The organism is Jiella soli (genome assembly GCF_020615385.1).
Taxonomy (GTDB): Bacteria; Pseudomonadota; Alphaproteobacteria; order Rhizobiales; family Rhizobiaceae; genus VKMB-3413.
Map to the genome: position 1 here is coordinate 57672 of NZ_JAJAVB010000009.1, position 89906 is coordinate 147577.

Genomic DNA, 89906 nt, shown 5'->3' on the forward strand with positions numbered 1-89906 from the left:
CCGAGACCGATCGCCATCTTGGCCGCTTCCTTGCCGACGACGCCGCCGCCGATGATCACCACCTTGCCCGGCGAAACCCCGGGCACGCCGCCGAGAAGGACGCCGCGTCCGCCATGCGCCTTTTCCAGCGCCCTTGCCGCGGCCTGGATCGACAGGCGACCGGCGACCTCCGACATCGGCGCGAGCAGCGGCAGCCCGCCGCGTGCGTCGGTAACGGTCTCGTAGGCGACGGCGGTGACGCCGGAGGCGATCAACCCCTCGGTCTGCTTCGGGTCCGGTGCCAGATGAAGATAGGTGTAGAGGATCTGGCCCTCCCGCAGCTGCGCCCATTCGGCCGGCTGCGGCTCCTTGACCTTCACCACCATGTCGGCGCCCGAGAAGATCTCGGCGGCGGTCGCGACGATCGTCGCGCCGGCGGCCTCGTAATCCGCATCGGCCGCGTCGATGCCCGCCCCGGCGCCGGCCTCGATCAGCACCTGATGGCCATGGGCGACATATTCGCGGGCGGCCGCCGGCGTCAGCCCGACCCGGTATTCGTGGTTCTTGATCTCTTTCGGGCATCCGACGCGCATTGAGGCTCTCCGTTGCTCAGGTGAGAACACATGACGCGTGAGATCGTTCGCAAAGTCCCGGCGAACCGGCCGTGAGCGGAGCTGCCAGCGCAAAATCCTTGCGCACATCCCGCGATGCCGCAACAATCCGCCACATGCCGCCTCTCGATCGATTCGATATCGCCATCATGCGCACCCTCCAGCGCGAGGGCCGGCTGTCCAACAATGCCCTTGCGGAACGGGTCGGCCTGTCGCCATCGGCGTGCTCGCGCCGGCTCGACCGGCTGGAGGCGGACGGTGCGATCGCCGGCTATCACGCGCGCCTGTCGAACCGCGCACTCGGCCATCCGATCACCGTCCTCGTCAACATCGCGTTGTCCGGACAGAGCGAGCGTCAGCTTGCCGAATTCGAGGCGGCCGTGCGCCGCTGCCCGAACGTCCTCGTCTGCTTCCTGATGTCCGGTGAATACGACTACATCCTGCGCGTCGCCGCGCGCGACCTGGAGGACTTCGAGCGGATCCACAAGACCTATCTCTCGGCCTTTCCGCATGTCGTGCGGATCAACTCCTCCTTCGCCCTGCGGGAGGTTCTCGACCGGCCGGTCGTCTCACTCGACCCCGGCTGCTGAGCCCCGGCGCGTCCTCGTCCCCGGTCAAGAGGATCGAGCCGCGGCTGCCCGAACGCACCCCCGCGCGCCGGATCGGACAGGTTTTCGATGCCGCTACGCACCATCGATCAAGTCCTGCTCGAAACGTGACAAGCGTTTGTTTCACAATAGGTAATTTCGGATCTTGTGAACCAGCAATCACCGTCATCAAAAATTAATTCGGCAAGTCGGGTCGAAATCCGTCTCGCACTGCCGTATAAGCTTCTTCGTCCTGATGTTTCACAGAAACGAAAGGTTGTGTATTGGAGGACTCCGTTAACACGATTCATGCTTCGCATGAACTATCTGGAAACGCGACGAAACTCGAAGAATACTATGCCGAATGGGCAGCTCGCTATGACGACGACGTCAGGAGCGAGGACTATGGCGGGCCGCGCGTCGTGGCCAGCCTTGCCGCGATGGTGGCCGATTCGTTCCTCGGCAAGCCGCCGGCCGAGATCAAGGTGCTGGACGCCGGCTGCGGCACCGGGCTCGCCGGGATCGAGCTGACGAAGAAGGGGTTCACGGCCATCGACGGCTTCGACCTGTCCCAGGAGATGGTCGACATCGCCAGACGGGCCGAGATCTACGGCAAGCTCGAAGGCGGCGTCGACCTCAACAAGGATCAGCCGAACCCGCTCGGCGAGACCTATGAGATGATCGTGTGCTGCGGCGTGTTCACGCTCGGCCATGTCGAGCCAATGGCGCTGAAGCGGCTCGCCGGCTACCTCGCCGATGGCGGCTATCTGATCGTCTCGACCCGCAACAGCTATCTCGACGACACCCAGTACAAGAAAGACAGCGAGGCGGTGGAGCGCGAGGGCATCCTCCATCTCGTCACCATGCTGCCGGACGCGCGCTACATCGCCGAAGAGGGCGCGCATTACTGGGTCTATGGCAAAGGTCCGAAGACCGACTGACGCAAGGCGCCCCGCGCCGATCGCGCGAACCGTCCGGTGGATACCCGCCGGGCGGTTGCTTTTTCCCGAAGCCTGCGGCTACGGAGGGTCCGTTACCGCCCGCAGCGGACGAAGGGACCGTTCGCCGCTCCGTCGAATTCGATGGTCAGCCGGCCCCGTCTCTCGGTCGCGTCCACACGGCGCGCGAGCAACTCGCCGTTCGCACTCTCGCAACGCCCGGTCCAGGTGACGCGGTTGCCTGTCCGGGACACCGTGTCGAACTCGCAGAACCATTCGTCGCTGCCCATGCCTTTGGGCGCAATGACGATCACATCCGCCGGGCGCTGACAGGACCCGTCTTCATAGCGCCACTTCCCGACGACGGTTCGCGGAGCCGCCCCAGCGAAACCGGCATGGGCGACCGTCGTGACGGCGACGACAACCGCCAATCCAAACCTGTTCCTCATGCGACCGATCGATCCTCCCGGAGTGTCTGCGGATGCGACCGGGTGTCGGATCGCGCCACCGAGATATTGATAGGATCGAAGGTGACGGATTGACAGCGTGATGTTCGGTTCGGCGAGCGGCCGAATTGGCCTCCCGCTCCGTCATCGCCGAATCGGGCTCAGCGTTCGGCGTTCGGCGTTCCGACGGCCCGCCGAGGGGCCGCACCCGCAAAGAATCGGTCGATGATCCAACAGTAAGCCGACGGCACCATCTTCGGGGAAGATCGTCGCGTGATCCAAAGCGAACGCGCACGACCCTCGGACCGCCTCGCGTGCCATGTCTCTAGCTGGACTTGGAGATGATGGATGGTGCCCAGGGGTGGAATCGAACCACCGACACTGCGATTTTCAGTTCGCAGATACTGCTCCTAAGACATTGTTTCGTATAGTACCTGAGCCTGCTGCGCTAACGGTGCGCTACGTAGATCGTGCTGTCATAAACAGCATTCCGGAATAGCCGCTCCGGATCTCCTCTTCGACGATGCCGATCGTTGTCGCTTGGATATCCGCGGCCAGAGGCTCGAATACTTCCCTGATGTCTGCGTCGGAGACATTCAGGATGGGAAATGGACGATCGGCAACCTCATAGCGCGACGATCCTACAAGGAACGCCGCCACGAGAAGACCATCCTGTTTAACGGCTTGGGCGAAATGCGAGCAGGCACGCCGGAATTCATCGCGACTGCCAGTGATCGATTCCGCGCAGAAGAACATAGTCGCTGCGTCCCAGGATCGCTTTGGGAGGTCGAATATTGACCCGTGCCGGATCTCCGTCCTTCCACGCAGCGATTCCAGAGGGTTCTCAGGCAGGCGATATTCTGGCGCATATGTCGCCCTTGCAACGGCCCAGAAATGATCCCATTGCGGGCGTGGCACTGCGCTCGCCAACTCGTGCCGCAGCCAACGAATGTTGCTTTCAGAATATTCCCACGCAGTCACCTTAGATGCTAGAGGCGATGCGCACATGAGGGGAATAAGACTTGGACCTGTCCCAACATCAAGGATATCAAGCAATTGATCCTTGTCCATCAATTCTTTAAATGCACTACAGGTAAATCGGACGAGGTCTTCATCGTCTCGATGTGGCTCGCCATAATAGTGCTGAAAGTAGTACTCTGAATCAAACTCGGACCACGAGAAATCGGCGTTGCGGCGGTTCAGCTTCTCGTCTGGCATGATTTCCTTCGAAAATTAAAATAACGAACGTCATCGAATCGGCTCGGAAAACTGCGCCAGCCTACACGGAATCTCCCGCTCCGGACACGGCGACGGCCTCGTGATGATCCAATTGGGGGGTGCGGGTGTTATAGTCGCGGACGAAATGCTGGAGGTCATCGGCGGGCAGTGCCTTGGAGAAAAGGTAGCCTTGTAGTTGATCACTTCCCCAGAATCGCATCGTTACAGCCTCTGCCTCAGTTTCAATTCCTTCCGCCACCACCTCCATGCCCAGCGCGTGGCCGAGTTGGATAACCGACAGCACCACCGTCTGGGCGGATCCCGCTTGTGAAAGAGCGCTGACGAGCGACCGATCGATCTTGAGCTTGTCGAAGCCGAACTCGATCAAATAGTTGAGGCTTGAAAAGCCGGTCCCGAAGTCGTCAAGCGCTATTCGAAATCCAAGCTGCCTTAGCTCCTTGAGTGTGGTCCTCGTCTTTGGAGTCGGCTCTAGAAGCAGGCTCTCGGTTATCTCAAGTGTTATCCTTTCCGGCCGCGCCCCGCTATCAATCAAAAGCTGCTTCAGCAAACCCAGGAGATCGGTATGTTGCACTTGGGCTGGCGACAGATTGACAGCGATTTCCAGGTCTGGCCAGGACCCAGCCTGCTTCAGGGCCTCCCGAATGACCCACTCCCCCAGCTTCGGCATCAGGCCCATCTCTTCGGCAACCGATATGAAGCGGTCCGGAGGGATAAAGCCCTTTGTAGGATGTCGCCAGCGAGAAAGTGCCTCCACGCCTACCACCTGGTTGTTCCTCGCCGAGACGATCGGCTGGTAGTGGAGCTCGAATTCACCGTTTTCCAGTGCTGACGGGAGCGCAAGCTCGATTTCTCGTTTGCGTTCGAGCTCTTCTGCTAACTTAGCGCTGAACCAAGTGAACTGGGCGCGTCCACGTCTCTTAGCCTCGTAAAGAGCGATGTCAGCATGCCGCATCAAGGTGTCGGTCGATCGACCGTCCCTTGGCGATTGAGCAAGTCCGACTGAAGTGGAGACGGAGATATCGTGGTTCAGGACCCGCAGCGGGCTTCCCAACGCGTCCGCGACGAGGGTCTCAATTGGCGTCTGGTGAGATTCCCCCTGCTCGATGCGGAAGATTGCGAATTCGTCGCCGCCGAACCGTGCAAGGAAATCTGATGGAGCGAGATGTTCGCGCAGCCTTCGACCTACCGCTTGGATCAATTCATCGCCGACCTTATGCCCGAGCGTGTCGTTGATGTCCTTGAAGCGGTCGATATCGAGATAGCCGACGATGACACCGACATCGCCATGATCGGCATTGAGTTCATCGAGCGCCTCTGAAATTGCCTGCACAAACAAGTACCTGTTTGGCAATCCCGATAGGGAGTCGTGGGCGGCGTCGTGTCTGGCGGCGCGCTCCCGCGACGACAGCGCGTCTGCGGCTCTCACCAGGCGCAGCAGCATGTTCGCGGAGAGCGCCGTCATAGCGATGGCAGCTGCGGCTACGAGCGGAAGAACCAGTGTCAACAGCGGCCAGCCGGGCCTTCGTGTCGTCCATGCAAGGACGCTTGGAGTTTGGCCATCGTCGGTGACGAATGGCTCCGTTACAGTTGCGGAAGAGTTCGTCACACCAGCATTCGTCAGCCGGATATCGGGAATGAGGAGGAGCTGACTTATCTGGGTGAGAAACGGTGCATCGATCCAATCGATGCTTATAAGTACGTCAGGAGGTACGGTCAGGAGCGACATGTCGACGTTCGGGACAATTGTGATCGCCGCCACAATAGCCGGTCTCCTGTCGATCGTAAGAATAGCCCCCTTCCACGCTGCGACTGCCAACACCTTTCGGAGAACGTCGTAGTGTTGTTGCCGGCCGATAAAAAAATCAGGCCTCTCCGTTAGAGGAACATCTTTCTGCCCCCGCACTGCGGCTATAACTGACGCAAGTTGATTCCGCCGGCGCTCAAAAGCTTGCGGCTCCTCTCGCTTCATCCCAAAGTATGAATAAACCGGAACGTCGCGTGCATTAAGAATATAGACTTCGTCGTGACCATAGGTCTCAGTTAAAAAAATTCCAAAATTGCTGTCGATGAATTCATCGTTTGGCTGTTGTGTCACAAATTTTACTGCATCGTCCCACCAAGCGACACTTTTTTGCTGATCGAGGACCCGCGCCACACTCTGATTGAGTGCGTTTTCAATCCTATTTTTTTCCTGAGAGGCTTCCTGAACGTCTGCGATTCTACCGACGTAAGCTATGACTCCAATCAGAAGGAGGCTGGTGAGGACGATCATAACGCCGACGACGAGCGTGAGGCGGCGCGTGCTCCCTCTGGAAACCCGGTCGTGTGCTGTCATGTGTGGCATGTCGCTTCTCCGGAGCCCATCGTTAGGTCGGACGCGCTAAGATTCCCTGAACGATTGCTGGATACGACTGCAGAACGCCGCACCCGAGATCGGCCGGCTACCGAAGGCGGACTCTCCATGCCCATCAACATCCTTTCCAATGCCTTCGGAAGCTGGCTTCCCACTCTTGTAGCTGACAGCTATCGGGTATCGAGCCGCACTGACCCGTCCGACGCCGAAATCGGCGCCCATCGTGGCCTCGTAGCTGCTCGGATGTTGAAGGTCGAAAACATCGAGATCTTTATGTCCTACATCGCGCCAGGCGCTCAATTCCGATGCACTTCTGATCGTGTTTCCCAGCAGGGCACAGATGGCAGATCGATCTCCGCTAGGGAAAAATTGATTCAGCTATTGAAGATCGTGAACCTCCCGTCGGCGCTGCCGACGGAGACATTCCAGCTTTTTCGCTTGGCACAGCCGTTTACTAGCGCCAACGACATCCTGTCGCGTGGTGTTTGGATGTGGCAGGTATGTCGAGTGTCGAAGGGCCACCCTCTCGCAGCAGGGACTCTCTCGCTTCCGGATGTTGACGATCATGAGGAAATGAATGTAGCCACCGGATCACGATCGAGCCTCTTTAGCAGAGGCAGATAACCGCATTTCAATGCTTATAGATGACCCAGACATTAGGTTCCTCGTAGCGGCCTCGCTGGTTCTCGATGTCCACTGAGATCGGCGCAAGTGCGCCCTCCACGAGGTAACTTCCTGTCGTGGAGAAACGTCTTCCGGACCACGTTTCCCAGAACGCGATATGCTCATCAACTACCATTGACTTTTCGCAGGTCGTCACGACTTCGGCGCCGTGGGAGAGATGGCTTCGCAGCCACGGGTCGAAGCAGCGCCCGAACGCATCCTTCCAAGCAATGTAGTCCGCCATCGCCGCATGCGGGAAGCGGTGCTTCGCGGATGGTCGCACTGGAGCAATCATGTTGGCGTAGCCGCGCCGCACCGCCAACTGCTGTAATTCTTCAATCATTCTGGACGCATATCCACGGCCTCGTTCGTCTACCGGAACCGAGATCGCTAACGCTCCGAGGGCGTTGATGTTACCTTTTTGGGGAACCGAGCTTCCGAGCGCGACTAGCCAATCCCACCCCTCTTGTGGAAGTGAGGTTTCGTTTCCGCTGAAGTGGATCGGAACGCAATTGGCCAATGCAACGGGTGCTTCGGTCTCCTGATCTACCAGGCAAAGTTGAAAATCGGCGAAATTCTCGAGAACACGATCATAGTGCTCTCGATGAGCGCTCGTGTGGTTTAGGAACCCGAGCGGCCCCCATACGGCATCCTCGAGATCAGTCGCCGCGACCTTGAGTTTATCGCAATCAGCCCGCGTCCGAACAACAAGCCGCCCCATTGTCACCTCGTCCCATTCCTAATATGCTTGATAAGGCGAACAGGCTGAAGTGACCCGATCGCCGAGACTCATGCCCTCGATTTATAACGTTTAATCAAATCTGCGCGGATTTGCCCAGCGCGAAGCTTGCTGATCGACTGGTCGTCGCGTCCAGTGGTCACGACCCAGAGCCCGTCCGGAAAGGGTTGAATGGCCGGGATGGCCGTGAATCCAGAGGGTGTCTAAGCCTGATCTGGAAGAGCCATGTGGACCCCGACCACTCGTGCGCAGCATCACCGCCAACACCTGCGCTACGAAACGGACCTGACGGACGCGGAATGGGAAATTCTGGAACCAATGCTGCCGCGTTCGAGCGGGACGGGACGGCCACGGAAGTGGTCGATACGCGAGATCGTCAATGCGATCTTCTACGTCCTGCGGGGCGGAGTGCCCTGGCGGCTGATTCCCAAGGATCTGCCGCCCAAGAGCACGGTCTTCGATCACTTCAGCCGCTGGCGCGACGGCGGCGTCTTTGCCAGCATCAATCATCGTCTGGTCATGGCCGATCGCGAACGGGTCGGACGCGCGGCCTCGCCGAGCGCCGCCGTCATCGACAGCCAGAGCGTAAAGACGACCGAGAGCGGCGGGCCGAAAGGATACGACGCCGGTAAGAAGGTCGCCGGGCGCAAACGTCAGGCGCTGGTCGATACGGATGGACGAGCCCTCATCATCGATCCGCAGCCTGCCGACATCCAGGATCGTGACGGCGCCGTTCCTGTCCTGCGGGTCTCCCGCAAATCCTACCCGTTCGTCGAGAAGGCCTTCGCCGATATGGGTTATTCCGGCGATCGACCACAGAACGCCTGCCTAATCGACGTGGAGATCGTGCGAAAGCCGCCCGACCAGGTCGGCTTCGCCGTTCACCCTCGGCGCTGGGTCGCCGAACGCTTCTTCGCCTGGATCAGTCGCAACCGGCGCCTCTGGAAGGATCCCGAAGCCACGATCGCCTCCGCAACCGCCTTCCTCTACGCCGCCTCCATCATGATCCTCGTGCGACGGCTCGGACGGGCCTCATGAATTCCCGGACAGACTCTCAGCCTTACTTACGCTGCCCGCTAACGACCAGCACGTCAGACGAGGTAGGTCACGACACCACGTAAGATTAGAGCTGCCGAGGAGCGTAAACGATCTGCCGGCTCAGGCGCAAAATGACACTGGCAAGCGTGTCTACTGAACGCTTTGCGTGACGAACTAAATGTAAGATCGACACGGTGGCATCGGCGACAACGGAAGTTACCGCGGGATTGACGTAGAACCTCGCGGTTTCTCATCGTGCCTCAATGTGAGTGGCAGCGCTTAGCCGAGTTGTAAAACATCGATTCGAACGACTAAGGACAGACAAAACGAAGCCTGCACCCGCTACCGACAGAGTGGTAGCCCTTCAGGCTCCATTCATTTGCCTTCTTGGCTTTCAAAAAATCCCCCAGAATATGCTTCTACTCGCCTTATTATTCAGCGGACCATTTACGAACGAGGCGTCATATCGACCCCGCTTGCTAGTCCCGTGTAAATTGGAAGCATGGGCACATAATCCTCTGCACCCGATCCACCACCAGCTACAGCCACCGTAAAGGCGTTCTTAGCAGCGTTACCGACTGGATTTGCAACACCTGCGGCATTAGACATAGCTTCGAGATAAGTCAAGTCTTTCAGGCCGTTACTTAGTGTAAACTTGTGAGCCTCACGATCTCCATTCAACGTAAATTCAATAAAGGTTCGATAGAACCCACAATCGAGCCGACCGCCGCGGATAACCCTGTCAAACTGCTCAGATGTTATTCCGACCTTTTGGGCCAAAACTACGGCTTCCGCGATCAATGCGCCGAAGCCAAGAGCAAGGAAATTATTGATTAATTTCATTCTACGACCGTAACCCACCCCTCCAACGTGAATAATACGCTCCGCCCAAGTGTCGAGCAAGGGTCTTATACGGACAAACACTTCGTCGGAAGCGCCAACCATAGTATCCAGCGTACCATTCCACGCTTCTTTGGGTGTTCGACCCAACGGAGCATCAACTAGCTCGATGCCCTTTGACGCCAACTCCGTATATAATGAAATCGTAGAATTTGGGTCAGACGTCGAGCAATCAATAATCACACTTCCACGCGCTAAGCCGTAAGCAAGACCACCCTCCCCTCTGACAATCTCTTCGACCACCACAGAATTAGACACGCATATGAAAACAATACGACATATCTTTGCCATCTCCGTCACTGAAGCCACCTCCGTCGCACCCCGTGAAACCAAGTCATCTACCGGTGCGCGGTTTCGATGCGCCAGAACAAAGAGCTGGTATCCATTCTCGACAATGTTTTTCGCGATGCCATGCCCCATCAAACCAACACCGATGAACCCAACTTTCTCTTGACCTGAGTACACCATTCACTTACATCCTTGCGTTTATAACAAAGCGTTTTTTGGTAGAAGAAGACTCATAGCACCTCTACCAATGATGGTCTTATACATGTTAATCAGAACGGACGCCGTAGCATTTCCCTGGACGAACACTTCACATGCGCGCTCTCCCGCGCTTTTGCATAACAATATAATGTTCGGCGTACTCGCATATATGTAGAAATGAAAAAACGATCGTCATGTTGAAATGTGCGCGATACATCTTAAGTAAGGCTTGATCGGCAAATGCGGATCGTCGCTTTGGTCAGTAGCGGTCGGGGCGCGTATTTAGAAACAGCGGATTTTCCGGCTTTACGTTTTTCCGAATAAACAGACTGTTACCCATGCCTTTTACTCCTAGGCGATCACAACTGTGATGCCCACACTCTCAATCATCAGCCGATATTCATCCGCTAAGTTTGAGTCTGTTACGAGCGTACCTATCCTTTCTAGTGGGCAGACCCGAAACCGCGAACTTATATTAAACTTGCTCGAATCCGACACTAAGACTACTGAATCTGATGCCTCAATTAGCTCGCGCTTCGTCGCCGCGTCATAATCGTTTCCGGCAAGCACTCCCCTCCGATCGATAGAGGTTGCTGAAAGGTAAAATGTATCAATTCTGATCCCAGCGATCGCGTTTATGGCGCTCGGACCGACACAAGCTTGCAGCGAGCGCACCAGAGTTCCGCCGATAATCGTCAGGTCGATGTTGTCTTTTCGTATTAGCGCATTTGCAACTGCCAATGATTGCGTCACAACGTTTAGCTCGCAATCGGTCGGAAGCGCCTCGGCTATTTTAACCGCTGTTGTTCCTGAGTCCAATGCAATTGTCGATCCTGGAACAACAAGCCTAGCAGCGGCGGTGGCCACCGCGGCTTTAGCAGCTGGGAACGCTCGTGCACGCAACTCATAATCCGTTCCATTCGATAATGTTACTGGGACTGAACTGACCCCACCGTGAACAACACGAATTGCCGAATTACCAGCCGCGAGCTTAGTAACGTCGCGCCTAACGGTCATCTCCGACACTTTGAGCGCTGCGGCGAGCTCCGTTATCGTGCAGAACCCAACATCCTCAATCATGCTCATTAACGTTTGACGCCGGCTTGGGGCTGAAACGTATTTGAGATCAGAACTCTTGGGAACTTCTGTTGACATTACTCGCCTTCAGCCGCTTCGATCTGCTCCGCCATTACGCGTGGCGTCCGGCCTTTGCGCTCTCGATGAGCTTCGCAAATCGACCGATGCTAAGCTCCGTTATTTGCGCATGCGGATTATCGCTTCTAGCTGCATCTGCCCAGATAGCACGACCGCATAGAAACCCGCTGGCCCCACCAGAGACAGCAAGTCGGACCGCTTCTGGGAAATCACTTGCATCCACGCCGCTTGACAGAACAACCCACGGGATTGTCAAGCGCTCACTCAAGCGTTTGGAGAAAGCTTCAACACGAGAGAGATCTCCCTTTCTGTACGCGGGCACCTCGGCCTTATAGACATCAGGACCGAAGGCCGCTAATTCATCAGCTGCAGCGAGGACAGCATCGCCATGGGCTTCCGGGTCATCAAACCCAGATCCGTCCGGCTGGCGAACAATCGCCTCCAAAAGCGACACAACGCCAGCGTCGCGTGCTAATTTCACGAATTTCGAAACATTTTCCGACCGTGAATGAACATCCACACCGCTTTTCCAGATCGATAAGAACTTGATCGCGGAAGCACCACTCTTCTGGATCGCTTCTTCTGTAACATCAGGATCCAGCCTCGATCCCTGAACTGCCTGGCCTCGCGGTTGGTCGAATAGATCGGCCGAAAGGATCAGTGGGGTCTGCCTGGGAAGTGCGGCAATCGCCGACTGTCCGAACTCCAGGTCTAAAAGCACTCCAGACGCCATTGGCGCTAGAACATCGACCGCGGTTTTCTTGAAATCGCTTACATCCGCGTCCGATACCGCATCTTCACTGCGTCCCGCTGCCAGTATCGTTCGCATTGAGCCGCGCTGATCGATCGCAAGCATCGTCATAAGGCCGTCTACACAAAGTGCATCAACCGCGCTTCTTTCATCGTTGTACGTCGCCATGTCACATTTCCTCGATGTTTAATTGAATATCTCACGCGAATTGGGTTCAATGACCCGTCGCGAGCGAGTTACTTCACTCATAAGTGTTTCCATATCCGGGATCGCAGACTGCCCATCTAGCGCCCTGCATGAAAGAGCTGCGCAAACTGAGGCAGTGTGGACCGCCGATGCCAACGAGTGCTCACGGGTTAAGCTTGCTACCAGCGCACCGTGGAAGACATCCCCCGCGCCAAGCGTACTAACTACTTCAACCTGATGCGCTGGTATACGAACGACCTGATCACCTTCGAGAAACGCTGCCCCTCCCTCTCCGAGAGTGACCACAACATCACCGGCACCTGCCTCTCGCGCGGCGAGCATGGCCTTGCCCAGTGGCCCTCCGAAGGTGTGAATCAAAGCCTCCCGAGTTGGCGCGTAAAGATCTATTCCCCTAAGATCATCAGTCCCAATCGAAATTCCGGCATCTACGCTAACACGACCCGCTAGTCTCTTGAGGTTGATCATTCTCTGCGACGCCTTGAACCCCTCGGCGTCAAAATGAAACCAGCTTGGAGACGCGCTAAACGCTTCAGCCGTTTCGAACGGAAGCGCCCGGACTGTGATGATCGAGCGCGTGTTGCTATCACTATTTGCAATATTTATACTCTGAGGGGTTTCAAGGTCACCGCGCCGCGAAACATACTCCGTCCCGACGCCACACTCCCTCATTTTCGCCAAAACAAAATTACCTGCGGCATCATTGCCGATCGTTGTGCAAATAGCCACTCGCACACCCATTCGCGCGACTGTCGCAGCCGCCGTATTCGCATTGCCGCCAGCCGCCGTTACAATGCGATCGGTAACAACACGTTCGTCCTCAGAAAGTTGATGCCCGATACGGACCAAACAATCCTGCTTCGCAGAACCGACACAAATTACCTCCCTAACATGTGGGCGTCCGGGCTCGCGACCATCTACGATCAATGCAATACCCCCAGCCGTTCAAAATGAGCATAGATGCGGTTTGCGTAATCTCTGAGTTCAGGGGATTCGCCGAACGCCAAGGGCCGCGGGCGTTTCAGCTGAATAGGTATCTCCTCCACGACCCCCCCAGGCGAAGGCCCCATTACTATTACTCTATCTGACAAACCAACAGCCTCTTCAACACTATGCGTGATAAACAGGACAGTGGGGCGTTGCTGCAGCCAGAGGGTTTCTAGATCGCGACGCACCTGTAGCCGCGTCAACGCGTCCAGAGCACCAAACGGCTCATCCATCAGAAGTAACGGCGGATTGTGCACGAGAGCCCGCGCGAGTGACACTCGCTGACGCATACCGCCCGATAATTGATTAGGATACTTGTCCGCTGACGCTTGTAGACCAAGGCTTTCAAAGAGCTCTGCCGCGCGTTTCCTCACCGGCCCCATTGACAGCTTACGGATTTCCCCTTGCAGAAGAACGTTGGCTTCGGCTGTACGGAAATCTAAGAGCAAGTGATCCTGAAAGACTATTCCAATCTCAGTGAGCGGCCCCGTAAGGCCGCTCCCCTCGATCTTCACTTGTCCATTGGTGGGCTTCATCAAACCAGCGACCATAAGCATCAATGTGCTCTTCCCACATCCGCTCGGCCCCACCACGGATACGAATTCGCCAGCGTTGATGCCGAGCGATATCGGTGAGAGGGCTCTGAAGCCGTTTGCGCCACTTGCACCGAAGATTTTATCCACACCAATGATGTCGATCCCTATGCCGCCATTGACTGCGACGACATCAGAGCCTGGTGCTAAACCTTCTGAATTGGCGTGAAGCATTGCCAGAACCTCCGACTTCAGCGATTTCAGCCTGCAGCGCCTAAAGGGCATTTGCGCAACTTGGATTCTTCTGGCAAGTATTCGTAAGAATAATACTCGCTAGCAGGCTTATCAGACGGCAGAATTCCAATCGCCGAAAGTGTCTTTATCGTCCCCGTCCACGCCTCCTGCGTAGCCTTCCCCACGAAATGAGCGCCGTTAGAACACATCAGAACTTCAGTAGCATCGAGTTGCCCTGGAGCTAGCTCACGATTGGCATCGGGAAACACTTCGCTCATCGCGGCCAGTGCTGCTTCGTTATCATCAATAGCATCGCTCCACCCCTTAAGACTAGCGCGTAAGAATGCCCTCACGACATCAGGATTTTCCTGGAGGTATGGCGTCCGGACGATTACACCTGTCGACACAGCGGGAGCGCCATAGTCGCTGTATAAGAAGTCTACGGTTTTTGCACCCTGCTTCTTCAATAGAACGCCGAAGTTATCAATAGACCCTAGTATGACATCTACTTGCCCCTGCAACAAAGATGCGACCATCGATTCCGCGGGCATGTTGATGAGGTTTATGTCGTCCTCTGTGAGGCCTATGTGGTCAAGTACAAGCGGAAACATCGCTGCTTGCGAATAACCATTGGGAATAGCGACGCGCTTACCCTTCATATCCGTAGGTTTGGTCGCACCTGAGTCCGCAAGAAAGGTAATTTGATTAGGGCTACTTTGCAAAATAGTCGCGACGATCGTGATAGGCGCGCCATCCTTAACGAGATTCATGACCGCAGCAGCGTCGGCAAATGCTATATCGTAACGTCCCGCAGCTACGAGCTGAGCTGCAACCGCCGAACCGTTGCCTGGTTCGATGTTAACATTGAGCCCTTCGGCTTCGTAATAGCCCCGAACTTTCGCTAGCTCGAATCCGGAGTTGTATCCTGCAGCAGGCGAGTTCATCATGAAGTTAATGGTCGTTTGCTCTTGGGCCCCCGCTATACACGTAGACACTAGCATCGCCGCTCCCGACAGGGCAGCAGAGAACGCCATTAATCCTTGCTTGTATTCAAACATACCCATCGTTTTCTCCCGGAATTTGTTCATTTTTTTCAGTTCTCTCGCTGACTGCGACGCCAAGGCGTCATCAGGTACTCCGCCAGTTCGACCAGAAGGTTCAAGGACAAACCAATTATGGTCAAGACCGCGAGAATGGCGAATACGAGCGTCGTATCAAGATTCGATGTTGCCTGAAGCAAGTAATATCCAAGTCCTTGGTTGGCCCCAACAAATTCTGCCACAATCGCTGCGGTCGCGGCAATTGTCGCTGAGGCTTTGAGACCGGAGAAAACGATAGGCAGCGCAGCGGGCAGCCGTAGATTTCTGAAGGTTTGCCAGGCGCTAGCGCCCATTGAGCGAGTCAAATACAATAAACGGGGATCCAGCGTCTGAAAACCAGCAATACTTGCTAGTAGCAGCGGGAAGAAGGTCATCATCACCGTCAGCAACACCTTTGATTCCATCCCAAACCCTACCCATACAATGAAAAGTGGGGCGATGGCGATCTTCGGCACCAGCTGAAGAAACACTAATATTGGATAAATTACCCGTCGAGCTAATGGTGACAACGCAATTAGCAATCCGAGCGGGATTGCGGAGGCGACCGTCAGAAAAAAACCATAGAATATCTCCTGTAACGTTATGAGGCCGTTCCGCCAAAGAGGTTCCCGCGTTTCGATCAACCTCACAATGATATCGCCGGGGCCCGGCAGAAGATACTTGGGCACCTCGAAATAACGCACGGAGAATGCCCAGAAGACCACAACCGCGGTGAACGCCCCGATAGGTACCAAGCTGTTCACGCAGATGGTCCAGATACGGAGTTCACCCAAACTGGGCGTACGGCGCCCATCTGTCGTTTCGACCTCCACTGCCATTGGTCCTCCTCCAGACTGTAGACATGGTCGCGAGTGTCATCGTTTTCACATATTTTGTTCTAAGTCAAACATTTTTGCTCGAGCCTTCGGTGATGTTCGTTCTGGCTTGGTTATGGTCATCAGTAGCGTATGCGCGGGACTCTCGGAGAAGTCCGAGTGAACGTGCTTTATCCTATGCGTTCGGGAGCGTGGTGTGAATGTTATGACTAGAACAGAATTTGTGAGCGACCGGATGTTCGACGCTGTCGAACGGCGCTTCGGCGGCACCAGGACGCCGCATCCAGTCGATTGGTTGTCCGACAATGGGAACGCTTACATTGCCTCCCTGCAGGCGACGCGACGGCCATCCTCGGCGCCACGGAAATTTTCTCCCCGGTGCGCAGCCGGGCGTCGAAGGGCATGTTGGAGTTCTTCGGAAAGACGTTCGAGCGCGACTATGTTCGCGTCACTATCATACCCTGTCTGCCTCGGTCCTCGCCGCTGTGCCCGCCTGGATCGTAAACCATGCGAGATCGGTCCGCTCTCGGGCCTTAAGTTCCGCTCCCCTTGGGAGTTCATCCTCCTCAGTGCCTGAACCCAACCGCCGATTGTTTGGCGAATTGGGTTCATTCCACCGGCCGGGCGACCGTAGTGCTGTGTCTGCGCTTAGAATATTTCCCTTGTGTATCTTCCTCTCTCCTGATCCACTTCGCTACGGTTTCGGCTATCCACTGATTATTAGTGTCCATCATCATCATGTGCGAGTTGCCACGAATATTTAAGTCTTTCAAAAACAGCAGATCGACCGCACACCCCGCATCTTCGAGAAGCCGAGAAAAATCCTGAACTTTATTTGTGAGCTGAATCCACAATGGAGTCGCTTCGAGAAAATCGCCCATCAGGATTAGGACGTCACGGCCCTTGTAGGCGCCTAGGCGTTGAGCGAACCCAGAGGGCTCAACTGCAATGATCTTCGGAACTAGTTCGGGACACTGCTCAGCCGCACGAAAAGCGATTTCTCCACCGTGGCTATGCGTGACCACAACGCACTTCCCGACCTGATCGAGTACAGACCTGAAAGTCTCGACTGCCGCATCATTGTTCGTCTGCCAGCGCGGAACGCAGCCTTTGATCAGTTCGTCGAGCGCGCTCACCGGGAACTGCAGCTCCGGAAATGGCTCGCGGCTACTAAAGTTTGCAGCACTTCCGAACCTGAAGAGGCTCCACACCTCTTCGGCAGTCCTGATGATCGGCTCGCCTGGCCAGACCTGCGGGAAAGGGCACCATCCCGCGCGACCGCGCTCGACATTGTCCACCACATAGACGGCGAAGCCCAGTTCAAGGAAGATCTGGAGCCAGCCGGGTCGGCCGTCTGGCGTCGTCTCCCACATCGCCCCTGTAAACCCGCCCCCGTGGAGAAGCACCAGCGGCAGCGGCGAGACGAGCGTCTCCGGGACGAAGTACTGAACGTAGGCTTGTTCGAAGTGATAGAGGCCGTTCGGGTCATAGGTGAGAGAGGCCGTTCGCGTGAAGGCAATATCGCGGACCGGCTCCCCCTCGATCCGGACCTGTCTGCCGCCGGCATAAAAGCTGCCCATCCGGGCAATTCGAACGGACTCGGCCATCACCGTTGAACGAGCGGGCACTTGCTCTCGGACAACGGCCAAACGACCTGATCAGCCGGGATCTTGTGAACGATCTCCAAGAGATCCCAAGGTCCCTTCGAAGCGTCTGGCGACTTCACCTTGGCAAGGTACATGTCGCGGATGACATGGCCGTCCTCTCGGATGTGGGCATTCTCGGTGAAGGCATCGTTGATCGGCATCTCCCGCATTGCGGCGGCGACCTTGTCGGCGTCGTCCGTCCCGGCCTTCTTCACCGCTTTCAGGTAGTGAAGCACGCTCCCATAGACGCCGGCCTGCAGCATGGATGGCTTCGCGCCGTTCATCTGGGCGGCGAACTTCTCCGACCACGCCCGCGTCTTGTCGTTCATGTCCCAATAGGAGCCGGTGGTCAGATAGGTTCCCTGAGTGTTCTCGAGCCCCAGGCCGTGGATGTCGGTGACAAACAGCAGCATCGCGGCGAGGCTCTGCCCGCCCTGCGTCAGGCCGAACTCGGCGGCCTGCTTCAAGGCGTTAGTGGTGTCGCCACCGGCATTGGCGAGCGCCACCACCTTCGCGCCGGAGGCCTGCGCCTGAAGCAGATAGGAGGCGAAGTCGCTGGTGTTGAGCGGATGTCGCACCGCTCCCAGCACTTTTCCGCCGTTTGCCTCGACGACGTCGGTGACGTCCTTCTGGAGTTGATGGCCGAACGCATAGTCGGATGCGACGATGAACCAGGTGTCGCCGCCGGATTTGGCGACCGCCGAGGCGGTTCCGTGCGACAGGCCGTAGGTGTCGTAGGTCCAATGGAAGCCATAGGGCGAACACTGTTCGTTCGTCAGCGCGGTGGTACCGGCGCTGGAAAACAGAACGAGCTTCTTCTTTTCCTTGGCGAGGCTTTGGACCGCGAGCGCCACGCTGGAGTTCGGTACGTCCACGACGACGTCCACGCCATCCTCGTCGTACCATTCCCGCGCGATGGGAAGTCCGACATCCGGCTTGTGCTGGTGATCCGCGAAGACGACTTCGATCGGCTTGCCGAGCACCGTGTCGCCGAATTCATGAACGGCCATCCTGGCGGCGGTAACGGATCCTTGCCCGGTGGCATCCGCCGTCACCCCCGACATGTCCGTCAGGACACCGATCTTGACCGTGTCGTCGCTTACCTGGGCTGCGGCTGCGCCCGCGAGCGCAAGCAGCGCGAAGGCGGAGATTGCTCCACCGAGAATCGACCGTGACATGTCCCCCTCCCTAATTTTCTTTTAGATCCCCTACCGTCAAAGGCTGTAGGTGGTCCCGCTTAGCGTCACAGAATGCTCCAATGGCTTCGAACACACAAGAACGCGAAGACGCCCTTATCGTAGATGCGGAACCTCCCCAGACGGCGAATCTAATAGAACATGCATATTGTGAGGTTTTACGTGGGACCGGGCATAAGCCGCTGATCCTGCTGACATTCCACCCGCGCTGGCATTTCGGTCGCGGTAAACGCTCAGTGGATACATCATGAAAGCCGGCAATGGCTGGCTTTTGTGAGGTTCGATGAAACAGGCGCGCGTTCCGACGGATGCGGAATTCAAGCGGCTGATGGCGGTGGTCGCGCAGGGAAGACACTCCGCGCGCAACCGCCTTGCCTTCATGCTTTCCTATCAGGCGGGTCTTCGCGTTGGAGAGATCGCCGCTTTGAGGGTCGAGGACGTCGTCGATCGTGACGGCGCCGTACGCGATCAGCTCCGCCTCAAGGGCGAGATCACTAAGGGCGGGCATGCCAGAGTCGTCTTCCTTAATGAACGGCTGCGCCGCGAAATCGAACGCTTTTTTGGCGCGGGGGTGTCCGGCCCTCCCCTTACGCCGCTGCTCATTACGCAGAAGCGCTCAGCCTTTAGTGCGAACACGCTGTGTCAGCTGATGGGGCAGCTTTACCGCGAGGCCGGCCTCGATGGAGCGACCAGTCACAGTGGCCGTCGCTGGTTCATTACCCGCCTCGCTCACGCCGGCGTTTCGGCGAAGGTCATCATGCAGCTTGCGGGTCACAAGAATCTCGGCACGACCCAACGCTACATCGACGTGAATGACGACATGATGCGCGCGGCCGTGGAGATACTATAGACTCAGAAGCAATCCTTTTCGTTGCACTAGCCACGTCGACTATGGAACGAAGGTTCGGAAAACCGGCTATCCAAGTCCCATCCCTTCTGTAGGGCGGAAATTTATATAAGCACTACATCTCTATCATCTATAATTTGCGTGTAGCTTTTAATTTACGAGATACCAAAAAATTCTGTCGACATATCAAAATTATTCATTTAATTAAATATAATCATGTCAATTTCCATTGATCTTTAAGGTGACATATGCTGATAGGTACAGAATTCCCTGACCACGAATACAGCAAATTTGACGATTTGCTATTTAAATTTAGTGAGCTCACATTTGCGAGTATGGGAGACGAAATCATAACTTTTGATTTAATATGTCAGCGCTTCAGCTCACACCTTCCTACCACTACCATCCGGGAGGAAATTCGATCCAACATCCGGCATGCCTTCGCTTCCCGAGAACTGCTTAGAGCTCGCTTGCTCATGGAAGAATTTAAATACCAACGGCCCCAAGAAGCAATTAATTTGTTTCATTTAATATTTGAGTATTATATCGATGATTTTGCTGAATGCGTGCGCGGTCTGATTGGTCCTCATTATGACATATTATTTTTCCGGGCGGCGCTGAAAAAGAATTTTGAGCTTATCGACGCATCATATTCAGGAATATTAATCACGAGTTTTGATGATGCAATTAAGGTAAAATCATCGAACGACTTTAGCCAATGGCTCCTCTCCGCTGACGAGATGCGGATGCTGACACGAAAATAGCGGACATTCCTCACAAAAATTGCTGGCTGGCCTGCTGTTTCGCCCCTCAGGCCAAGATGCAGACGGTCGTCGGTGTCGGCACGACCCCGACGCCTCGCCAGTCCTCATAGGTGCATCACTGCCGTGACCGTCGTGGCGGAGGCGCATCTGCCTATCGTCATCCGGCCCCGTCATTCTCTAGCCCGACAAATGGGTCGCCTCGCAGAACAGACGTGAACGCTCCCTTTTTGCGCGCCGTTCGAATCCGCGACACGGGGCTACACGATCGTCAGCATGCATTCCTTTCGGTAAGGTTGACGACGCGGTCGGACGACGTTGCAGATTGCAACGTCGCCACTACGGGGCACGCGGCTGCCAACAACAGTACGCGCGTCGCATTTTTAAAATCCCTCACCATTCATCCATCGAATACCAGAAGACGCCTCACATAGAGCCGTCCCTTTACCTACCCAACGGAAAATAAAAAAATCGACCACATTTCTTCTACTAATATTATTGGATTATGCATAATAGAATAAAAATACATCTTGCGCGGCTGCCACCATCTGTCCTTCGCAGACTGCGCTCTGTTCCCCGTGACGGAATGCGCTCGAACCGCGGCTTCACAGTAGCTGGGCGGTTGCTCGGCGCTACTCACCGTTTAAGATAATTTCACCGCTCTAAGTTAAAGCCCTTCGCATGCCTCTGCAGTCTGAACAGGTTTTTCCGATGTCAAACCCTCGCGCATTCTCCCAAATTAACAATCCCACTTTGGCAAGGGCTCGATTGATGCGCCATCGGCTTCGCCGTGAAGACTGCTGGCACCGGCACGCCTCGATGCGGAAGCTGATCGACCATGCGTGGCCACTCTTCGCAGCGGCCATGGAAGATAAAAAGTTGCCGAATAGGGTCAAGCTCGACACGCCGGGAAAGCGCGTCCTATATAGATTAGCTCATCCAAAGCCTTTGGATTATGACGCAATGCTTGACGCGAAGCCACTCACGCAAGCGCAGCGCCAGCTCCTCATTGACCGATTGCAGCGGCAGGCAGATGAGGACGCCAAAATCTTCGTGACCGGACGGACCTGCCCCGAAACGCGGCGTTATATTTCAGCGCTTACTGCTGGAAAGCGGTTCAACATCCTGCGTGCCTATACATTCCCCTCCAATACCGAGCGCTACCTCGGCCGAACAAAGAACGTTCGGCGGCCTAGCCTCAGTATCGGCCAGTGGAAAGTCGAACGTCACCGAGGGAAATGGATCATCGATGATCTGTTTCAAGCATTATGGAACCTTGATGCCCTTTGGAAGTCACTGACCGGACTGACGCCCGACGAGCTGACGGAAGGCTTTGAGAAATTTGGCGCCACGAAGGAGGAAGAAGACACAAGAGCGGCCGCCCATGCTCACCGTGCCTTGGTTCTTGCCACCTGCATCGCAGCAGCGAGGCGCACTTCTTCGTCTGCCGACGCGTTCGTGACAGAATCCAAGCTCCGGCAGGAAATAGCCGCCTATTTTGCGACATTCTGCGAGGCTTATCAGCGGGCGACTGTTTGCGCAAAATCGGACGCTCCGACTAAGCTACTGATTCAAAAGAGTTTTCGAGAACTCGCAGCCCGTCGGCTGACCTTCTGACGGGAGATACATTGTTCCTATCGAGACCAAGCGATGGGAAAATGCATTGAGTGACGATCATGGCGAATGCAGTCGAGGCAAACCAGGAAAGAGCGGTTCGATCGATAGTGGGGATGCCGCATTCCGTCCTTCGGACGCGTTTCGGGAGCTGCTGGACGAGTTAGACGCCACCTCCTTATGGGAAGGACTTGAGGCTCCAGTCAGCGGAAGGATCACAGAAGCCGCCCTGAATGCGCTGCACGCCTATATTAGGCGCAGAGACAGGCTCTCTGTACATGCGCAAGAAGTCACCAGACGTGAGACGGACCTGCGGCATCTCGTCAGAGCCACCGTATTCAAGGCCGAAGCGTCCGCAGTCCCCGGATATCTCGAGACGCTGCTTGATGAGGCTGGCTTGGTGCCCGCGCAGAATGCCAAAACCGAAAGGCGGGCGATCAATGCCGCCGTTCTGCGCCTTCTCAGTGCAACGCATAACAATCCGCAAGCCGACAAGTATCGGATCTCGCGTTGCGCGCTAGCAATGGTCGGATTGGAGCGGCTGTGCGACGAGCACGGTATGTCGCCGACAATCGGAAATGCCGACACGATCTTCGCGTTTGTCCGGTCAATGTCGAGGACCAAGCTGTGTGCGATCGCAGAACAACCCGCCCGAGCTGAGCCTTCATCACCCGATGCGAACGCATTAGCAGCCGATGCTGAGATCGACGCTCAGTCTGTCGCGGAGACTACTACGAGCGACGATGTCGCCGTCGCGAATGGGGCAGCTGCCAACTATGGCACTCCTGGGCGCGTTTCCGTGTCTACCGGCGCAGCGCCCTCTGAGGATCAGACACCGTCAGAGGAAGCGTGCAACTCCGGGGATGTTGAGAGGTTTCCCCCACTCGCTACCGTTTCCATTCCTCTGACGAAGCTTGCAAGAGGAAAGGTCTTTCTGCTGGTTGCTCAGCGTGCGGGTACAATGTTCCGCCTCAGAGGCCCGATCCAGTCTCATAGCGACGCACTCGGCCTCCTCAAAATTCTAATTAATTCAGATGCATCCGGCGGAGGCAGCGAAGGTGCCCCGGAGGGTGGCCAGTGACCCTCGCTTATACCCCTCCCCTTTCGCATACGGGCGCCGTCTATCGCCCTGCACTGCAGCCTTGGTATTCGGCGTTCGTCTGCTCGCACGCTGACGTCCGACGCACCGAGGGGCGCATCGCGTTAGACGATCTCAACCTTCTTAGCGGAACGGGACTTCTAACACTACCAAACTTTCTGCAATCCGCACCGCACGGCCTGAACCCTCGCAGATGCATGGTCTCAGAACGCGATCGTATTAGATGCCAGGGTGTCGCTGACAGCGGCGGATATCAGATTTCCGGCGGCAAGCTTAGGTTGACCGAGAACCTCCGGCGTGAGCTGCTTCGTTATTCCGAAGAATTCGAAGCGGCATGTATTCTCGATGCACCGACATCCGCGATCGGTCGATCAGGCAGCGAATTCAATTCGATGCGGGATTGTTTGGAGTTTACAATCCAGAGCGCCCACTATGCTATCCGAAATCGTATCCCAGGAAAGACGCGCCTCCTGAACGTGTCGCAGGGACGCTCTCCTCAGGAACTGCTCGAATGGTTTGAGGCGGTCAAGGGGTTCAACGACCGGCGATTATACGGCGACAGAGCCCTTACTGGTTGGGCTATGGCGGGTGCGATGCGCCTTCGCTTTGCTTCGCAGCTTCCCATCTTGATCAAGCTCCGCGACGATGGCCTTATCGCCCCCGGCGCCCGTTTGCATACCCTAGGGACCGGGCATCCTGAGGTCGCTTTGGCCCTCACAGCCGTGCAGGACGGTCTTCGCGAAACCCTCGCCGAGGACGTGCTGGTCTCATTCGACAACGCTACCCCATTCCTGCTAGCCGGCCAGTACAAAAAGGCGCTCGGCGGCGCGTCGCTCACGCGACAGAAGCTCCACGTGCCGGTTATGCCAATGCCGCATGGCGAAGACTATGTGGGATCGGATATGCCTTGGCCATGCAGCAGCCCGTTCGCGGACAGGCTCACGCTCGGTGATCTCAATGTCAGGCGCGGTCATCGACAAACGACATGGGACGCCTATTCCCATGTCCTGCTCGCCGCCCACAACGTCTGGGTTCTTTGCGCCGCCATCGCCGAAGCTAACCGGCGCCTGCGCCTTTTCGAAGGCGACGCTGTGAGCTGGCTCCCCGGCGACCTCGTCGAAATGACCCAAGTCATCAGAGAGATCTTTCGCTCGGAACGACCGGCCACGTTGATTGACCGGAATGCTGCACTGCTCGACCATCTCGGCAGCAGGAGCAGCAACACGACCATGATCTACGATCGTGGCGGCCTCGGCCGCTGATCTCATAGCACCCGATAGTCAAGAAATTTCAACGCTTTCAAAAGGAGCGAACTATGTCGCATGCGCAGTTTCCAAAGCATCTGAAGCACTCCAGCGCCAGACTGCCGCTTTGGACGGCAGGCTATGTCGTCTCTATCGCTTTCATCAATGCGGCCTATGCGGACCTGCCGGCAGTCCCCTTCTTCGGCGCAACCCTGCCCCCGGCGGTCCTGCTAGCCGGTGCCGTCTTCGTCCTGCGCGATTTCAGTCAAAGAGAAATCGGCCACGGGGTGTTGCTGGCGATGGTGGTGGCCACGGGACTAAGCTTCGAACTGGCCACTCCGGCGGTAGCCGTTGCGAGTGCCGGTAGCTTCGCGATTGCTGAAATCGCGGACTACCTCGTCTACACCTTCGCGCGTCGGCCGCTGTCCCAGCGCGTCTTGATCTCTTCGGCCGTGAGCGTGCCGGCGGACACGGTGCTCTTCTTCGCCGCGATCGGCATCACCGACCCGCTCTCACTGGCAGTCGGCGTTGGTGCGAAGATGGTCGCGGCATTCCTCGCATGGCGCATCCTCCGTGCCAGAGAGGCGCGGTCATGAGCAGGAGACCAATCGCGCCAACGGTGGCCGAGACTGGGCCTTCGCCGACGGCGGGCCCGCTGCGTTCGGAGACGGCTGGAAGCTTGCGTATGATCTGGGTGACGTTCCGTCGCGTCGGGATCCATTGCTGGCCCGACGCCCCGGAGGGGACCCACTATCTTCGCCATCCGCACCGCCACGTGTTTCACTTTCGGGTCTGGATCGAGGTGTTTCACGGCGATCGTGAGGTTGAGTTCCACGCGTTCCTGAGGTGGATCGAGGGGCTCTACGACGACGGTATGCTCCAACTCGGATCCCGTAGCTGCGAGATGCTCGCCGATGAGCTTTACGCCTCGATTGCCGGTGCTTACGGCGGACGTGAGGTTTGGATCGAGGTCTCGGAGGACGGGGAGAACGGCTGCTGTGTGCGGTATCTGTCTCGGGAACGCCACTGCGGTGACGGGAGGAAGCCATGACGATCTGGGTCGTCACGTTGGAGCCCGTAGAGCAACGCTACACGGGCGAGTGGCAGGCGTTCCTGCCGCATCAAATCGGCGACGCTCTGGCCGCAGCCGGGTCGCCAGAGGCGGTACAAGTGATCGGGGGGCCGCCAGTGGGTGGAGGCACCACACCGGGCGCATTCTTGGACTTCGCCGCCACCAACATTTTCAAGGCGGCCCAATTGCGGGAGTTCGCGGAGGCGTTCCAGCAGGGCGCCGTGAAGCCCGGTGATCGCTTTCTCTTCACTGACGCGTGGCACTTCGGCGTGATCGCGGTGCGCTATATGAGCGACCTACTGAGGGTTCCCGTGAAGCAGATCGGTCTCTTCCACGCGGGGGCCTACGATCCGCATGATTTCCTCGGCCGCGTGCCAAACCCTGAATGGTCAAAGCAGTTCGAGCGCTCAATTTACGCGGCGCTCGATCTGAGCTGCTTCGCGACTGACTTTCACGTCGACCTGTTCCGAGAAAATCTCGGCATCAGAACCGATGGCCGAATCCTTCGGTGTGGCTGGCCGATGGAATATCTGCGCGCTGTCCTGCGTCCCTATGGTAGCCGGCCAAAGCGCAAGCTCGTCCTGTTCCCTCACCGGCTGGCCCCCGAGAAGCAGGTTGGCATCTTCCGCGATCTGGCCGGCGAGTTCCCCGATTACGAATTCCGAGTCTGCCAGGAGACCGCGCTAGCAAAGGGCGAGTACCACGGCCTGCTCGGCGAGGCGGCGCTCGCTTTTTCCGCCAGTCTCCAAGAGACACTGGGTATCGGACTATACGAGGGACTGCTCTGCGGGGCTCGCCCCTTCGCCCCAGCCCGACTCTCCTATTCGGAGATGTACCCGTCCGAGTATCTCTATCCGAGCGCGTGGACTGAGAGCTCTGAGGCGTATCGGCGGCATAAGCGGGATCTGGTGGCGGCCCTCGGCGCAGCGCTGCAAGCGGCGCACGACCCGAACGAGCAGCTGCAGCTCAACGAGGTCGCTCGTCAGGTTGCTCGGCGCTTCTTCAGCGGTGCGAAGCTCTACGAGGCCCTGTTGAGGTAGCGACGCCGCCTGCGGCGGGCAATCTCGTCCGGATGTCCGTAATGCTGCGGCGCTCGACATGGAGGGAGAGCTCTCGAAGAAGCGCGAGAAGGTCGGCCCTGCCACCGCCGCCTTCTTCCAGGCCGTCATCGAAGACAGGCCGCATCCCGAACAGGGCTTTCGAACCTGTCTCGGCGTTCTGTCGCTGGTCAAAAGCTACGGCAAGGCGCGCGTCGATGCCGCCTGCCAGCGCGGCATCGCCATCAAGGCCCGCTCCGTCGCCTCGATCCGATCGATCCTCAAAAACGGTCTCGATCGCGCCTTCCTCGGCGCCGACCCAGATCCCCAGACCCATCGCCAGCCTCTTAACCACCGCAACATCCGCGGCCAGGGCTACTTTCAATGAACGAAAGGACTGTCATGCTCACGCATCCGACCCAAGAGAGGCTGATCGCGCTCGGCCTCGCCGGAATGGCCAAAGCCTTCGAGGAACCGGCCTTCGCATTGACGAAGGAGAACCTCGTGTCAGGCGATCTTCCGGGGCTTCTGACGCGGCACGGTGACCGCGGAGACAACTAAATCCGTGGCCTGGGCAGCCTGCATCGGTCGGCCGAGCAGGTAGCCCTGCGCGGCATTAACGCCGAGCGCCACCAGCTTAGCGAGCTGATCGCCGCGTTCGACGCCTTCCGCCAGCGTTGGGATCGACAACTCCCGCGCCATTGCTGTCACCGCCCTCAGCACCGCCTGCGCACCGACATCATCCGGCGCCGCGTCGACGAAGCTGCGGTCGATCTTGATCCGGTCGAGTTGGAAGTCTCTGAGATGGGCGAGCGACGAGTAGCCGGTGCCGAAGTCATCCATGGCGATGCGGATGCCGAGGGCTCTAAGGCCTGCGAGCGTCGCAGCGATGGCATGGCCGTCCTCGACCATGGCTGTCTCGGTTAGTTCAATCTCCAGCCGGTCTGGCGTCAACCCGTATCTGTCCAGGCATTGCGTCACCTGGCGCAACAGATCGGCGGAGCGCATCTGTACCGGCGAGACGTTCACGGCGACGTGGATGTGCGCCGGCCAGAGCGAGACCTGCCGGCATGCCTCATCGAGCACCCAGGCGCCGATCTCTCTGATTATGCCGTTCGCCTCGGCGAGGGGAATGAACTCGGCAGGCGATACGAGGCCGCGCGTTGGGTGGTGCCAGCGGATCAGCGCCTCGAAGCCGGCAAGGGAGCGGTCGGGAAGCCCGTATAGGGGCTGGTACACAAGTTCGAACTCTCCAGAGGCTGTCGCTCGGGCCAATTCCCGCTCGGTCTGACGCCGCTGCGCCGCCTTCTCCAACATGCCCTCGGCATAGACGGCGAAGCAGAATCGCCCCTGTTCCTTGGCCCTGTAGAGCGCCAAGTCTGCTTTCTGCACCGCAAGGTCGGCGCCGTCGCTCGGATCGGAGGTAGCGAGGCCGACGCTGCAGCCCACCGAGAGTGCGTGCTGGTCTACCTGGAAGGGCGACCGGAAGGCGCTGATCACGGCGCAGGCAAGTGCCTCGCCCTCGTCGGCCACCTCCGGCACGATCGCGATCTCGTCGCCACCGATGCGGAAGATCGCGTCGCCGTGGCCACACAGCGTGCGTAGCCTTTGAGCTGCAACGATGAGCAATTGATCACCGACCCGATGGCCGAGCGTGTCGTTGACCTCTTTGAAATGGTCGAGATCCAGCATCAGCACCGTGACGGCGTCGCCGCTCTTCAGCCGCGCCTCGATCGTCTCGTTGAAGTTGCGCCGGTTCGGCAAGCCTGTCAGGGCATCGTGGAAGGCCATGTGCGCCATCTCGGCGCGCACCTCCCGCTCGCTTGTCACGTCGTCATAGGTCAGGATCGCCCCGCCCTCTGCAAGCGGTCGGCAGGAGATCGACAAGATGCGACCGTCGTCGAAGGTGTGCTCCAGCCGCGTTGTCGTCTCCTGCGCCATCCAACGGTCGTGGTTGCGGATCGTCCGCGCTATGCGCTCTGCGCTCCAGCCGTTCGCCGCACCGACTTTCGACAGGAACGAGTCGAGGTCCATGCCGGTGCAGATCGCGCCCTCGCTCAGAAGCAGCATCGCGCGAGCCTGGTCATTGTAGAGATCGATGGTCCGCTGCGCCGAGATCTTGACGAGGCCGTTGGACATGTTGGCGAGGGCCGTCGATAGCATCGCCAGGTGCTCGGTCCGCATCTGCGTCTCGTGCAGCATGCGCTCGTCGCGCTGGGCACCGCCGACGGCGATGGCCATGGCCGTTACGAACAACATCAACGCCGCCATAGCCACGCACACCGACAGGGTGACCGGCTCGACCGACGAGAGGCCCGGGGAGGCGACGGGGGTGATCGTCAGTCCGCTCATCGCTGTGAAGTGCAGCGCACAGACACCGGCAACGATAAGGCTGGCCATCACGAATCCGCGGCCGCCGCGCGAGCCGATGAGGACGGCGGAAGCAAGAAATACCATGCCGGCGGCGAACGCCAAGACAGTCAGAGGCACGCTGTAGCTGGTGAGGCACCCCTGCAGCGCTGCCATGCCAGTGAAGTGCATCGCGCCAACGCCGGCACCGGCCAGTGCGCCGAGCACCCCCCTCTGCCAGCGGCGTGCGACGATCACCGTCAGAGCCATCGGCAAACCGACGCCGACGACGCCGATCGCCAGCGAGGCGAGCGTGACGGTCAGATCATAGCCAAGCGCCGTGTCCGGCCGGAAGCCGAGCATCGCGACGAAATGGGTGGTCCAGACCCCCACGCCTGCGACCAGTGCGATTGTTGTCATCCAGAAGTAGCGCCGCGACGATCGAACTGCTTGCGCTCGCCGTATCAGGTAAACGAGAATCGCCGCCATCGTGACGCAGACGAACAGAGCGGTCAGGACCAAGGGCAGCGAGTGTTGGGCAATCAGCGCAAGCATTGAGGTTCCGCGGCGGCAGAAATATCTTGCCTGACGGCAAGGCAACGTCGGCATCCTTGCCTAGGAACTCTTAAGGAGAGGCTATCGTCCCACGTGGCCCGGTGACGCACTAGGCGCTCTCGCTTCGCTCGGCGCTGGGATGTCGAGGGCAATGCCCGATTTGAACTCTCCGGGAGCATCAATGGAGTTGACCTGCCTCTACGACTCACTGCTAAGTTGTCGGAACTGTCGTAGGAAGACCGAGTTAACCTGTGGATATTTCCCATCTTGTTGATCTGATCTACGACGCTGCGACAGATCCAACGGACGAGGGATGGCAGGCTGTAGTGGCCCTGATCAGTGGCCTCATGGCTGATGCCGCAGTGATCTTCGACAGTGGGGCTGTCGTCGCGTCCGAGCATCCGCTCCTAATTCCGTATCGCTTCGACACGGAGAGAGTCCGGATACATTTCGAGCGCTTTGCCACGGCCGGCGACAATATCGGCATGCGCCAGCTACAGACGGGCCCGGTTGGCCAAGCCTTCGATATGCACCAGGGCATTGCGCCAGAGACCTGGCATCGCGCCGCATCGGTCGCGAACATTCTCACGCCACAGGGTTTCACAGAAGGCACTCTGCTCGTTGTCGATCGGGAGCCGGATCATTTGAGCAGCATGCTCATCTATCGAAGCGACAGGGCCGGGAGTTTCACCGAACGCGACGTTCGCATGTTGAATGAACTCGCTCCGCATCTGCGTCGCGCATTTGCAGTCCGCCGACGCTTCATGGATCTTGCCGCCCGCGAGAGATCGGCGCACCAGCTCTTGGTTCAGACGAGCACCGGGATGCTGATCACTTCTCGTCAAGGGAGGCTTTTGCGTGCGACCGGCGAGGCTGAAAGGGCCTTCGCATCTGGGATACTGCGCGTCTCAGCGTTTGGAAGGATCGGCTCGTCTAACCCTGGTTCCGACAGACTTTTTCAATGCCGCTTCAGGGACGAGGCTCCGGTGCTCGCGCCGTTTTCAACGCGACGCGCCGGCCAGAACTGGATCATCACGGAGCTGCCGGAGCCAGTCGCTGCTTCGATTGCCGGGTGTGGGGATGCGCTCGCTTTCCACATAGAACGTCGCCCGGCCCCCAAGCGCGACATTACTGAACTTCTGAAGGTTCGCTACGGGTTGACCAAGGCGGAAGCCTCGATCGCGGCATTGCTGAAGGAGGGGGTGAGCGTGAAGGCAATCGCTGAGCAGCGAAGCGGCTCGGAAGCGACGGTTCGGACGCATATCAAGTCGATCCTGCACAAGACGGGAACGAAGCGGCAAGCCGAACTTGTTGCACTCCTACATCGCATCGTTGCATGATCGCAACAGATCGCACTTTTGGGCAGTTCTACCCCAAATTGGGCATGTCCTGCATCGCGATGGGGATGAACATGCAAGTGCCTTCGGGTCGCGATCGCCTCGCGAGCAATGCCCCAGATTGACGGGGTGATCGCATGGCTGGCGTGCTCCCAACACCCAGCCACCCGAAGGTGATTATCATCCTCTGCGGCGCCATTCCTTCGCCAAGCTGAGCCCTTCTTGCACTGACCCGTCTGCAGATGCGGCCGGTCCTGCTGGCTAAACTTGCCGGGCTGTGTAACGCGATCTCCCGCGGCGACAGACGGGGTGAGCGCCTCCCTTTCCGCGATGTCGGACGCCGACGTTCGAATCGGCGCGGTCACGCTGAGATGTCTCTTAATCAACGGAACAGCGCCGCGTTGATCAAGGGAACGCCGCGGCGTTTCTAATTTGCATGTTACGGGTTCCCGAGGCTGGCGTGCGCTGTCGATCGGGTGTGGGGGCGACGGATAGCGGTAATGCTGCGCAGTTCAATATAGCCCCTCAACTGATGCGCAAGTTGCACTAGCAGCTCCTTATCCGCCCTTTTTGTGAACGTGGTGGCGAAACGTTGCAGACGCAATTCAAGCGCGATCAATGTGCCAAGACCCGGCTCCTGCTTCGTAGCCAGCAAGTGCGAAAAGTATCGTCCGCTGCGGCCTAGCCAGATCCGTGAAAATTCCGTCTGCGATACCACCATTTTAGCTTCCACAAGCTGATTGAATATTTCTTCGATGTTCATTTTTTCGCCCTCCATCACATGAATATTTATATTCGCTTCCAACTGCTTTATAAATAGCAGACGTTCTAAACTGGAGACTTATGATGTGGAACATAGCTGAATTACGCGCGGCAATGATGCGCGGAAATTATTTTAATATTAGAGAGCGAAGTAAACTCCGATGGTTGGCACCGGGAATGGAGGCCCAGCGGCAGGCCGTGATGAACGCGATGGGCATGATGCACGATGTCTTCCATCGCATGCGTGACTGTGGAGATGACGATCGTTGGGGCGGGGTCAATTACTGCCGCGTGCCGACCTGTCCCCGTTGTTTCATGCGGTTCCGCGCTCAAGAGACCGGCAAGGCGATTAAGCGTGACTTCGAGGGGGCCACCAACGACGACCTTGCCTTCTTCACAATCCTGCTTCCCCTGACGGCGGCTATCGGCGATGTGGGCGAGATCATCGAGGTTGAGAAGCGCCGCATTCGTAACATGTTCGCTCGGCGGCGCCGCGATGATGATCGATGGAATGCCATTCACTTCGTCGGCTGGTGGGAGATGGACCGGACAGATCCAGAGAAGCTGGCGGAAGCCGGACGCAATAGCCGACTGTTCTACGAACAAACCAACGCGCCGGTATTCGCGATGCCCGGTCAGACGCTCTGGCGGCCGCATTTACACGGCATCGTATATCTTGGTGGTCTGACCGCTGCGGATTTCGCCGAGACGCTCCGCAATTATGGTCACGGTTCGGCGTATCAGGTGGATGTGCAGGAGTTCGACACAAAGCGGCCAGTTGGGAGGAACATCCAGAGCGTCGTCCGCTATGCCTTGAAGTTTCGCATAGAGAACGATTTTAAATGTCCGCGAGGCTTTGATTACGCTGAAGACGAGAAGACCAAGTGTTGTTCGAATGTGGACCGGAACTGGTGGAGCTCAAAGGACATCAAGACATATACGGAGTGGCTGATGTCGGATCGCAGTGGCTTTCGCTCGCTGCGCTTTCAGATTAAGAAGAAAGACGTAACGAAAGAAGGTATCAGTGCCTTAATATCTGATACATCAGACGTAGTGTGTGAGAGTGTTAGGTATGACAATACAATACAAGATACTAACTTGCCAGAAGCACGCGGCCCGAACACCGCGCACGCTCCACATGCAGGGACATTCAACGGGCGCATAAAGCTCGGGAATTTGTCTGATCGCAGGCTGAAAGAGTGCAGAACAGGGCCGGCAGGACCGGGAAAAGCTATCACATCGGCACCGGACCCAATTCCACTTCGTATGCGACTGCTCGCCATTGCCGCCGAACGCGTTTCCCGTCCGTTATAGCCACTCTCGGCGTATTCTCTGCCCGCGTGGCGGCACCGCTATTTCCTGTAGCGGTCGAAGGCCGTCTTGATCTGGACGATCGGCTCCACGTCCGCGCGGTAGATGTCCGTCTGCAGGAAGATAAGTTCGTCGGCATAGGCCGCTTCGTCGATTTCGGTCCACCAACTCTTCGGCTGCCCGTCCGAGCCGTCGTTCCAGCGATAGCCTCGCGCTTTCAAGACGTCTTTCAGCTCAAACGGGCTGCCTTGCGCGAAGACGCGGAGCCGCTTCTTCGAGCTTGACGTCACAAGCCGCTGCAACGCGGTCTCGCCGGCGTCGGCCGGAGCCGCTGCGAGAACTTCTAGCAAAGCATGGCAGTCATCGACCGCGCGGTGCCCGTTATGGAACAACCCGCACTGTCCGACGAGGTAGACAAGCTTGCTCCCCTCGAAGCCGAACGCGCTCCATTCCACCTCGGCGACAGAGCAGGCCCAGGCCTTGTGCTGGAAGTGCGGATGGAAGCGCTCGCAGAAGGTGCGGTCGAAACTCGCATTGTGCGCGATGATGAGGTCCGCATTCGCGATGAACGCTGAGACCGCATGCAGATCTATAGTGCGGCCCGACACCATCTCATCGGTGATGCCGGTGATCCTCGTAATTTCCGCACTCACCGGCACTGACGGCTCCCGCAGTTCCGAGAACGTGCCGATGACGTCCTGAATGCCGTTCTCGTCATAGGTGAACGCGACCATGCCGAGTTCGATGATTTCGTCCTGCAGGTGGTTTAGGCCGGTCGTCTCGGTGTCCAGAATAATGCCGACGCGCTGACCCGGATTAAGTGCGTAGTTCTGAACGACGGCGCGTGGAACCAGTTGCCGCAGAATGCGGTAGCGCCCTGTCGCTTCCAATTGCCGAACCAGCTGTTCCTCATGCAACGCCGGTGGGGCTTCACTGTGACGCTCTGCAGGTCTCGCACTATGCAGGGTCGTTGGAGCTTCGTCTGCGTCAGCCGGTTCTGCGATCACCGAGAAGAGATCGGACTGGGCAAGCTGGCCGCCCCTGCTCCCTCTGCTCATCTTGATCCTCGAACTCGCGTGATGGACGGCGATCGCGGCTCAGTGCATATCGCGCTTCGGCGCCGAGATAAACTCTAGAATGCCTTCGGCTTCGACGGCCCGTTTGAACTCCGCAAACGCTTCTTCGTCGGTTGCGAACTCGTCTTCCCACACCGTCGATGTGTTGGCGCTATCAACAACTTCGAGGATCCAGCCGTCGCCGCTGTCCGCGAACCTGAATATGTTCACCGTGACCGTCAGGCCATGGTCTGTGACAAGGCCCGAATACGGAGAGAATTCGATTTCGGGATCGTCTTCCATTCGGTTCTCTGGTGCCATTCGTGTAGGCGCCAGCATATACCGGGAACCGAGATTGTCAGCATCTCTTCGGGTCGACTGACGTGGTAGCCACGTCACGGGCGAAGAGATCGGTACCCGTCAAGTCGCCGGCCTGCTGCAGCTTTTGCCCACAAAGGGTCGCACAGCGCGTTGGCGGACAGAACGCAGTCTTGTAGCTTTGGCTCTAGGCCGCGTCCTGGTGACGCTCTTAGAGGCTCACTGACTGCTTGGGCGGCTGGCCCGTGGCTGTCGCTGCGAAGCATGTGTGAGATTATCGGGTCATGGTGCAGCCGGGTTTTTTGTCATCCGCAGACGTCCAAGCCTGGCTCAACGGTGTTCATCCCGCATGGACCGCGCTTGATTTCGAGAGCTTCTGCCGGTTGCATTCCGATCCGGACGATCCCGCTTTCCCGATAAGCATGAGCACATCCAATTCATCGCCCATGGCGACGAATGCCATGTTGTTCCTGTCTCGGCTCGTGGATGGCGCAAAGCTGACCGCAACCGGCAATCTCACCCGCGCATTTGTAGCCGAAGCCATCGAGACGCTGAGTTGGCCCGCCTTCGATCCCGAGGAAGCCTTCTGGCTCCACAAAGTGATCAATGAGCGCGACTTCCTTCCGCTTCATGCGATGCGCGTTTTCTGTGATCGCGCCAAGCTGATCCGTGTCTACAAGGGACAGCTGCGACTGACGAAGGCGGGCAAACAGATTGTGGCGGCTCAGGATTTCGGCCGGCTTCACGGCGAGCTGTTTCGCGCTGCCTTCTGGAAAACGAACCTCGCCTATTTCGACGGCCATCCCCTGGCGCCGTGGCCGCAGGGCGACGTCGGTCTGGTGCTCTGGTGTCTTTCCGTCTCGGCTCACCGTTGGCAATCTCCGCACATGCTAGTTCGCTCCTGTACCGTGCCGATCAACGGAATTCTCGAAGACCAATACCGAGGAGAACTCGGGGGCTATATTCTCGAGCACCGCATTCTCAGGCCGGTCTCTTGGTTCGGCCTTCTCGACGTCGAGACGCTTCCGCATCCGGAGTTCAAGACGATCAAGCTGCGTCGGTATCGAAAGGCTCCGACGTTCGATCAGTTCCTGTCCTTCACGGTGTGCCTGGAGCCTCACGAAGGTGGCATTCAGTGAAGACGTCGTCGATCCTCATTCGGCGAGATTGACTTGGCAGCGTCAGGACGGATTTCGTCTACCGGCACTTGAATTTGCAACCCTTTCGTGTCGAATTGATCCCGGATTTGCGCTGAGGGTGACGAAGTGGCTAAAGCCGAAATCGACGTGGCCGATGTCGCCGTGGGGCGTCGGATAAGGCAGCGCCGGATTTCGCTTAGGATGAGCCAGGCGGACCTCGGTCGTGATATTGGCGTCACGTTCCAGCAGGTCCAGAAATACGAGAAAGGCACGAACAGGGTCAGCGCTAGCAGGCTGCAGAAGGTGGCAACCGCCTTGAATATGCCCGCAAGCGCCTTCTTCGACACGTCCAAGAGCGCCGTTCATGACGACGAGCTCGGTGAGTTCTTATCTACAAAGGACGGTCTGGATCTGAACCGATCTTTTGCCTCGATTAGCGACCTCACATTGCGGCGTAAGATCGTCGAACTGGTTCACGCCATCGTGGCGGATCAGAAACCACTTTAACGATCCCGTTAACGTGCCTTTTAACCTTGCACCTTAGCATTGCAGCATGAGGCAATTCGGCGCCAGGGTCCAGCCTTCTTCTAAGAAGCGGGCGAACGGATGGAATAAGGACGTGAAGCCTATCCGGGCTGCGCGTCAGCTCCGTGCTGAAGAGCGCGCCGGTGAGAAAACCCGGCTCAACGGTCTCTTTTGGTCCGTGCTTGGTTGCGGATGTGCGCTGGCGTTCGCTGCGCCGTTCGCGGCCGATCGGATTGCTCGGATGGATTTTGCGGCGGTCCAATCTTTCGTTGTCAGCAGTCGGCCAGCGGCTGTTGCACATGTTGCAGCTCCGCAGACTGTCGCCCCCCAGCATCGCGGGCCAATCGGCATCTGTTCAGGCGGTCACCGCGCAGAACGCCGGGTCACCTGCATCGTCGATGGAGATACCGGCTGGCAGGATGGAGAAAAGTGGCGGACCGAGGCTATCGATACGCCGGAGATTTCTCACCCGGAATGTGCGCTGGAGCAGCGGACCGGCATTGAAGCGCGCAATCGACTGCAGGCGCTGATGTCGCGCGGCTACACGCTGACCAGAAACGGCGTCGGGAACTACGGCCGAACCCTCGTCACGATCACCTTGGCCGACGGACGAGACGCCGGCGACGTTCTTCTCGCGGAAGGCCTTGCTCAGCGTTGGCCGAACAGCGGCAATCCATGGTGCCGATGACTGATGCGCCGGGGCAGTTCCCCTCCCTTGTCCATCCATCACAGGCAAGCCTGTGATGGATGGATGCGGATCTCAGCGTTAAGCTTGGCTCAGTGAGCATCATACGGGCATCGTAGAGCGCGGCGCCGTCCGGCGGGCTGTCTGCGCAGCACCCAACATCGGACGCTCGCTGCTGACCCTCACAGGGTCTTTACGGCGTATATCCGGCAGTCGCGCATCTCCGATCGGAACTCGCTGGCCATGAGCGTCAGTGTCGCGCCGGGAACAAGCTTGTAGTCGAGGTCCGCGCTATAGGCGGGCTTCGTGGGGATTGCCTCGCGCCTGCCGTGCCCGGTGATGCATGAGAACCAGAGCCGCGTGAATGTCACGGGCGTATCGTCGGTCACGTGGAACAGGAAATGACCGCGCATCGATTGGTCATCAAACCGGAACGACGGAACGGCCTCTGCCATGCGTCTGAAATCCGCGAAGCTCACACGGCAGCGCGTGCGGCTGACGTCATAGCGTGGCGCTTCATCAGGATAGAATTCTTGCGCCATGGCATCCACGATGCGTTCTCCCGGTGCCTGCCAGTGGCCTCCTGCGACAGTTCGCGTCCATTCGCCTTCCACGGGACTACCATCGGCGTAGAAGCCGTGACACGCGATGCCGGCCATCTCCAGGTAATCCGAGCTGTTGTTCACCAGGGACACGTAGATCGTGCGTTGGTAGAGTGACTGGGTGAGCGCAATCGGGATGTCGCTGGTGAGCCGATAGCTCTCGGATGCGGGGATCACTCGGGAGAGCAAGACCTCCGACTTCCACGCGCAGACGATGCCCATGATGATGACGGCGGTGGCCAGGATGTTGGAGCCGAGGTGCCGAAATGCCGTTGCCAGCATGAAGGCCGTGAAGGCCATCACCGAATACGTGAGGACCCGCAGCGGTTCCACATCGGTGAAGGTCAGAACGAGGATGGCTCCCCCGCCGATCAGGCTGAGGAGCTGAAACTCCGCGATCGCCAGAACGATCGGCAGGGCCAGAAACTGGAAGACGAGCTTGGCGTTGCGGTTCAATGGCGGACCCGGCTACCGGCAAGATTGAGAATGCTGGGGGCTTTCTCGCCGAGGCTCCAGCTGAGCAGGAGATCCGACGCACGATGCATCGAGGCGGTCGCAAATTTCGTTACGTCCAGGAACGCCGCCCGCTGCTGCCAGCTCACGTCGGCAGCGGCAATCTTGAGGGCCAGGCGTTTGTGGACCTCGTCGATCACGGCGAGGTCCTCCATCATGTTCGTGAAGAGTTTCATTTGCTCGGCGGAGGGTTGTTTCGTCCCTCCGCCCAACGGCACCATTACGCGGACTTCTTCCGCAGCATCTGCCCGCGCGCCTCGGCTGCAGCCGTCAGCTGTTCGTCGAGTTCCCCGGCCTGGACCGCCGAAATCAGCGTGTCGATGATCCCCGGCAGCTTCGTAAAATCCGCAACCTCGATTGCGTTCTTGTCCTTGGCCAGCTCGATGGTCTTGCCCGCATAGCGCAGGGAGAAGAAGGTCTGACCCGCAGCGTTCTCGAACCAGCCCGACCGGAACCGCTTGCGCATTTCCACCTGCACGCGCTCACCGGCTTCGTTCTTGCGCCAGACCCTATGGGTGGGAGCGTAATCCTGACCGGCCATCTTGGCCTCGGCGGCGCGCTTCTGCTCGGCCAGCGCCTCCACGACCTTGTCACGCGCCCGCTTCACCGGGTCCGTCTGCGCGCGATCCGGCTCGGCTTGTGCCAGCTTCAGCGCCTTGAGATATGCCATGCTGTCGTTCTCCGAAAATCGTTGTCGATGTTCCGGATAACGATGCCGATGAGCTCAAAGAGCAACCGAATCCTGTCGCTGAGCCCAGCGGCTGCTACGCGCCCATAGCGACCGTTCGAGCGAACGTCGATGTTGAGAGAGAGCGGACGTTGGAATTGGGCGTTTTCGAGTTATGCCTAGACCGCAGCGTCTGGTCAGCTGCAGCCTCAATCACGCCTTCGAGAAGGTAGAAGGGATAGCCCAAGTTCAACCAAATATTTATTGTGATTATATGTTGCTTTTTGAATATTATCTTCGATATTAATCAATTCGCTGTTGATTTTATCTAGATTGATTTCCGCCTCCTTCGTGGATGTGCTGATGTACCGGGAGATGTTTAAGTTAAAATTCTCCTCCTCGATTCGCTCCATGCTCACCCGCTTGGAGTAGCGGTCTTCCTCCTTTCGGAATTGGTAGGTGTCGATGATCTTGTCGATGTGCTCATCTGCGAGCTGATTCTGACGTTTGCCCTTTGCGAAATACTCCGCCGCATTGATGAAGAGTACGTCGTCCGGCTTTTTGCACTTTTTCAGCACGAGAATGCAGACCGGGATGCCGGTCGAGTAGAACAGGTTCGCGGGCAAGCCGATGATCGTGTCGATATGACCATCCTTCAACAGCTTAATGCGGATACGCTCCTCTGCCCCACCTCGGAACAGCACGCCGTGCGGCAGGATGATGGCCATCACGCCCTCATCCTTAAGGTAATGGAACCCGTGCAGCAGGAAGGCAAAGTCGGCGGCAGACTTGGGCGCAAGGCCGTAGTTTTTGAACCGCACATCGTCGCCCATCGCCTCCGTGGGGTTCCAGCGCAAGCTGAAGGGCGGATTGGCCACGATGGCATCGAAGGATGGCTTCTTGGCGGGGTTCGGTTCGCGCAGGAGGTCCCAGTCATTGGCCAACGTGTCGCCGTGATAGATTTCGAACTCGGTGTCCTTCACGCCATGCAACAGCATGTTCATGCGCGCGAGGTTGTAGGTGGTGATGTTCTTCTCTTGGCCGTAGATTTTGCCGATGCCGTGCGGCCCCATGCGCTTGCGCACGTTCAACAGCAGCGAGCCGGACCCGCACGCGAAATCGAGCACGCCGGCAAGCCGCTCCTTCTTTCCGGTTGCGGGCTCCTGACTGTCCAGCGTCACGATCGCAGAAAGGATGTCTGACACCTGCTGCGGGGTGTAGAACTCGCCTGCCTTCTTACCCGAGCCGGCGGCAAACTGGCCGATCAGATATTCATAGGCATCGCCGAGATAATCCTCCTCCGACGAGAAATTGGCGAGCCCTTTGGCGATCTCGCTGATGATGGCGCAGAGTTTGGTGTTGCGATCAGGGTAGGACCGCCCGAGCTTTTCAGAGGCGAGATTGATCTCAGAGAACAGGCCGCCGAACGTGCTCTGAAAGGACTCGTTCTCGATGTAATTGAAGCCCTGCTGCAGGGTGTTCAGCAGTTCGCCGTCTTGGGTGCGGGCCATATGGACGATGCTGGTCCAGAGGTGTTCCGGCTTGATGACGTAGTGCACCTTGCGGCGCATCTGCTTCTCGAACTCTGCCACGTCGTCGGAGTTATCCTCGTACCACGCCTGCAGCGGCGTCCTGGCCCCGGTGCGAGCGAGAACGTCCGGAAGATCGGGGTAGTCCGGCCCCAACTCGCGCGTCGCCGCCGCCTCGTAGTTGTCCGAGAGGTAGCGCAGAAAGAGGAAGGACAGCATATAATCGCGAAAATCGTCCGCATTCATCGCGCCGCGCAGCTTATCGGCGATGTTCCAGAGCGTCTTGCCCAATTGCTTTTGGGTTTGTTCGTTCATTGTGCGGGTACTTCCTCGGGAGCGGGCGCTGGCGCTGCGGGTGGGGCGGGAACGGCACCCGGTAGGGCGAACTCGAACCGTGTGATGAACTCGCGCATGATGCGGCGGAACAATTCTTTGTTGTCCTCGCCCATTTCGGTGGGTTCATGGATGGCATAGGCGCCGTGGCTCAAAAGGTTCAGGGCCCGGTTGAACAGCGCCCGATCTTCCTCACTGTCCAGCGCTCTTAGGCAGAATGCTATGCTTGAGTGCCCGAAGAAGGATGCCGTTTTCTCCATGACGCTGCGCAGTGCATTGAAATGGAAGGTGTAGAGCTTTCCCTTGTCGGGATCGGCGGCACGCTGCAACTCGGCTAAGGTGGCAACGTGGTGGAAGAACGGCGTATCCTCCGTCGCCTGGAGCGTGTAGTTGCCGTCACCGCTCGGGCGGTGCAGAAAATAGCGCCGATGGGCGATCGACGGGGCATCATCAATCTTTCTGCCCATTTCGTTGCACATGACGTTGAAGAATAGTGCGTGATGGGAAGAGAAGATCACCTTGATTGGTGCAGGCGCGCCGTCGGCATTTTTTCGCGTGGCTGCCCGACGAAGGAGCTTGGCTAGGTCACAGGCGACGGAGATTGCATTGTTATCGTCCAGAGATGAGATCGGATCGTCGATGTAGAGATAATTCTTCCCTTGATAGGATTCATGCCCATCCAGCATCCGTTCAAATATGGCCATAAAAATGCACCATATAAAGATGTTCTGTTCACCGCGTGAAACCTTTATGTTTTGCTCCTCACCCTTCCGAAAGCTCACGAAATCTGGCTTGGAGACGGTCTCTTCGCCGTGCTGAACCTCTTTGTAGGTAAAATCAAAATCGAAATCTGCGTATCGTGACAGATACTGAGCAATCGTTTCGTCCAACGCGAGTTCTGCCATCGCATTGAAAAAGGACGACTTCTCGTTCAACTGAAGGCGGCGGACGCTGTCGCCTTCAAGGTCGTTTTCCCAGATGAACAGATCCTCGGTGAAGGCATTAAAGTAAAGGGTGTCGGGCGTCCCGGTCGGGTTCTTCTTGCTCTTGCGCTTGCCCGCCTCCTTGAACTCCATCGACAGGCGGGTCTTGCCAGTGCGGTTATAGGCGTAAATCAGGAGCAGTGAGATCTGCTTCGTGGGGTTGTTTAGATCGTCACGAAGCCTGATCACCAAGTTCTTCAGGTTCTTGTAGGTGCTCATGTATCACCCGGCCTCACCTGGGGGAAAAGCTGCTGCATCAGCCCCTTCTTGTGGGTCTTGAGCGTGTCAAGCTTTCGGGTCTCAGCGGCGATGAGGTCATCAAGGGTGTTGAGGCAGTCGGCGATGCGCTGCTGCTCCGGTCGAGATGGGATCCTGAAGCGCAGATCAATGAAGAACTGCAAGCCGATCGTCTTGATGGTGCTCCCGGTCGCCGCACGGTCAAAAAGCGGCTTCGACTGCTGAAGCAGATGATAAAGGAACCAATTGCTCAACTTCCGGTCGTCGCATGTCCAAACAATGAAGTGCTGGCTAACTGCCATGGGCAAAGCCATTACCGCGCTCTTGCCAATACCAGCATCACGGCTAATCAGAACTGAACCTGCCTTATGAAGCACGGCAGACGAGTTCGTGATACCTTCCGCTGATATTTCAACTTCCGTCTCAAAAATCAGACCTCTGTCGAGGCGCTTCGAGTCAGCGAGCGAGATCCACTTGACCCCGCCATCGTAGTACTCCGGCTTGCTCTTGCTGGGTGTATGGCCAGAGCCTCTCTTGGCCAGACTTTCGAGGTGCTCTTCCTCCCACTCACCCGCGCCCTCGAACTCGGGGAAGCGGAGGCGGGGCTGGGTTTCGCCTTCTTGGGGGAAAAGCTGCTGCATCAGGCCCGTCTTGTGGGCCCTCAGTGCCTCTACCTTCCGCCCCTGAGCGATAATCAGCGCGTCCGCCGAGTTTAGACAGGCGGCGATCTTTTGTTGCTCCGGGAAGGTCGGTTTCAGCAGTTGCAGTTCGGAAAACTGCTTGTAGCTGATCATTTTCCCGTCGCGCAGACCTTCGATGTTCCGAGTCAGCTGTTGGATGAATTCATGTGATTTGAAATGCTGCCGGTAGAACTCCTCAGACAAACGTCCACGCTTACGGAGTATCACATAGGCTGGGCTACAGATTCCGTGATAGTCAGAAAACTCGATGCCTCCTTGAAAGGAGCGCAGACTGATAATGAAATCTCCGGGACGCACTTCCTTGTATGTCTCAAGGCTCTTGTCTGTCACCGAAACATGATAATCGATCATATGCCTCGGGATCGCGCCATGTTCTTGCGTGATGGCAAGGATAGGAAGGCCCGGCGGGACTTCGCGGTTGTTGAATTGTTGGAATAGGTGGTTGCCCGGCGCTGTTTCCCAATCATCCGCTTTCTGAAACTCAGGAAAGCGAAGCTTGGGAACCAATGCGGCCCCATCGCCCGCTTCGGCAGATGTTCTCCCCTTACTGCTCATAAGCGCTCAGCCCTGAAATCTCGCGCCCGCTGGCGCGCTTCAAAAGCAGTGGCATCAGGTCGGCCATCAGGTCCAGTTCCTTCACCCGCCGCGCCTTCCAGTTGAGGCCCAGAGGTTCCATAAGTTCGGTCAGCGCCTCGCCGTCGAAGATCATGCGTTGCAGGATGGTGTCGACGAAGCCTTGCAGCGCCTCGGTCGCAAGCCCGTGCTTGCCCGCGATTCCCGCCAGCTCCGCCGCGTTTTTCTCCGCCTTGAAGCGGCTGTAGCCTTCGCGGATGGCCTTTTCGCTCAGGCCTTCGCCGGCCTTGAGGGTGTTGATGTATGCCGCGATGTCCTCCCGCTCGTCCATGAACTTGGCATCGGACTGGATCAGGCCGATCAGCTCTTCGCGGCTCATCTTCTGCTTGCCGGGCGTCGCTTCGGAATAGCGGGCGATCAGGCCCATGATGTAGTCATAGTCGATGACGGCCGAGGCGAAGAGGACAAACTCGAAATCCAGTTGGTCGACGTCAGGCGTCGGCTTGTCCGCGCCCTTACCCTGCTGGGCGCGAAGGCGCTGGGCCGTTTCCAGATAGGCGCCGCGGAAGCCCAGAAGGTTGTCGTGCGGCAGGACCTGTTCGATCGTACTGCGGTTCTCTTCGGTCAGGTCGGTGTACTGGTCAAGCTGGGTCTTGAGCCGCTGCACCTCCTTGAAATGCTCGATGAAGGCCGCGCGGGCCGCATCGCCCTTGAGATTGGGCACCGCCTCAGGGGCGCATTCGAGACCCTGCGATTTCATAAAGGTATCGAGCTTCTGGACTGCGGTTTCCAGTTTCTGGATGACCACGGGGGCTTTGTCGACCAGCCAGATTTCACGGGCCTTTTCGGCAGCGGCTTCGCCCGAGAACAGGGCGATGGCAGCGTCGACGGCGCCCTGCTGCTGGCGGAAGTCGAGGATATTGCCATAGGGTTTGGTGGCGTTCAGCACCCGATTGGTGCGCGAAAAGGCCTGGATCAGGCCGTGATACTTGAGGTTCTTGTCGACATAGAGGGTGTTCAGGAATTTGGAGTCGAAACCGGTGAGCAACATGTCCACAACGATCGTGATGTCGATCTTGTGGTGCGGCTGGTTTGGAAAGGCCTCGCGCAGGTCGGCGTCCGGCCATTGCTGGTCTTTAATGCGCTTCTGCACGTCCTGATAATACAGATCGAACTCAGCGAGTTTGTGGTTCGTGCCGTAGATGGCATTGTAGTCCGCGAGGATAGCCTTCAGCGCTTCCTTCTTCTTTTCCGGCTCGACCGCGTTGTCTTCCTTCTCCTGCGGCAAATCCTCTTGGATCTGCTTGACGTCAGGATCGCCCTCGGCCGGCGGAGAGAAGACGCAGGCGATGTTCAGCGGTTGGAAGCTGGGATCGGCGGCCTGCTTCTCGGCCTGCATGGTCTTGAACAGGGAGTGATATTCGATGGCGTCATTGATCGACGACGTGGCGAGCAAGGCGTTGAACCGGCGGTGACCCGTGGCCTGGCTATGTTTGGCCAGGATCGCCTCGATCACCGCCCGCTTGGCCAGCGGTTCGCCCGGCTTGGGCAGGGTCTTGCCCTGCGGCTTATAGTAGTCGACGTGGAAGCGAAGGACGTTGCTGTCCTCGATGGCGTGGGTAATCGTGTAGGTGTGAAGACGCTGCTGGAAGAGGTCTTCCGTCGTCTTCATGCTGGCCTGGGTGTCTTCGATCTTCTGCTGAGCCGCATTCTGCTCGAAGATGGGTGTTCCGGTAAACCCGAAGAGCTGGGCGCGCGGGAAGAACTCCTTGATGGCCTTGTGATTCTCGCCGAACTGCGACCGGTGGCATTCGTCGAAAATAAAAGCGATGCGCTTGTCGCGCAGGGGTTCAAGCTGTTCCTTAAAGCTCTTCCTGCCGTTCTTCGTCTGCTGCTTGTTGCGCTTGCTGTTTTCATCCAGCGCCAGGCCAAGCTTCTGAATCGTGCAGACGATGACTTTGTCAGCATAGTCGTCCGAAAGAAGACGACGCACGAGAGACGCGGTGTTGGTGTTCTCCTCGACGCAGCCTTCCTGGAACCTGTTGAATTCCAATCGGGTTTGCCGGTCCAGGTCTTTGCGGTCCACGACAAAGAGGCACTTCTCAATGTCCGGATTGTCCTTCAGCAGCGTTGACGCCTTGAAGGAAGTCAGCGTCTTGCCGCTGCCTGTGGTGTGCCAGATGTAGCCGTTGCCGCAGTCGTGGGCGATGGAGTCGACAATCGCCTTCACCGCGTAAACCTGATAAGGCCGCATCATCAGGAGCTTCTGCTCTCCTGCGACCAGAACCATGTAGCGGCTGATCGTCTGGCCGAGCGTGCATTTGACCAGAAAGGTCTCAGCGAAGCTGTCGAGATGGACAATCTTCTTGTTGTCGACATCCGCGAACTCATAGACCGGCAGGAAGCGCTCTTCGGCATGAAACGCGAAATGGCGCGCATTGTTGTTGGCGAAATAGAACGTCCGATCGCGGTTGCTGGCGATGAAGAGCTGCAGGAAGCACAAGATCGTCTTGGCATACCCGTTCCCGGGGTCGTTCTTGTATTCGACGATCTGCTCCATGGCTCGACGTGGATTTATGCCGAGGGTCTTCAGTTCGATCTGAACAACCGGCACCCCGTTGATCAGAATAATAACGTCATAGCGATGGTGGCTGTTGTCCGTGTTGATGCGGAGCTGATTGACCACTTCGAAGGTATTTTTGCACCAGTCTTTGATGTTGACGAGCGTGTAGTTCAGCGGCGTGCCGTCGTCCCGAGTGAAATTGTTCCTCTCTCGAAGGGTCCGTGAGGCTGTGAAAACATCGGGCGTGACGATCTCATCTATGAGACGCGAGAATTCGGCATCGGTTAGGCGCACGCGATTGAGTGCCTCGAACTTCTCACGAAAATTCTGCTCTAGCATGGCGCGATCTAGGATATCGGGACGATACTTGTACTTGAGCGCCTGGAGCTTTGAAATTAGTGACTGCTCGAGGTCGCGCTCTCGGGTACTCATGTTGAAGGCGTCACTCCGAAGGCTAGATATTGTGCGGTCCCCTTCGCAGGGATTCGAAATCTTTATGCGCGAATCCGCAGAATGAGGAGTCGGCGGCTGGCCCGACAGGCTGGTGCCTGCAGCGCTCGTCTTCAGACGGTTGCTCGCTCTGGCGCCACTAGAGGCCGACAATCTGTTATCGGTCTGAACGCGTCGCGGCAACGCCTTCACAACAATCGTCGGCCTGAACCGCGGCATGGCCGCCCTCCAGCATCCGGCGCTTCCAAGCAAAGAGCTGCGACGGCGAGACGCCCGCCTGCCGTGCCACGAAGGACACGCTCATTCCCGGCTGCATCGCCTCTTCCACGAGGCGGACCTTCTCGGCGGTCGACCATCGCCGCCGGCGCTGCACGGAGGTGATGACTTCAACCCGCGAAAACGGGCCATCAGGAGCTTTCGACATAGTCGTACTCATATGCGGATGCCTATGCCTTATCGGCTATGCCGCCTGTCCGGTCAAAACAGGGTACGCTCCAGCGGCATTGTCGCGGCCCACGATCGCTTTGATGTAGAGTGCATGAGCGCTGCTTGAAACGCGATGAGCGCATCATGGGGGTTGGTCATCTCAGACATGAAGCTATTTACTCCATCAACTTTCTGGACCGACCCGTGCAACGACACGCTGGCCATGAGATAAGCGATACCTCAGGAGAGAGCCTGCTTACAGCGAACGGTAGTAAAAAGGCAGTCGGTCTGCTACCGTGAAGAGTTTCGGGCGTCGGCAGGCGTACGACAGTCCCCGAGGAAGGAACCCGCGGGCCACAAGTCGACGGCTATGGAGATTTCGCTGTGCGGCTGATGTCGGCGATGGCGTGGGCGTCATCGGCAAGCGCCGGGATGGATGCAGACGGGCCGCTTCGTTCCGCCCCCGCGCGATGGTGCCAGCGCGGCATTGGTACAGACACGCGCGTTCTGGCGTTTATGGTCACCATGGGCACGCGCGGACCCGTTGCCGAAGGTTGGGCGCCCGCGGCTGATCGCTGGGTGCTGCCATGCCGGGTCATGGGACGGTCTCCGGGTTCGTCGCCGATGCATGTGGCGGTCCGCGCGGCTGCCTCCACCGTTCGAACACCTCGATGACGATCATGCGCCCGCCACAGCAGGGGCATGGCAGCCGGAGGTCATCCGGTACGCCTGATGTACCGCCATCAGGCGGCGCGGCGACATCCAGGAGCTCACGGGCGAGCGCGGCAATCCTCTTGTGCTCTCTACCTCAACCGCAGGCACCCTCCCGCGAAGCGGGTTCGTTCTTCGGCCCCCACGCGACCGTTTCCAACAATTCCGACGACGCTGGCCTTCTGGTCAACTCGGCCGGTGGTTCAGCCAGTCCGGGGTCAGCGTCTTGATGCTGCTGGTAGGCAGGAATTTTGAATAGAACCGGTCGATCATTTGAGTTGACGTCCCTGCGTTCCGCGCAAGCATGTGAACGTCCACGCCGCCGTGGATCTGCTCGGTGATGTAGAGGTGGCGGAACGAGAAGCTGTCCCGGCGACGGCCCTCGCGGTTGAACCTGAGCTTCGCCGCTTCCAGAAGCTCGATCAGTCCCTTCTTGTACGACGTGGCGCGCTCGCCATCCCGGTTAGTGAAGACAGGATCTTCAGCCTTAACGTCTCTACCAAGCTCAAGGGCGCAGACATTTCGGAGGAGGTTGAAATACGAGAGCGCCTCCGGCTGAGACACCATCTCCCGGCTTTTTCCTTTCCCCCTCACCTGCAGAACGATGGCATCGGTCTGCGTGCCGCCTTTGATGTCAAACCGCCGCGCTTCTACGTCGCCCCAGTCGAGGTTCTTCAACTCAGTGGGACGAAGGCCGGTGAAGCCGGCAATCATGCAGTAAGCGTGTAGTTTGATCCGATCCAAGTAGATGCGCTGGTTGCGTCCGCGTTCGTCGTCTGCCTTGTCACGTTTGCCGGGCTTCCAGTTGGGGTTCTGAGCGTATTCGGCCACTCGCTCCTCACTAACCTTCTTGAGGTGTGCGAACTCTTCCAGGGTGAAGCCCGGGCGTGATCGATCCCTGCGGCTGGTGTCCTTCGGCGGCGCGATCACGGGCAGATGCTTCACATAGCCAGTGCGCTGGCCATGCTCGAACACCTGCTTGAGCAGCCAGCCTTCCAGCTTCATCGTGGCGGGAGAAGGAGACTTCTCTTTCACCGGGCGCACGATCCGCGCGGGCGGCCCAACATCGTCGCGCTTCCGGCGATAATAAACGATGGTGGGATCCTTCGAACCTGGACCTGTCAGCCAATACTCTCGCCGCCAATCCCAGAACCTCTCGATGTCGGCACTGGTAATCGCGCTCATGAGGCGCTTCCCGAAATAGGGGATGAAGAAGCGCCGAATCACCCCGGGATAGCCCTTCACCTGATATTCCGGCTTGTCCCCACGCTCGACGGCCCGGTGCAGTCCAGCGATGAACTCCTCGGCGATGTCTTCGAATTTTTTGTTCGTGACCACCAGCCCGGCTTCGGCCAACGCCCTGCATTTATAGAGTTCGGCTTGGGCCCTGGCGTGCGCGATTGTGATATCGGAAGTTCTGAGAGAGACGCGGCGCTGCCCTTGGTTAGGGATGGAGAAGCGCGCATTGATTTGAGGGTTATCGGGGCGGGTGAAAAGCTGATACTCGTCGCCGCTGAAGATCGTTGGCATGGACAAAACTCGAAATAGACAACCGAAATGACGCACTCAGTGCACGCCAATACGCCAGGATATTTCCGAGTTATTTGCTAATCAAATGCGTTAACGCTGTGCTACACAGCATAATGCCTGATGCTCTAACGCGTTGTTTAATAACGTGGTTAAAGACGTCCTGTGCTAGGCTGCGCTAGCGAAATCCGGTCTTTTCGGCGCTAGTTAGATTGCCGCTAAGTGCTTGAGATTGTTGGTGCCCAGGGGTGGAATCGAACCACCGACACTGCGATTTTCAGTCGCATGCTCTACCAACTGAGCTACCTGGGCGCCCGCATGCCGGCAATCGGTAGGCCCTTGCGGGCCCGGCGCCGGGGAAAGCGAGTGCCTTATATGAAAGCTCCGGCGGGCTGTCCAGCACCTGAGGTCCGCTTCGTCGAAAAAGTGTCATCCGTCCAGGTTGTGCGCAGGAACGGCGTCCTGTCTCCTTCGGCGCGCCGGGCTGCGGCCTCGGGCTCGGGCGCGCTCTTCGTCACGCCCGGGCCTGCGCTTCATTCGCCTCGTCCCTCCCCCGCCGTTCCACCGCAGGAATCGCCGTCATGTCGCCGGACGAATGAACCACGCGCGACGATCGGGGTTATGGGCTCAAAACCCAAGGGAGACGATCATGGCCAAGCAGACGAAAGCCCAGAAGGAGACCATCTCGCGCGTGATGCACGAGTACAAGCACGGCGAGCTGACGATCAACGAAAACGGCCCGAAGGTGAAGGACCGCAACCAGGCCGTCGCCATCGCCCTGGAAGAGGCCGGCGCGACGAACCAGGAGAGCCCGAAGAAGAACCGGCAGAACCTCTCCCGGACCAAGAAGAAGGAGCGCAAGGGCGAGACCGCCGAGGCCGAGGCAGAGGGCAAGAAGGCCCAGGACCGCACGATGAAGGGGGCGACGCGTTCGAGCGGATCGGGTGGAGGATCCGACAAGACAAAGTCGGAACTCTACGACGAGGCGAAGAAGCGCGACATTTCCGGGCGCTCGAAGATGTCGAAGCGCGAGCTGGAAAAGGCGCTGAGCTGACCGCGCCGCGCCTGCGCTCCGGACGGCGCTTTCGCTCGGAAGAAGACCTGGCGGAGCCGGCGTTCGTGCCTGGCTGAGCTGCACCCTGCCGGATCCGCGTCGGCCGAGGCTGCGGCAAGCCGCAGGGTTCCGCCAGAGGCCACGCGAATGGCCGCCCAGCAGCTACGCTGCGGCGACGGGAACCTCTTCGCTCGCGAAGGCCACCGTTCCGCGCCGGCGGCGCTTGGCGGCATAGAGCGCCGCGTCCGCCTTCTCGATAAGGGCTCTCGGCTTGTCGGCATCCAGCGGCGCGACTGCGACGCCGACCGTTGCGCCGATTGCGACTATCCTTCCCTCGATCGCGATCGGCTCCTCAAGCGACTTCACGATCCGGATGGCCAGAAGCCCGGCTTCCTCGACCTGCCGCAGGTCGCCTTGCACGATCACGAACTCGTCCCCGCCGAAGCGCGCGACGAGATCGTCTTCCCGGACGAGGCCACGCAGCCGCGCCGCCACCGTCTTCAGGACGGCATCGCCGACGCCGTGACCGAACCGGTCGTTCGCGTCCTTGAAGCGGTCGAGATCGAGAAAATGGACGGCCAGCAGCGCCCCCTCATGTCGCCGCTCCAGCGCCCGGCTGAGATGGGTCTCGAGCACCAGCCGGTTGGGCAGGCGGGTCAGCTGATCCGATTGGGCAAGCTCGGCGAGGCGCTGATGCGATTCGAGGCTTCGCACGATGTGGATGTGGATATGGCTGACCGTTTCGAGGGCCGCGACGAGCATGATGAGCGTCAGGGTCGCCAGTGCCAGATAGTCGGGCTCGCCCTGGATCACCATCGCGAAGATCGGAGGAAGCGCCGCGATCAGGAGGCAGGGATTGCAGATCCATGGCCGCACCGACAAGCGTGCCGTGATTCCCGCCGCATAGGCATAGAGGAGGCCGACAGCCATGAGATGCAGACTGCGGTCGCCGGTCATGAGGATCAGCGCGCAGGTCAGGCTGACGATCGCCGCGAACAGGAAGGAGCCCACCGCATAGAGCCGCTCCCACGATCGCACGTCGCGACCGCTCGCCCCGCGGTGATAGATGAAGACGATCGAGATTCGTGCGGCCCCGACGCCGGCTGCCGCGACCGCCAGGATCGTCATGAACGGGCCGCCGATCTCCACCGCCGCGACCATTGCCACGAGGTTGAGAGCCAGCGTGAGGAGCAGTATTGGAAACCGGTTGTCGAACAGAAAGGCTACGAGTTCGTTGTGCGTCGTCGATGACAACGCTTTCCGGCCGTTCGCGCCCTCTGTTTTGTCCAATCCCATGCGCAAGAGATTAACGGGCAAGCGTTGACTAACGGCTAAAGCACTACTTCGCATCGACCGGAAGTCGCCGTGGATCAACAATTGATACATGGATAATCTCTCATGCAACATTACTTGTTGCTTAGGATTTCGAGAGCGTCCGACCGAGCATCGCATGAGTCTTCGGATCGCGTTCGCCGCCGCACCACTGGTCGAGTGCCCGCGCGAACGGGCCGCCGCCGCCCTCCGCCGCCGCCCGCTCGAACAGCGTCATCGACGAGCGGAACTTCATGTCGTCGGGCGAGCCGAATATCTGGTGAAGGGAGCATCCGGTCACGCCTAGAACTGCCTCGGTCGCCTCGGTCACGCGGGGTCCGAGCAGGGCATGCGACAGATAGGCCCGTGCCTCCTCGAGTGAGGCGATACCGAAATGCTGCGCCGTCGGCGAATGGCCGAGGCCCCGCAGTTGCGGAAAGACGAACCACATCCAGTGCGTCCGCTTTCGGCCGGCCCTGAGTTCGGCGAGCGCCGTCTCAAAGACGCCCTCCTGCGCGGTGACGAAGCGGTCGAGGTCGAAGGGATCACCGGCGGGCATCGTCTTTCCTTCCAGCGAGTTTCGGCTTCCGGCGGCGCGGGGACTTCGGGGCTGGAGCGTCGGCGAGTTCGATCCAGGCCGGAGCATGATCGCTCGCCTTCTGCCAGCCCCGGACTGATCGGTCGACGCCGCTGGCGATGAGCCGGTCCTTGATCGACGGGCTGAGGAGGAAGTGGTCGAGACGCAGCCCGGCATCCCGCTCAAAGGCGTTCCGCAGATAATCCCAGAAGGTGTAGATCCGTTCCTGCGGATGAAGATCGCGGACCGCATCCGTCCAACCATCGGCGAGAAGCCGGGCGAACGCTTCGCGAACCTGCGGACGGAACAGCGCGTCGTCGGTCCATCGCTCCGGCCTGTAAACGTCGATCTCGCTCGGAATGATGTTGTAGTCGCCAGCCAGCACCACCGGCGCACCGGTCGCAAGAAGGTCCCCGGCGTGGGCTTTCAAGCGGTCGAGCCAGCGAAGCTTGTAATCGAACTTCGGCCCCGGCGCCGGATTGCCGTTCGGCGCATAGAGACAGCCGATCAGGACGCCCCGGACCGCCGCCTCCAGATAGCGGCTCTGGCCATCGTCCGGACCGTCCGGCAGGCCGCAGCGCGTCTCCAGCGGCTCGGTCCCGCGGGCGAGAATGGCGACGCCGTTCCAGCGGGGCTGGCCATGCCAGATCGCCTGATATCCCGCGGCGCTGATCGCGTCCTGCGGGAACTTGCCGTCCGGCGCCTTCAGTTCCTGAAGGCACACGACGTCGGGCTCCGTCTCAGCCAGCCAGTCGAGGAGAATGGCGAGGCGGCCGTTGACACCGTTGACGTTGAAGCTGGCGATCCTCATCCACCGCCATGTCCGGCGCCGTGCTGGAGAATGTTCACCAACCGCCCGAAGGGGTCGCGCACGAAGAACCGGGTGACGCCCCAGGGCTCGGCGACCGGTCCGTATTTTATCTTGAAGCCGGCCGCTTCCATTCGCCGGCGCACCGAGACGAGATCGTCGACCTCGATCGACAGATCCGGAACCGGGGTCCCGGCACCGCCTTCGCTGGCAAAGCTGATCTGCACCGGCGCCGGCTCGCCGGAGCCGTAGGTCACGATCCAGCCCATATCCATCAGCACCTCGAGCCCCAGGACTTCGCCATAGAAGCGCCGGGCTTCCTCAGGACTGTCGGTCGCCACATTGGCAACGATCCGCCGAACGCTCATCACACGCCTCCCATCTCACAGGCACCGGAAAACGCATCTCGCCGCCGCCGGGTTCGGGCAAGGGCCGCAACAACTTCCGTCCGAGGGAATTGCGCCGGTCACGCTTGCTCGGGATCACTCAGCCCGGCTCGGTCAGGAGCACCCGATGATCGAGCAGATAGTGCGCGAAGAAGGGCAGGCTCGCCGAGCCGATCTCGCGGGCGCTGGAGCCGATCGTACCGGACCGCACGCCCATCGGCGTCAGGCCCTGGCGCTTCAGCCGGGCGATCGCGCGCGCGGTAGCATCCACCAGCCTTTCGCGCACCGGCGGAGGAAAGCTGCCCTCGATGATCGCGCATTCGAAGTCGTAGACCGCGTTCACCGAGACGATGGCGAAGGCGAGGCCCCTCGCCGCCACCTCCAGCCAACGATCGAGGACCGGTCCGAGCCGTATCCAGGTCGCGTCCTCGCGCCAGATCCCCAGGGGATCGCCGCCCTCGGCCTCGATCATCTTCTCCAGGACATGAAGCGAGGCGAAGTTGATCAGCTGGTCGACGCCGCCATCCGCGGCGGGCACGGGCATCGAGCCGAGCGCGCCCGCATTGCCGGTGCGGCCCTGGACGAGGTCGCCATTCATGACGATGCCGCCGCCGGCAAAGGCCCCCACGAAGAAATAGACGAAATCCGTCGACCCGCTGGTGCCGAAGACGTTTTCGGCCGCGCAGGCGGCCGTGGCGTCGTTGGCGAGATGCACCGAGCGGCCGGTGACGTCCTGAAGCGCTGCGACGACGTCGACCGTGCGCCACTCGTCCATCGTTTCGGCCGGCGCGCCGATCTCCTCCGCCCAGGACCACAGTTCGAACGGCATGGCCACGCCAAGGCCGGCGATGCGCGTTCCGAATTCCGGCCCGATCGAATCGACCAATTGCGCATGGGCCCCGCGCACGAAGTCGAGGATCGGCTGGAGGCGTGGCAGGGCGTAGGTCTGCCGGGCCCGCGCCCGGATCTGGCCGACGAAGTCCATCAGCACGAGTTCCACCGACCGCCGGCCGATCTTCAGGCCGAGCCCGAAGGCGCCGTCGGGGTTGAGGCGCATCGGGATCGAAGGCTGGCCGACGCGGCCGCGGCGCGGCTTGCCGCGCAGGACCAGTTCCTCCTGCTCGAGCGTGCGCATGATCACCGAGGCCGTCTGCGGCGACAGGCCGGTATGGCGCGCGATATCGGCCTTGGCCAGGCGTCCGTGCCGGCGGATCAGGGTCAGCACCGCGCGCTTGTTGTGGGCGCGCAATGCCGACTGGTTGGAGCCGCGCATGCGGCTTTCCTGGATGAATTCCTCCGGAGCGTCAGCGGCCGCCGTCACTTCGTCCATGCGCCTCTCCATATCGAACCGGCCAGTGACCTTCTCCCGATAGCTGCCCGCAGCGCTTCACGACAATGCCGTCGCCCGACTTCGGCGCCAGTGGCAATCCGCTGTCCCCGATCGAGCGTCCCCGCCCGGCACACGAGACGACGCCTGCCGCTACGCGCGCATCGACTGCCGGTCACATTCCACCAGCCGAACTCGCGAACACGCCCCGCGCTCGCAGGAGCCCTTCGGGGGAGGCAAGAGTCGGCAAATTCTCATCACCGGCAGGCTCGGACCCTCATTCGCTACGGGCAGAGCCAGGCCGAATAGCCGACACTCGCAGACCGTAAAGATGCCGTCAATAAATAACTCCATCTGATTTATATTCGTTGACATGCCGCCGTGGCTGGTGTTCGATCTGGTCCACTGGTTGGCGTGGAGGTCGATCGGTGCCCGATATGCGCCCGGCGCGCTGTCGAAGATCAATTCTGGGAGGTAAATCTCGTGACATTCCGTTCGCTTCTTGCATCCTCGGCTCTTGTGGCAGCCACAATCTTTGCGGTTCCTGCCCTGGCACAGTCGGAAGACACCGTGTGCCTGATCACCAAGACTGACACCAACCCGTTCTTCGTCAAGATGAAAGAGGGCGCCGAGGCGAAGGCCAAGGAACTCGGCATCAACCTGCAGTCCTATGCCGGTCGCATCGACGGCGACACCGAAAGCCAGGTCGCCGCCATCGAAAGTTGCATCGCCGGCCGCGCCAAGGGCATCCTGATCACGCCCACCGACACCAAGGCCCTTGTGCCGATAGTCAAGAAGGCGCGTGATGCCGGCCTCCTGGTGATCGCCCTCGACACATCCTTCGAGCCGATCGACGCGGCCGACGCGACCTTCGCCACCGACAATTTCGAGGCCGGCAAGCTGATCGGCCAGTGGGCAAAGGCGACGCTCGGCGAGGATGCCAAGGACGCGCACATCGCCTTCCTCGACCTCATCCCGGCCCAGCCCTCTGTCGACGTCATGCGCGATCAGGGCTTCATGGAGGGCTTCGGCATCGACGTGAAGAACAAGAACGTCATCGGCGACGAGGACGATCCGCGCATCTCCGGCCACGACATCACCAATGGCAACGAGGAAGGCGGCCGTCAGGCGATGGAGAACCTTCTCCAGAAGGATCCCTCGATCAACGTCGTCTACACGATCAATGAGCCGGCGGCGGCCGGCGCCTATCAGGCGCTGAAGTCGCTGGGCAAGGATTCCGACACGCTGCTGGTCTCGATCGACGGCGGCTGCCCGGGCGTCCAGAACGTCAAGGAAGGCATCATCGGCGCGACGTCGATGCAGTATCCCCTGAAGATGGCCGCCCTCGGCGTCGAGGCGATCGCGAACTTCGTCAAGACCGGCGAGAAGCCGAAGACGACCGAGGGTCTGGACTTCACCAATACCGGCGTCGACCTGATCACCGACAAGCCGGTCGACGGCGTTCCCTCCAAGGATACGGCCTACGGCAGCGAGGCCTGCTGGGGCTGATCGGCCAGAGCCCGGACCGGACGGCGGCGACGATCGCCGTTTGGTCCCGCGACGATCCGAGGCGGTCGAAAGACGCGTGACCGCCGCCGGGACGGGCGACGCCGCCGCCCCTCCCGGCCATTCTCCGCGTCACCTCGGGAGGAGGATCGGCGATGAGCAAGCCCACGACGGAAACAACCGGCACGGCCAAACGGCGCGACGGCGAAAACGAGGATTTCGAGGCGGGTCTGTCGAAGAGCGATACGAGCGTCGCGAGCTTTGCCGGTCACCGCGGCCCGCTGAGCAACCTTCAGCATACGCTGCACGGCAATCCCACGCTCGTGCCGGTGATCGTGCTCGTGGTCGCCATCGCCTTCTTCGGCATCGTCGTCGGCAGCCGGTTCTTCAACCCGCTGACGATGACGCTGATTCTCCAACAGGTGACAATCGTCGGCATTATCGGCGTCGCCCAGACGCTGGTGATCCTCACCGCCGGCATCGACCTGTCGGTCGGGGCGATCATGGTGCTGTCCTCGGTCATCATGGGCCAGCTCGCCTTCCATTACGGCCTGCCTGGGCCGCTCGCGCTGGTCGCGGGCCTCGGCGTCGGCACGATCTGCGGCCTGATCAACGGTGCGCTTGTCGCGCTCGTGCGCCTGCCACCCTTCATCGTCACGCTCGGCACCTGGTTCGTCTTCGAGGCGACCAACTTCATCTATTCGGCGAACGAGACGATCCGCGCGCAGGACGTGGCCGCCAGCGCACCGATCCTGCAGTTCTTCGGCACCACCTTCCGCTTCGCAGGCGCGACCTTCACCACCGGCGCCGTGTTCATGGTGCTGCTGGTCGCCCTCTTCTGGTACATCCTCAACAATACCGCCTGGGGTCGGCACGTCTATGCCGTCGGCGACGACCAGGATGCCGCGCGCCTGTCAGGCATCAGCCTCTCCGGCACGCTGATCGCCGTCTACGCCACGGCGGGTCTGATCTGCGGTCTCGCCGGCTGGGCGATCATCGGCCGCCTCGGCTCGGTCTCGCCCACCTCCGGCTACGAAGCCAACATCCAGGCGATCACCGCCGTGGTGATCGGCGGCACCTCGCTGTTCGGCGGCCGGGGCTCGGTGGTCGGCACGCTGGTCGGTGCGCTGATCGTCGGCGTCTTCGCCATGGGCCTCAGGATCTGGGGCACCGATCCACAATGGACGCGACTTACCGTCGGCGCCCTCATCATCGCGGCCGTCGCCGCCGATCAATGGATCAGAAAGGTCTCGGCATGAGCCCCGTATCCGCAAAGCAGCCGATCCTGTCCGCCCGCAATCTCGTCAAGCGCTACGGCCGCGTGGTGGCGATGGACAATTGCGACTTCGACCTCTACCCGGGCGAAATCCTCGCCGTTATCGGCGACAACGGCGCCGGCAAGTCGACGATGATCAAGGCGCTGACCGGCGCGGTGAGGTCCGACAGCGGCACGATCCATCTGGAGGGCAAGCCGGTCTTCTTCGACCACCCGAACGCGGCGCGCGAAGCCGGGATCGAGACGGTCTACCAGCAGCTGGCGCTGTCTCCGGCCCTGTCGATCGCCGACAACATGTTTCTCGGCCGCGAGATCCGCCGGCGGGGCTTTGCCGGCAAATATCTGCGCATGCTCGACAAGCCGGCGATGCGCCAGACCGCGCGCGAGAAGCTCTCCGATCTCGGGCTCCTGACCATCCAGAACATCGACCAGGCGGTCGAGACCCTGTCGGGCGGCCAGCGTCAGGGCGTCGCCGTCGCCCGGGCGGCCGCCTTCGGCTCGAAGGTCCTGTTGCTCGACGAGCCGACCGCCGCCCTCGGCGTGAAGGAGTCGCGCAAGGTGCTAGACCTCATCCAGGAAGTGCGTTCGCGCGGTCTGCCCATCGTGCTCATCTCGCACAACATGCCGCATGTCTTCGAGATCGCCGACCGGATCCACATCCACCGGCTCGGCAAGCGGCTCTGCGTGATCGACCCGAAGACCGCGACGATGAACGACGCCGTGGCGCTGATGACCGGCGCCAAGGCGCCGGAGCAGATGGCGGTCTGATAGGCGGAAGGACGGCGGGACGACTGCGGTATCGCCGCCCTCGCCGGCCGTGTCTGAGACCGTTTTACGCCGCGATCATGCCCTTGCGGCGCAGGCCGTCCTGAAGGTCGGCCGCGCGCTGGCGGGCCGGTCCCTCCCCGCCCGCCCCCCTGGCGCCGGCGGTTCGGATCATCGCCATCGCCTGGAGCAGCTCGGCGGCCGCATCCTTGAGGCTGACGGCGACCGCCGCGGCTTCCTCGACCATCGCGGCGTTCTGCTGCGTCGTCTGGTCCATCTGGTTGATCGCGGTCGACACCTCGGCGATCGCGCTCGCCTGCGTGTTGGCGGTCTCAGCGATCTCGGAGACGCTGGCGGTGATCTCGCCGGAACGCGACACGATCTTCTCGAGAGCCGTGCCCGTGCTCGACACGAGCGCGACCCCGGAGGCGATCTCCTCCGAGCTCCGGTTGATCAGTTCCTTGATTTCCTTGGCCGCCTCGGCCGAGCGCTGCGCAAGGCCGCGCACCTCCTGGGCGACGACCGCGAAGCCCTTGCCGGCCTCGCCCGCACGGGCCGCCTCGACGCCGGCATTCAGCGCCAGGAGATTGGTCTGGAAGGCGATCTCGTCGATCACGCCGATGATCATGCCGATCTTGTTGGACGACTGCTCGATCCGTCCCATGGCGTCGACCGCCTTTTTGACGATCGCCTCGACCGTCTGTGCCTCCTGCATTGAGCTCGTCACCGTCTCGGACGCCTGGTGTGCCCGCTTCGAGGCGCTCTGCACGGAGTTCGAAAGTTCCTGCAACGCCGCCGTGGTCTCTTCGAGGCTTGCCGCCTGCTGCTCGGTCCGACGTGCGAGATCGTCCGAGGCGACGGAAATCTCGCCCGCGCCGGTGCCGACCGCGTCGGCGGAGCCGCGCACCGAGCCGACCATGTCGCCGAAGGCTTCCTGGGCGCGGTTGAAATTCTCCTTCAGCGCCTGGAACTCGGGCGGGAAATCGGCGGTGATCGGCTGCGACAGGTCGCCCTTGGCGAGCCGTTCCAGCGCCGATCCGACCTGGCCCATGACGCCCTTGCGGACCGCTTCGGCGCGTTCCTTCTCCGCCTCGATGCTCCTTTGTGCGGCTTCCCTGGTCAAGATGTCGAGATAGTTCGAGATCGACAGTTCCATGTCGATCAGCCCGACCCGGACAAGCGCGTCGAGCGATGCGCCGACTTCCTCCGCCTTGCCCTTGCCGAACATGCCTTTCGGCCAGAGCGCGACAGTCGCCTTGTGCACCATCGCGCCGAGCAGCCGTCCATAGCCGGCGACGAAATATTTCGGCTCAAGGCCGATCCGGGCATGGGCCGCGCCGATCTTGCGGGTGCGCTCGGCATGGGCGGCGTCGATCTCGCCGCGTGCGAGGGCCTGCCAATGCGCCCGTTGCTTGCCCTGGGCCATCTTCAGGTGCTGCTCGTCCGAAAAGAAGCTCCGCATCTTCGGATGCGCGCGCACGACCGCGTAGAAATCCTCGAGCGACTCGTCGAGGGACGCTTCGACGACCGGGGTGATCCGGCGGATGGCAGCCTTGGCGGCCTCGTCAAGTTCACCGATGGAAACGGCGGACAGATCTGCGGTTTGGCTTACGGACATATGGGTTCTCGACGCTGACGTCGACGGCCTCAGCACCCCTTGCGCATAGCCGCATCTCGACGGGTTGTTCGATTCGGAACATGCCGCCGGTCGATTAACAACGGATTGATCAAAGATGAAATCATTCACTCTTCGATGGCAGACAATTGCGACACTTTACTTATAATTGCGAAGCAGAAAGATCATCCGGCCATAGTGCTAGGTGCCTGCACCACGTCTTCCGCAAACAGACAGGCGGCGCGATGCCGGTCACCGACCGGGATCAGCGGCGGCGGGTTCTCGGCGCACACCGGCTGAGCGATCGGGCACCGCGTGCGGAAGGCGCAGCCGGACGGCGGGCGGATCGGGGACGGCGGATCGCCCTGCAGCACCGTGCGCTCACGTGCCCGTGCCACGACCGGGTCGGGGATGGGCGCCGCCGACAGGAGCGCCTTGGTATAGGGGTGGCCAGGGTTCTGGAAGACGTCCTTGCGCGGTCCGATCTCGACGACCCGGCCGAGATAGAGGACGAGGATCCGGTCCGAGACGAGGCGCACGACCGACAGGTCGTGGCTGATGAAGATCAGCGTCAGCCCCATCCGCTCCTTCAGCCCCTTGAGGAGGTTGACGATCTGCGCCTGGATCGAGACGTCGAGCGCCGAGACTGGCTCGTCGCAGACGATTAGTTTCGGCTCGGTCACGATCGCGCGGGCGATGCCGATGCGCTGAGCCTGGCCGCCGGAGAACTCGTGCGGATAGCGGTTGGCCATCTCCGGCGCGAGCCCGACCTCCTCCATCACCCGCGACACCCGTTCGCGCCGCTCCGCCCGGCCGAGGTCTGGCTCAGCGACCCTGAGCGGCTCGGCGATTATCTGGCCGACGGTCATGCGCGGATCGAGCGAGGCGATCGGGTCCTGGAAGATGATCGACAGGTCCCGCCGCGCCTTGCGCATCTCGCTGTCGGAGAGATCGGTCAGCGACCGGCCCTGCCAGACGATGCGGCCGCCCGTTGGTTCGATCAGCCGGAGGATGGAGCGGCCGAGCGTCGACTTCCCGCAGCCTGACTCGCCGACGATGCCGAGCGTCTCGCCCGCGACGAGGTCGAAGGAGACGTCGTTGACGGCGGTGAGGTGGACCGGCTTGGCGAAGAGGGACTTGCCGCGAAGCTCGAACACGGTCGACAGATGCTCGACCGACAGAAGCGTCTCAGCCATTCAGCGTCTCCGGTGTTCCGGCGCGTTCGCCGTGGTTCGGCCCGGCATCGACGAAGGGGAACCAGCAGGCCGCCCGTCGGCCCGGCTCCACCTCGGCGAGCGGCGGGCGTTCGCGCCGGCATTTGTCCTCGGCGAAGCGGCAGCGGGGATGGAAGGGGCAGCCCGTCGGCGGATGAATGAGATCCGGCGGCCGGCCGGGGATCGGCTCCACCGCCTCGACCTCGCGGTCGACGCGCGGGATCGAGCGGATCAGCGCCGCCGTGTAAGGCATCGCCGGACGCTCGAAAAGCGCATCGACCCCCGCCTCCTCGACCACGCGGCCGGCATACATGACCACCACCCGGTCCGCGATGCCGGCGACGACGCCGAGGTCGTGGGTGATCAGCACCAGCGCCGTGCCGAAATCTTCCGAGAGGTCGCGGAAGAGGTCGAGGATCTGCGCCTGGATGGTGACGTCGAGGGCCGTCGTCGGCTCGTCGGCGACGATCAGCTTCGGCCGGCACAGAAGCGCCATGGCGATGACGATGCGCTGGCGCATGCCGCCGGACAATTCGTGCGGATACTGGTCGATGCGCCGCTCGGCCTCCGGAATGCCCACCTTCTTCAGCATGGCCAGCGCCTCGGCCTCGGCCTCGCGCCGGATCATGCCGCGATGGATGGTCAGCGTCTCCGACAGCTGGCGCCTGATCTTCATGGCCGGGTTCAGCGCCGTCATCGGGTCCTGGAACACCATGGCCATATCGGCGCCGCGAATGCCGTCGAGCTCGCGCGGCGACAGCGACAGCAGATCGCGGCCTTCGAACAGCGCCTTGCCGTCGGTCTTCGCATTGCCGGCGAGAAGGCCGAAGACGCCGTTGAAGGTCTGGCTCTTGCCGGAGCCCGATTCGCCGACGACGGCCAGCGTCTCGCCGCGCGCGACGGCGATGTCGAGGCCGTTCACCGCCTTCACCGTCCCGTCGGGGGTGGCGAAGCGGATGGCGTAGTCGGAAAGCTGGAGAAGCGGCTGCGCGTCGCGTGTGTCGGACATTGCCATCACCGGTCCTTCGGGTCGAACGCGTCGCGCAGGCCGTCGCCGACGAAGGCGAAGGCGAGCAGCAGCGTGACGAGAATCCCGCCGGGGAAGAGGAGCAGCCAGTCGGCCGCCCCGATCGCCTTCGTGCCCTCGGAGATCAGCGTGCCCAGCGAGGTCAGCGGTTCCTGAACGCCGAAGCCGAGATAGGACAGGAAGCTCTCGGTGATGACGATCTCCGGAATGGTCAGCGTCGCATAGATGACCACCGGGCCGACCAGGTTCGGCACGATGTGCCTCAGGATGATCGGGAAGCTCGAGACGCCGGCGGCGCGCGCGGCCTCCACGAACTCCTTCTCCTTGAGCGACAGCGTCTGACCACGCACGATCCGCGCCATGGTCAGCCATTCCAGAAGGCCGATCGCGGCAAACAGCAGGAAGACGTCGCGGCCGAACATCACCATCAGGAGAATGACGAACAGGATGTACGGCAGGGCGTACATGACGTCGACGAAGCGCATCATGGCGGAATCGACGACGCCGCCGGCAAAGCCCGAGACCGCGCCGTAGAGAACGCCGACGCAGACCGAGACCGTGGTCGCGATGATCGCCACGAGGAGCGAGATCCGCGTGCCGTAGAAGCAGCGGGCGAGAAGGTCGCGGCCGTTCTGGTCGGTGCCGAAATAGTGGCCGGACTCGATCGAGGGCGGCGCGCCGAAGGCCGACCAGTCCGGCGTCTCGTAGTCGAAGGGGATGAGATAGGGCCCGACGAGAGCGGCGAGGATGATGAACACAAGGACGACCAGCGCCACCATCGCCGCGGCGTTCGAGCGGAACCTGCGCATGGCGTCGCGGGTGAGCGAACGCGGCTTGCCGCGCGGCAGATCCGCGTCCTCCTCGCGATCGATGAAGGCCTCTTCGAGCGCCCGGCGCTTGTCTGCGTAAAGGGTCATCGGCGCCGCACCTTCGGGTCGAGCCAAGCATAGGCGAGATCGACGAGGAGATTGAGGGCGACGATCAGCGCCATGTAGAAGATCACCGTACCGAGCACCATGCCGTAGTCGCGGTTGAGCGCGGCGTTGACGAAATAGCGGCCGATGCCGGGAATACCGAAGATCTGTTCCACCACGATCGACCCGGTGAGGAGATAGCCCGCCGCCGGCCCGAGATAGGAGACGACCGGGGTAAGCGCGGGACGGAGCGCATGGTTGAGGATCACGCGGCGTCCGCCGATCCCCTTCGCCCGCGCGGTCTTGATGAAGTTGGCGTTGAGCGTCTCGATCAGCGAGCCGCGCATCAGCCGCGAGATGCGCGCGATGTGCGGCAGCGCCAGCACGATCACCGGCATCAGGAGGAAGCGGAGCGATCCGTCGCCCCAGCCGCCCACCGGCAGCCAGGCGAGATGGACACCGAAGACGAGCTGCAGGATCGGCGCGACCAGGAAGTTCGGCACGACCAGCCCGGCCATCGCAATGGCGGCGATGAGATAGTCCGCCGACCGGTTCTTGTAGAGCGCGCCGTAGATGCCGGCCGCGATGCCGAGGACGACGGCGAGAAGAAAGGCCGAGCCGCCGAGGATCAGCGTGTAGGGCAGGCCGATGGCGATCTGCTGGCCGACGGTGAAGTCCTTGGTGACGAAGGACGGGCCGAGGTCGAGATGGATCAGCCGGCCGAGATAGCGCAAATACTGGACGACGAGCGGATCGTCGAGATGGTAGTAGGCGCGCAGGTTCGCCAGAACTTCCGGAGGCAGCGCCCGCTCCTGGTCGAACGGCCCGCCGGGCGCGAGCCGCAGGATGAAGAAGCAGGCGGTGATCGCGATCAGGATCACCGGGATCGTCGAAGCGAGCCGCTTCAGGACGAAGATCAGCATGTCAGGATCGTCTCGATTTTCGCCCGGGGCTCGTTGATCGGCCCCGGTGCGGGATGCATGCACCAACCGGCGCATGCCGATGGCCGGCCGGCGAACTCGTCGCCAGCCGGTCGTGGCGGTTGGCCTATTCGCTCATCGACATCCAGCGCGTGCGGTGCTTGTCGAAGACGTTGTCCTCGAAGCCCTTGATCTTCGGAGATACGATGTTCTCCGACAGGTAGAAGTAGATCGGCAGCGCGGCATCGTCGTCCAGCGCGATCTTCTCGGCGCTTTCCAGCGTCTCGGCGCGCTTTTCGAGGTCCTGCTGGGTCGAGGCCTCTTCGAGCAGGGCGTCGTATTTCTCGTTCGACCAGCGTCCGTAATTCATCTCGATACCGGTCTTCAGGAGGTCGAGGAAATTGACGGGATCGTTGAAGTCGGCGAGCCATCCGGCGCGGGCGACCTCGAAGGCGCCCTCGCGCAGATTGGCGTAGTGGACCTTCACCTCGGCGTTGACCAGGCTGACATTGATGCCGAGCGGCTTCCACATGGCGGCGATCGCGACGGCGATCCGCTTGTGGTTGTCGGAGGTGTTGTAGCTGAGCGTGATGTTCAGCGGCTTGTCAGGCCCGTAGCCAGCCTCGGCAAGGAGCTTCTTGGCTTCCTCGACGCGCTGCGGATAGGGCTCGTCCTTCCAGTCGAAGCGGGCGCCCTCCTCCGGATAGTTGTTCATGCCCGGAGGCACCCAGCCGAAGGCGGCGGGCTCGCCGGAGCCGAGCACCTTCGGGCCGATCGCCTCGCGATAGACCGCCATCGACAGCGCCTGGCGTACCTTGGCATTGTCGAAGGGCGGCTTGGAGGTGTTGAAGACGTAGTAGTAGAGGCCGGCGAAGGGCGCGAAATGCCCCTGCCCCGGCAGGTTCGCCTCGATGAACTTGAACTGGTCCTTCGGATAGTCGGTCATCCAGTCGATCTCGCCGGCCTGGTAGCGTCGGAAGCCGGCCGACACGTCCTCCATCGACAGGAAGCGGACGCCGTCGATGTCGAGATCCTTCACGTCGTACCACTGGTCGTTCTTGGCGGTGAGCACATGGCTGCCCGGCACCCACTCGACCGGCTTGTAGGGCCCGTCGGTGACGATGTTGCCGATCTTGACCCAGGCGTCGCCGACCTTGTCGACGAGGTGCTTGGGGATCGGATAGGCGGTGTAGTGCATCAACAGGCTTGGATAGTACGGCACCGCATGCTCGAGCGTGATCTGAAGCGTCTTGTCGTCGACCGCCTTGATGCCCAGCTCGGACGTATCCTTGATCTTGCCGGTGTTGATCGCCTCGGCGTTCTTCATCGGATATTGCAGATAGGCGTATTGCGCGGCGTTCTTCGGGTCCATCAGCCGGCGGAAGGCGAAGACGAAGTCCTCCGCCGTCACCGGCTCGCCGTCCGACCACTTCGCATCGTCCCGCAGCTTGAACGTATAGGTCAGGCCGTCGTCGGAGACCTCGTAGCTCTTGGCGACGCCCAGCACCGGCTTGGCGTTGGCATCCTCGGTGAACAGGCCCTCGTAGATGTCGCCCGCGACCCGGTCTTCCCAGTCGCCGGAAAGCTTCTGCGGATCGAGCGAGGTGACGTCGCCGCCATTGTAGACGACCATTTCCTTCGCCTCTGCAGCGCCAACCGCCAACAGGGTCGAGAGCGCCAGCGCGCCCGTGAATGTTCTGAACGAAAAGCTCATGGGAATCTGCCTCCACAAGTAGCGCCGGCGGCGCATCCTTGATGCGCATCTGTCGCGATTGGGGTCGCTGCTGTCCAGAGGGACACTGGGCAAAGATTGCGCAGCAACGGCCTGCGGAAAGTGCTGACGAAGCGTCATTAGCGGTTGCAAAAACGAGGCGGACAGCGGCTCCGCCCGCGATCGGACGGCGCGCGCACTGCCTATGACGCAAAGGAAAAAATTGTCGAAGCGTGACTGTGGATAGCGAGGATAAACCGGTTCGGCCGTGGTTTTCCGTCCATGGGTCGCGAAGTTGTGATCGAAAGGACGGCACCTCTCGTCTCAGCACGAGGAACGCCCCTCCCGGTCGCGTGGATCGATCCGGGCTGGACCGCATTCCTGCCGCGAACCAGCGTAGGAGCAAATCTTGAGCTACGATCTCTACTACTGGCCGATGGGGCCCGGACGCGGCGAGTATCCCCGGCTCGTCCTCGAAGCGGCGGAAGTCGCCTATCGCGACGTCGCACGGCTGGCGGAAAGCGAAGGCGGCGGCATGAAGGCGATGACGGCCTTCCTGTCGGGCGAGCGCGGTCCGCTCATTCCGTTCGCCCCGCCCTTCCTGATCGACGGCGATCTCGTGATCTCTCAGGCGGCGGAAACCTCCGCCTATCTCGGGGAGAAGCACGGGCTCGCACCGCTTCGCGAGGCCGACCGGCAGTTCGCCCGCTCGATCGCCTTCACCACCGCCGATCTCGTCGCCGAAGCGCACGACGTGCATCATCCGGTCGGCACGGGCCTCTATTACGAGGACCAGAAATCGGAATCCAAGCGCCGCGCGGAAGGCTTCCGCAACGAGCGCATCCCGAAATTCCTTGGCTGGTACGAGAAGCTCCTGTCGAACAACCCGGAGGGTCCGGACTTCCTCGTCGGCGACCGGCTGACCTATGCCGATCTCGGCCTGTTCCAGACATGGCTCGGGCTGGAATACGCATTCCCCCGGCGCATGGCGAACATCGCGGGCGACTATCCGAAGATCCGCAGCCTGGTGGAGCGCGTGTCGAGGCATGAGGCGGTCGCCGCCTATCTCGCCAGCGAGCGCCGCCTTCCCTTTAACGAAAGCGGCATCTTCCGGCACTATCCGGAGCTCGACGCGGAATAGCTGCCGGACAATAGCTGCCGGACAAACGAACGCCCCGGCGGAAGGCCGGGGCGCAAAAGCCTTTCAGATGGTTGGGCGGCAGGGCAAGCGCCCTGCCGATCCGCATCAGCTGGCGAGCTTGGAGGCGAAGAGGGCGAGTGCCTTCTGGTAGACGCCGGCCCTGTTCCAGTCGCGCAGGACCGAGAAGTTCGGCTGGCCCGGCTGGTAGCCGGCGCCCGGCTGCCAGCCGTGCTGGCGCAGGAAGTTCGCGGTCGAGGCGAGGACATCGGCCTTCGAATTGATCAGGTCGCGGCGGCCGTTGCCGTCGCCGTCCACGGCGAAGCGCAGATAGTTCTTGGCGAGAAACTGGGTCTGGCCGATTTCGCCGGCCCAGGCGCCGCGCATCTGGTTCGGGCGCATGTCGCCCCGATCGACGATGCCGAGCGCGGCGAGGAGCTCCTCAGTGAAGAAGTCCGAGCGGCGGCAGTCATAGGCGAGCGTCGCCAGCGAGTTGAAGACGTTCATGTTGCCGGAATTGGAGCCGAAGCCGGTCTCCATGCCCCAGATCGCGACCAGCACCTCCTTCTGCACGCCGTAGCGCTGCTCGATCGAATTGAGCAGCTGGCGGTTCTGCGAGATGATGCGCTTGCCCTTCGAGACGAAGGAGGCCGGCGCGCGCCGCGCCATGAAGGCGTCGAGCGACAGGTTCATCGAATGCTGATTGCGATCGAGGCTGATCACCTTGGAGGAGTACTGGGCCGGCATCAGCGCCGCCTCGACGGTGCGCTGGGAGATCCCGGCACGCACGGCCTCCTGGGCCATCTGCTGCTTCCACTGGTTGAACCCGCCGGCCGAGTTGCCGCACTGGGCTGCGAGCGCGGGCGCTGCCGAAAAGCCCGTTGCCAGGGCGGCGGCGGCGATGGCCGTCAGGAAGGTTCGTCTGAAATTCATGTCGCTTGTCCTCATTGGGCAAGGTCCACCGATCGGGGAGCGGCGGAAGGTTGATCGATTCTTGCGGGAAGCGGGCAGGCCGGACCGAACACACCGGCCACCCCGCACCGGGCCAACCAGCGCCCGCAGCCACCAGTCGGCAGAAGCAAGGGGCCGAAGGCTCCGGGCGGAGTGAAAACGCACCGCTTCCGCCGCGCCTGACCCCCGCATCACGCAACACCCCGCCTTCCTAGCCGATCGGCCCCCCATTGCGAAGGGCACAACCGCGACAGTTTCATGGCGGCGTCCCGAAAGCCGTTGACAGTGCCCCGGCCCGCGCACTAAATGCCGCTCGCAACGGTGGACGGGGCTGTAGCTCAGTTGGGAGAGCGCGTCGTTCGCAATGACGAGGTCAGCGGTTCGATCCCGCTCAGCTCCACCAATGCCTTCCTCTTTGCAGTGCCGGTATGGTTCTCGGTTCTTCGAGCCGAACCGAATGCGCGCGTCGATCGACGCGCTGCGCGAAAGCTGCCCGCGCGATCCGCTTCGTCGACGAGGTCGAGGCCCGCCCCGACCGGCACCATCCGATCGGCGAACCGATCTGCCACAGCGAATGGTTCGGGACCGGCGGGATGGACACAGAGACCATCCGGGGCTTCGTGCGACTGGCCACCGAGGGGCAGCCGCTGATCGGCATCCAGTCCTTCATCGGCGCCGATCTCGGCGCGATCCGCCACGCGGCCGGGCTCGACTGACCGTCAGGTGCCGGACGAGGCGGATGTGCCGGCGCCCGTCACATCGGCCGCGTCCTTCCCGCTGCCGAACAGGGTAGCCGTCAGCCAGTCGGGCGCAACCGGCTTTTCACAAGCCGGGACATTCGCGAAACGTTCCGGAAGCAGCGAGCAGTCGTAGCCCGTGGCGAAGACGAACGGCACGCCGCGCGATATCAGCGCGTCGGCGACCGGGAAGCTCAACTCGCCGCGCAGGTTGATGTCGAGCACGGCGCCGTCGAGCTGCGCCTCGCCCTCGACTGCGGCCAGCGCCTCCGCGAGTGTCGCCACCGGCCCGGCCACCGTGGCGCCGGCCTCGGTGAACAGCAGCATCATGTCCTCCGCGAGGAAGTAGTCGTCCTCGACGATCAGGATTCTGCGCCCCTTCAGCATCCCTCAAGCGCCTCGCTGCCGCTTGGTCAGCGGAATGTCGATCGTGCAGCGCACGCCGCTGTCCCCGATCTTGTAACTTGTGCGGGCGCCGAGCGCATAGGGCAAGGCCCGTTCGATGAGATCCCTCCCGAAGCCGCTGTGGGCGGTTCCGTTTCGCGCATCCGGAGTCGGGGAGGATTCCTCGGTCCAGTCGATGACGAGCCGGGGGCCATCCTGGCGGCTCTCCTCGTGCCACTCGATGTCGAGCCGCCCTCCCGAGACGGAAAGCGCCCCGTATTTGCGGGCATTGGTGGCCAGTTCGTGGAGTGCGAGGGCGAGCGTCTGGACGGTCGAATTGCGCAAGGCAACGCGCGGTCCGGCCATCCGGACCCGCTCTCCCAGATCGGCGGCCCCGAGCGCATCCAACTCGGCCTCGAGCAGGGCCGTGATGGTGATCGGCTCGCGATCGGAGCGCGACAACAGGCTCTGGACCCTCGACAGTGCCGCCAGCCGGTGTCTGAGTTCTTCCCGAAACTCCTCCATGCTCGCGCTGGCACTGATCGTCTGGTCGGCGATCGATTGCACGACCGCCAGAAGATTGCGGGTCCGGTGCTGGAGTTCGGCGACCATGACCTGCTGGCGCTCGTTCCATCCGCGGCGCTCGGTCACGTCTTCGACGACGCCGATCATGCGGATCGCGCGGCCCGCGTCGTCATAGTGGAACGAGCCGCGCGCAAAGCACCAGCGGATCGCGCCGTCGGGATGGACGACCCGGTATTCCCGCTCGAACGGCTCCTGCTCGCGCCGGGCGGCATCGAGCGCCTCGATCACGCTCTTCCGGTCGTCGGGATGGACGCTTTCGAGCCATCTCCCCTCGCTCGGCCGGGTCGCTCCGACGCCCAGACCGAGAATGCGGTACATGTTGTCCGACCAGGCGGTTTCGCCGGTGAGGAGCTGCTGGTCCCAGGTGGCGAGGCCGCCGACATCGAGCGCCAGGCGCAGACGCTCCTCGCTGGCACGCAGCGCCTCTTCCGCCAGTTTCCCCGACGTGACGTCGGTGGCGGCGCCGAACCATTCCACGACTTCGCCGGCCTCGTCGAGGATCGGAATGGCACGCGACAGCGTCCAGCCGGAAGTGCCGTCGGCGCGACGCACGCGGTGCTCCAGCTCGAAGACACCCTTTCTGCCGATCGCCTCGGCGATCGCCGCGCGCACCTTCGGCTGCTCTTCCGGCAGGATGTACTGTTCCAGCCAATCGCCGGTCGGCTCCTCGGTATCGGCCAGAAAGCCGCCGCCGAAGAGCTGGCGCATCTGGTCCCAGCGTGGGCTCATCCGGTAGAGGCTCTGCGAACTCGCCTGGACCAGGGCCCGGAAGCGGCTCTCGGAATCCCTGAGGTCGCGTTCCGCCCTGACCCGGTCGGTGATGTCGATGAAGGTAAGGACGGTGCCGCTGATGCGGTCCTCGACCGTCCGGTAGGGACGCAGCCGCATCATGTACCAGCGGCCGTCCTTGGTCTGGACCTCGCTCTCGACCGGCGTCAGGGCGCGCAGCACCCGTGAAACGTCGGCCTCGATCTCCCCATAGGTGAGGCGGTGGGTGAAGTCGGTGATGGCGCGGCCGATGTCGCTGTCGGTGATGTTGAAGAGATCGACCACCGGCGGGGTGAACATCCGGATCCGGAGCTTGGCGTCGAGGAACAGCGTGCCGATCTCTGTCGCGGCCGTCAGGTTCTGCAGGTCGCTATGGGCCGTCGAGATGCTTTCGAGCTTGTTCTTGAGCTCCACATTGACGGTCTGCAATTCCTCGTTGATCGACTGGAGCTCCTCCTTGGAGGTCTCCAGCTCCTCGGAGGTGGACCGGTATTCCTCGTTGATCGATTGCAGCTCTTCATTGGCCGCGCGCAGATCCTGGATCGCCGCCTCATGCTCGTTGCGGCTGGCGATCAGAGCCTCCTGCGACGACTTCAGCTCCGCATAGAGCCGGCGGACCTCGTCCGGCCGGCCTGCCGTCTCCGGCACCGGCTCCTCCGTTTCCGGCACCGGACCGGTGTCGATGAAGAATACCAGCGCCTGGACCGGCGGCTGGCCGTCGGCGAGGATCGGCGCGACGTGCATGACCACCCGGTGCTGGCGCCCGTCGAAGTCCACCGGCACGGGATGGGTGAGGCTCGCCTGCTTCAGATCGAAGGCCTTGTCGAGGGCGAGCTTCAGGTCGAGGCGCAGCTCCGGACGGACGACGACGGTGATGCGCGAGGTGAACGGGCCGGCCGAGTGCTGGATGAAGCGCCCGGCGGTCGGCGACAGGTGCAGGACGTTGTGGCTCTCGTCGACGATGACGCTCGGCGGCGCGCTGCGCTCCAGCGCCGCGGAATGCGCCTCGCCCGGCCCCTCGCCCCGGCGTTCGCGCGGGTTCTGCCGGGCGGCCTGAAAGCGCATCGTGCCGGCGTCGGCGGGCAGCTGCGGCAGGAGCGGCAGACCGTGCGCCGTGCGCGGCCGGCTGCGATAGATCCGCGCCTCCCGCTCGAGCGGCATGAACAAATCGCCCGCGGCGTCGGCCGTCTCGGCCGAGCCGAGAAACAGGAAGCGGCCCGGCTTCAGGCCGTAGTGGAACAGGGCGCAGAGCTGCTCCTGCAGCGAGCGCTCGAGATAGATCATCAGATTGCGGCAGGTGATCAGGTCGAGCCGCAGGAAGGGCGGGTCCTTCAACACGCTGTGCGAGGCAAACAGCACCACTTCGCGCAATTCCTTGCGCACCCGGTAGTGGCTGCCCTCGTCGATGAAGAAGCGCTTCAGCCGCTCCGCGGAGACGTCCGCCTCGATCGAACGGGGATAGCGCCCCTCGCGCGCCGTCGCCAGCGCGCCCTCGTCGAGATCGGTGGCGAAGATCTGCATCGGCACCTTTTCCCGGCGCAGTGCCGCCTCCTCCAGGAGCAGCATGGCGACGCTGTAGGCCTCTTCGCCGGTGGCGCATCCGACCGTCCAGACCCGGAGGCCTTCCTCCGGCACATCCTCGAACAGGGGGCAGATGGCCGTCTTGTGCAGCGCCTCGAAGGAGGGCGGATCGCGGAAGAACATCGTCACCGAGATCAGAAGGTCGGCGAACAGCTCCTGCGCCTCCTCCGGCGCCTCGCGCAGATACTCGGCATATTGCGGCAGGCTGGCCATGCGGCAGACATGCATGCGGCGCATCACCCGCCGCAGCACCGTCGCCCGCTTGTAGCTGCCGAAATCATGTCCGGTCCGCGCCCTGAGATAGCCGATGATGCGCCGCAGATCGTTGGCGGCGGCGTCGTAGTCGAGCGAGCGCACCGCCTCCTTGCTGCGGGCGACCTCGGCGATGCGTTCCGTCAGGCTTGAGATCGTTCCGATGAAGTCGGCGACCCCCGTCGCAATCGCGCTCTGCGGCATCGACGGAAACTCGGCATCGGCCGGATCCTGGACGAAGACGACCCCGCCCGCCTCCTTCATGGCCCGCACGCCGTTCGCTCCGTCCGAACCGGCCCCGGTGAGGATCACCGCCATGCCGTCGCCGCGGGCCGCCGCGATCGAACGGAAGAACATGTCGATCGGCGCACGCCGACCGCGCGGCTCGCTGAACGGACGGGCGGTGACGTTGTCGCCGTCGATCACCAGTTCGCGGTCCGGCGGAATGACGAAGACGCAATTGGGGCTGAGCTGCGGGCCGTCGCCGACCTGGTGCACCGGCATCTTGGTGCACAGCGACAGGATCTCGCTCATCGAGCTCGGATGGTCCGGCGAGAGATGAACAATCACGACATAGGCGAGCCCGAGATCGTCCGGCACATGGCGGAAGAATTCGCGCAGGGCGCCGACGCCCCCCGCCGACGCTCCGATCGCGCAGACCGGTGTGTGGCGCTTCATCCGCTCGAGAGCGGTCGCTTGGTCTTCGGACAAGGAGGCTCCTTCATCGCCGTCGTGCGGCCGGTCGCAGGAGGCCGGGCTCCTCGCCGTCTTGCGCCAGCAGCCCCGTGGCCGCGACGCTGCGAATCGCCGCGGACGCTCTTCGCACCTTCTGCAATGACAATGACTTGTTCTGCAATGACAATGACTTGCCCCCGGCGGCAAGTCATTTCAGCAACGCCGCGACGCCCGCCGTGTCCGGCAGAGTTCGATGGACCGTCTAGGCGTCGACGCCGGCCGGGAGGGAGCGGGCGAAGACGTTCGGATCGAACGGCTTCTGCCAGCGCGGGCAATCGCGAAACCGGTCTGGAATCAGCGCGCCGTCATAGCCGGTCGCAAAGACACAGAGGATTTCGCGCCGGACGAGCTCGTCGGCGAGATCGTAGACGAGTTCGCCGCGCAGGTTCACATCGAGCACCGCGACATTGATGTCGGGGGTCCTGGACAACTGCTCCCACGCTTCGGCAGGCGACGGCACCGGGCCGGCCACCCTCGCGCCGAGCCGTTCCAATGCGCCGCGGAGGTCGTCCGCCACGTAGTATTCGTCCTCCACGACGAGAACGGTGCGCCCTTCCAACCTTTTGTGAAGGTCGATCATGCGCTCTTCCCTCCTTTTGCAGCCAGCTGGCGAAACAATCTTGCCGGTCGAAGGCTCCCGCCTTGCTCGACCCTTGCGACTATAGGTGTTCTCTTTCGACCACCTTTCCAGCTAGGATGCATCGAAGCGCCCTCATACGGACAAGATCGCCGCGTGGCCGACTTTCATCTGATCCGGAAACTCAGCCATTTCACGAGGCTGTCCGAAGCCGACAAACGGGTTCTCAGCGAGCTGTGCGAGAGCCGGGTGCGGGTATTCCGGCCGCGCGAAAACCTGATCCTGGAAGGCGACCGTCCGCAGTACATCAATCTCTTTCTCGACGGCTGGGCCTGCCGCTACAAGGATCTGGAAAACGGCAAGCGCCAGATCCTGTCACTGTTCATCCCCGGCGATCTCTGCGACGTCAACATCTTCATCCTGAAGCAGATGGATCACTCGATCGCGGCCATCACGCCGGCCAGGGTCGCCGAGATCTCCCGTTCGGCCTTCGAGGCCGTCATCGCGGACTATCCGCGGGTGACGCAGGCGCTTTGGTGGGAAACCCTGGTCGCCGTCGCGATCCAGCGGGAATGGACGGCGAGCCTTGGCCAGCGCGACGCCCGCGAGCGCGTCTGCCACCTCCTGTGCGAACTGTTCGTGCGGCTTCGCTGCGTCGGTCTCACCGCGGGTAACACCTGTCCACTGCCGCTGTCGCAGAGCGAGATCGGCGAGGCGACCGGCCTCACGACGGTCAGCGTCAACCGCGTCCTTCAGGAACTGCGCCGGTCGAACCTCATCTCTCTCAAGGGCCGGATCCTGACGGTGCCCGATCTGGAGAAACTGAAGGCGGTCGCGATGTTCAACGCGAACTACCTGCATCTCGAGAGAGACGGGGACAATCTGGCGGCAAACTTTTAGCCGGGTATCGAACTCTTTCCTCGCGCGCCTCGCGCGGCAGATGAGCATGCGCAACAGCGTCCGGAAAGGGGCATGATTGGAGGAGCGTGAATTTTGACGACAAAGCGCACCGCCTCCGCGTCGGGCTGGACCTTTCCGGGAGGTCCGTCCGCGCAGGGGCTCCGTTCGCATGACTGGGCCGGCACCGCTCTCGGCGACATCGGGGGCTGGGCACCGAACCTCAGAACCGCCGTCGACATCTGTCTCGGCTCGCCCTTTCCCTGCCTGATCTGGTGGGGGACGAGCCTCGTTCAGATCCCGAACGCCGCCGCCTGCGCCCTGCGGGCGGATCTTGCGGAGCGGCTGGGCACGCCGGCCGCGACCGTCTGGGCGGCCGCCTGGCAGTCGCTCGGGCCAAAAGTGGCGGACCTCTGCGCCCTGGAGTGCGAAGCGGACGGAGACATCTTCGAACTCGGCTTCGGCGAGGACGACGAGGAGACCCGCGCGATCTCCTTTTGGGCCACCGTGATCCGGGACCAGAGCGGGAACGTCGCCGGACTGTTCCTGGCCGCGACGCCGCGCGGCCCGGTGGAAGGGAGGGCCGCGGACCCCGAGCCATCAAGCGGGGAACCGCCCGGGTCCGAGACACGCGAAACGCGCCGGCGGCTGAAGACGCTGGTCGAGAGCATCCCGCAGCTCGTCTGGTCCGGAGATTCGAACGGAAACTGGAACTGGGCGAGCCCGCAATGGGAGGCGTTCACCGGGCTTTCGGCACAGGCGAGCCTCGGCCGCGGCTGGCTCGAGGCGGTTCATCCAGAGGATCGGGCGGTGGCGGAGGCGGTCTTCGCGAAGGCGAGTTCCTCCAGGAGCTTCGACGTCGACTACCGCCTCCGCGAGGCAAGCGGGCGCTATCGCTGGTTCCAGACGCGCGCCACGCCATCCTTCGACGAGGCCGGTACGATCGTCGAATGGTTCGGAACCTCGACCGACGTCGACGATCTGAAGCGGTTGCAGGAGCACGAGCGGTGGCTGCTCGGCGAATTGCAGCACCGGGTCCGCAACTCGCTCGCCGTCATCCGGTCGATCGCCCGCAGGACGGCCGACACCAGTGAGACGGCCGAAGACTACGCCATGCATTTCGAGGGCCGGCTCGACTCCTTCGCCCGCGTCCAGGCTGCGGCAACGCACAATCCCGGGACGGATCTCTCCCTGCTCGACCTCGTCGCGGACGAACTGGTCGCGGCAACCGCCCGCGAGGGGGAGAACGTGAGCATCAAGGGTCCGCCGGTCCGGCTGGCGCTCGATCAGGCCGAGATCTTCGGCCTCGCGGTCCACGAACTGACCACCAACGCCATCAAATTCGGCGCCCTGTCGGAGCCGGGCGGCCATATCGCGGTGCGCTGGCAGATCGAGAGCGACGACGAAAAGACCATGCAATTCTCCTGGAAGGAGACCGGCGTCACCATGGACCCCGAAGCGCCGCGCCGCCACGGCTTCGGGATGGAAATGCTCCAACGCACGCTACGCTACCAGCTGAGCGCAAGCGCGAGCATCGCCTTCGAGCCGGGCGGGCTGTCGTGCCGGATTACGATGCCGCTTCGCGGCTGAAGCCGGCAGAAATCGGGCCGGCTCCAGCTTCCCGATTTCCGCCGGCCCCTCGCATGCTCCTCGCAGATCCCGGGACTCTCGGCCGCCGGGGCATCGCCGCGTCCGGCCGTCACGAAGGAAAAGTGCCAAGCTCCGATGCGCCCCGACGAGAAAAGGCCGCCCCTTCGGACGGCCTTCACGACGGACCGGCATCCGAGAGGGATGCCGGAAAGTGAAACCAGCGTGCCTCAGCCGATCTTGGCCATGGCGATGGCCGTGTCGTTCATCCGGTTGGAGAAGCCCCACTCGTTGTCATACCAGGACAGCACGGAAACGAGATCGCCTTCCATCACCTTGGTCTGCGGCAACGCGACCGTCGAGGAGTGCGGATCGTGGTTGAAGTCGATCGAGACGTTGGGATCGCGCGTATAGGCCAGGATGTTCTTCAGCTTGCCGTCGGCCGCCGCGATCAGCGCGTTGTTGATCTCCTCGACCGTCACCGTCTTCTTCGGGACGAACTTGAAGTCGACGAGCGAGACGTTCGGGGTCGGCACGCGCACGGAGATGCCGTCGAGCTTGCCCTTCAGTTCCGGCATGACGAGGCCGATGGCCTTGGCAGCGCCGGTCGAGGTCGGGATTTGGCTCATCGCCGCCGCCCGGCCGCGATAGAGGTCCTTGTGCAGCGTGTCGAGCGTCGGCTGGTCGCCCGTATAGGAATGGATCGTCGTCATCATGCCCTTCTCGATGCCGAATTCGGCATGGAGCACGTAGACAATCGGGGCGAGGCAATTGGTGGTGCAGGAGGCGTTGGAGACGATCCGGTCGTCCGTGGTCAGCGTGTCGTGGTTGACGCCGTAGACGATGGTCTTCTCGTTGCCGGGCGTGCCCGACAGCGGCCCGGAGATCAGCACCTTCTTGGCGCCGGCCTCGAGGTGCAGGGACGCCTTCTGCGGGTCCGTGAAGATGCCGGTGCACTCCATCGCGACATCGATGCCGAGATCGCCCCAGGGCAGTTCCTTGGGATCGCGCTTGGCATAGACCTTCATCGGCCCGCGGCCGACGTCGATCGTGTCGCCCTCGACGGTCACCGTGCCCGGAAAGCGCCCGTGAACGCTGTCGTAGCGGATCAGATGCGCATTGGTCTCGACCGGGCCGAGGTCGTTGATCGCCACGACTTCAATATCGGTGCGGCCGGACTCGATGACCGCCCTGAGGACATTGCGCCCGATGCGCCCGAAGCCGTTGATTGCGACGCGAACTGCCATTCTTCTGTCTCCTTCAAGCGTGCCCATCGATGCGAGCGGCGAACCAGCCGGACGGTTCTGAGCCGGCTCTACAGCCGAAGGACGTCGCGATCAATATGGCGCGGCGCTAAGCTTTTCTAAGGCCGCCGATGGATTTCCGTGATGCCCTGCGGCCGAAATCTGCGGTCGCGGCGAGCTTGCGCCGCGATAAGCCCCTGGCGCCGAACATGTGCGGCCTCAGGACTGTTCCGCCGCGATCGCGGCAGCGCGCCGGTCGCGCACGGCCTCGACCACGGCTTCGGCGGTAATCCCGAAATGCCGGTAGAGTTCGCCGGCCGGGCCGGACGCACCGAACGACGTCATTCCGATGAAGACCCCCTCGCGGCCGATCAGAGCGTCCCAACCTTGCCGAATGCCGGCCTCGATCGCGACCTTCAGGCTGTCGTCGTCCAGCATGGCGCGGCGATATTCGGCGCTCTGAGCCTCCAGAAGCTCGAAGCATGGCACCGAGACGACGCGGGTCGGCACGCCCTCCGCTTCGAGCCGCTGCCGCGCCTCGACCGCGATCTCCACTTCCGAGCCGGTCGCGTAGATCGTCACGGCGGTCTCGGCGGAGGCGGGCTCCAGTTCGTAGGCGCCGCGGGCGCACCTGTTCTTGTCCTGCTCGTCGGTCCGCAGCGCCGGCAGGTTCTGGCGCGAGAGCGCGAGGACGGAGGGCGCCTCGCGCGATTCCAGCGCGAGCTGCCAGCATTCCAGCGTCTCGACCGCGTCGGCCGGACGGAACACCTTCAGGTTCGGGATCGCCCTGAGCGCCGCCAGATGCTCGACCGGCTGGTGGGTCGGCCCGTCCTCGCCGAGACCGATCGAATCATGCGTCATCACATAGATGACGCGCAGCCCCATCAGCGCGGAGAGCCGCATGGCCGGGCGGCAATAGTCGGAGAAGGTCAGGAAGGTGCCGGAATAGGGGATGAGGCCGCCATGAAGGGCGAGACCGTTCATCGCCGCGGCCATGGCGTGCTCGCGGATGCCATAGTGGACGAAGCGGCCGGAATAATTGCCGGGCTCCACCGCCTCCGTCTGGCTCGTGCGCGTATTGTTCGAGCCGGTAAGGTCCGCCGAACCGCCGATCGTCTCGCTCACCAGGGCGTTGATGACCTCCAGCGCCATTTCCGAAGCCTTGCGGGTGGCGACCTTGGGTCGGCTCTCGTTGAGCTGGCGCTTGGCCCGCTGCACAGTCTCGACGAAGCCGCTCGGCAGGTCGCCGCGCAAGCGGCGCTCGAACTCGCCGCGCGTCTCGGGGTCGACCGCGGCGAAGCGCGCCTCCCATTCGCGGCGCCTGGCGCTGGAGCGCAGGCCGGCGATCCGCCACTGGTCGAGGATCTCGGAGGGAACGTCGAACGCCTCATGATTCCAGCCGAGGGACTGGCGGGCGGCGGCCACCTCGTCGGCGCCGAGCGGCGAGCCGTGCGCCTTGTTGGTGCCGCCCTTGTTCGGCGCGCCGTAACCGATCGTTGTCTTGGCCGCGATCAGGCTCGGCCGGTCATCCTCTCGCGCGGCCTCGATCGCCGCAGCGATGGCGTCATGGTCGTGGCCGTCGCACTGGATCGCATGCCAGCCGCAGGCCTCGAAGCGCGCGATCTGGTCGGTGGAATCGGACAGTTGGATGCTGCCGTCGATGGTGATGCCGTTGTCGTCCCACAGGACGATCAGCTTGCCGAGCTTCAGATGGCCGGCGAGCGCGATCGCCTCCTGGCTGATCCCCTCCATCAGGTCGCCGTCGCCGCACAGGACATAGGTCCGGTGGTCGACGATGTCATCGCCGAAGCGGGCGTTGAGAATGCGCTCGGCGAGCGCCATGCCGACGGCATTGCCGATGCCCTGGCCGAGCGGGCCGGTCGTCGTCTCGATGCCGCTCGCATGGCCCCATTCGGGATGTCCCGCCGTCCGCGAGCCGAGCTGGCGGAAGCGCTTGATCTCGTCGATGCCGATATCGTCGTAGCCAAGCAGATAAAGCAGGCTGTAGAGCAGCATCGAGCCGTGTCCGGCCGAAAAGACGAAGCGGTCGCGGTCGGCCCAGTCCGGCTTCTTGGGATCGAAGGTCAGGAAGCGGGTAAACAGGACCGTGGCGATGTCGGCTGCGCCCATCGGCAGGCCGGGATGCCCCGAGCCGGCAGCCTCGACGGCGTCGGCAGACAGGAAGCGGATGGCGTTCGCCATCATGCGCTGGGTGTCGGCGGTGGTCATCGCAATTCGCTCCGGCTGCGGCCCCACGGGCCGGACGCGCGGGAGCAATCACATGGCCTTAGCGGTGTCAACATGCCGCAAAGCCCCGGCATGCGGGTCGTTTCAGGTCTGATCGACCGCGGCTTGGAAGCGCGAGCCGCCTCACTGCCACGCGCGCCGTCAATGATCGCCTGCCGACCGCTCAAGGCTTGCCGAAGGTCCATGTCAGCCTCTAGAGCTTTGGTGTCCCGTCTCGTCCGCGAACGGGACGCGCCGCGAACCGGGCCGCCATGCCCGACTTTGTAGAAGGGTTGCGCCATGCCGTCGCAGGATCCGTTCGAAGCGGCCCGCACGCGCCTTCGAACCGCGATCGAGGGCCTCGGCCAGGCGGTCGAGTTCCGGCTGTCGCGCGACACCGTCGTCGAGAGCGTCGAGGTCGAGATCCAGCGCCAGACCGCCGACCGGGGGCGCCTTGCCCGCGAGCTGGACGCCGCGCTCGCCCAGAGCCAGCGCCTGGAGCGGGCCAATCGCGAGGTCTCCCAACGCCTCGTCGACGCGATGGAGCACGTGCGCCGCGTGCTCGAACGGCACAAGTGATGAAGTGAAAGACTGAAGCAATGCCCCAGGTGGTCGTCACCATCGACGGAAAGACCTATCGCATGGCGTGCGCGGAGGGCGAGGAGGACCATCTCGCCGATCTCGCGGCCGACGTCGACGGCAAGATCGCCGGATTGCGCGAGGCCTTCGGCCAGATCGGCGATCTCCGGCTGACGGTGATGGCGGCGATCCAAACGGCCGACGAGCTGTTCGAGGCGCGTCGCAAGATCCGCGAGCTCGAAGGCGGGCTCGATCTCGGTCCGGCCGATGCGGGCGAGCGCGAGATGCAGCATTTGCGCGAGCGCCGGGAATTCGTCGAGGCCCTCGACGAGGCCGCCGCGGCGATCGAGCGGCTGAGCGCCCGGCTGACCAGCGGGAAGTGAGGGATGGGGCGTTCTGCCGCATGCCCGGCCGGCAGGCCCCAAGCGAACCGGCAAGGCGCCCTGCCCGGTCCTCCCGACGCACCGGCGTCTCGCCGCGGACGGTCATGATCGCTGGGCCTGCGGGCCTATATGGCGGTACCGACACACGTTCCCCTGTTCTTCACGGTGCCCGCAAGTGACCTTCCCGCTTCTCCGCCCTGTCATCGCCCTCGGAGCCGCGCTTGCGGCCTTCGGCCTTTCCGGCTGCGCCTCGGCGCTCAACGCCGCGACGAGCCGCGCCGGCTACGACGTCGTCTCCGACATTCGCTATGCCCCCGGGACACGCGGGACCTATGACCTCTACCGCCCCGAGGATGCGGGCGCCGACGCTCCGGCCGTCGTGTTCATCCATGGCGGCAGCTGGGACACCGGCTCCAAGGAAATCTACCGCTTTCTCGGGCAGTCGCTGGCGAGCGCCGGCGTGATCGTCGCGATCCCGAACTATCGGCTCTACCCGCAGACCCGCTTCCCCGGCTTCGTCGAGGATGCCGCGAAGGCCACCGCCGCCTTCGCCTCGGCCTTGCGCAATGGCGAGAACGGCATCCCGCGGGGACGTCACAAGCTGTTCCTGATGGGCCATTCGGCGGGCGCGGAGATCGCCGGACTGCTCGCGACCGACGGTCGCTGGCTCACGCAGCAAGGTCTGCCGCTTCGCCGGATCGCCGGCTTCATCGGCCTTGCCGGCCCCTACGACTTCCTGCCGCTCACCGACGAACGCTACAAAAGCATCTTCCCGGAGAAGCTTCGGGCGGCCTCCCAGCCGGTGAACTTCGTCGACGGCGACGAGCCGCCCATGCTTTTGATCGCAGGGGCGGCCGACGAGACCGTCGACCCGAAGAACACGCGCTCGCTGGCGGCAAAGGTGCGCGCGGCCGGCGGGTCAGTCGAGGAGACCCTCTATCCCGGGGTCAGCCATGTCGGCGCGATCACCGCCTTCGCCACCACCCTGCCGCTCGGCGACCGTGATATCCGGGCGCAGACGCTTCACTTCATCAGGGACCATGCACGATGAGCGACCTCGCGGATTTCTCCCCTCGCCCCGCGCCGGGTTTTGCACCGATCGCCGGGCGTACCGTCACGCTGGAGCCGATCCGCGACGACCGGCGCTTCGATGAACTCCACGAGGCCTTCTCGACCGATGCCGGGGGCGGGATCTGGTCGTGGCTGGCCTATGGGCCTTTTCGTGAGCGCGCGGAGTTCCAGGCCTTCGCGCAGCGGACCTATCTCGGCCCGGACATCGTCTTCCATGCGATCGTCCCGAGCCACAGCGGCCGCGCCGAGGGCGTCGCAGCGCTGATGCGCACCGACCGGGCGAACGGCATCACCGAAATCGGCCATGTCTGTTTCGCGCCCGGCCTCCAGAAGACCGTCGCGGCGACCGAGGCCTTCTTCCTGATGATGACGCGCGTCTTCGACGAGCTCGGCTACCGCCGGCTGGAATGGAAGTGCGACAGCGGCAACATTCCCTCCCGCAATGCCGCCATCCGGCTCGGCTTTCGCTATGAAGGGCTCTTCCGCCAGCACATGATCGTCAAGGGTCGCAACCGCGACACGGCGTGGTACGCGATCCTCGACAGCGAGTGGCCGCAATTGAAGGCCGGCTTCGCCGAATGGCTCGCGCCGCACAACTTTTCCGCCGATGGCCGCCAGTACCGCAGCCTCGCCACGATCTGCGCAGAGACTGCCGGCTCCGCGGCTTAAGCCCCGCCGGGCCGCCTCGCGGAAGCGGGCGGCCTCGTCAGCTACGGGCGGGGACGATGGTGATCAGCGTCTGCGCCGGATAGACCGATTCGTAGAGGACTCCGTCGCCCGGCATGAAGCGCAGCACTGTCCGGCCGGTCACGTCGGCCATTTCCAAAGAACCGTCCGACGTGGAACGCCATTGCACGACCGACTTCAGCTCGGGCGAGCCGGCGCAGTCCGGGCCGATCGGCGCCGGCCTGTAATTGTCGCCGAGATTGTCGGGATTGGCCATCTTGCAGGTCGCGCCGCTGCGCAGGTCGATCAGCCGGATCGCCTTGGCGGGGCCCGAGGGAGCGGCGGCCTGGGCGGGTTTGTTCGAGCCGACGATCATCGGGTCGATCATGCTCGAGGAAGCACGCGTGTCGCCGGCGGGCAGCGGCTCGCCATGCAGGTGCGCGACGAGCATGACCGCGGCGAGCCCCGATCCGAGGACGATTGCCGAAAAGTTCATGATACTCACCTCAAAACCCGTTTTTTGGATTATATCCTTGAAAACCTTAAGCCGAGGTTGACGCCCGCTCGCGACGTTAGCGATGTGTTAGAAACTCTCCCTCCGGTCGCACCCTTGGATCGGACCGTCGATGGCGGCAGATGGCGTCTCGCCAGCGACGCTCGGACGTCTTAAAGTCCGGCGCGCCTTTATCGGTCGATGCCGGCCCGCGCCGCCACGGCCGATCGATACCCGCTACGGACAAGGGTGTTTTCCATGAGCCGAAATCTGCTCGCTGCTTTCGTCTGTCTCCTCCTCCCGCCGATGATGGCCTCGTCGGCACATTCGGCCGAGCCGGCATGCGCCGCCGGTCTCTCGGCCAACGCGCGCATGATCTTCGACGCGGTCGTCGCGGCGCCCTCGAAGGCGTCGCTGAAGGATCGGGTGACGTCCAAGACGAAGAGCCTGGTGCTGTCCGGACGACTGTCGCGGTCCCAAGCGCGACCCGCGGCGGTCGAGGCGGGCACCTGCCTGAAGTCGGCCGGCCTCTGACAGGAAACGGCCGGCTCCTCAACACGCCGACTTCGGATGCGCGGGGCGCCGCTCGGACTCCAATAGCATGCCCATGCTATCGACCGGATGCCGCCCCGGTGCGGTCCCCGCCAAGGCGAGATCCGTCCCGCACGGTAGCGTCAGCGCCGCCCGGTCGGGCGACCGTCGCCGGACTGCGGTGAGGCGCTTCAGGCTCCGGCGGATTTCCGGCAGGTGATGCCGGCGCTGACGCATTCGGAGACCGGCGTCACCGGTTCCTTGCCGGAGAACCAGGCTTCGAGATTGGCGATCACGAGATCGCCCATCGCCTTGCGGGTATGCCGCGAGGCGGAAGCGACATGCGGCAGGAGAACCGTGTTTTCGAGCGCGATCAACTCTTCGGGGACATGCGGCTCGTCCTCGAAGACGTCGAGGCCGGCGGCCGCGATGGTCCCGTCCTTCAGCGCTGCGATCAGCGCCGGCTCGTCCACCGTCGTGCCGCGGCCGATATTGATGAGAACGCCCTGCGGCCCCAGCGCCTTCAGCACGGCGGCGTCGACCGCCTTCTCGGTCGAGGCACCGCCCGGCGCCGCGATGATCAGCGTGTCGACGGCCGATGCGAGCGCGGCGAGGTCGGGATGATAGGCGTAGGACACGTCGCTGCGCGGCGAGCGGTTGTGATAGGCGATCTCCACGCCGAAGGCCTCGAGCCGCCGCGCGATGGCAAGGCCGATCCGCCCGAGGCCCATGATGCCGACGTGCCGTCCGCGCAGCGTCATCTGCGTCAGCGGATAGGCGCCCTCGCGGTGCCACCGGCCCTCGCGAAGGTGGCGCTCCGCAGCGGGGAATTCGCGGAGGGTCATCAGGAGGAGACCGACGGCGGTGTCCGCCACCTCCTCGGTCAGCACGTCCGGCGTGTTCGTCACCACGATACCCTTCTCTGCGGCATAGGCGGCCGGCACGCCGTCATAGCCGACGCCGAAATTCGCGATGATCTCGAGCCCCGGCAGAGCATCGATCAGCGCCTCCGGCACGCTGCCGGCCTGGGCGATGCCGCGGATCGCGGCCTGCTGGTCATCGGACAGGTCCGAGATGTCACGGCCGGGCGTGCGCACCACGCTGAACGTCGACTGAAGGGTCGCGAGCGTGTCGGGATTCATCTTGCCGGGAACCAGGATCGTAACGGTCGAGAGGTCGGTCATGTGCAGTCCTTTGCCGCAATGGATGCGCGATCGCCGGCTTGTGCCTGCAGGCCATGGCCGCAGGATTGCCGGATCTTCAGTTCGGGATGGATCAGGACGGTCTCGTCCGTCGCCGGCTGGCCTTCCAGACGCTGGAGAAGCGCCCGGGCGGCCCGGCTTCCGACTTCGCTCTGGCCGTTGGCGACCGTCGTCAGCGACGGCGTGGCGATCGCCGCCTCGTCGATGTCGTCATAGCCGGTGACCGCGATGTCGATCCCCGGCCTGAGCCCCGCGCGGGACAGTCCGTACATGAAGCCGAGGGCGACCAGGTCGGAAAAGCAGACCGCCGCCGTCGGGCGGTCGGGGATGGCGAGAAAGCGGGTCGTGGCGTCGAAGCCGGAATGCCGGTCGCGCGGACCCTCGATCCGCCATTCCGGCCGCAATTCGATTCCCGCCCGGTCCAGCGCGACGCGATAGCCCCGCGCCCTTTCGCGGCCGGTGGACGTCGCGTCGGTACCGCCGATCATGGCGATCCTGCGATGGCCGAGGGAGATCAGATGATCGACGGCAAGTCCCATGCCGTAGGCATCGTCGCCGCGAAAGCCGAGCACGCCCGCCCCCTCGATGGTGCGGGCGATCAGAATGACCGGCAGGTCGTTCTCCTCGGCGAGCCTTATGTCGGAAGCGGGGGTGCCCAGCGAAGGCGACAGGATCAGCCCGTCGGCACCGAGCTGCAGCATGGTGTCGACGAAGGAGCGCTGCTTGGCGAGTTGGTCCTGATGGTTGCACAGGATGAAAGTCTGGCGGTGGCGATCGAGCTCGTCCTCGATCGAGCGCAGGATCTCGCCGAAGAAGGGGTTCATGACGTCGTGGACGCAGACGCCGAGGATTCCGGACCGGGAGGTTCTGAGCGAGGCGGCTCGGCGATTGTAGATGTAGCCGAGCTCGCGCGCCGCCTCCTTGATGCGCTCGCGCGTCACGCCGGCCACAAGCGGACTGTCGCGCAGAGCGAGCGATACGGTCGCGGTCGACAGCCCGAGCGCATCCGCGATCGTCGACAGTTTCACCTTCTGCGCCACTGACGTCCCGTTCCGCTCCCTCGGCCCGATGCCCCGGGCGATCTATGACAAAGCTTGCCCCCGGCGGGAAGCCCGCGCCGCGCGCTTTGCCGAATAGCCGCCGCCGGCAAGGTTTCGCATCTCCCGTCGCAACGCCCATCCAGCAGGCGTTTCAGCCCCCCAATCCGGCTCCGGCACAGGGGGAGCGCGGTCGACGGCCGGACCGCCTCTCAATCCGGCTCGGCGATCTCCGACTTGCCGCTGCGCGCATCGAGATTGGCGGTCACGCGGAAAAGAAGCTTGCGCAGCGCCTTGCGCTCCTTCGCCGAAAACCCCTTGAGGGCAGCCCGCTCGGCCCCCTTCTGCGCGGCCTTGACCGCATCGACGATCGCATGGCCGTCGGGCGTGAGAAAGGCATGGCTCTGGCGCGCGTCGCTTGGCGAGGAGCGCTTTTCGACGAGCCCCTGCCCGATCAGCCGGGCCACCGTCTTGGTCACCGTCGGCGGACGCACGGCGAGCCGGTCCGCAAGATCGCGCAGCGAAAGGCCGTCCTCCTCGCCAATCGCCACGAGAACCGCGTCCTGGCCCGGATAGAGCTGGATCTGGGAAAGCTCCTGCGATAGCACGCTACGCAAGCTGCGGGCCGCGAGATTCAGCTGGCCGGTCACCGACCGCTTCTTCTTCTTGCCGGCCATCACGCCTCCCGTTCCCGATGCGCGCAAAATGGCGAAGCGGAACGGTATTGTCCACCGGAACCCGTTGCGTAGGTTACGATCGCCGGCGCCGGAAGCGCGTGCGGCGCAAGCGGAATGAAGAGGTTCGGGAGAGGCCGATGCGGCGACGCTTCGAGGAGATGACGAGCCGGGAACTCGAGGAGGTGCCCGATCTCGCCGCGGCAGTGGCCGTCCTGCCGATCGCCGCGGTCGAGCAGCATGGGGCGCACCTCCCGCTCGGCACCGACGCCATCCTCGCGGATGCCATGGTCGACGCGGTCGTCGCGCGGCTTCCCGAGGATCGCCCGGTGACGTTTCTCTCAACGCTCAGGATCGGCAAATCGATCGAGCACACGCATTTTCCCGGAACGCTCGACCTCGGCTGGCAGACGGCGACGGCGCAGCTGATCGCCGTCGGCGCCTCGCTCCATGCCGGCGGTTTTCGCCGTCTCGTCATCGTCAACGCCCATGGCGGCAACACGCCGGTGATGGACACGGCGGCGCTGGAGCTGCGCCAGAACCTCGGCATGCTCGTCGGCACCTGTTCCTGGCTGCGTTTCGGCTATCCGGACGGGGTTCTTCCGCCCGAGGAAATCGCTACCGGCATCCATGGCGGCGCCGTCGAGACCGCCCTGATGCTGCATTTCCGACCCGACCTCGTGCGCCAGGACCGGCTCGCCCGCTTCGCCTCGCTCCAGTCGGAGCTTGCCGAGCGTGCCCTCAGACTGCGGGCGCATGGCCGGCTCGGCTTCGGCTGGATGGCGGACGATCTCAACCCGGCCGGCGTCGTCGGCGACGCGACGCTCGCCACCCCCGAGACCGGCCGTGCCATCGCCGACCACCAGGCCGCCGCCTTCATCGAATATCTCGACGACCTGCTGGCCTTCGATCTCTCGCGATTGCAGGTGCGGGGAGCGACCGGCGGAGCCTGCGAGCGATCATGAGCGATACCGAGACCATGCCGCCTTCCCTTGCATTGCCCTCCCCTGCCAGCCTTCCGGCCCGCTGCGACCGCGACTTCGTGCGCCGCGCGATCGCGCTTCTGGAGGGCGACGGACGGCGCTCGGCCGACACCCATCTCGTCAATCCGGTATTCCCCGGTCTTCCCGGCATCTCGATCTATCTGAAGGACGAGTCCACCCATCCGACCGGCAGCCTCAAGCACCGCCTCGCCCGCTCGCTCTTCCTCTATGGGATCTGCAACGGCGCGATCCGCGAAGGCACGCCCTTGGTCGAGGCCTCGTCCGGCTCGACCGCGGTGAGCGAGGCCTATTTCGCCCATCTTCTCGGCCTGCCCTTCGTCGCGGTGATGCCGCGCTCGACCAGCCGCCAGAAGGTGGCGGCGATCGAGCGCTTCGGCGGCCGCTGCCACTATGTCGACGATCCCGCCGCGATCTACGACGAGGCGATGCGGGTCGCGGCCGAGACCGGCGGCCACTATCTCGACCAGTTCACCCATGCCGAGCGGGCGACCGACTGGCGCGGCAACAACAACATCGCCGAGAGCATCTTCTCGCAGATGCAGGCCGAGACCCACCCGGTTCCGCGCTGGGTGGTGATGAGCGCGGGCACCGGCGGCACCTCGGCGACGATCGGCCGTTACATCCGCTACCGCAATTTCGACACGCGGCTGCTCGTGGTGGACGTCGAATATTCGGCCTTCTTCGACGCCTATACGAGCGGCGACCGCACGGCGCGCTGCCCGCGCGGCTCGCGCATCGAGGGCGTCGGCCGGCCCCGGGTCGAGCCGTCCTTCCTGCCTGACGTCATCGACCACATGATCAAGCTGCCGGACGCCGCCTCGATCGCGGCCATGCACGTCCTGTCGGAGCGGTTGTTCCGGCGCGTCGGCGGGTCGACCGGCGCCAATTTCGTCGGCCTGTGCTTTCTCGCCGCGGCGATGCTGGAAGCCGGCGAACAAGGCTCGCTCGTCTCGCTGATCTGCGACAGCGGCGACCGCTATGCCTCCACCTATTACGACGCGGCCTGGCTGCGGGAGAATGACATCGACATCGAGGCCTACCGGCCCGGCATCGAGGCGCTGCTCGACCATGGCGACACCGGCCTGTTCAAGAGCGCCCCCGTCGGCGAGGCCGGCGGACCGGCACGAGCCGCGACCGCAGGATAGACGACCTATCCCCCGTCTCGCCCGAGCGGCATCGGTGCCTTAAGCCCGAGATCGACGAAACTGAGCGTCCTTCGGAACGTCCGCCAAAAGTTTGCTCTGGGACGCGGGCCAGTCCCCCCGTGCATTCGCCGCAATGGACGCCTATATCGAGCCCGGCCCAATCAGGGAGACTTTCATGTCCGCCACCGCCCCGGAAACAGACCAGATCCCCGTCACCGTCCTCACCGGCTATCTCGGCTCGGGCAAGACGACGCTCCTGAACCGCATCCTGTCCGAGGATCACGGGCGCAAATATGCGGTCATCGTCAACGAGTTCGGCGAAATCGGCATCGACAACGACCTCATCGTCGAGAGCGACGAGGAGATCTACGAGATGAACAATGGCTGCGTCTGCTGCACGGTGCGCGGCGATCTCGTCCGCGTCGTCGAGGGCCTCACCCGCCGCAAGGGGCGCTTCGACGCCATTCTCGTCGAGACGACGGGCCTTGCCGACCCGGTGCCGGTCGCCCAGACCTTCTTCATGGACGAGGACGTGCGCGCCAAGACGCGGCTCGACGCCGTCGTCGCGCTGGTCGACGCCAAGCATTTGCCACTGCGGCTGAAGGATACGCGCGAGGCCGAGGACCAGATCGCGTTTGCCGACGTCGTCCTCCTCAACAAGACCGATCTCGTCACGCCCGGGGAGCTCGCCCGCGTCGAGGCCATCGTCAGGGCGATCAACCCCACCGCCGTCATCCACCACACAGAGCGCGCCGGCATCGACCTCTCCCGCATTCTCGGCCAGGGTGCCTTCGACCTGAAGCGCGTCCTCGACAATGATCCGGACTTCCTCGAAGAGGCGCAGCACGCCCATGACGACCATGTCTGCGGGCCGGACTGCGACCACGATCACGACCATCATCACCATGGGCACGACCACGGCCATGGGCATCACCATCATGGCGAAGCCTCGGCGATCCATGACGTGACGGTGACGTCGGTCTCCCTGAAGGGCGGCGATCTCGACCCACAGAAGTTCTTCCCCTGGATCCAGGCGCTCACCCAGGAGCAGGGACCGAACATCCTGCGCCTGAAGGGGATCATCGCCTTTGCGGGCGATCCCGATCGCTATGTCGTGCAGGGCGTGCACATGATCGTCGAGGGCGACCACCAGCGGCCCTGGCGGGACGACGAGACGCGTCTCAGCCGCCTCGTGCTGATCGGCCGCGAGCTCGACGCCGACGCACTGTCGGCGGAATTCGAGGCCTGCGCCGCGCGGGTGAGAGCCGACGCCTGACCTCGCAGTTCTTCGAAGCATAATGCCGTCGGCATTGGCTTTCCGACGGCATCATGCTCCAAGGCGGACAGAGAGAGCGGGATCGAGATCGACCTCGAGCGAGCTCCGTTGCGGCGGGGCGTGACGCCTTTCGGACCCGCCGCTGGAGCGTCGACCCAAACGGCGGGATCCGGTACTCGGCCTCATCCGATGCGATAACAAGGAGACAGGTCGGGGCCGATTCAGCTTTACCTTCCGACGCTCCGACTCCGTCCTGCTTGAGGGGATTTGCCCGATGCCGTCGATTGCGGCCTATGATTTTTCCGACTTCGTCGAAACCGCCATCTTCCTGAAAGATCGACCGGCCTTTGCGCTTGCGGACGGAACGCTGCGGCTGCCCGCCGGCGGCGAAGAGGTCGTGACGCTGCACGAAGGCGGGCTGCTCACCGCGCGCTACGACGCCTTCTCGCGCCGTCTCGTCAGCGGCGGCGAGGATGGCCGCGTGGTCGCCGTCGACGAGCGGGCCGAACCGACGGAGCTCGCCGCGCTCGGCCGCAAGTGGATCTCCGCCGTCGCAGGCGGGCCCGGTGGCGCGGTCGGTTTCGCGTCCGGCCGCACGGCCTATGTGCGCCTTCCGGATGGGACGATGCGCGAATCCTCCCATGCGCGCACGGTCGAGGACATCGCCTTCGCCCCGAAGGGCCTGCGCGCGGCGATCGCGCGCTATGACGGGGCTTCGCTGTTCTTCCCGGCGACCGATGCCGAACCGGTCTCGCTGGAGTGGAAGGGGGCGCATCTCGGCGTCGCCTTCTCGCCGGACGGCCGTTTCCTGGTGACGATCATGCAGGAGAACGCGCTTCACGGCTGGCGGCTGGCGGACGGCAAGCACATGCGCATGACCGGCTACCCTTCGAAGGTGAAGGACTGGTCCTGGTCGGCGAAGGGAAAGTTCCTGGCGACGTCCGGCGCCCCGGCGGCGATCCTGTGGCCGTTCTCATCCAAGGACGGACCGATGGGCAAGGCGCCCCTGGAACTCGGCACGCGCGGCAACACCCTGGTCACCGCCGTCGCCTGCCACCCGGCCGAAGACATGCTGGCAATCGGCTATCAGGACGGCATGATCCTCGCCGTCAGGTTGGCCGATGCCAAGGAAGCGCTGCTGCGGCGCGGGGGCGCGAGCCCGGTCCGCACCATGGGTTGGGACGCCAAGGGCCAGTTCCTCTCCTTCGGGTCCGAGAGCGGAGAAGCCGGCGTGATCGACATCTCCGGCTGAGGCCGCTCGTCGGCCGATCGCGAGACCCTTCCTTCCGGCGGGACACCCTCACGAACGAGCAAAGCTCGCGCACCTGCTCGCGGGGGACCGAGCGCCCCTGAAGGGTCGCTTGCGATTTTTGCTCACCCGCCGATCTTCGGCGACATCGCCAACCCGGCCGTGATTTGCGGTGTCTGGCTCGAGCCTGGTCCGACCCGCCGCGTCATATGGCGTGGGGAGTCCTGGCTCTGACCGAGGAAGCAAAAGGGCTTGCCGGTGAAGGCAGGCGGCCCCCTGGCCCTGGCCCCTTGTCGACGTCCACGTCCTTGCGGTTTTGCGGTTTTGCGGTTTCCGGACGCAGGAAAGCCCCGCCGGGAAGACCGGGCGGGGCTTTTGTGATGGTGTTATGGAGAAGA

At 62.0% G+C, this 89906-nt stretch carries 81 protein-coding genes, 2 tRNA genes and 3 pseudogenes (1 of these 86 only partly in view); 36 read left to right on the forward strand and 50 right to left on the reverse strand.

From position 1 onward, the window contains the following. On the reverse strand, positions 1–572 hold the 5' portion of the coding sequence (ald, locus tag LH400_RS06040) for an alanine dehydrogenase (RefSeq protein WP_229151774.1). The gene continues 544 nt to the left of window position 1, outside the view; only the first 572 of its 1116 coding nucleotides appear in the window; its start codon is at positions 570–572; its stop codon lies beyond the left edge, outside the window. A 134-nt stretch (positions 573–706) separates the two neighbouring features. Between ald and LH400_RS06045 the strand changes: the two genes are divergently transcribed. Together LH400_RS06045 and LH400_RS06050 are read left to right on the forward strand one after the other, a co-directional pair. Next, entirely contained in the window at positions 707–1180 is a 474-nt protein-coding gene (locus tag LH400_RS06045) for an Lrp/AsnC family transcriptional regulator (protein ID WP_229151775.1), read from the forward strand. A 281-nt stretch (positions 1181–1461) separates the two neighbouring features. Continuing rightward, entirely contained in the window at positions 1462–2118 is a 657-nt protein-coding gene (locus tag LH400_RS06050; protein WP_229151776.1) for a class I SAM-dependent DNA methyltransferase, read from the forward strand. Between the two features lie 92 nt (positions 2119–2210). Here the strand turns inward: LH400_RS06050 and LH400_RS06055 are convergent, their stop codons facing one another. From LH400_RS06055 to LH400_RS06065, 3 genes are all read right to left on the reverse strand, one after another. Next, positions 2211–2564 (reverse strand): hypothetical protein, encoded by a 354-nt coding sequence (locus LH400_RS06055; protein WP_229151777.1) that lies wholly within the window; start codon positions 2562–2564, stop codon positions 2211–2213. A 456-nt stretch (positions 2565–3020) separates the two neighbouring features. After that, the gene (locus LH400_RS06060; protein WP_229151778.1) at positions 3021–3779 is read right to left on the reverse strand and encodes an NNMT/PNMT/TEMT family class I SAM-dependent methyltransferase; all 759 of its coding nucleotides are present in this window, start codon (positions 3777–3779) and stop codon (positions 3021–3023) included. A gap of 61 nt (positions 3780–3840) precedes the next feature. Continuing rightward, on the reverse strand, positions 3841–6135 hold the full coding sequence (locus LH400_RS06065) for a putative bifunctional diguanylate cyclase/phosphodiesterase (protein WP_229151779.1): 2295 nt from the start codon (positions 6133–6135) through the stop codon (positions 3841–3843). 126 nt (positions 6136–6261) lie between these two features. Between LH400_RS06065 and LH400_RS06070 the strand changes: the two genes are divergently transcribed. Further along, positions 6262–6777: a hypothetical protein gene (locus LH400_RS06070; protein ID WP_229151780.1), complete on the forward strand. Its 516-nt coding sequence runs from the start codon at positions 6262–6264 to the stop codon at positions 6775–6777. 7 nt (positions 6778–6784) lie between these two features. On the opposite strand, the gene LH400_RS06075 is transcribed toward LH400_RS06070, so the two are convergent. Then, positions 6785–7537, reverse strand: coding sequence for a transferase (locus LH400_RS06075; protein WP_229151781.1), 753 nt, complete (start codon positions 7535–7537; stop codon positions 6785–6787). A gap of 243 nt (positions 7538–7780) precedes the next feature. On the opposite strand from LH400_RS06075, the gene LH400_RS06080 reads away from it, so the two are divergent. Further along, entirely contained in the window at positions 7781–8593 is an 813-nt protein-coding gene (locus tag LH400_RS06080; protein ID WP_229151782.1) for an IS5 family transposase, read from the forward strand. 447 nt (positions 8594–9040) lie between these two features. Here LH400_RS06080 and LH400_RS06085 read toward each other — a convergent pair whose 3' ends face one another. The 9 genes from LH400_RS06085 to LH400_RS06125 all read right to left on the reverse strand — a co-directional run bounded on the left by LH400_RS06085 (position 9041) and on the right by LH400_RS06125 (position 18582). Further along, on the reverse strand, positions 9041–9961 hold the full coding sequence (locus LH400_RS06085) for an NAD(P)-dependent oxidoreductase (protein ID WP_229151783.1): 921 nt from the start codon (positions 9959–9961) through the stop codon (positions 9041–9043). A 369-nt stretch (positions 9962–10330) separates the two neighbouring features. Then, entirely contained in the window at positions 10331–11134 is an 804-nt protein-coding gene (locus LH400_RS06090; RefSeq protein ID WP_255616848.1) for a DeoR/GlpR family DNA-binding transcription regulator, read from the reverse strand. Between the two features lie 34 nt (positions 11135–11168). Then, positions 11169–12053 (reverse strand): hypothetical protein, encoded by an 885-nt coding sequence (locus LH400_RS06095; RefSeq protein ID WP_229151785.1) that lies wholly within the window; start codon positions 12051–12053, stop codon positions 11169–11171. An 18-nt stretch (positions 12054–12071) separates the two neighbouring features. Then, positions 12072–13016 carry a carbohydrate kinase family protein gene (locus LH400_RS06100; protein ID WP_255616849.1) on the reverse strand — a complete coding sequence of 315 codons (945 nt, stop codon included), beginning with the start codon at positions 13014–13016 and terminating at the stop codon, positions 12072–12074. Next, positions 13013–13843: an ABC transporter ATP-binding protein gene (locus LH400_RS06105; RefSeq protein ID WP_229151787.1), complete on the reverse strand. Its 831-nt coding sequence runs from the start codon at positions 13841–13843 to the stop codon at positions 13013–13015. Before LH400_RS06105 ends, LH400_RS06100 begins: the two co-directional genes overlap by 4 nt. A 26-nt stretch (positions 13844–13869) precedes the next feature. Continuing rightward, positions 13870–14931 carry an ABC transporter substrate-binding protein gene (locus LH400_RS06110; protein WP_229151788.1) on the reverse strand — a complete coding sequence of 354 codons (1062 nt, stop codon included), beginning with the start codon at positions 14929–14931 and terminating at the stop codon, positions 13870–13872. Between the two features lie 5 nt (positions 14932–14936). Next, positions 14937–15761: an ABC transporter permease gene (locus LH400_RS06115; protein WP_229151789.1), complete on the reverse strand. Its 825-nt coding sequence runs from the start codon at positions 15759–15761 to the stop codon at positions 14937–14939. Positions 15762–16366: 605 nt separating this feature from the next. Beyond that, positions 16367–17365, reverse strand: coding sequence for an alpha/beta fold hydrolase (locus LH400_RS06120; protein ID WP_229151790.1), 999 nt, complete (start codon positions 17363–17365; stop codon positions 16367–16369). Then, positions 17365–18582, reverse strand: a complete 1218-nt coding sequence (locus LH400_RS06125; RefSeq protein ID WP_229151791.1) for an ABC transporter substrate-binding protein — start codon at positions 18580–18582, stop codon at positions 17365–17367. The genes LH400_RS06120 and LH400_RS06125 overlap by 1 nt, the downstream gene beginning before the upstream one ends. 301 nt (positions 18583–18883) lie before the next feature. Between LH400_RS06125 and LH400_RS06130 the strand changes: the two genes are divergently transcribed. From LH400_RS06130 to LH400_RS06170, 9 genes and pseudogenes are all read left to right on the forward strand, one after another. Beyond that, positions 18884–19450: a tyrosine-type recombinase/integrase gene (locus tag LH400_RS06130; RefSeq protein WP_229151792.1), complete on the forward strand. Its 567-nt coding sequence runs from the start codon at positions 18884–18886 to the stop codon at positions 19448–19450. 245 nt (positions 19451–19695) lie between these two features. Beyond that, positions 19696–20211: a hypothetical protein gene (locus LH400_RS06135; RefSeq protein ID WP_229151793.1), complete on the forward strand. Its 516-nt coding sequence runs from the start codon at positions 19696–19698 to the stop codon at positions 20209–20211. Between the two features lie 816 nt (positions 20212–21027). After that, positions 21028–21825, forward strand: a complete 798-nt coding sequence (locus tag LH400_RS06140; RefSeq protein WP_229151794.1) for a hypothetical protein — start codon at positions 21028–21030, stop codon at positions 21823–21825. 46 nt (positions 21826–21871) lie between these two features. After that, positions 21872–22903 carry a hypothetical protein gene (locus tag LH400_RS06145; RefSeq protein WP_229151795.1) on the forward strand — a complete coding sequence of 344 codons (1032 nt, stop codon included), beginning with the start codon at positions 21872–21874 and terminating at the stop codon, positions 22901–22903. A 296-nt stretch (positions 22904–23199) separates the two neighbouring features. Then, the gene (locus tag LH400_RS06150; RefSeq protein WP_229151796.1) at positions 23200–24183 is read left to right on the forward strand and encodes a hypothetical protein; all 984 of its coding nucleotides are present in this window, start codon (positions 23200–23202) and stop codon (positions 24181–24183) included. A gap of 53 nt (positions 24184–24236) precedes the next feature. Then, positions 24237–24761, forward strand: coding sequence for a hypothetical protein (locus tag LH400_RS06155; RefSeq protein ID WP_229151797.1), 525 nt, complete (start codon positions 24237–24239; stop codon positions 24759–24761). 89 nt (positions 24762–24850) lie between these two features. Next, on the forward strand, positions 24851–25216 hold the full coding sequence (locus LH400_RS06160) for a hypothetical protein (RefSeq protein WP_229151798.1): 366 nt from the start codon (positions 24851–24853) through the stop codon (positions 25214–25216). Continuing rightward, the gene (locus LH400_RS06165; RefSeq protein ID WP_229151799.1) at positions 25213–26277 is read left to right on the forward strand and encodes a hypothetical protein; all 1065 of its coding nucleotides are present in this window, start codon (positions 25213–25215) and stop codon (positions 26275–26277) included. The genes LH400_RS06160 and LH400_RS06165 overlap by 4 nt, the downstream gene beginning before the upstream one ends. 85 nt (positions 26278–26362) lie before the next feature. Next, a pseudogene (locus tag LH400_RS06170) lies at positions 26363–26662 on the forward strand (IS21 family transposase); the annotation flags it as partial. Between the two features lie 119 nt (positions 26663–26781). On the opposite strand, the gene LH400_RS06175 reads toward LH400_RS06170, so the two are convergent. Continuing rightward, on the reverse strand, positions 26782–29178 hold the full coding sequence (locus LH400_RS06175; protein WP_229151800.1) for an EAL domain-containing protein: 2397 nt from the start codon (positions 29176–29178) through the stop codon (positions 26782–26784). Between the two features lie 251 nt (positions 29179–29429). Between LH400_RS06175 and LH400_RS26285 the strand changes: the two genes are divergently transcribed. Beyond that, positions 29430–30518, forward strand: a complete 1089-nt coding sequence (locus LH400_RS26285) for a helix-turn-helix transcriptional regulator (RefSeq protein WP_229151801.1) — start codon at positions 29430–29432, stop codon at positions 30516–30518. Between the two features lie 436 nt (positions 30519–30954). Here the strand turns inward: LH400_RS26285 and LH400_RS06185 are convergent, their stop codons facing one another. Next, a complete protein-coding gene (locus LH400_RS06185) occupies positions 30955–31278 on the reverse strand; it encodes a DUF6626 family protein (protein WP_229151802.1) in 324 nt (107 codons plus the stop codon). 83 nt (positions 31279–31361) lie between these two features. Here LH400_RS06185 and LH400_RS06190 point away from each other — a divergent pair, with 83 nt between their 5' ends. Continuing rightward, positions 31362–32591: a hypothetical protein gene (locus tag LH400_RS06190; RefSeq protein WP_229151803.1), complete on the forward strand. Its 1230-nt coding sequence runs from the start codon at positions 31362–31364 to the stop codon at positions 32589–32591. Between the two features lie 38 nt (positions 32592–32629). Here LH400_RS06190 and LH400_RS06195 read toward each other — a convergent pair whose 3' ends face one another. Both LH400_RS06195 and LH400_RS06200 read right to left on the reverse strand, forming a co-directional pair. Further along, positions 32630–33646: a 3'-5' exonuclease gene (locus LH400_RS06195; protein ID WP_229151804.1), complete on the reverse strand. Its 1017-nt coding sequence runs from the start codon at positions 33644–33646 to the stop codon at positions 32630–32632. A gap of 39 nt (positions 33647–33685) precedes the next feature. Then, positions 33686–33946 (reverse strand): hypothetical protein, encoded by a 261-nt coding sequence (locus tag LH400_RS06200; RefSeq protein WP_229151805.1) that lies wholly within the window; start codon positions 33944–33946, stop codon positions 33686–33688. A 299-nt stretch (positions 33947–34245) separates the two neighbouring features. Here LH400_RS06200 and LH400_RS06205 point away from each other — a divergent pair, with 299 nt between their 5' ends. The 3 genes from LH400_RS06205 (at position 34246) to LH400_RS06215 (ending at position 36313) form a co-directional block, all read left to right on the forward strand. Beyond that, on the forward strand, positions 34246–35100 hold the full coding sequence (locus tag LH400_RS06205; RefSeq protein ID WP_229151806.1) for a hypothetical protein: 855 nt from the start codon (positions 34246–34248) through the stop codon (positions 35098–35100). A gap of 126 nt (positions 35101–35226) precedes the next feature. Next, on the forward strand, positions 35227–35607 hold the full coding sequence (locus tag LH400_RS06210; RefSeq protein WP_229151807.1) for a helix-turn-helix domain-containing protein: 381 nt from the start codon (positions 35227–35229) through the stop codon (positions 35605–35607). A 112-nt stretch (positions 35608–35719) separates the two neighbouring features. Further along, the gene (locus tag LH400_RS06215) at positions 35720–36313 is read left to right on the forward strand and encodes a thermonuclease family protein (RefSeq protein ID WP_229151808.1); all 594 of its coding nucleotides are present in this window, start codon (positions 35720–35722) and stop codon (positions 36311–36313) included. 179 nt (positions 36314–36492) lie between these two features. On the opposite strand, the gene LH400_RS06220 is transcribed toward LH400_RS06215, so the two are convergent. From LH400_RS06220 to LH400_RS06270, 11 genes and pseudogenes are all read right to left on the reverse strand, one after another. Continuing rightward, positions 36493–37368, reverse strand: coding sequence for a hypothetical protein (locus LH400_RS06220; RefSeq protein WP_229151809.1), 876 nt, complete (start codon positions 37366–37368; stop codon positions 36493–36495). Beyond that, the gene (locus tag LH400_RS06225) at positions 37365–37601 is read right to left on the reverse strand and encodes a hypothetical protein (RefSeq protein WP_229151810.1); all 237 of its coding nucleotides are present in this window, start codon (positions 37599–37601) and stop codon (positions 37365–37367) included. Before LH400_RS06225 ends, LH400_RS06220 begins: the two co-directional genes overlap by 4 nt. 44 nt (positions 37602–37645) lie before the next feature. Next, positions 37646–38095 (reverse strand): DUF6641 family protein, encoded by a 450-nt coding sequence (locus tag LH400_RS06230; protein WP_229151811.1) that lies wholly within the window; start codon positions 38093–38095, stop codon positions 37646–37648. Positions 38096–38301: 206 nt separating this feature from the next. After that, complete coding sequence (locus LH400_RS06235) at positions 38302–39936, reverse strand: type I restriction-modification system subunit M (RefSeq protein WP_229151812.1); 1635 nt, start codon at positions 39934–39936, stop codon at positions 38302–38304. After that, positions 39933–41156, reverse strand: coding sequence for an ATP-binding protein (locus tag LH400_RS06240; RefSeq protein WP_229151813.1), 1224 nt, complete (start codon positions 41154–41156; stop codon positions 39933–39935). Before LH400_RS06240 ends, LH400_RS06235 begins: the two co-directional genes overlap by 4 nt. Next, complete coding sequence (locus tag LH400_RS06245; protein WP_229151814.1) at positions 41153–42430, reverse strand: restriction endonuclease subunit S; 1278 nt, start codon at positions 42428–42430, stop codon at positions 41153–41155. Before LH400_RS06245 ends, LH400_RS06240 begins: the two co-directional genes overlap by 4 nt. Next, a complete protein-coding gene (locus tag LH400_RS06250) occupies positions 42420–45443 on the reverse strand; it encodes a type I restriction endonuclease subunit R (RefSeq protein WP_229151815.1) in 3024 nt (1007 codons plus the stop codon). Before LH400_RS06250 ends, LH400_RS06245 begins: the two co-directional genes overlap by 11 nt. Before the next feature lie 187 nt (positions 45444–45630). Continuing rightward, positions 45631–45897 (reverse strand): annotated as a pseudogene (locus tag LH400_RS06255) (transposase); the annotation flags it as partial. A 585-nt stretch (positions 45898–46482) separates the two neighbouring features. Next, positions 46483–46677 (reverse strand): annotated as a pseudogene (locus tag LH400_RS26490) (IS91 family transposase); the annotation flags it as partial. A 107-nt stretch (positions 46678–46784) separates the two neighbouring features. Further along, positions 46785–48128, reverse strand: coding sequence for a tyrosine-type recombinase/integrase (locus LH400_RS06265; protein ID WP_229151816.1), 1344 nt, complete (start codon positions 48126–48128; stop codon positions 46785–46787). 233 nt (positions 48129–48361) lie between these two features. Continuing rightward, positions 48362–48437, reverse strand: a tRNA-Phe gene (locus LH400_RS06270). 337 nt (positions 48438–48774) lie between these two features. On the opposite strand from LH400_RS06270, the gene LH400_RS06275 reads away from it, so the two are divergent. Further along, on the forward strand, positions 48775–49179 hold the full coding sequence (locus tag LH400_RS06275; RefSeq protein ID WP_229151817.1) for a DUF6496 domain-containing protein: 405 nt from the start codon (positions 48775–48777) through the stop codon (positions 49177–49179). Positions 49180–49341: 162 nt separating this feature from the next. On the opposite strand, the gene LH400_RS06280 is transcribed toward LH400_RS06275, so the two are convergent. The 5 genes from LH400_RS06280 to LH400_RS06300 form a co-directional block, all read right to left on the reverse strand. Further along, positions 49342–50433 carry a GGDEF domain-containing protein gene (locus tag LH400_RS06280; protein WP_229151818.1) on the reverse strand — a complete coding sequence of 364 codons (1092 nt, stop codon included), beginning with the start codon at positions 50431–50433 and terminating at the stop codon, positions 49342–49344. A 163-nt stretch (positions 50434–50596) separates the two neighbouring features. Further along, on the reverse strand, positions 50597–51049 hold the full coding sequence (locus tag LH400_RS06285) for a DUF1810 domain-containing protein (RefSeq protein ID WP_229151819.1): 453 nt from the start codon (positions 51047–51049) through the stop codon (positions 50597–50599). Then, positions 51036–51878, reverse strand: coding sequence for an exodeoxyribonuclease III (xth, locus tag LH400_RS06290; protein WP_229151820.1), 843 nt, complete (start codon positions 51876–51878; stop codon positions 51036–51038). Before xth ends, LH400_RS06285 begins: the two co-directional genes overlap by 14 nt. Further along, entirely contained in the window at positions 51875–52243 is a 369-nt protein-coding gene (locus LH400_RS06295) for a VOC family protein (protein WP_229151821.1), read from the reverse strand. The genes xth and LH400_RS06295 overlap by 4 nt, the downstream gene beginning before the upstream one ends. 118 nt (positions 52244–52361) lie before the next feature. Beyond that, positions 52362–53591: an ROK family transcriptional regulator gene (locus LH400_RS06300; RefSeq protein ID WP_229151822.1), complete on the reverse strand. Its 1230-nt coding sequence runs from the start codon at positions 53589–53591 to the stop codon at positions 52362–52364. Positions 53592–54071: 480 nt separating this feature from the next. Here LH400_RS06300 and LH400_RS06305 point away from each other — a divergent pair, with 480 nt between their 5' ends. The 3 genes from LH400_RS06305 (at position 54072) to LH400_RS06315 (ending at position 57138) form a co-directional block, all read left to right on the forward strand. Beyond that, positions 54072–55097 (forward strand): sugar ABC transporter substrate-binding protein, encoded by a 1026-nt coding sequence (locus tag LH400_RS06305; protein WP_229151823.1) that lies wholly within the window; start codon positions 54072–54074, stop codon positions 55095–55097. A 152-nt stretch (positions 55098–55249) separates the two neighbouring features. After that, positions 55250–56353 (forward strand): ABC transporter permease, encoded by a 1104-nt coding sequence (locus LH400_RS06310; RefSeq protein WP_229151824.1) that lies wholly within the window; start codon positions 55250–55252, stop codon positions 56351–56353. After that, the gene (locus LH400_RS06315; RefSeq protein WP_229151825.1) at positions 56329–57138 is read left to right on the forward strand and encodes an ATP-binding cassette domain-containing protein; all 810 of its coding nucleotides are present in this window, start codon (positions 56329–56331) and stop codon (positions 57136–57138) included. Before LH400_RS06310 ends, LH400_RS06315 begins: the two co-directional genes overlap by 25 nt. 64 nt (positions 57139–57202) lie before the next feature. Here LH400_RS06315 and LH400_RS06320 read toward each other — a convergent pair whose 3' ends face one another. The 6 genes from LH400_RS06320 to LH400_RS06345 all read right to left on the reverse strand — a co-directional run bounded on the left by LH400_RS06320 (position 57203) and on the right by LH400_RS06345 (position 64539). Beyond that, positions 57203–58753, reverse strand: a complete 1551-nt coding sequence (locus tag LH400_RS06320) for a methyl-accepting chemotaxis protein (protein ID WP_229151826.1) — start codon at positions 58751–58753, stop codon at positions 57203–57205. Between the two features lie 182 nt (positions 58754–58935). Continuing rightward, positions 58936–59946, reverse strand: coding sequence for an ABC transporter ATP-binding protein (locus LH400_RS26170; protein ID WP_229151827.1), 1011 nt, complete (start codon positions 59944–59946; stop codon positions 58936–58938). Next, positions 59939–60973, reverse strand: a complete 1035-nt coding sequence (locus tag LH400_RS06330; RefSeq protein ID WP_229151828.1) for an ABC transporter ATP-binding protein — start codon at positions 60971–60973, stop codon at positions 59939–59941. The genes LH400_RS26170 and LH400_RS06330 overlap by 8 nt, the downstream gene beginning before the upstream one ends. Positions 60974–60978: 5 nt before the next feature. Next, the gene (locus tag LH400_RS06335) at positions 60979–61908 is read right to left on the reverse strand and encodes an ABC transporter permease (protein ID WP_229151829.1); all 930 of its coding nucleotides are present in this window, start codon (positions 61906–61908) and stop codon (positions 60979–60981) included. Then, the gene (locus LH400_RS06340; protein WP_229151830.1) at positions 61905–62828 is read right to left on the reverse strand and encodes an ABC transporter permease subunit; all 924 of its coding nucleotides are present in this window, start codon (positions 62826–62828) and stop codon (positions 61905–61907) included. Before LH400_RS06340 ends, LH400_RS06335 begins: the two co-directional genes overlap by 4 nt. A gap of 124 nt (positions 62829–62952) precedes the next feature. Next, positions 62953–64539 carry a peptide ABC transporter substrate-binding protein gene (locus tag LH400_RS06345; RefSeq protein WP_229151831.1) on the reverse strand — a complete coding sequence of 529 codons (1587 nt, stop codon included), beginning with the start codon at positions 64537–64539 and terminating at the stop codon, positions 62953–62955. A gap of 406 nt (positions 64540–64945) precedes the next feature. Here LH400_RS06345 and LH400_RS06350 point away from each other — a divergent pair, with 406 nt between their 5' ends. Next, a complete protein-coding gene (locus LH400_RS06350) occupies positions 64946–65677 on the forward strand; it encodes a glutathione S-transferase (RefSeq protein ID WP_229151832.1) in 732 nt (243 codons plus the stop codon). Between the two features lie 105 nt (positions 65678–65782). Here LH400_RS06350 and LH400_RS06355 read toward each other — a convergent pair whose 3' ends face one another. Continuing rightward, positions 65783–66607 (reverse strand): lytic murein transglycosylase, encoded by an 825-nt coding sequence (locus tag LH400_RS06355; protein WP_229151833.1) that lies wholly within the window; start codon positions 66605–66607, stop codon positions 65783–65785. Between the two features lie 345 nt (positions 66608–66952). On the opposite strand from LH400_RS06355, the gene LH400_RS06360 reads away from it, so the two are divergent. Continuing rightward, positions 66953–67028 (forward strand) — tRNA-Ala (locus LH400_RS06360). Positions 67029–67218: 190 nt separating this feature from the next. Continuing rightward, positions 67219–67341, forward strand: a complete 123-nt coding sequence (locus tag LH400_RS25975; RefSeq protein ID WP_255616850.1) for a hypothetical protein — start codon at positions 67219–67221, stop codon at positions 67339–67341. 3 nt (positions 67342–67344) lie between these two features. Here LH400_RS25975 and LH400_RS06365 read toward each other — a convergent pair whose 3' ends face one another. The 3 genes from LH400_RS06365 to LH400_RS06375 form a co-directional block, all read right to left on the reverse strand. Then, entirely contained in the window at positions 67345–67749 is a 405-nt protein-coding gene (locus LH400_RS06365) for a response regulator (protein WP_229151834.1), read from the reverse strand. Between the two features lie 3 nt (positions 67750–67752). Beyond that, positions 67753–71643: a chemotaxis protein CheB gene (locus LH400_RS06370; RefSeq protein WP_229151835.1), complete on the reverse strand. Its 3891-nt coding sequence runs from the start codon at positions 71641–71643 to the stop codon at positions 67753–67755. A gap of 226 nt (positions 71644–71869) precedes the next feature. After that, positions 71870–72247 (reverse strand): response regulator, encoded by a 378-nt coding sequence (locus tag LH400_RS06375; RefSeq protein ID WP_229151836.1) that lies wholly within the window; start codon positions 72245–72247, stop codon positions 71870–71872. A 153-nt stretch (positions 72248–72400) separates the two neighbouring features. On the opposite strand from LH400_RS06375, the gene LH400_RS06380 reads away from it, so the two are divergent. Both LH400_RS06380 and LH400_RS06385 read left to right on the forward strand, forming a co-directional pair. Continuing rightward, positions 72401–73144, forward strand: a complete 744-nt coding sequence (locus LH400_RS06380; protein ID WP_229151837.1) for a Crp/Fnr family transcriptional regulator — start codon at positions 72401–72403, stop codon at positions 73142–73144. A 93-nt stretch (positions 73145–73237) separates the two neighbouring features. Further along, positions 73238–74731 (forward strand): sensor histidine kinase, encoded by a 1494-nt coding sequence (locus LH400_RS06385; protein WP_229151838.1) that lies wholly within the window; start codon positions 73238–73240, stop codon positions 74729–74731. Between the two features lie 227 nt (positions 74732–74958). Here the strand turns inward: LH400_RS06385 and gap are convergent, their stop codons facing one another. Together gap and tkt are read right to left on the reverse strand one after the other, a co-directional pair. Beyond that, entirely contained in the window at positions 74959–75975 is a 1017-nt protein-coding gene (gene gap, locus LH400_RS06390; RefSeq protein ID WP_229151839.1) for a type I glyceraldehyde-3-phosphate dehydrogenase, read from the reverse strand. 216 nt (positions 75976–76191) lie between these two features. Continuing rightward, positions 76192–78201 (reverse strand): transketolase, encoded by a 2010-nt coding sequence (tkt, locus tag LH400_RS06395; RefSeq protein ID WP_229151840.1) that lies wholly within the window; start codon positions 78199–78201, stop codon positions 76192–76194. A 297-nt stretch (positions 78202–78498) separates the two neighbouring features. On the opposite strand from tkt, the gene LH400_RS06400 reads away from it, so the two are divergent. The 4 genes from LH400_RS06400 to LH400_RS06415 all read left to right on the forward strand — a co-directional run bounded on the left by LH400_RS06400 (position 78499) and on the right by LH400_RS06415 (position 80900). Continuing rightward, positions 78499–78777: a DUF4164 domain-containing protein gene (locus tag LH400_RS06400; RefSeq protein ID WP_229151841.1), complete on the forward strand. Its 279-nt coding sequence runs from the start codon at positions 78499–78501 to the stop codon at positions 78775–78777. A 20-nt stretch (positions 78778–78797) separates the two neighbouring features. Then, the gene (locus tag LH400_RS06405) at positions 78798–79160 is read left to right on the forward strand and encodes a cell division protein ZapA (protein ID WP_229151842.1); all 363 of its coding nucleotides are present in this window, start codon (positions 78798–78800) and stop codon (positions 79158–79160) included. A 175-nt stretch (positions 79161–79335) separates the two neighbouring features. Further along, positions 79336–80211 (forward strand): alpha/beta hydrolase, encoded by an 876-nt coding sequence (locus LH400_RS06410; RefSeq protein WP_229151843.1) that lies wholly within the window; start codon positions 79336–79338, stop codon positions 80209–80211. Then, complete coding sequence (locus tag LH400_RS06415) at positions 80208–80900, forward strand: GNAT family N-acetyltransferase (protein ID WP_229151844.1); 693 nt, start codon at positions 80208–80210, stop codon at positions 80898–80900. The genes LH400_RS06410 and LH400_RS06415 overlap by 4 nt, the downstream gene beginning before the upstream one ends. A 37-nt stretch (positions 80901–80937) precedes the next feature. On the opposite strand, the gene LH400_RS06420 is transcribed toward LH400_RS06415, so the two are convergent. Continuing rightward, entirely contained in the window at positions 80938–81393 is a 456-nt protein-coding gene (locus tag LH400_RS06420; protein ID WP_229151845.1) for a hypothetical protein, read from the reverse strand. A gap of 255 nt (positions 81394–81648) precedes the next feature. On the opposite strand from LH400_RS06420, the gene LH400_RS06425 reads away from it, so the two are divergent. Further along, the gene (locus tag LH400_RS06425; RefSeq protein ID WP_229151846.1) at positions 81649–81924 is read left to right on the forward strand and encodes a hypothetical protein; all 276 of its coding nucleotides are present in this window, start codon (positions 81649–81651) and stop codon (positions 81922–81924) included. 188 nt (positions 81925–82112) lie between these two features. Here the strand turns inward: LH400_RS06425 and LH400_RS06430 are convergent, their stop codons facing one another. The 3 genes from LH400_RS06430 to LH400_RS06440 form a co-directional block, all read right to left on the reverse strand. Beyond that, complete coding sequence (locus LH400_RS06430; RefSeq protein ID WP_229151847.1) at positions 82113–83105, reverse strand: 2-hydroxyacid dehydrogenase; 993 nt, start codon at positions 83103–83105, stop codon at positions 82113–82115. After that, positions 83102–84163, reverse strand: coding sequence for a LacI family DNA-binding transcriptional regulator (locus LH400_RS06435; RefSeq protein ID WP_229151848.1), 1062 nt, complete (start codon positions 84161–84163; stop codon positions 83102–83104). Before LH400_RS06435 ends, LH400_RS06430 begins: the two co-directional genes overlap by 4 nt. Positions 84164–84372: 209 nt before the next feature. Continuing rightward, positions 84373–84837, reverse strand: coding sequence for a MarR family winged helix-turn-helix transcriptional regulator (locus tag LH400_RS06440; RefSeq protein WP_229151849.1), 465 nt, complete (start codon positions 84835–84837; stop codon positions 84373–84375). A 137-nt stretch (positions 84838–84974) separates the two neighbouring features. Here LH400_RS06440 and LH400_RS06445 point away from each other — a divergent pair, with 137 nt between their 5' ends. The 4 genes from LH400_RS06445 to LH400_RS06460 all read left to right on the forward strand — a co-directional run bounded on the left by LH400_RS06445 (position 84975) and on the right by LH400_RS06460 (position 89511). After that, on the forward strand, positions 84975–85799 hold the full coding sequence (locus tag LH400_RS06445) for a creatininase family protein (RefSeq protein WP_229151850.1): 825 nt from the start codon (positions 84975–84977) through the stop codon (positions 85797–85799). 14 nt (positions 85800–85813) lie between these two features. Next, complete coding sequence (locus LH400_RS06450) at positions 85814–86983, forward strand: PLP-dependent cysteine synthase family protein (protein ID WP_229151858.1); 1170 nt, start codon at positions 85814–85816, stop codon at positions 86981–86983. A 175-nt stretch (positions 86984–87158) separates the two neighbouring features. Further along, positions 87159–88259, forward strand: coding sequence for a CobW family GTP-binding protein (locus LH400_RS06455; protein ID WP_229151851.1), 1101 nt, complete (start codon positions 87159–87161; stop codon positions 88257–88259). A gap of 274 nt (positions 88260–88533) precedes the next feature. Beyond that, a complete protein-coding gene (locus LH400_RS06460; protein ID WP_229151852.1) occupies positions 88534–89511 on the forward strand; it encodes a WD40 repeat domain-containing protein in 978 nt (325 codons plus the stop codon). Positions 89512–89906: the final 395 nt, after the last annotated feature.

Excerpts from the sequence above, each read along its gene's own strand:
- LH400_RS06330 (WP_229151828.1), bottom strand. The coding sequence starts at position 60,973 with ATGTCCGACACACGCGACGCGCAGCCGCTTCTCCAGCTTTCCGACTAC.
- LH400_RS06130 (WP_229151792.1), top strand. The coding sequence starts at position 18,884 with ATGAAACAGGCGCGCGTTCCGACGGATGCGGAATTCAAGCGGCTGATG.
- LH400_RS06345 (WP_229151831.1), bottom strand. The coding sequence starts at position 64,539 with ATGAGCTTTTCGTTCAGAACATTCACGGGCGCGCTGGCGCTCTCGACC.
- LH400_RS06085 (WP_229151783.1), bottom strand. The coding sequence starts at position 9,961 with ATGGTGTACTCAGGTCAAGAGAAAGTTGGGTTCATCGGTGTTGGTTTG.
- LH400_RS06105 (WP_229151787.1), bottom strand. The coding sequence starts at position 13,843 with ATGCTTCACGCCAATTCAGAAGGTTTAGCACCAGGCTCTGATGTCGTC.
- LH400_RS06095 (WP_229151785.1), bottom strand. The coding sequence starts at position 12,053 with ATGGCGACGTACAACGATGAAAGAAGCGCGGTTGATGCACTTTGTGTA.
- LH400_RS06335 (WP_229151829.1), bottom strand. The coding sequence starts at position 61,908 with ATGACCCTTTACGCAGACAAGCGCCGGGCGCTCGAAGAGGCCTTCATC.
- LH400_RS06295 (WP_229151821.1), bottom strand. The coding sequence starts at position 52,243 with ATGAGCGTTCGGCGGATCGTTGCCAATGTGGCGACCGACAGTCCTGAG.
- LH400_RS06240 (WP_229151813.1), bottom strand. The coding sequence starts at position 41,156 with ATGAGCACCTACAAGAACCTGAAGAACTTGGTGATCAGGCTTCGTGAC.
- LH400_RS06340 (WP_229151830.1), bottom strand. The coding sequence starts at position 62,828 with ATGCTGATCTTCGTCCTGAAGCGGCTCGCTTCGACGATCCCGGTGATC.
- LH400_RS06140 (WP_229151794.1), top strand. The coding sequence starts at position 21,028 with ATGCGGAAGCTGATCGACCATGCGTGGCCACTCTTCGCAGCGGCCATG.
- LH400_RS06455 (WP_229151851.1), top strand. The coding sequence starts at position 87,159 with ATGTCCGCCACCGCCCCGGAAACAGACCAGATCCCCGTCACCGTCCTC.
- LH400_RS06430 (WP_229151847.1), bottom strand. The coding sequence starts at position 83,105 with ATGACCGACCTCTCGACCGTTACGATCCTGGTTCCCGGCAAGATGAAT.
- LH400_RS06440 (WP_229151849.1), bottom strand. The coding sequence starts at position 84,837 with ATGGCCGGCAAGAAGAAGAAGCGGTCGGTGACCGGCCAGCTGAATCTC.
- LH400_RS06300 (WP_229151822.1), bottom strand. The coding sequence starts at position 53,591 with ATGGACGAAGTGACGGCGGCCGCTGACGCTCCGGAGGAATTCATCCAG.
- LH400_RS06135 (WP_229151793.1), top strand. The coding sequence starts at position 19,696 with ATGCTGATAGGTACAGAATTCCCTGACCACGAATACAGCAAATTTGAC.
- LH400_RS06310 (WP_229151824.1), top strand. The coding sequence starts at position 55,250 with ATGAGCAAGCCCACGACGGAAACAACCGGCACGGCCAAACGGCGCGAC.
- LH400_RS06165 (WP_229151799.1), top strand. The coding sequence starts at position 25,213 with ATGACGATCTGGGTCGTCACGTTGGAGCCCGTAGAGCAACGCTACACG.
- LH400_RS06405 (WP_229151842.1), top strand. The coding sequence starts at position 78,798 with ATGCCCCAGGTGGTCGTCACCATCGACGGAAAGACCTATCGCATGGCG.
- LH400_RS06110 (WP_229151788.1), bottom strand. The coding sequence starts at position 14,931 with ATGAACAAATTCCGGGAGAAAACGATGGGTATGTTTGAATACAAGCAA.
- LH400_RS06420 (WP_229151845.1), bottom strand. The coding sequence starts at position 81,393 with ATGAACTTTTCGGCAATCGTCCTCGGATCGGGGCTCGCCGCGGTCATG.
- LH400_RS06175 (WP_229151800.1), bottom strand. The coding sequence starts at position 29,178 with ATGCTTGCGCTGATTGCCCAACACTCGCTGCCCTTGGTCCTGACCGCT.
- LH400_RS06060 (WP_229151778.1), bottom strand. The coding sequence starts at position 3,779 with ATGCCAGACGAGAAGCTGAACCGCCGCAACGCCGATTTCTCGTGGTCC.
- LH400_RS06315 (WP_229151825.1), top strand. The coding sequence starts at position 56,329 with ATGGATCAGAAAGGTCTCGGCATGAGCCCCGTATCCGCAAAGCAGCCG.
- LH400_RS06160 (WP_229151798.1), top strand. The coding sequence starts at position 24,851 with ATGATCTGGGTGACGTTCCGTCGCGTCGGGATCCATTGCTGGCCCGAC.
- LH400_RS06205 (WP_229151806.1), top strand. The coding sequence starts at position 34,246 with ATGGTGCAGCCGGGTTTTTTGTCATCCGCAGACGTCCAAGCCTGGCTC.
- LH400_RS06070 (WP_229151780.1), top strand. The coding sequence starts at position 6,262 with ATGCCCATCAACATCCTTTCCAATGCCTTCGGAAGCTGGCTTCCCACT.
- gap (WP_229151839.1), bottom strand. The coding sequence starts at position 75,975 with ATGGCAGTTCGCGTCGCAATCAACGGCTTCGGGCGCATCGGGCGCAAT.
- LH400_RS06365 (WP_229151834.1), bottom strand. The coding sequence starts at position 67,749 with ATGCTGAAGGGGCGCAGAATCCTGATCGTCGAGGACGACTACTTCCTC.
- LH400_RS06250 (WP_229151815.1), bottom strand. The coding sequence starts at position 45,443 with ATGAGTACCCGAGAGCGCGACCTCGAGCAGTCACTAATTTCAAAGCTC.
- LH400_RS06445 (WP_229151850.1), top strand. The coding sequence starts at position 84,975 with ATGCGGCGACGCTTCGAGGAGATGACGAGCCGGGAACTCGAGGAGGTG.
- LH400_RS06195 (WP_229151804.1), bottom strand. The coding sequence starts at position 33,646 with ATGAGCAGAGGGAGCAGGGGCGGCCAGCTTGCCCAGTCCGATCTCTTC.
- tkt (WP_229151840.1), bottom strand. The coding sequence starts at position 78,201 with ATGACCACCGCCGACACCCAGCGCATGATGGCGAACGCCATCCGCTTC.
- LH400_RS06225 (WP_229151810.1), bottom strand. The coding sequence starts at position 37,601 with ATGAAACTCTTCACGAACATGATGGAGGACCTCGCCGTGATCGACGAG.
- LH400_RS06115 (WP_229151789.1), bottom strand. The coding sequence starts at position 15,761 with ATGGCAGTGGAGGTCGAAACGACAGATGGGCGCCGTACGCCCAGTTTG.
- LH400_RS06045 (WP_229151775.1), top strand. The coding sequence starts at position 707 with ATGCCGCCTCTCGATCGATTCGATATCGCCATCATGCGCACCCTCCAG.
- LH400_RS06230 (WP_229151811.1), bottom strand. The coding sequence starts at position 38,095 with ATGGCATATCTCAAGGCGCTGAAGCTGGCACAAGCCGAGCCGGATCGC.
- LH400_RS06090 (WP_255616848.1), bottom strand. The coding sequence starts at position 11,134 with ATGTCAACAGAAGTTCCCAAGAGTTCTGATCTCAAATACGTTTCAGCC.
- LH400_RS06075 (WP_229151781.1), bottom strand. The coding sequence starts at position 7,537 with ATGGGGCGGCTTGTTGTTCGGACGCGGGCTGATTGCGATAAACTCAAG.
- LH400_RS06125 (WP_229151791.1), bottom strand. The coding sequence starts at position 18,582 with ATGTCACGGTCGATTCTCGGTGGAGCAATCTCCGCCTTCGCGCTGCTT.
- LH400_RS06155 (WP_229151797.1), top strand. The coding sequence starts at position 24,237 with ATGTCGCATGCGCAGTTTCCAAAGCATCTGAAGCACTCCAGCGCCAGA.
- LH400_RS06400 (WP_229151841.1), top strand. The coding sequence starts at position 78,499 with ATGCCGTCGCAGGATCCGTTCGAAGCGGCCCGCACGCGCCTTCGAACC.
- LH400_RS26170 (WP_229151827.1), bottom strand. The coding sequence starts at position 59,946 with ATGGCTGAGACGCTTCTGTCGGTCGAGCATCTGTCGACCGTGTTCGAG.
- LH400_RS06055 (WP_229151777.1), bottom strand. The coding sequence starts at position 2,564 with ATGAGGAACAGGTTTGGATTGGCGGTTGTCGTCGCCGTCACGACGGTC.
- LH400_RS06415 (WP_229151844.1), top strand. The coding sequence starts at position 80,208 with ATGAGCGACCTCGCGGATTTCTCCCCTCGCCCCGCGCCGGGTTTTGCA.
- xth (WP_229151820.1), bottom strand. The coding sequence starts at position 51,878 with ATGAGGATCGCCAGCTTCAACGTCAACGGTGTCAACGGCCGCCTCGCC.
- LH400_RS06235 (WP_229151812.1), bottom strand. The coding sequence starts at position 39,936 with ATGAACGAACAAACCCAAAAGCAATTGGGCAAGACGCTCTGGAACATC.
- LH400_RS06200 (WP_229151805.1), bottom strand. The coding sequence starts at position 33,946 with ATGGAAGACGATCCCGAAATCGAATTCTCTCCGTATTCGGGCCTTGTC.
- LH400_RS06285 (WP_229151819.1), bottom strand. The coding sequence starts at position 51,049 with ATGCCCGCCGGTGATCCCTTCGACCTCGACCGCTTCGTCACCGCGCAG.
- LH400_RS06450 (WP_229151858.1), top strand. The coding sequence starts at position 85,814 with ATGCCGCCTTCCCTTGCATTGCCCTCCCCTGCCAGCCTTCCGGCCCGC.
- LH400_RS06190 (WP_229151803.1), top strand. The coding sequence starts at position 31,362 with ATGTGGAACATAGCTGAATTACGCGCGGCAATGATGCGCGGAAATTAT.
- LH400_RS06065 (WP_229151779.1), bottom strand. The coding sequence starts at position 6,135 with ATGACAGCACACGACCGGGTTTCCAGAGGGAGCACGCGCCGCCTCACG.
- LH400_RS06375 (WP_229151836.1), bottom strand. The coding sequence starts at position 72,247 with ATGATCGACCTTCACAAAAGGTTGGAAGGGCGCACCGTTCTCGTCGTG.
- LH400_RS06120 (WP_229151790.1), bottom strand. The coding sequence starts at position 17,365 with ATGGCCGAGTCCGTTCGAATTGCCCGGATGGGCAGCTTTTATGCCGGC.
- LH400_RS06185 (WP_229151802.1), bottom strand. The coding sequence starts at position 31,278 with ATGAACATCGAAGAAATATTCAATCAGCTTGTGGAAGCTAAAATGGTG.
- LH400_RS06425 (WP_229151846.1), top strand. The coding sequence starts at position 81,649 with ATGAGCCGAAATCTGCTCGCTGCTTTCGTCTGTCTCCTCCTCCCGCCG.
- LH400_RS06080 (WP_229151782.1), top strand. The coding sequence starts at position 7,781 with ATGTGGACCCCGACCACTCGTGCGCAGCATCACCGCCAACACCTGCGC.
- LH400_RS06355 (WP_229151833.1), bottom strand. The coding sequence starts at position 66,607 with ATGAATTTCAGACGAACCTTCCTGACGGCCATCGCCGCCGCCGCCCTG.
- LH400_RS06275 (WP_229151817.1), top strand. The coding sequence starts at position 48,775 with ATGGCCAAGCAGACGAAAGCCCAGAAGGAGACCATCTCGCGCGTGATG.
- LH400_RS06320 (WP_229151826.1), bottom strand. The coding sequence starts at position 58,753 with ATGTCCGTAAGCCAAACCGCAGATCTGTCCGCCGTTTCCATCGGTGAA.
- LH400_RS25975 (WP_255616850.1), top strand. The coding sequence starts at position 67,219 with ATGGACACAGAGACCATCCGGGGCTTCGTGCGACTGGCCACCGAGGGG.
- LH400_RS06265 (WP_229151816.1), bottom strand. The coding sequence starts at position 48,128 with ATGCCAACGATCTTCAGCGGCGACGAGTATCAGCTTTTCACCCGCCCC.
- LH400_RS06460 (WP_229151852.1), top strand. The coding sequence starts at position 88,534 with ATGCCGTCGATTGCGGCCTATGATTTTTCCGACTTCGTCGAAACCGCC.
- LH400_RS06245 (WP_229151814.1), bottom strand. The coding sequence starts at position 42,430 with ATGAGCAGTAAGGGGAGAACATCTGCCGAAGCGGGCGATGGGGCCGCA.